Source organism: Enterovibrio sp. FF113 (assembly GCF_041439165.1).
In the GTDB taxonomy this organism is placed as follows: domain Bacteria; phylum Pseudomonadota; class Gammaproteobacteria; order Enterobacterales; family Vibrionaceae; genus Enterovibrio; species Enterovibrio norvegicus_A.
This window is the reverse complement of the sequence record NZ_JBGONO010000002.1, coordinates 1-115,343: the sequence shown is the minus strand read 5'-3', so window position 1 is coordinate 115,343 and position 115,343 is coordinate 1. Positions and strand designations below refer to the sequence as shown.

The 115,343-nt window shown below is 47.1% G+C and carries 92 protein-coding genes, 2 pseudogenes and 1 riboswitch (1 of these 95 running past the window's edge); of the genes and pseudogenes, 51 read left to right on the top strand and 43 right to left on the bottom strand.

The genetic code is table 11. The features are described from left to right. The 3 genes from ACED36_RS02285 to ACED36_RS02275 all read left to right on the top strand — a co-directional run. On the top strand, positions 1–227 hold the final stretch of the coding sequence (locus ACED36_RS02285) for a TRAP transporter large permease (RefSeq protein WP_016961465.1). 1,054 nt of this gene lie to the left of the window's left edge; the window shows 227 of its 1,281 coding nt (coding positions 1,055–1,281); its start codon lies off the left edge, out of view; it ends in the stop codon at positions 225–227. A 13-nt stretch (positions 228–240) separates the two neighbouring features. Continuing rightward, the gene (locus ACED36_RS02280) at positions 241–984 is read left to right on the top strand and encodes an aspartate/glutamate racemase family protein (protein ID WP_371732701.1); all 744 of its coding nucleotides are present in this window, start codon (positions 241–243) and stop codon (positions 982–984) included. A gap of 1,088 nt (positions 985–2,072) precedes the next feature. Continuing rightward, positions 2,073–3,839: a calcium-binding protein gene (locus tag ACED36_RS02275; protein WP_371732700.1), complete on the top strand. Its 1,767-nt coding sequence runs from the start codon at positions 2,073–2,075 to the stop codon at positions 3,837–3,839. A 146-nt stretch (positions 3,840–3,985) separates the two neighbouring features. On the opposite strand, the gene rocF is transcribed toward ACED36_RS02275, so the two are convergent. The 8 genes from rocF to ACED36_RS02235 all read right to left on the bottom strand — a co-directional run bounded on the left by rocF (position 3,986) and on the right by ACED36_RS02235 (position 11,971). Beyond that, on the bottom strand, positions 3,986–4,915 hold the full coding sequence (gene rocF / locus ACED36_RS02270; RefSeq protein ID WP_371732699.1) for an arginase: 930 nt from the start codon (positions 4,913–4,915) through the stop codon (positions 3,986–3,988). Between the two features lie 131 nt (positions 4,916–5,046). Continuing rightward, positions 5,047–5,772, bottom strand: a complete 726-nt coding sequence (locus ACED36_RS02265) for a MipA/OmpV family protein (protein WP_371732758.1) — start codon at positions 5,770–5,772, stop codon at positions 5,047–5,049. Between the two features lie 241 nt (positions 5,773–6,013). Next, positions 6,014–6,811, bottom strand: coding sequence for a phosphodiesterase (locus ACED36_RS02260; RefSeq protein WP_371732698.1), 798 nt, complete (start codon positions 6,809–6,811; stop codon positions 6,014–6,016). A gap of 26 nt (positions 6,812–6,837) precedes the next feature. Continuing rightward, on the bottom strand, positions 6,838–7,683 hold the full coding sequence (locus tag ACED36_RS02255; RefSeq protein WP_017006222.1) for a carbohydrate ABC transporter permease: 846 nt from the start codon (positions 7,681–7,683) through the stop codon (positions 6,838–6,840). Next, positions 7,680–8,573: a carbohydrate ABC transporter permease gene (locus ACED36_RS02250; RefSeq protein WP_016961457.1), complete on the bottom strand. Its 894-nt coding sequence runs from the start codon at positions 8,571–8,573 to the stop codon at positions 7,680–7,682. Before ACED36_RS02250 ends, ACED36_RS02255 begins: the two co-directional genes overlap by 4 nt. A 216-nt stretch (positions 8,574–8,789) precedes the next feature. Continuing rightward, on the bottom strand, positions 8,790–10,055 hold the full coding sequence (locus ACED36_RS02245; RefSeq protein ID WP_016961456.1) for an ABC transporter substrate-binding protein: 1,266 nt from the start codon (positions 10,053–10,055) through the stop codon (positions 8,790–8,792). 105 nt (positions 10,056–10,160) lie between these two features. Further along, entirely contained in the window at positions 10,161–11,177 is a 1,017-nt protein-coding gene (locus ACED36_RS02240; RefSeq protein WP_371732697.1) for an ABC transporter ATP-binding protein, read from the bottom strand. Next, positions 11,177–11,971 (bottom strand): DeoR/GlpR family DNA-binding transcription regulator, encoded by a 795-nt coding sequence (locus tag ACED36_RS02235; protein WP_016961452.1) that lies wholly within the window; start codon positions 11,969–11,971, stop codon positions 11,177–11,179. Before ACED36_RS02235 ends, ACED36_RS02240 begins: the two co-directional genes overlap by 1 nt. 413 nt (positions 11,972–12,384) lie before the next feature. On the opposite strand from ACED36_RS02235, the gene ACED36_RS02230 reads away from it, so the two are divergent. The 3 genes from ACED36_RS02230 to ACED36_RS02220 all read left to right on the top strand — a co-directional run bounded on the left by ACED36_RS02230 (position 12,385) and on the right by ACED36_RS02220 (position 16,040). Then, entirely contained in the window at positions 12,385–13,002 is a 618-nt protein-coding gene (locus ACED36_RS02230) for a histidine phosphatase family protein (RefSeq protein ID WP_017005609.1), read from the top strand. A 353-nt stretch (positions 13,003–13,355) separates the two neighbouring features. Further along, positions 13,356–15,179, top strand: a complete 1,824-nt coding sequence (locus ACED36_RS02225; protein ID WP_017005611.1) for an ATP-dependent endonuclease — start codon at positions 13,356–13,358, stop codon at positions 15,177–15,179. A 273-nt stretch (positions 15,180–15,452) separates the two neighbouring features. Further along, positions 15,453–16,040, top strand: a complete 588-nt coding sequence (locus ACED36_RS02220) for a hypothetical protein (RefSeq protein WP_371732696.1) — start codon at positions 15,453–15,455, stop codon at positions 16,038–16,040. Between the two features lie 124 nt (positions 16,041–16,164). Here ACED36_RS02220 and pyrC read toward each other — a convergent pair whose 3' ends face one another. From pyrC to ACED36_RS02205, 3 genes are all read right to left on the bottom strand, one after another. Continuing rightward, positions 16,165–17,190: a dihydroorotase gene (pyrC, locus tag ACED36_RS02215; RefSeq protein ID WP_371732695.1), complete on the bottom strand. Its 1,026-nt coding sequence runs from the start codon at positions 17,188–17,190 to the stop codon at positions 16,165–16,167. A 305-nt stretch (positions 17,191–17,495) separates the two neighbouring features. Next, a complete protein-coding gene (locus tag ACED36_RS02210) occupies positions 17,496–17,975 on the bottom strand; it encodes a hypothetical protein (RefSeq protein WP_371732694.1) in 480 nt (159 codons plus the stop codon). Beyond that, on the bottom strand, positions 17,954–18,985 hold the full coding sequence (locus tag ACED36_RS02205; RefSeq protein ID WP_371732693.1) for a transcriptional regulator: 1,032 nt from the start codon (positions 18,983–18,985) through the stop codon (positions 17,954–17,956). Before ACED36_RS02205 ends, ACED36_RS02210 begins: the two co-directional genes overlap by 22 nt. 507 nt (positions 18,986–19,492) lie before the next feature. On the opposite strand from ACED36_RS02205, the gene ACED36_RS02200 reads away from it, so the two are divergent. From ACED36_RS02200 to ACED36_RS02185, 4 genes are all read left to right on the top strand, one after another. Continuing rightward, positions 19,493–20,185 (top strand): hypothetical protein, encoded by a 693-nt coding sequence (locus ACED36_RS02200; protein ID WP_371732692.1) that lies wholly within the window; start codon positions 19,493–19,495, stop codon positions 20,183–20,185. 111 nt (positions 20,186–20,296) lie between these two features. Then, positions 20,297–20,911, top strand: a complete 615-nt coding sequence (locus ACED36_RS02195; protein WP_371732691.1) for a hypothetical protein — start codon at positions 20,297–20,299, stop codon at positions 20,909–20,911. Between the two features lie 67 nt (positions 20,912–20,978). Next, complete coding sequence (locus ACED36_RS02190; RefSeq protein WP_371732690.1) at positions 20,979–22,220, top strand: trypsin-like serine protease; 1,242 nt, start codon at positions 20,979–20,981, stop codon at positions 22,218–22,220. A gap of 40 nt (positions 22,221–22,260) precedes the next feature. Next, positions 22,261–22,722: a DUF1353 domain-containing protein gene (locus ACED36_RS02185; protein ID WP_017003606.1), complete on the top strand. Its 462-nt coding sequence runs from the start codon at positions 22,261–22,263 to the stop codon at positions 22,720–22,722. Positions 22,723–22,801: 79 nt separating this feature from the next. Here ACED36_RS02185 and ACED36_RS02180 read toward each other — a convergent pair whose 3' ends face one another. Continuing rightward, positions 22,802–23,086 carry a hypothetical protein gene (locus tag ACED36_RS02180; protein WP_017003605.1) on the bottom strand — a complete coding sequence of 95 codons (285 nt, stop codon included), beginning with the start codon at positions 23,084–23,086 and terminating at the stop codon, positions 22,802–22,804. 117 nt (positions 23,087–23,203) lie between these two features. Further along, positions 23,204–23,350, bottom strand: a complete 147-nt coding sequence (locus ACED36_RS02175) for a hypothetical protein (RefSeq protein ID WP_371732689.1) — start codon at positions 23,348–23,350, stop codon at positions 23,204–23,206. Positions 23,351–23,425: 75 nt separating this feature from the next. On the opposite strand from ACED36_RS02175, the gene ACED36_RS02170 reads away from it, so the two are divergent. Together ACED36_RS02170 and ACED36_RS02165 are read left to right on the top strand one after the other, a co-directional pair. Next, positions 23,426–23,797: a hypothetical protein gene (locus ACED36_RS02170; RefSeq protein WP_016960985.1), complete on the top strand. Its 372-nt coding sequence runs from the start codon at positions 23,426–23,428 to the stop codon at positions 23,795–23,797. A 69-nt stretch (positions 23,798–23,866) separates the two neighbouring features. Further along, a complete protein-coding gene (locus ACED36_RS02165) occupies positions 23,867–24,292 on the top strand; it encodes a GFA family protein (protein WP_016960984.1) in 426 nt (141 codons plus the stop codon). Positions 24,293–24,437: 145 nt separating this feature from the next. Here ACED36_RS02165 and ACED36_RS02160 read toward each other — a convergent pair whose 3' ends face one another. Continuing rightward, on the bottom strand, positions 24,438–25,592 hold the full coding sequence (locus tag ACED36_RS02160; RefSeq protein ID WP_371732688.1) for a DUF5666 domain-containing protein: 1,155 nt from the start codon (positions 25,590–25,592) through the stop codon (positions 24,438–24,440). A gap of 417 nt (positions 25,593–26,009) precedes the next feature. Between ACED36_RS02160 and ACED36_RS02155 the strand changes: the two genes are divergently transcribed. Continuing rightward, positions 26,010–26,204, top strand: a complete 195-nt coding sequence (locus ACED36_RS02155; RefSeq protein ID WP_016960982.1) for a hypothetical protein — start codon at positions 26,010–26,012, stop codon at positions 26,202–26,204. A gap of 148 nt (positions 26,205–26,352) precedes the next feature. On the opposite strand, the gene ACED36_RS02150 is transcribed toward ACED36_RS02155, so the two are convergent. Beyond that, the gene (locus ACED36_RS02150) at positions 26,353–27,423 is read right to left on the bottom strand and encodes a M28 family metallopeptidase (RefSeq protein ID WP_017003603.1); all 1,071 of its coding nucleotides are present in this window, start codon (positions 27,421–27,423) and stop codon (positions 26,353–26,355) included. 352 nt (positions 27,424–27,775) lie between these two features. On the opposite strand from ACED36_RS02150, the gene ACED36_RS02145 reads away from it, so the two are divergent. From ACED36_RS02145 to ACED36_RS02130, 4 genes are all read left to right on the top strand, one after another. Continuing rightward, a complete protein-coding gene (locus ACED36_RS02145) occupies positions 27,776–28,081 on the top strand; it encodes a DUF6482 family protein (RefSeq protein ID WP_016960980.1) in 306 nt (101 codons plus the stop codon). A 141-nt stretch (positions 28,082–28,222) separates the two neighbouring features. Beyond that, the gene (locus ACED36_RS02140; RefSeq protein ID WP_017003602.1) at positions 28,223–29,485 is read left to right on the top strand and encodes a mechanosensitive ion channel family protein; all 1,263 of its coding nucleotides are present in this window, start codon (positions 28,223–28,225) and stop codon (positions 29,483–29,485) included. Positions 29,486–29,786: 301 nt separating this feature from the next. Beyond that, positions 29,787–30,203, top strand: a complete 417-nt coding sequence (locus ACED36_RS02135; protein WP_017003601.1) for a GNAT family N-acetyltransferase — start codon at positions 29,787–29,789, stop codon at positions 30,201–30,203. Between the two features lie 451 nt (positions 30,204–30,654). Further along, positions 30,655–31,494, top strand: coding sequence for a triacylglycerol lipase (locus ACED36_RS02130; RefSeq protein WP_017003599.1), 840 nt, complete (start codon positions 30,655–30,657; stop codon positions 31,492–31,494). Between the two features lie 263 nt (positions 31,495–31,757). Here ACED36_RS02130 and ACED36_RS02125 read toward each other — a convergent pair whose 3' ends face one another. The 3 genes from ACED36_RS02125 to ACED36_RS02115 all read right to left on the bottom strand — a co-directional run bounded on the left by ACED36_RS02125 (position 31,758) and on the right by ACED36_RS02115 (position 33,039). After that, the gene (locus tag ACED36_RS02125; RefSeq protein ID WP_241819143.1) at positions 31,758–32,039 is read right to left on the bottom strand and encodes a TfoX/Sxy family DNA transformation protein; all 282 of its coding nucleotides are present in this window, start codon (positions 32,037–32,039) and stop codon (positions 31,758–31,760) included. A gap of 109 nt (positions 32,040–32,148) precedes the next feature. After that, positions 32,149–32,724, bottom strand: coding sequence for a YdeI family protein (locus ACED36_RS02120; RefSeq protein WP_016960975.1), 576 nt, complete (start codon positions 32,722–32,724; stop codon positions 32,149–32,151). Positions 32,725–32,823: 99 nt separating this feature from the next. Next, entirely contained in the window at positions 32,824–33,039 is a 216-nt protein-coding gene (locus ACED36_RS02115; protein WP_017003598.1) for a TIGR02450 family Trp-rich protein, read from the bottom strand. Between the two features lie 401 nt (positions 33,040–33,440). Beyond that, a riboswitch (guanidine-I (ykkC/yxkD leader) is annotated at positions 33,441–33,584 on the top strand. Between the two features lie 56 nt (positions 33,585–33,640). On the opposite strand from ACED36_RS02115, the gene ACED36_RS02110 reads away from it, so the two are divergent. The 8 genes from ACED36_RS02110 to ACED36_RS02075 all read left to right on the top strand — a co-directional run bounded on the left by ACED36_RS02110 (position 33,641) and on the right by ACED36_RS02075 (position 43,948). Continuing rightward, positions 33,641–34,744: a putative urea ABC transporter substrate-binding protein gene (locus ACED36_RS02110; RefSeq protein ID WP_016960971.1), complete on the top strand. Its 1,104-nt coding sequence runs from the start codon at positions 33,641–33,643 to the stop codon at positions 34,742–34,744. A 9-nt stretch (positions 34,745–34,753) separates the two neighbouring features. Further along, a complete protein-coding gene (locus ACED36_RS02105; RefSeq protein WP_017003596.1) occupies positions 34,754–35,578 on the top strand; it encodes an ABC transporter permease in 825 nt (274 codons plus the stop codon). After that, a complete protein-coding gene (locus ACED36_RS02100) occupies positions 35,578–36,435 on the top strand; it encodes an ABC transporter ATP-binding protein (protein ID WP_016960969.1) in 858 nt (285 codons plus the stop codon). Before ACED36_RS02105 ends, ACED36_RS02100 begins: the two co-directional genes overlap by 1 nt. Positions 36,436–36,476: 41 nt before the next feature. Next, positions 36,477–37,202: an urea amidolyase associated protein UAAP1 gene (locus ACED36_RS02095; protein WP_371732687.1), complete on the top strand. Its 726-nt coding sequence runs from the start codon at positions 36,477–36,479 to the stop codon at positions 37,200–37,202. Positions 37,203–37,212: 10 nt separating this feature from the next. Then, positions 37,213–37,857 (top strand): urea amidolyase associated protein UAAP2, encoded by a 645-nt coding sequence (locus ACED36_RS02090; RefSeq protein WP_371732686.1) that lies wholly within the window; start codon positions 37,213–37,215, stop codon positions 37,855–37,857. 124 nt (positions 37,858–37,981) lie between these two features. After that, positions 37,982–41,647 (top strand): urea carboxylase, encoded by a 3,666-nt coding sequence (gene uca, locus ACED36_RS02085; protein ID WP_371732685.1) that lies wholly within the window; start codon positions 37,982–37,984, stop codon positions 41,645–41,647. Next, on the top strand, positions 41,647–43,407 hold the full coding sequence (atzF, locus tag ACED36_RS02080) for an allophanate hydrolase (protein ID WP_371732684.1): 1,761 nt from the start codon (positions 41,647–41,649) through the stop codon (positions 43,405–43,407). Before uca ends, atzF begins: the two co-directional genes overlap by 1 nt. 103 nt (positions 43,408–43,510) lie before the next feature. Beyond that, on the top strand, positions 43,511–43,948 hold the full coding sequence (locus tag ACED36_RS02075) for a DUF4156 domain-containing protein (RefSeq protein WP_371732683.1): 438 nt from the start codon (positions 43,511–43,513) through the stop codon (positions 43,946–43,948). A gap of 115 nt (positions 43,949–44,063) precedes the next feature. Here ACED36_RS02075 and ACED36_RS02070 read toward each other — a convergent pair whose 3' ends face one another. Further along, positions 44,064–45,251 (bottom strand): PLP-dependent aminotransferase family protein, encoded by a 1,188-nt coding sequence (locus ACED36_RS02070; protein WP_371732682.1) that lies wholly within the window; start codon positions 45,249–45,251, stop codon positions 44,064–44,066. Positions 45,252–45,363: 112 nt separating this feature from the next. On the opposite strand from ACED36_RS02070, the gene ACED36_RS02065 reads away from it, so the two are divergent. Next, on the top strand, positions 45,364–46,233 hold the full coding sequence (locus tag ACED36_RS02065) for a GyrI-like domain-containing protein (RefSeq protein WP_371732681.1): 870 nt from the start codon (positions 45,364–45,366) through the stop codon (positions 46,231–46,233). Positions 46,234–46,319: 86 nt separating this feature from the next. Here the strand turns inward: ACED36_RS02065 and ACED36_RS02060 are convergent, their stop codons facing one another. After that, entirely contained in the window at positions 46,320–46,928 is a 609-nt protein-coding gene (locus ACED36_RS02060) for a YitT family protein (RefSeq protein WP_371732680.1), read from the bottom strand. 270 nt (positions 46,929–47,198) lie between these two features. On the opposite strand from ACED36_RS02060, the gene ACED36_RS02055 reads away from it, so the two are divergent. Next, positions 47,199–47,681 carry a permease gene (locus ACED36_RS02055; RefSeq protein ID WP_371732679.1) on the top strand — a complete coding sequence of 161 codons (483 nt, stop codon included), beginning with the start codon at positions 47,199–47,201 and terminating at the stop codon, positions 47,679–47,681. Positions 47,682–47,747: 66 nt separating this feature from the next. Here the strand turns inward: ACED36_RS02055 and ACED36_RS02050 are convergent, their stop codons facing one another. The 11 genes from ACED36_RS02050 to doeA all read right to left on the bottom strand — a co-directional run bounded on the left by ACED36_RS02050 (position 47,748) and on the right by doeA (position 61,661). Next, a complete protein-coding gene (locus ACED36_RS02050; protein WP_371732678.1) occupies positions 47,748–48,326 on the bottom strand; it encodes a cupredoxin family protein in 579 nt (192 codons plus the stop codon). A 54-nt stretch (positions 48,327–48,380) separates the two neighbouring features. Then, positions 48,381–51,509: an efflux RND transporter permease subunit gene (locus tag ACED36_RS02045; RefSeq protein ID WP_017003582.1), complete on the bottom strand. Its 3,129-nt coding sequence runs from the start codon at positions 51,507–51,509 to the stop codon at positions 48,381–48,383. Continuing rightward, positions 51,506–53,215 (bottom strand): efflux RND transporter periplasmic adaptor subunit, encoded by a 1,710-nt coding sequence (locus ACED36_RS02040; protein ID WP_371732677.1) that lies wholly within the window; start codon positions 53,213–53,215, stop codon positions 51,506–51,508. The genes ACED36_RS02045 and ACED36_RS02040 overlap by 4 nt, the downstream gene beginning before the upstream one ends. Positions 53,216–53,236: 21 nt before the next feature. Continuing rightward, positions 53,237–54,613 (bottom strand): TolC family protein, encoded by a 1,377-nt coding sequence (locus ACED36_RS02035; RefSeq protein WP_198929579.1) that lies wholly within the window; start codon positions 54,611–54,613, stop codon positions 53,237–53,239. A 102-nt stretch (positions 54,614–54,715) separates the two neighbouring features. Further along, positions 54,716–55,171 (bottom strand): hypothetical protein, encoded by a 456-nt coding sequence (locus ACED36_RS02030; RefSeq protein WP_371732676.1) that lies wholly within the window; start codon positions 55,169–55,171, stop codon positions 54,716–54,718. A 75-nt stretch (positions 55,172–55,246) separates the two neighbouring features. Next, a complete protein-coding gene (locus tag ACED36_RS02025; RefSeq protein WP_035013055.1) occupies positions 55,247–55,450 on the bottom strand; it encodes a hypothetical protein in 204 nt (67 codons plus the stop codon). Positions 55,451–55,511: 61 nt separating this feature from the next. Beyond that, positions 55,512–56,924 (bottom strand): aspartate aminotransferase family protein, encoded by a 1,413-nt coding sequence (locus ACED36_RS02020; protein WP_371732675.1) that lies wholly within the window; start codon positions 56,922–56,924, stop codon positions 55,512–55,514. A 26-nt stretch (positions 56,925–56,950) separates the two neighbouring features. Next, positions 56,951–58,465 carry an NAD-dependent succinate-semialdehyde dehydrogenase gene (locus tag ACED36_RS02015; protein ID WP_371732674.1) on the bottom strand — a complete coding sequence of 505 codons (1,515 nt, stop codon included), beginning with the start codon at positions 58,463–58,465 and terminating at the stop codon, positions 56,951–56,953. Between the two features lie 278 nt (positions 58,466–58,743). Further along, positions 58,744–59,223 carry an Lrp/AsnC family transcriptional regulator gene (locus ACED36_RS02010; RefSeq protein ID WP_017003577.1) on the bottom strand — a complete coding sequence of 160 codons (480 nt, stop codon included), beginning with the start codon at positions 59,221–59,223 and terminating at the stop codon, positions 58,744–58,746. 195 nt (positions 59,224–59,418) lie between these two features. Next, the gene (gene doeB, locus ACED36_RS02005) at positions 59,419–60,426 is read right to left on the bottom strand and encodes a N(2)-acetyl-L-2,4-diaminobutanoate deacetylase DoeB (RefSeq protein ID WP_371732673.1); all 1,008 of its coding nucleotides are present in this window, start codon (positions 60,424–60,426) and stop codon (positions 59,419–59,421) included. Positions 60,427–60,473: 47 nt separating this feature from the next. Continuing rightward, positions 60,474–61,661, bottom strand: coding sequence for an ectoine hydrolase DoeA (gene doeA, locus ACED36_RS02000; RefSeq protein WP_016960251.1), 1,188 nt, complete (start codon positions 61,659–61,661; stop codon positions 60,474–60,476). 362 nt (positions 61,662–62,023) lie between these two features. Between doeA and ACED36_RS01995 the strand changes: the two genes are divergently transcribed. Both ACED36_RS01995 and ACED36_RS01990 read left to right on the top strand, forming a co-directional pair. Further along, the gene (locus ACED36_RS01995) at positions 62,024–63,436 is read left to right on the top strand and encodes an aminotransferase class I/II-fold pyridoxal phosphate-dependent enzyme (RefSeq protein WP_026024254.1); all 1,413 of its coding nucleotides are present in this window, start codon (positions 62,024–62,026) and stop codon (positions 63,434–63,436) included. Positions 63,437–64,151: 715 nt separating this feature from the next. Next, the gene (locus tag ACED36_RS01990; protein ID WP_017006498.1) at positions 64,152–65,930 is read left to right on the top strand and encodes an EAL domain-containing protein; all 1,779 of its coding nucleotides are present in this window, start codon (positions 64,152–64,154) and stop codon (positions 65,928–65,930) included. An 89-nt stretch (positions 65,931–66,019) separates the two neighbouring features. Here the strand turns inward: ACED36_RS01990 and ACED36_RS01985 are convergent, their stop codons facing one another. Beyond that, positions 66,020–66,490, bottom strand: coding sequence for an FKBP-type peptidyl-prolyl cis-trans isomerase (locus ACED36_RS01985; RefSeq protein ID WP_017006499.1), 471 nt, complete (start codon positions 66,488–66,490; stop codon positions 66,020–66,022). Between the two features lie 696 nt (positions 66,491–67,186). Here ACED36_RS01985 and ACED36_RS01980 point away from each other — a divergent pair. The 3 genes from ACED36_RS01980 (at position 67,187) to ACED36_RS01970 (ending at position 75,043) form a co-directional block, all read left to right on the top strand. Then, complete coding sequence (locus ACED36_RS01980) at positions 67,187–69,529, top strand: glycosyl hydrolase family 18 protein (RefSeq protein ID WP_017006500.1); 2,343 nt, start codon at positions 67,187–67,189, stop codon at positions 69,527–69,529. Between the two features lie 315 nt (positions 69,530–69,844). Beyond that, positions 69,845–72,019 carry a catalase/peroxidase HPI gene (katG, locus tag ACED36_RS01975; RefSeq protein WP_017003573.1) on the top strand — a complete coding sequence of 725 codons (2,175 nt, stop codon included), beginning with the start codon at positions 69,845–69,847 and terminating at the stop codon, positions 72,017–72,019. A gap of 240 nt (positions 72,020–72,259) precedes the next feature. Then, positions 72,260–75,043 (top strand): pitrilysin family protein, encoded by a 2,784-nt coding sequence (locus ACED36_RS01970; protein WP_016960245.1) that lies wholly within the window; start codon positions 72,260–72,262, stop codon positions 75,041–75,043. A 98-nt stretch (positions 75,044–75,141) separates the two neighbouring features. Here ACED36_RS01970 and ACED36_RS01965 read toward each other — a convergent pair whose 3' ends face one another. Then, positions 75,142–75,315, bottom strand: coding sequence for an ATPase (locus ACED36_RS01965; protein WP_016960244.1), 174 nt, complete (start codon positions 75,313–75,315; stop codon positions 75,142–75,144). A gap of 267 nt (positions 75,316–75,582) precedes the next feature. Between ACED36_RS01965 and ACED36_RS01960 the strand changes: the two genes are divergently transcribed. The 6 genes from ACED36_RS01960 (at position 75,583) to ACED36_RS01935 (ending at position 86,685) form a co-directional block, all read left to right on the top strand. Then, entirely contained in the window at positions 75,583–76,470 is an 888-nt protein-coding gene (locus ACED36_RS01960) for a PhzF family phenazine biosynthesis protein (RefSeq protein WP_016960243.1), read from the top strand. Positions 76,471–76,658: 188 nt separating this feature from the next. Continuing rightward, a complete protein-coding gene (locus tag ACED36_RS01955) occupies positions 76,659–77,867 on the top strand; it encodes an EAL and HDOD domain-containing protein (protein ID WP_017006503.1) in 1,209 nt (402 codons plus the stop codon). A gap of 4 nt (positions 77,868–77,871) precedes the next feature. After that, positions 77,872–81,243 (top strand): ATP-binding protein, encoded by a 3,372-nt coding sequence (locus ACED36_RS01950; protein ID WP_371732672.1) that lies wholly within the window; start codon positions 77,872–77,874, stop codon positions 81,241–81,243. A gap of 185 nt (positions 81,244–81,428) precedes the next feature. Then, the gene (locus ACED36_RS01945) at positions 81,429–82,463 is read left to right on the top strand and encodes an efflux RND transporter periplasmic adaptor subunit (RefSeq protein WP_026023890.1); all 1,035 of its coding nucleotides are present in this window, start codon (positions 81,429–81,431) and stop codon (positions 82,461–82,463) included. Positions 82,464–82,465: 2 nt separating this feature from the next. Next, positions 82,466–83,617 (top strand): efflux RND transporter periplasmic adaptor subunit, encoded by a 1,152-nt coding sequence (locus ACED36_RS01940; RefSeq protein WP_017003568.1) that lies wholly within the window; start codon positions 82,466–82,468, stop codon positions 83,615–83,617. Beyond that, positions 83,617–86,685 carry an efflux RND transporter permease subunit gene (locus ACED36_RS01935; protein ID WP_016960237.1) on the top strand — a complete coding sequence of 1,023 codons (3,069 nt, stop codon included), beginning with the start codon at positions 83,617–83,619 and terminating at the stop codon, positions 86,683–86,685. Before ACED36_RS01940 ends, ACED36_RS01935 begins: the two co-directional genes overlap by 1 nt. 423 nt (positions 86,686–87,108) lie before the next feature. On the opposite strand, the gene nhaA is transcribed toward ACED36_RS01935, so the two are convergent. From nhaA to ACED36_RS01920, 3 genes are all read right to left on the bottom strand, one after another. Continuing rightward, entirely contained in the window at positions 87,109–88,320 is a 1,212-nt protein-coding gene (nhaA, locus tag ACED36_RS01930) for a Na+/H+ antiporter NhaA (protein WP_371732671.1), read from the bottom strand. 132 nt (positions 88,321–88,452) lie between these two features. Then, positions 88,453–88,929 carry a PaaI family thioesterase gene (locus ACED36_RS01925; RefSeq protein ID WP_017003566.1) on the bottom strand — a complete coding sequence of 159 codons (477 nt, stop codon included), beginning with the start codon at positions 88,927–88,929 and terminating at the stop codon, positions 88,453–88,455. A 194-nt stretch (positions 88,930–89,123) separates the two neighbouring features. Next, a complete protein-coding gene (locus ACED36_RS01920; protein WP_016960234.1) occupies positions 89,124–89,645 on the bottom strand; it encodes an NUDIX hydrolase in 522 nt (173 codons plus the stop codon). A 233-nt stretch (positions 89,646–89,878) separates the two neighbouring features. Between ACED36_RS01920 and ACED36_RS01915 the strand changes: the two genes are divergently transcribed. Beyond that, on the top strand, positions 89,879–91,201 hold the full coding sequence (locus ACED36_RS01915) for a DEAD/DEAH box helicase (RefSeq protein WP_016960233.1): 1,323 nt from the start codon (positions 89,879–89,881) through the stop codon (positions 91,199–91,201). Between the two features lie 276 nt (positions 91,202–91,477). Further along, positions 91,478–95,074 (top strand): glycosyl hydrolase, encoded by a 3,597-nt coding sequence (locus tag ACED36_RS01910; protein WP_371732670.1) that lies wholly within the window; start codon positions 91,478–91,480, stop codon positions 95,072–95,074. A gap of 146 nt (positions 95,075–95,220) precedes the next feature. On the opposite strand, the gene guaD is transcribed toward ACED36_RS01910, so the two are convergent. The 7 genes from guaD to aceB form a co-directional block, all read right to left on the bottom strand. Continuing rightward, positions 95,221–96,546: a guanine deaminase gene (gene guaD / locus ACED36_RS01905; protein ID WP_017006536.1), complete on the bottom strand. Its 1,326-nt coding sequence runs from the start codon at positions 96,544–96,546 to the stop codon at positions 95,221–95,223. Positions 96,547–96,550: 4 nt separating this feature from the next. Continuing rightward, positions 96,551–97,438: a xanthine dehydrogenase accessory protein XdhC gene (xdhC, locus tag ACED36_RS01900; RefSeq protein ID WP_017003561.1), complete on the bottom strand. Its 888-nt coding sequence runs from the start codon at positions 97,436–97,438 to the stop codon at positions 96,551–96,553. A 35-nt stretch (positions 97,439–97,473) separates the two neighbouring features. Next, positions 97,474–99,861, bottom strand: coding sequence for a xanthine dehydrogenase molybdopterin binding subunit (xdhB, locus tag ACED36_RS01895; protein ID WP_371732669.1), 2,388 nt, complete (start codon positions 99,859–99,861; stop codon positions 97,474–97,476). Further along, complete coding sequence (gene xdhA, locus ACED36_RS01890; protein ID WP_371732668.1) at positions 99,851–101,305, bottom strand: xanthine dehydrogenase small subunit; 1,455 nt, start codon at positions 101,303–101,305, stop codon at positions 99,851–99,853. The genes xdhB and xdhA overlap by 11 nt, the downstream gene beginning before the upstream one ends. A gap of 333 nt (positions 101,306–101,638) precedes the next feature. Then, positions 101,639–102,373 carry a GntR family transcriptional regulator gene (locus ACED36_RS01885; protein ID WP_017003558.1) on the bottom strand — a complete coding sequence of 245 codons (735 nt, stop codon included), beginning with the start codon at positions 102,371–102,373 and terminating at the stop codon, positions 101,639–101,641. 349 nt (positions 102,374–102,722) lie between these two features. Then, on the bottom strand, positions 102,723–103,166 hold the full coding sequence (locus ACED36_RS01880) for a heme-binding protein (RefSeq protein ID WP_017005621.1): 444 nt from the start codon (positions 103,164–103,166) through the stop codon (positions 102,723–102,725). 56 nt (positions 103,167–103,222) lie between these two features. Next, positions 103,223–104,869, bottom strand: a complete 1,647-nt coding sequence (aceB, locus tag ACED36_RS01875; RefSeq protein ID WP_371732667.1) for a malate synthase A — start codon at positions 104,867–104,869, stop codon at positions 103,223–103,225. 290 nt (positions 104,870–105,159) lie between these two features. Between aceB and gcl the strand changes: the two genes are divergently transcribed. The 11 genes and pseudogenes from gcl to ACED36_RS01820 form a co-directional block, all read left to right on the top strand. Continuing rightward, positions 105,160–106,938: a glyoxylate carboligase gene (gcl, locus tag ACED36_RS01870; protein WP_017003555.1), complete on the top strand. Its 1,779-nt coding sequence runs from the start codon at positions 105,160–105,162 to the stop codon at positions 106,936–106,938. Between the two features lie 67 nt (positions 106,939–107,005). Further along, positions 107,006–107,797, top strand: a complete 792-nt coding sequence (hyi, locus tag ACED36_RS01865) for a hydroxypyruvate isomerase (RefSeq protein ID WP_016959316.1) — start codon at positions 107,006–107,008, stop codon at positions 107,795–107,797. Between the two features lies 1 nt (position 107,798). Then, positions 107,799–108,689 carry a 2-hydroxy-3-oxopropionate reductase gene (locus ACED36_RS01860; RefSeq protein ID WP_016959317.1) on the top strand — a complete coding sequence of 297 codons (891 nt, stop codon included), beginning with the start codon at positions 107,799–107,801 and terminating at the stop codon, positions 108,687–108,689. A gap of 182 nt (positions 108,690–108,871) precedes the next feature. Continuing rightward, a complete protein-coding gene (locus ACED36_RS01855; protein WP_371732666.1) occupies positions 108,872–109,486 on the top strand; it encodes a TetR/AcrR family transcriptional regulator in 615 nt (204 codons plus the stop codon). A 441-nt stretch (positions 109,487–109,927) separates the two neighbouring features. Beyond that, positions 109,928–110,587: a hypothetical protein gene (locus ACED36_RS01850; protein WP_371732665.1), complete on the top strand. Its 660-nt coding sequence runs from the start codon at positions 109,928–109,930 to the stop codon at positions 110,585–110,587. 255 nt (positions 110,588–110,842) lie between these two features. Beyond that, positions 110,843–110,959, top strand: a pseudogene (locus tag ACED36_RS01845) (alpha-amylase family glycosyl hydrolase); the annotation flags it as partial. Between the two features lie 289 nt (positions 110,960–111,248). After that, a complete protein-coding gene (locus tag ACED36_RS01840; protein WP_371732664.1) occupies positions 111,249–111,527 on the top strand; it encodes an EamA family transporter in 279 nt (92 codons plus the stop codon). A gap of 117 nt (positions 111,528–111,644) precedes the next feature. Beyond that, on the top strand, positions 111,645–112,607 hold the full coding sequence (locus ACED36_RS01835; RefSeq protein ID WP_026024279.1) for a transposase: 963 nt from the start codon (positions 111,645–111,647) through the stop codon (positions 112,605–112,607). A gap of 200 nt (positions 112,608–112,807) precedes the next feature. Then, the gene (locus ACED36_RS01830) at positions 112,808–113,005 is read left to right on the top strand and encodes a hypothetical protein (protein ID WP_371732663.1); all 198 of its coding nucleotides are present in this window, start codon (positions 112,808–112,810) and stop codon (positions 113,003–113,005) included. A gap of 457 nt (positions 113,006–113,462) precedes the next feature. Continuing rightward, complete coding sequence (locus ACED36_RS01825) at positions 113,463–114,563, top strand: alpha/beta hydrolase (protein ID WP_016958792.1); 1,101 nt, start codon at positions 113,463–113,465, stop codon at positions 114,561–114,563. A gap of 263 nt (positions 114,564–114,826) precedes the next feature. Continuing rightward, positions 114,827–115,021 (top strand): annotated as a pseudogene (locus ACED36_RS01820) (alpha-amylase family glycosyl hydrolase); the annotation flags it as partial. Positions 115,022–115,343 lie beyond the last annotated feature (322 nt).

The following is a 115,343-nucleotide window of genomic DNA, read 5'->3' as shown; positions in this document are numbered from 1 at the left end:
TTGACCCGATTCACTTCGGCGTGGTGTTGGTTTGTTGCTGTGAAATTGGTTTTTCCACACCGCCGCTTGGGGAGAACATGTTCATCAGTTCCAGTATTGCCAAGGTCACCATTGAAGAAATATCCGTGAAGGCGCTGCCGTTTGTATTGGTCGAAATACTGGTGGTGTTCATCATGAGTTACTTCCCAGACACGGTGCTTTGGCTACCCAGTATGATGGGATATTAAAGAGAGAATAGGTGTGAACGATAAAGAAATGACAGTCGGTATTCTCGGCGGCATGGGGCCAGATGCCACCGTGGATCTTATGCGCCGAATTATTGCGGCAACCCCCGCAGAGGACGATGCCGACCATATTCGTCTGTTGGTGGATAACGACCCCAAAGTGCCATCTCGCATCAAGGCGTTAATCGAAAAAACGGGCGAATCGCCTGCGCCCTATATGGCAAACATGGCGCAGGGGTTGGTCAAAGGCGGCGCGGATTTTCTGGTGATCCCGTGTAATACAGCCCATAAGTATTACGACGATGTGGCGCATGCCGTCACGGTTCCCGTGGTGAACTTATTAGCGTTGTCAGCGGCGCAAATCTTGCGGCGTTATCCAAATATCAAAAGGGTGGGGCTATTAGGTTCAACCGCGTTGCAAATCACCCAGCTCTATACACCGGCTTTTGCGCATTATGGCGTTGAGACCCTGTTCCCTGGAGCGAAAGAACAAACAGCACTCATGGCACTGATCCGCGAAGTGAAAGCCAATGCGCACAATGACAAATCAATCGAAGCGTTTAATTGTGCTGCTGAAGATTTGGAAGATCACGGCGCGGAATGTTTGCTGATTGCCTGCACGGAATTGTCGGTTATCTCATCGTCACTGAAAAGTGCACTACCGTCATTTGATGCGGCACAAATACTGGCAGAGCATGTGGTTGAGCGCGTGAAGGGGGCCAGAGCCTCACCTATGATTGATGATGAGTCGGCATGGTGATGGGGAAGTTGCTTTATCGCTAAAAGCATAATCATTTATTTTACGGGGGTTTATTACGGATTCCATGTGCTGGGTGTTATTTTCAATGTCGTTATATTGTTGAACTCACCCCACCATGATTTAGGTGTTTTCAGCTGATCTTTCATTTCTCTTTTCTTTTCATGCTTCTTTCTCTGCTTTTTTCTATATGCCTATCCTATTGGCGATTATTTTGTTCATCAGAATAGCGCTGCAAATCAATTTTCCAGACTAATATTCGCAACTACTTTTACAAAAATGCACTTTCATAGATGCCTTCGGATGTTCATTAAATGCATGGTTGGGACGTTTTTTTTGCAGAAATGCTTGTTATTTAAGGGCTAAAAGAACTAAGTGCATGTGAATGTTCGGATGGGGTTTGCGGGTGGAAAGGGGGGTTGGTTTACGTCTGTAAACTAATGCAGATATATAAGAAGTAAAGTGAAAGTCAGTGGTCGATTATTCTTAAGTATTGACTAATTTATGTTTTCATTATTAATGCTTAGCGGTTTCGATAGAACACCTCAGGCTAAACGTATTGCCTTAAAGGGTGCTTGTCTAATTTAGTTATATCTAATTTTAGGCTAAATGGTTTCCATGCCTAATTGCTTATTAACAGCAATATATTTATCTGTGTTTTGTATAAGAAATGTATTTTAGTATGAAATGGCGATGAGTAAATAAATTAACTAACGGCTTATAAATGGCTTAATTAAAGCACTATGACTTGTAAGGATAAAAGGTGTTGGCCAAACTTTACACACTTGAACGGCTTGTACACATAATGTCTCGATTATGAATCACATGCAATTGTGATAAAGCCAAGCAGAAAGCATTAATGTGAAGAAGGCAAACGCTTGAATTCGACCCGTGCTGCAAGGTGATCAATCTTATGCAGAAACGCGTCAATGTACCGTGTGTGAAGATCTAACCCATACTTCAGCACCTCTACATGTTGTAGCGTTACCTCTTGTTTCAAAAGGTTTCCCCATTTTATTTGAACAAAGGAAGGACTGAGAGTTATGAGGAATGCAGTAGGTATATTTACATCAATAGTAGGCTTGTTCCTAATGACCACAATGAGTGGCCACGCTGCAGCGGCAAGCGGTGCCATCAGCGAGGACAAACCGCAAGGATGTATTGTTAGCCTCCAAACGGGTGATAAATACTGTTTACCGGTTGGCGAACGCTCTGGCTATTCACTGCCTTCATGGATCAAATCGCATGAAGTCTATGTTCAGGCGGAAGAAGGCAGTGCGGTCATACTGTCGGATTGGGATAACTTGTCTTACAACCGCTTGGCGGTTTTCGAAGGCACGGTAGACAACAGAAAGTTATCGAATGTAAAAGCGTATAACGGTCAGTATCTTGATTTCTCTGCTCCTCGTTCAATGCGCGTAGTATCAAGCGATAAACCGTTGGGTTGTATTATCAGCCTAGAATCGGGTGATAAATACTGCATGCCTGTTGGCGAGCGTTCTGGCTATTCTCTTCCATCTTGGATCAAATCCCACGAAGTTTACGTACAGGCGTCAGAAGGCAGTGCAGTCATGCTGTCAGATTGGGATAACTTATCTTACAACCGTTTAGCTGTTTTCCAAGGCACTGTCGACAACGCAAAAATGACCAATGTGAAAGCATTCAATGGTCAGAATCTTGATTTTTCCGCTCCTCGTTCAATGCGCGTTGTAGCAAGCGATAAATCGCTAGGTTGTATCGTGAGTCTTGAAACGGGCGATAGATATTGTTTACCAGTTGGTCAACGCTCTGGCTATTCGCTGCCATCGTGGATTAAATCTCATGAAGTCTATGTTGAGCCTTCAGAAGGCACGGCAGTGATGCTTGGAGATTGGGACAACCTGTCTTACAACCGTATAGCCGTATTTAGCTGTCACACACCTAACTTAGCGTTGGAAAATGTGAAAGCATACAACGGTCAGAATCTTGATTTTTCTGCTCCTCGTTCAATGCGTGTTTTAGCAGCAACGAAAGCCAGCGATCAGGTAATCAAAGGAACGTCTGGTGACGATGTACTTCATGGTTGCTCAGGAAACGATGTCATCACAGGCTTCAATGGCAACGACACCCTTTATGGTGGTGCGGGTAACGATATCATCAATGGTAGCAATGGAGACGACGTACTTCATGGCGGAGCGGGTGACGACAAACTGTTTGGCGCGGGTGGTAATGATTCGTTGTTTGGCGACGAAGGCAATGATGTGCTTCAAGCGGGTTATGACGACGACGTTATTCTTGATGGCGGCGCTGGCTTGGACCTGTATATCGGTAGCGAAGGCAACGATACCATGGTATTCGATCAGGAAGATTTCTCGAACGAAGCGTTCTTAACCAAAAATGGCACTGCTTATGTCGGCGACCGTGGTTTTGACAAACTGACTGTGAATGGTGATGCGAATATCGACCTTACAGGCAGCAGCTATTACGCCAGCGGTGACGTACCGGGAAGCAAAGCCATTTCGCAAGTTGAAGCGATTGTGGCTGAAACAGGCAACCAAACAGTCACTGTTAATGCGAATGCGATTTTCTCACAGTCAGACAATATGCAGACAGTGACAAATACTGACCCTGGCGCTTGGAATGGCTTTGTGGCGTACCTTGGTGACGGTAACGATACAATGAATGTCGAAGCCGGTATTTGGCAATATGACGCAAACGCTTCAGCGTCTGTAGCCATTGCCAATGATATGATTACCTTCATGTCGCTAAGCTTCCAGCAGGTTACTGAGCTGCGTGCTTATGTGTTTACTTACGCAAACTCAAAAATTACGGTATGGACAGACGCTGAAATCGTTCAAGCAAACGGTAACGATCTTTAATATCAAGCAACCTCTCGTTTGAAGTTCGTGTTGAAAACGTAACAGCACAACGCTGAATTCAAACCGCTAAAAAAGCCCCCGTCGAGAGACAGGGGCTTTTTGTTGTTAGTGCCGTTCATGCTTCGTGGGTTGTGTTTGGTCTTAAATCAAAGCACGCTTCGCCCAAAAGCACTTAGCATCAAAGACACAGCGCGTTCAGCAGACACGTTTTTCTGATCCAAGAACGGATTCAATTCGACCAGATCAACCGAAGTGATGAGATTTGTCTCGGCCAATTTCTCCAACAGCAGATGCGCTTCGCGGTAAGTGACACCACCCGGGACAAGCGTCCCAGAGCCGGGGATGAACTCAGGGTCGCAGCCATCAACATCGAAGCTAACGTGGAAACCCACCGTGTCTTTGGTGACAATTTCGATGATTTCGTCACTGACTTTGCTCATGCCCAACTCGTCGATATCGCGCATGCTATAAACCTTAACGCCAGACTCCTTGATGAGCTCCCTTTCTTTTGCATCAATGTCTCTCACGCCAACCAATGCAACGTTTTCAGGCTTTATCTTGGGATTTGCACTCAGGATGCTGGTGAAATCTTTGTCACCATAACCAAGAAGGTGAGACAGCGGCATACCGTGAACATTGCCAGAAGGCGAAATGCCCGGAATATTCATGTCTGCGTGGGCATCAAACCATACAAGCCCAATATTCTGATTCTGTGTTTGATAGAAGTCAGAAATGCCCGAGATGGAGCCCATCGCAATGGAATGGTCACCGCCGACCACCAAAGGCATGTCACCCTTTTCGAGCGCAGCTCTCGTCGCGACGGCTAAATCGCGGCACACCTGCAGAATTTCGCTTCTAAAGCGCATATTGCCGCCAGTATCGACAGGTCGAGATTCTTGGGATGGGACGGCGATATCAAGCTCTTGTGAAATGGTATATCCCATTTTGTTGAGTTTTTCTCCGAGTCCGGCAATACGAACGGCCGAAACCCCGCCATCAGTGCCTCTGCGCGAAGCGCCTAAATCTACTGGCACGCCGATAATTTGAATGGATTTCGCTACGCTTTTTTCTTCCATGACTTAGACCTCTAAAATTAGCCTCAGAATGAGGATTTTTTCACATACCGATTGCCAAAAACGTGCTTTAGCTACATTTACATAACATAGCAGGGTTCATAAAAGAGAGTTGTCATAGAAAAAGCCATTTACTAAAACGTATACGCCGCCCCAATGCTAAATTGCCAGCCAAGATCTTGCTGCACCAATGGACTGGCGTTGTCGTGATGTTCAAGCTCTAACTTGGTTAAACCAATGAATTCGTCAGAAAAATCGTATATTCCTATCAAGCCTGATTTATAAACCCAAGTGCTGCCTGAGTCGAAAGCATCAAGACCAGAGACACGGCTTTCGTTTGTTGACACGCTATAAAGATGATTGGACAACTTAGCATCACGGTAATCCACTTCGACATACGGAGAGAGAGTGAATGGTTCAAAAGGGGTATCAAACGCTCGCCCCAAATGCAGTTGCACTTCGTAGCCGTTGTGCTCATTGGTGACATCATGTAAATACGTCAGCCTAGCGCCGACAGTGCCAATGGTGAGGCCTAACTCCCCGTTGCCGTCGCGATCATGGATACCATTTGGAATGTCATCAAAATCATTGGAGACTTCTGCGAATCGCCACTGGCCTGAAATGCCCACCCAAGGCAACACGGAATAATTCAACAAGCTGCCATCTATAAACCCATATTCGCCGTTGTAGAAAATATTGGGTTCTACGCCGCCTTTTGCTCCATCGTTAGAAAATACCGATTCTCCGACAGTGGCACTGCCACCTACAAACCCATAGTCGTCATACTTGCCATTGGCGGCCACATTGATGGATAGCGCCAACAGGGCAAGCCCAGACACGGGGAGCACACAGAGTCTCATCACGGAACACGTCCTATCATTTTTTGTGTATTGAGTAGAAACAGAACAGACGGCAGGCCACAACATTGCATCAATGTGGAAATGTTCAGATATTGAGAGATTTAGCGGGGCATTGAGAGCATTTTGTGAGAATTGAGAGGCTTTTTGCTTCTTGGTTATCGAAAATTGACAGGAAGAAGAAACGACGCGAACAGCGTCGTTTTTGGTTCATGTTCATGTTGTCGAATTGTCTTTTCCTGCCTTAAAACGGATAAAGCTCTCCATTTGGCGACAAAGAAAGGTAGCTGCTGCGAAAGCCGTTTTGCCATTCATGAAGCATGTAACCGCCGGGTTTTTGTGTGAAACCCACTGGGGCGTCCGGTCGGTGGTCTGTCATGAAACTACTGGCGACAGCGGGGGAGGACAACACGGTCGCGTTGCCCATGCTGCACACAATGCTGTTATGCAAATGACCGCAAATCACCCGGACTTCTCGTGAGGTCTGGTTCAACAAATCGGCCATGTCGTCAGCGCCTTTTAAACCAATGCTGTCCATAAACCGAATGCCAGATGCAAACGGCGGATGATGCAAGGCAATCAACGCCGGTTTGTTTTGGTTTGCCGCTAGTGCGCGTTCCAAAAACTGCAAGGTGGATGGCGACAACGCGCCACCACCTTGTTGCGGAATGACAGTATCCAGCCCAATCACATCGAAATCTGAAAATTCCTGCACCCAATTGATTTCATCGTGAGGGGCGAATCCCGCCAATTGCGGAAAGCTCGCATTCATGGATTCGCGGCTGTCATGATTACCCGGTATCACCAAGTAGGGCAAGTTGAGGCGCTCAATCTGTGTCTTAAACAGCTCATAGCTTTCCACATCGCCGTAATCCGTGATGTCTCCTGTTGCGATTATGGCGTCAACGTCACCGAACAAAGGAAGATCTTGTTCAATCTTATCTATCGCCTGTTCAAACAGTGCGTAAGTATTCAACTGACCGGACACCTTGTGAGGCGGCACAGTCAGGTGAATATCTGTGATTTGAATAATCCGAGTCACAATAAAGCCTCTATTTAGCAATTCGACTATTTAATGCCCGCACGCAAGAACGCTTGTACGAACTGACGTTGGAAAATCAAAAACGCGATCAGCAGTGGCGCAACCGACATCATGGTCGCGGCGGAGATCACCGAAATATCGACCCCGTTCTCTGGTGCGCCGAAAATCGACAAACCTACGGTTAATGGGCGTGTATCGTCGGAATTGGTCACGATTAACGGCCACAGGAAGTTATTCCAATGCGTTGAAACCGACACCAGTGCATAAGCCAAATAGGTTGGCTTCGCTAACGGCACATACACCTTCATTAAGATGCCAAACAGTGAACACCCTTCAACACTCGCCGCTTCGTGCAATTCATAGGGCACGGATTTGAACGACTGGCGCATCAGGAATATCCCGAAAGCACTCGCCATGTAGGGCATACCCACACCCAAAATGGTATCGAACAACCCCAGTTTTGATGTGACCGCGTAGTTTTCGACGATCAGCACTTCAGGCAAAATAAACAGCTGAAGCAGCACCAGAATAAACACGAAATCTTTACCCGGGAATTTGACCTGCGCGAAAGCAAAACCTGCCAACGTGGTGATCACAAACTGGCCGATCAGTACGATGGTGACCAGAAAGAAGGTATTGATGAAGTATTTAATCCACGGTGCGCCATCCCAAGCCACCCTGAAGTTATCCAATGTCCATGCAGACAATAGATTGAAGTTTACCGCATCAGAGGTGGTGTGAAACGCAGCCCAAAATGCAAATAGCAACGGTGAAATCCAGATAACAGCAAGCAGCAATGCACCAAAGGAATCGAGGTATTTTTCGACGATTTTCATCGGAGATACGCTTTTCATTGAGGATACGGAACTCATTGGTAATGCGTCCTTTTATCGAGGTACAAGAACTGTACAGCGGCAGCAATGCCCAGCACTAGCAACACCAATACCGTCATGGCGGCGGCATGTGGCGCATCGAAGAAGGCGAACGCCATTTCCCAGATGTAATAAAGGATCAGTTTGGACGAATCAGAGGGCCCGCCTTTGGTCAGAATAAACAGATGGTCAATCAGTTTGACTGAGTTGATCATCGCATTCACCGTGATGAACAACGTGGTTGGCATCAAAAGGGGTAACACAATGCGGCGCGTGTAAGTCCATCGGCCTGTGCCTTCAATGTCGGCGGCTTCTTTATAGTCCGCCGGAATGGTCTGCAACGCGGCAAGATAGAAAATCATGAAGAAGCCCGCTTCTTTCCAGATAGTCACGATGATCACCGCCCACAGCGCGGTTTCAGGTCGACCTAGCCAGTTGACGGATTCAAAGCCAAAGAATGCCCCGATTTGATCTAACACCCCAAGGTCAGGCGTGTAGAAAAACAGCCAGAGATTCGCAGCAGCGATCATCGGCAGCACGGTCGGAGTGAAATATGCCGTTCGCACAAAGCCTTTACCCGATATTTTCGAGTTTGCCCACAGCGCCATAGCCAGCGCGATAGCAATCGAGATCGGAATCGTCATGGCGGCATAAAAGAGGTTGTTCTTTACCACAATCCAGAACGTGGGATCGTTAAACAGATCCGTATAGTTCTCCATGGCAACAAATTCGGACGGTCTGCGTCGTGTCCCTTTGGAAAATAAGCTTTCCCAAAAGGTCGCCATCGACGGATAAAACGCAAACAGTGTCAATAGAATGGCCGCAGGCGTGAGGAGAAACCACCCGTAGAGGTGTTGTCTGCGACGTTCCATTTCCGCGTAATGATTCATAATACTGCTCGGTATGAGACATAAACCCCGCCACGACAGCGGTGGGGCGTATGCAGGTTAGATTATTGATATCTTTCTTACTGGTTTACGAATAGGTGTTCGCCAACTGACGTTTTACTTACTGGCTGTACCTATTTGTACTGACTGACTTCTAACGACTGGCCTTTACTTGCAGCCTATTGATAGTACTTAGAGCCTATAGATAGCACTTAAAGCCTATTGATAGTTTCGAAGCAGGCGTTTTGCAGATTGCTGCGCTTCACCCAGTGCCTCTTCCGGCGTTTTATTACCCGTTAATGCAGATTGAATCGCGTTGTTCAACCCTTCACGAACACGTGCAGTTTCATAGGTCGAGAACTCGGCCACAGCATGTTCAAGTTGGTTACTCGCAACCAGCGCAGGTGGGAATTCCACGACGTAATTTTTCAGAGCTTCCGTTTTATATGCGCCTTTGGATACGCCCATATAACCCGTTGCGATTGACCATTGCGCCGCTTGCTCAGGTGCAGTCATAAACTTGATGAGTTTGAGTGACGCAGCTTTTTCTTCGTCAGTGGTGTCTTTGAAAAGGTAGAAGTTACCGCCACCCGTTGGTGAACCAAGGCGGACATTGCCTGGTAGCATCGCCACACCGAAATCAAATTTAGCGGCATTTTTCACTGCGGTGAGGTTACCTGTTGAATGCCACATCATGGCTGTTTTGCCTTCAAGGAATGCCTGACGTAGCGTGCCCCATTCAACCGTACCAGATGGCATGACGCCGTGCTCTTGAGACAGGGATTGCCAGAATTTCAACGTATCCACCACGTCTTTATCATCAAAGTAAGTGGTTAAGCCGTCATCAGACATCAGCTTTTTGCCGTTCTGAATCGCCAATGCTTGGAACATCCAGTAGGGGTAACCGGTAGAGGGGATCATGATGCCGTAAGTGTCATCATTGGTGAGCTTTTTGCCCACTTCCACCAGTTCAGCCCACGTTGTCGGTGGCTTCTCTGGGTCAAGGCCAGCGGCTCTAAACATGTCTTTGTTGTAGTAAGCCACAATGGTTGAACGCTGGAACGGAATGCCCCACGTTTGACCTTCAGCTTGACCGTTTTCCATCAAGGCAGGATAGAAATCTTCCAGCCATGCTTTGTCGGTTTCGCTGTTCATCACTTCATCAAACGGAGAAATGAGTTCTTGATCAATCAAGTCATACACATCAATAGAGAACATCACCGCAAGCTGCGCCGGTTCGCCAGAATTGAGTGCAGACAAGGCACGAACGCGGGTGTCGTCGTAGTTGCCTGAGTAAATGGCATTGACCTTGATATCCGGATTTTGGGTTTCAAAATCATCCACCAACTTGTCGACCACTTTGGTCAACGAGCCGCCCACGGCAATGGGGTAGTACATGTTTAGCTCTGTGACGGCTGCCGCAGATGTGGTGGCTAAAGCAAATGTACCCGCAAAGGCACAACTGAATAACGTAGAGAACTTCATAGTTTCACCATTGGTTTAGTTGAACATTTATCTCAAGTTCGATTCCCTGATTGCCTGCAAACCCCATGGATTAGCGGCGAGAGAATAATTGCTCAGCAGGCTTTGCTAAGACATTCGGTTTCCCTTGTCATCGAAGTAATGCAGTGCCGAATCTTCAAATGTAATATCGACGATGCTCCCTTCAACTAACGACGTATAACCTGGCATTTTCACCACAAGCCCTTTGGCGGCAGGGTGTTCTAACAACACATGGGTTTCTTCACCAAGATATTCGCTTTCTGCCACGGTGCAGGTCAGTCGGCCTTTACCGGCTTCCACCACCGTGACGTTTTCAGTTCTCACACCCACTTTGTCGGCATGGTCGCTGCCAGAAATCGTGCCGCCGTTGATCAACGCCATGGGCGGAGCACCAATAAATTCAGCAGCAAAAGTATTCTGAGGTTGGCCATAGAGATCTCTCGGCGAACCGGTTTGCATGATGTGACCGTCTTTCATCAATATGATGATGTCGGCCATGCTCATGGCTTCGGTTTGGTCATGGGTGACATACACCACCGTCATGCCCAGGTCGCGTTGCAGTTTCTTAATGTCTTTTCGCACCGAATGGCGCAGCTTGGCATCAAGGTTTGAAAGGGGTTCATCCATCAAACACAGTGGCTGACGCGCAACAATGGCGCGAGCCAATGCCACACGTTGACGCTGACCGCCGGATAGCTCGCCGGGCTTTCTGTCTTCGTAACCCAGCAGCCCCGTAATATCGAGCGCGTTGTTGAGCTTTTCTAATCGTTCTTGCTTCGGGACTTTTCGCACCTTCATGCCGAACATGACGTTTTCCGCCACAGAGAGGTGCGGGAAAAGCGCATAAGACTGAAACACCATCGACAGGTTTCGCGCAGACGGCGCCATTTCTGTCACGTCGAGGCCATCAATATGAATTTCACCTTCATCGGGAATTTCCAATCCCGCCAGTAAACGCAATGTGGTGGATTTACCGCAACCAGATGGCCCAAGTAATGCCACAAACGACCCTTCAGGGATTTGTATAGAAATGTTTTCGACACCAAGCTGACCGTTCCAGCGCTTGCCAATATTGTCGAATACCACAAAGGACTCTGCGTTCATCAAACCTCGCCTCCAACTAACTTCAGACGATCTCCAACACGCTCACTGAGCGCAGAGAAATCATCGCCGGGATGCCGATCCATGATGATCTGGTCAACATCGAAAATACTGCCGCCAACGGCAGGTGCTGTCCGTGTGAGTTTCGTGCTGTCCATCACCAACACGGATGTTTTGCAATGGGTACGAATGGCCTCACGAACACGCACTTCTGACGCATGAAAATCCAACATGCCGCCGTCTTCCGTGACGCCTGCTACGCCAAAAATGCCGAATTCAGCGCGGTAACTATTGAAAAAATCCAACACCCCATCACCCAGTATGTCGCGATCAGGCATTCTTAATTCACCGCCGGGAATGATGATGCGATTAGACGGCTCATTACTCAGCGTCATCGCGGCATTCAGGTTATTGGTCATCACGGTCAGTTCGGATTTTTGCGTGAGTGCTTCGGCAACAATGGCCGGGGTAGAGCCAATAGAAATGAAAATGGTTGCACCATCAGGAATGATGTCTGCCACGGCACGAGCAATGGCACGTTTTTCTTCCGATTTGGTCAACGCCCTTTGCTGATAGGGTGCGTTGAGTTGGCGTTCAAAACTTTCGACGCCACCATGTCGTCTTCGTAACAGGTTTTCACCGCAGAGCTGGTTAATGTCACGTCGTACCGTTTGTGCAGACACGCCAAGAAACTCGGTGAGCATCTCTACCGATACGTTGCCTTTCGCCTGCGTCATCTCGATGATCAACTCGCGGCGAATCTCTGTTTTTGATTTGAGCTTGGAATCCAGAGTCATACTGCTTGTTTCTCCATTTTCCAATCAACCTAGTCCGTTATTTAACATTTTGCCAACATCTTTGAGCGTTTGAACGAAAATATTGTTCATTTGTTGATCAAATGCTCATTTATGATTACTTTTATGGTCAAGTGCTCACTACTGCAAGATGTGGCTGTGATTTTGAGCAATTGGTCATTTAGGTGTTTTGTGATGCGTATTGTTAGCAAGCGAATGTGAAAATCAGGTTTCAGCCAGATGAAGGTTTTGCGTGCCTACCACTCATCAGCAGGTGGGTATAGCAAAGTCAGGGCGGCTGCATTAGCCTTTAGCCATGCAGCGCGGCGATTTTCTCAATAGTGCTTTTCAGAACACCAGAACACAGGCAGAAAAGCAGAGTTGCCCCGAATTGAAAGAATAAAAAAGGAAGTGCGATGACAGTGTTTAACAATACCTATTTGGTGATACGACATGGCCAAAGCCAAGCCAATGTGGCTGACATAGTGGTCAGTGACCCCGCCATAGGCTGCGTGCAATATGGCCTTTCACCATTGGGTGAACAGCAAGCCAAAACCGCCGCAGAGCAATACAGCGGCACAGCGATCACCAAAATATTCACCTCAGATTTCACGCGAACAAGAGAAACCGCCGCCATTGTTGCCAACACGCTGAACTTGCCCGCACCCACCGAAGACATTCGTTTGCGTGAACGTTATTTTGGGGAATGGGAAGGGAAGACCTCCGCCGCGTATGAACAAGTTTGGGCGAAAGATGCGCTCACGGCAGACAACAATGAAAACGGCGTTGAAAGCACGGCGCAAGTCAGGGCCCGCGCATTGAATGCCATATTGGAATTCGATGCCAAATACCACGGCGAAGTCATATTGCTGGTGGCACACGGCGACACGTTGCAAATACTCGCCACCGCGTTTAATGACCTACCGCCAAATAAGCACCGTACCTTGCCCCACCATGAAACCGGCGAACTCAAGTTGCTGGTTAAACAAGGCGACGCCATTCCCCCGCAAGTGTTAAACACCCCGAAAAACTAACAAAGAGTGCGCCTAGAGCGCACTTTTTGGTTCCCTTTCTTTCACCTCGTTTACATCAAGCAAACGCCAAAACTCTCATCAGAAAACTGTTGCGACTCAATAAACACATTTGAATAAAAATCAGGCAGTTGAGTGGGATGTGTGACTCATCATTAGTATGGTTTATTGTGTTTTGTGGTATCTTGCATGCAGGATTTTGGGCATAAATATTGGACGCTAATTGGTAGGGCGTCTGATGCGACGATGAAGGTCGATCGTGTTGTTGTTGGTATTGATGGTGGGATCGAACAAGCCGTTTTGGGATCGAATAGGCTGTTATATCACTTCAATTAGTGCGTCAGTATGGAATAATAATGAAACTAAAAAAACTAGTAATTAATAATTTCCGCGGTATTGGTTTTGCCGAAATAGATCTTGAGAACTTTACGACTCTCGTAGGCCCAAACAATATTGGTAAATCCACAATACTAAATGCTATTCATTTAGTATTAGATAATAAGAAGCCTAAACTTGAAGATTGGCCTGCTCAGCAGGCATCAGCAGAGACGATGGAAATTATTTGTGAGTTTGGTGATCTAGAGGAATGGGAAAAACGCAAGTCGGCGATATCAACATTACTGCACGATGAAAGATTAAAAGTAAAAATGTCTGCATGTTGGAATGGTGAGCAAACCGAATATTCTTACGAATATTCGGTTTATTGCGTTGAAACACAATATCCATGGTCGGAAATGAATTTCACTAAAGCGAAAGTAGATGATATCTGTAAGCCTATTTTCAAGGCTTTAGGGATTAGTAAGGCTGGTGATCTTAATGATAAGCAAGAAGAATTAATTGCATATGTGACTGAAAATTTGCCAGATTCGATTAGCTCTGTCGAAGCCTGGCATGTTAAAAAGTTTGCTAATTCATTACAGCAAGCCGTGCCACATGTGATGTATGTACCTGCTAGTTTTAAGATCGAAGATGAACTTAAAGCTACAAACAATAGCCCTTTCTCTTTCTTATTTACTAACAAGTTGTTTCCTAAAGTCAAAGGCGATGTAAGTTATTCTGCTTACATTGAAAAAGCCACTGAACTGCAAAATAAGCTCAAAGGGAAAGCCGAAAATGGTGATGAAATTGAGGGATTAAGTGATGTATTAGGTGAGGTATCAAAGACGCTAAACCAAATACTAGACTTTGATTCCAAGGTTAAACTAGCTGTGGGTGATATTGATATAGAGCCACTATTCATGAAAGCAGCTACGTTCTTAATTGATGATGAGATCGAGACAAGCTTACAATATCAAGGAAGCGGTGTTCAAAGGGCTTTAGCATTTGCAATGCTAGAAGCAAATGCCGAAGTTGAATCTTCAGTGCAAGGTGAGCAACGAACAGTTGTTGTCTTGTATGAAGAGCCAGAACTTTATATTCACCCTCATTTAATGCGCAGACTGAAAAATACGCTACAAAAACGTTCAGAATCCACAAAGTGGCAAGTAATTTGTTCTACTCACTCACCGTTTTTAATCAATATTGCTGAAAAGCCTGAATCTTTAAAGTTGATTAAGAAAGATACTGGCAATGTACGTTCTGTTCATCAAGTTTCATCTGCGATTTTTGAATCAACGGAAGAATATGATGAAAGAGATATACTTAGAGCTGCTTTAGATTTTCACCCAACAGTTTGTGAAAGCTTGTTTGCAAAGCGAGTAGTGATTGTTGAGGGTGATACAGAAGTGGCAGTATTTAGTATGATATCTGAATTGTCTGAAAAACTAGGTGTTGAGGACAGCCTTGATAAGGACACCACTGTGATTTCAGCCGGTGGTAAATGGACAATTACTGCACTTATTAAAGTTCTGAATGCTTTAAGAATAGATTACCGTGTTATACACGATACAGATCGTAAAGGTTTAACTGATGACCAGCTAGAAGAGAAAGCTGCAATTCATCCATTTAAAGCCAATGCAAAAATTGCCTCGGTTGCAAAGGCGGACAGTATCTTTTTAGTTGATGATACATTTGAACATGTCTTATGGGATCAGGTTGAGGGTGAGAAAGCTAAATCAACTGACAAACCTTATAACTCATGGAAACGAGTCCGTGACTATATCGATGGTAAAATTGAGCTAACAGCAAAGAGTGAAGCAACACTTAAAGAAATAGTCACATTTGCTTTTGCGAAACAGTGAAATAAAAATAAAACGGACAGCCACTTTAGTCATCTTCTAGTAATCAATACTAAAATGTCTGTCTCTATCAGTCTGGCTCTGAAATCCGCTACCTGTGCAGTTGCTTTGGTACTTTCCTAAACCATCAAACAAAAGTCACTGCCACTCGCAAATCCACCTGCCGAAAACGCTGGCCAATGACCTGACTCGTAGATTAACTTATTGTTTACAGACAGGTTATTTTGGTCAATCCATACTGAAGAAACCATTATTCACATAAGGTTTCTGACTAACATGACACTCACTTCTTCTAAGATCTTTTTATTTGGTGCGCTTATTTGCAGCAGCTTAGCGATGCCTATCGCTCAGGCGGCAGACGACATTAAGGGCGTTAATCTACTTCACACGGCGAATTGGAAGGCGGCAACCGATAGCTTTGGTTCGAGCTTTAAAGCTTCTGATCCATTGGTTCAAAATGACGAAATTCAGGTCGAGTTCACCTTGTTCAAAAAACAAGAAGGTAAGAACTGGCCATTTGTAGAGCTGGTTTGCGCGACGGATACAGCGCTAACGGGTGTGTCTTTTGTCGAGATCACTTACCGTTCTGGCGCGGACGTTTCGGTTAAGTTCAACCAGTCTGATTTTGGATCGAGCGGCGATGGTTCATACGCGCATTACCAAACCGTGATCCCAGCGTCTGATCAGTGGACAACCATCAAACTAGATACCAGCGATTTTGCACAACCAAGCTGGGCGCCTGAAAGCACACAAAAAATCGCGCTGAATCTCTCCAACGTGAAAGATATCTACCTTTCGCCAAAGCTGAATTTTAAAACCGGCGAAACAAGCACCTTGCGCGTGAAAAGCCTACGCGTGTTGTAATTTCGCTTTTGACTGCGCTGATACAGTGGGTCGTTCGGTGATTAAAAAGGCCTAACCACATTGTGGTTAGGCCTTTAAAGTTTGCGCTATTCGCTATTCGCTATTCGCTATTCGCTATTCGCGTTTACTTCACTTTCCAGTTGATGCTTTCGCCACCACGGATTGGAACAACAATGTCTGAACCAAATGGCATGGTGTCTGGCACTGCCCACTCTTCTTTAGTGAGGGTCACGGTATCGCTGTTACGCGGTAGGCCGTAGAAATCTGGGCCATTGAAACTTGCGAAGGCTTCTAGGTTATCCAATTTACCTTCTTGCTCGAACACTTCTGCGTAAAGCTCAAGCGCGGCGTGTGCGGTGTATGAACCGGCACAACCACACGCGGCTTCTTTCGCGCCTTTGGCGTGAGGGGCCGAGTCTGTACCCAAGAAGAATTTTTTGTTGCCGCTGGTTGCGGCTTCTACCAATGCTTTTTGGTGCGTGTTGCGTTTCAAAATTGGTAGGCAGTAGAAATGCGGTTTAATGCCACCAACCAGCATGTGGTTGCGGTTGTACATCAAGTGGTGCGCAGTAATGGTTGCCGCTACGTTGTCGTTGGCGTTTTTCACAAAGGTCGCTGCGTCAGCGGTTGTGATGTGCTCAAGGACAATTTTCAGCTCTGGGAAATCGTTAACAATCGGTGCCAGAACGGTGTCGAGGAATGCTTTTTCGCGGTCGAAGATATCTACGTCATGGGTGGTGACTTCACCGTGGATAAGCAAAAGCATGCCCACTTCCTGCATCGCTTCCAATACCGGATAGATATTGCGCGCAGATGTCACACCAGAATCTGAGTTGGTGGTTGCGCCAGCAGGGTAGAGTTTTGCAGCCACAACGCCCGCTTGCTTCGCTTTTTGAATTTCTTCACGCGTGGTGTTATCTGTCAGGTAAAGCGCCATCAGGGGCTCAAACTGTGCAGATGGCTTTTCTGCCATGATGCGATCACGGTAGGCAAGGGCCATTTCAGTGTTGGTAACAGGAGGAACCGTGTTCGGCATGATGAGCGCGCGACCATTGTAGCGGCTGATGTCGTGGACGGTATTGGTCAGGACTTCACCATCGCGTAGGTGAACGTGCCAGTCGTCAGGGCGTGTGATTGTTAGTGTGGTCATTTTTAGGCGTCCCTCCATAGAAAAAATTCGGATTGGCGCCTGTCAGCAAGGAATGAGAAAAGAAAGCAAACGCTTGCGCTCAGGCGGCAGGATGATAGTAGAAAAGCCGCTGTATTTCATCTTCTTTCTGCCTAAAGTGTCTGATTAGTGGCTGAGTTCGATTCAGTCACCATAAGAAATTCGACGAACAATGAACGTGAATATGAGGCTTGCTCGTTTAGCTTTGTTGATTGGGTTGCGTGGTATGTTTTCTCGATGCGCCAACTTGATTAGGGGGGCAATACCCCCTAATCAAGTTGACGATGCTAAGACGGTGAAAAGCAGACGAGGTTGAAAATCTCCGAACGATTCTTGGCATAGAAGAAGAGGTTACGAGCAGTTACGCTGAGTGCGTACCTGATCGTTATCCCTTCGTATTCTTTGTAATCACTGTTTAGCACGGGATCATGGTGTGTGACATTTTGCTTTACGGTTTCGAACTTCATTGCAAGTTCATCGCCTTCGAGATCATATGTGCCAAAATAGAAATTCTCTAACTTGTCGATTTGCCCTTTGATGTCTGTGACCTGAACAAACTCTCTGATGGAGAAGTGATGACGAGATGTGAAGGTGAGCGTCATCTTTTCAAGCACAGAACGATATTCGGAATACGCTTGAGAGGCGAAACCTGTTTTGATGGTTTCACAATGCCAACTGGTCGACACTAGGTTCACGCTGCGATGTTCTTTGATCTTGTGATAAGCCATGTAGGCTAACAGCATTATCAAGACAGCGACGATCGACACAGTAAATTTGCTTCTGAGAAAAACGCTTTTAACGCTATCCATGATGATTCACTCTGATATTTTGATACAGCATAGTTAAGTGCCGTGTGTTTTGGGGTCAATATGAAAACATACAATGCATTTTGACTTGGATGATCAATGGAAGGATAAAGCCTGAGAAAAACGTCTAGCTCGCACGTGTGGGGCAGGCTACTTTTAATGCCGTTAAGCAATGAGCTTCCTTCTTCGACTTCTGATTCTTTGTTCGAAAATACGTGAATACTACCGACTGTATTGCTGTATGCGTATTCTGACTTATTGACGAAGTAGGGCTTTTTATCACTCGTCTTGAGAGAAAAAATCGCCATGGTGACCATCATAAGAATTAATAAACATGAACCGATCATTAGAGGCGATGATAGTCGACGTGTCGATGCGTTTTTTTCATAATCGTTTTCACGCAGGCTATCTTTCTCAATATCGGATGTTATATTTTTAAAATTTTCTAACGGTTCATTTAATGGGTGCTGAGTTTTTATCAATACATCTTTATTGTTATTTACCTTATTTTCACTATATTTTTCTTGTTTATTTGATTGATTGCTCTCCGAAGTCTCCTGTTCCACACTAGGTGATTTTGATTTCTCTCTCTTTATTATTTGTGTATTTTTTTCTATTGCTGATTCGTTGTTTACATTTCCAATGGTCAAGTTTCCATCAAAACTAATGATATATCCAACTTTGCTTATTGTTTTTATCTTAATGTCACTATTATTACTTTTCTTGAGTGATTTTCTTAATGTGGAAATGACATTGGTTAATGACTGATCTGAAACCACCGCATTGCCCCAGCAAGCTGAAAATAATTCCTCCTTGCTGACACTAATGTCTACATTGTCTAAAAGGTAGACAAAAACTTTTCCCGCAATTGGGCTTAGTGATTCCGAGTGTCCCGTCGAAAAGGAGAGTGTTCTTTTCCCAGTATCATAGACAGCATCAGAGAAACTATAAAGTTGAGAACTTTCGTGCATTTATTTTTTCCAAAATAAAATCATAACTAATTAAAGCAAAGCAAGTTGGAAATGTCCACTGTGCGAAGTGTCTCAAGGACATAGGCCAGAAACATCTGGCTTAACACCGATAATTGTTGACCCATTTTGGCATTACCTAATGAACGATATTGAATGAATATTGCCTTGTGTATTTGAATATCATGGAAGGCTAATGTTTGGCCCTGAAATGAGATAAAATATAAAATCAATAAAAACATAGACTTACTATAAAAATAACCATGAGAAAATCAGGTGCATGTTAAAGTGATTTGAAAACCATTTGATTTGCATTTAGACCGCTCGTCCCATTTTTTAGAGAATGGCCGCCGAATTCATGACCTGTATCAAACTGGCTCATTGCAGCATGCACTGTACGTGGTGCGAAAATTCAATGCGGTGGCTTATACAGGCTTACAAATGATAATAGAGCCTTCTGTGTTATACGGGGCTCAAACTCAATGCAAACAAAATAGAGTAGTATTCGTAATGAGAAAAAATATTCACTTCGCAGCAATCGCCTTGGCTTTTACTTCCACCTCTTCATTTTCTGCGACACCATTTAACAATGATGCATTGTACCTTGGTTTTGACATTGGTTTCATTAATACAGATTCAGAACTGATATCGGATTTAGGTAATAGCCAGATGGACTCTACGCTTGGCGGATTGGGTGGGGCAATTGATGACTCAATTTATAATGATCTAAAGCTCGGTTACAAGTTCAATGATAATTTTCGAGCATATGCTTTTTGGCGTGTGACCAGTGAAGATTCTGCGCAATCAAGAGTGTTATCCTCTAATCAAGTTCAATTAGGTGCGGTTGATATTAAACGTCAGGAAAGTATTGGTGGTTTAGGGTTGGACTACATGCTGCCGATCAATGACAGAATGTATTGGGTTGTTGGTGGTAGTCTTGGTCGTTATTCCTCAGAAGTTGAGATGGAGTCAAAATCGATGTTTGCCTTTGCCGATAAAACAAACATTAAATCTAGCGGTTTGGCTGTGGGTTTGAATACCAGTATTGGCTACGCGCTTAATGAAAACTGGGCGTTTGAATCTGGTGTTAACTATATGCGCCTTAATGGCAACTCTACCAAATTCGAAAATAGCGGCGCAAATCTAGAATACAAGAACGAAAACCAGTTTGGTTTCTTTGCTGGTGTTAATTATACCTTCTAGAGAATAGTCATCAATTGCGATGGTATTTATTGAAAACTAGAGCCATTAACGTAAAAGGTTCGCACATAGGGATGAAGTGCGGATCTTAATGAAAATAAAAATGTGAAACTTATGCGAACACTATTATTAGCACTCTCTCTTTTATCCCTTTCGGCATGCACTATCGGCGTTAACCTTCCGGAAACCGACAAAAGCAGCACATGCGGACAGCACTGCATCGCAAACGTTGAAGTACTTGTTGACCCGACCAAGAGCACAAAAGAAGAAATCGAACAGTCAGCGCTTCAAGGCTACGAAATCAATTTCTATCAGGCCGTCGCCAACGTGACTAGAACTGAGTTGTTGAACAGTAAATATTCCGTTGCTGATGGCAACGCCCTTACCGTTGGCAGATCTGATTTTCCACACTATGCCATTGCCTACCACATTGAACACAAAGAATTGTCTATCCCGAGTACGGTGTTTGGCGAGAGCCATGCGAAAGCAGAAATCGTCTACGAGCTCTTTGATAGCAGTAAACAACTGCTCCTGACACAAAGAGAAACCTGCTCATTTTCCGATGAAATGTCGAGTGGTGAAACGACTTCCCATTTATTGATGCCTTTCGATAGCCTTTTTGCGGTTTCTTTCACTGAGTTTCTAGGACGTGTCTGGATCACGACAGTGGAAGATTGCAGCCATCGGTTCATAGAGAAAGTCAATGTCATCGCGAACAATGCGCACTAGTTTTCGCCCTAGCGTTGCTACTAGCACCGGAACGGTTGCTCTCTTTTACTCTACTTTTGGAAAATATATGAAAAATGTCTTTGGGTTTCTTTCTTTAGCGATCGCGGCTGTATGCTCGGTGAGCACCACTGTTTCTGCTTCAGAGGCGGCTTTGAAGGACTCGCCTTTCTCTCCGTATATTTTGAACGGCTCAGACACAGATATTTCGGAGGCGCCTTGGCAAGCCTATGTTGAATCCCATTTGTTTGACAAAGTGGGACGCTGTGGCGGCACCGTGATTGAAGACAATAAAACGGGTGAAGCCAAATGGATTCTAACGGCAGCACATTGTTTTTATATTGATTACGACATTAGCGGAATAATCATTACCATGCTGCCTCAAGATGCAGCGGACGTATTTGTCTCAACAGGTGAAGCCGACACACAAGCGCCAGAATTTAAGGCGAGAGCTGTTTCTGCCCGAAAAGTGTATATCCATGCAGGCTGGGACCATGAAAGCCACTCAATGAATGCAGACATTGCATTGATCGAATTAGATTCGTCGGTAGCGTCTCCGGCCAAAGCCATTAAGATCGCGTCGCCCTCTGTGCAAGCGGCCTATGACAACGCTGCATGGCAGAATCGCTATGCGCCTGAAAAGTCGCAACTTATTAGCGGCTATGGTTTTATCAATCCCCGTCACAGCCAATTCGATATGCCACGTAAGCTGCAATCGGTAAACACCTACGCAATGACGGATGCAGCGTGCCGACAAGAGTTCAACACATTTTCAAATCAGCATGATGCGCTATTGCCTTCCATGTTAGATGACGACAATGCCTTTATTTGTGCAGGTGCTGAATCGGTCGCGAGTGTTCATCCCATCGATCAGATTGGCGCGTGTCAGGGTGACTCAGGTGGCCCAATGGTGTGGAAAGATACTCACTCTCTGGAGCAGTACCTAGTAGGAGTGACCAGTTGGGGAGGAAGCTACTTTGGGTCTATTTACCGCTGCGGGAATACCTCAACAGTTTACACGCAAGTTTCAAACTATACCGCGTGGATAGAAGCGTGCATGGATGGCATTTGCAATGAAGCCAAAGTCATCACAAGGGCTGATGATCCTGGAACCGGCAACACAACAACACCAGACACCGATAATGGGACGGATACAAAAACGATTGTACCGCCAAAAACGAATGAAAAGGCTGGATCTGGTGGATCGATTGGTTGGCTTTCTCTGCCATTCCTAATCGTAATTTCCCTACGCCGCCGTAATGGCTCGATTGTGGAAGGTCCACTTCGCTGCATGGCAACAAGGGCGGTGTAATAACTATGCTATACCCTTAAGTCGTGAGTAGGAGAATGCGATGCTTAAACAACCCAAACTTCAGCCCAGTGCGTTGGTTAATAAATACGAATTAACATGGGACTTTGAAATTGAAGCCGATGGCGTGGATATTGTTGTTCCTAAATATTTTCGTTATGACGGCGCAACAATTCCAGCCATCGCTTGGCAGATCACGTTCACGCCGTTTCACCCAGACGTTATGATGCCAGCTTTGGTTCATGACTGGCTGTTTTACAATCATCAAGTTGATCGAGAGCAAGCCGACGATATTTTATTCACATTGCTTCGCCAAAACGGGGTGGATAACCTTCGTGCGAACATGATCTGGGGAGCTGTGAGGACAGCAGGCGGATTATTTTGGGACAATGATGATGAAGACATCGAGACGTTGAAAAAGCTTTATAGACTGGTGAAGAACAGAGAGAACGTTGATCGATATCGTTTCCCGCAAGCGATCATTGACGCCATTAATAACGAATAATCTGTAAGGCTTGTTGTTCAGTTTTGGTGTGTGTGGCGGCTAAAATCAGCTGCCACCAAGCGTCGATTCATTCACACATCTACTTCACCCTAAAAAGGCAATGCTCTGCGTTACCGACTTTGAAATTGGCCGACTGAGAAAGTTTGAGTTGGTCTAGCTCGTCAATCATGTAATCAGTGTAGTTTTGGCGCTTCATCCATTGCATGGGTTCTGAGAAGCTGTCTTCGCTCACCACAAACGATTCATTTTTCAACGTGCTTTCTCGTACGTTTACAATCCACATTCTTTGTTGAAATTCGCTGGTCTGGTGAAGCTTGCCAATTAGGTTCTTGTTTAACTGCTTAAAGAAGTGCGTCACCTTCATTGGTCTTTTTCTCCTTACCAAAAATGTTTTTATATTAAGCGTTTAGCGCTATCGGGATTATTCGAATACACGGCATTAGCTTGATGTTTTGACAGAATAATCTGTGTTGACTGTGTTTTAAACCTTAATCCGTCTAAAGACAGAGAAATGTGGGTGTCTTTCGATATTGATCAATCGCAGAATACCGTTAACGTGGGTTGCACCGTCACAACCACTGCGATGGGCAGATTGGTCAAACGTCATTTTGCCAGGCGTGGCAAACACGACATCATGCCTTGTGGTAGGGTGAAGGTTCTTATACGGATACCGTTTGGGTGTTTGTGTTGCATGGAGGCAGGTATGTTACTTGTGGGTTCTTTTCTACTGATATTTATTGGATTTGTTCATTCCTATCTTGGTGAAAAGTACATTCTCATTCGCTTATTTAGACGTGATAACTTGCCTAAACTGCTCGGCAGCGATTGGTTTACGAAACGTGTTCTAAGGTTCGCGTGGCACATTACGACGATCGCTTGGTGGGGCTTTGCGGCGATATTGTATTTTTTGTCCAATCCCAGCGGTGACATTCGATCAGAAATACTCATGACTATTGCGGTGGTATTTTCATTGAGTGGCGTGGTGTCGCTATGGTTTTCACGCGGCAAGCATTTGTCATGGTTGTTCTTTTTCGGCATTGCGAGCACATGCTTGTTTGCCGTTTTTGCACATTGAGCATTTTACGTCTCACTGCTTGTGCGCGCGCGCATGATGAAAGTGACATCATATTTTAAGGAATGAATAATGGAAGGGTCAGACAAAACACGCGCAAGTTGCCTTTGCGGAAGCGTTAAAGTTGAGGTTGGTGAAGTGAACCCGAACTTCACCGTGTGCCATTGCGATACGTGCCGTTCATGGGGTGGGGGGCCGTTGTTTGCCGTTCAATGCGGAACCGACGTTCAGTTTGAAGGCTCAGAGATGATTAAAGAGTATGAGTCGTCACCTTGGGCAACGCGTGGCTTCTGCGGGAAATGTGGCACTCATCTATTCTATCGTTTGAATAAAACGGGCAGCTACAACATGCCTTTGGGTTTGATCCCTGAGTTAAGTGATTTGGTGATGTCTATGCAGTATTTTAGCGATCAACGCCCAGACTATTACTGCTTTTCAAATGAATCCAAAGAAATGACCAAGGCAGAAATCGAGGTGTATTTCGCGTCGTTGGTGTGAATGAACGCTTTTTTTTCAATCGATGTGATTGTCCGCTTATTACGCCTCAGTTCGTTAACCGTATACGTGGGATTCAAACACCAAACATGGAAAAGGGGCTTTCGCCCCTTTATTTATGTTTGTCGTTTTGATTCAGAGGTTCGACTTAGTCGTCTTCTCTTTCAATCTCACGCGCAACATAATCACCGCTGATGATCACGCCTTCAACTTCTAGACGTTCACCTTCAAGAGTATCTATGGTTAGGCCGTCGTCAAAGCGAGTTTGAGCATCGATGTAGATAGTTTGTTCTTTACCTTTGACCTTGATAACGAATGTTTCGTCTTCGGTATTCACGTTTGATGCAGTGCCTTCGGTTTCAAATTCAAACGCATCCCAATCAAAGTCAAAATCAACGTCGTCTTCAAACTCGATTTCTTTGGCAATCAGCTTGTCGCCTTTTTTGATGTAATCGACTTCCACTTCAGCGCCGATGCGCAGAGAGGATTTGTCGCCATCGTCGTATTTGGTCGATGGGTGAATATCAAAGGTGCCGCGATAGTTCACTTCAAACGCACTCTTGTCTGTCGCTACCCAAGTGACAACACCTTCAATCTCGCCTTCACCATGGACGTCGTTGTAGTTTTTGAGTTTGATCTTTTCGGCGGTCAATACACCGTTATCTTCGTTGTAACCACCAATCACCTCAACCCAGGTGCCATTGCGCAGTTTCTTTGGATTGTTAACGAGGTTTTGATCAAACAACACGGTTAGCGATTTACCAATTTTAAAAGTGCCGTTGTTGAAATCAATGGATGAAATGCGGCCTTCGGCTTCCGCCAACCCGTCTTGATCAAAGTCGAATCTAATCACAGACAAGACTTTGTAGCTGTCGTTCGCGCTTGGGAGGGAAGAGACCATCACCCAGTCACCGTTTTGAATGCGTGGTGAAAGGGCGGCAAAGCTTAACTCAATGCCATTAATGGTAAATGTGCCTTCAGGTTCGCCGATTTTTTCAATACGACCGGTAAACGTTGGCTCAAGCTCAATGTGAGCGCCAGTTTGTGCGCGTGAGGCCATATTTGCATTGACCATCATATTGGTTTCAAGCATTTCTGTTTGAATGGTTGCGCCACGATATTGAACGCTATTTACCTGATACTGATGCCCGTTAACCGTCACGGTATTTCCTGAAATCTGTTCGATCTTGCCTTCTACTGATGCTGGCGTTGTTGGTTGAGTTGTTGTATTGCCGCCGTCGCTACCGCCACCACAGGCAGTCAGAGCCAGGGCTAGCAGGGGGATCATTGCGTATCGTTTCATTCAAAAGTCCCTAAAAGACAAAGTGCTTAATTTTCGGCGCGGAATCTATCACAGCAGTTGTGCGTGAAAATCAGGGTGAATGTCAGGGTTTTGTCAGATGTGATATTGGTTCAAATTGCTTGGCGTTATAAGTGTTTGATTGCTTACAAAAACAGCATGAGTGTCAGGGTTAGTGCGGTGATGTTTGTCGATCATACTCGTCGTGTCTCTAAGTTGAGCGCATGACTCACCGATGAAACTCGTATTCATTTTGGGTGTTTATTGGCTGGAGTGACGCTGCTTGAGATGTAAAACTCTTACTCTCAAGGTTTTGTGATCAACAAAGAGACATCTGTTTTGATTGGTGGTACTACAGTTCAATTGAAGTTAATCAGGCGGGTTGTCATTAAGATTATTTAGGCGAAAAGAGAGCGGCAGATGAAAGTCCAAAACTACCTTAAATCCTATGATGATTTTTTTGAAGCTATCGACACCCAACTTGTCGATGGTATGTATGTGATTGAGCGGCGGCGACCACGTGAACGCAGAGATAATCGCGTGAGGTTTCAGGGGTACGATCGCCGGAACAGTGCAGATCGCCGCGATACGATTATCATCGATGAATACATATAGGCGTTAAACGAGCAGTGAACGTGCTGGCGTTGATAATAGGATCATGAACTCATCGACGATGAGCGAGACAATGGATATATAAAAACGGTGCCTGATGGCACCGTTTTTCGTTTGGGTTAGCGCTTTGGTTTCAGTGTATTTCGGTTTGTCACTTCACCCATTTGTTCGCTTCAAGGGCAAAGGTTTCTAGCACTTGAATGTTTTGGTTCAGCTGCGTTTGTAATCTGTCTTTAAACAGTGGGGTTAGGGTATCCAAGCGGTCAAACTTGGTGTGCCAAATTTTACCCCAATGCTTCTCTTCTTCACGGTTACACGCACTAAGAGTCTTGTCGTCAAAGCAACTCCAGAGCGCGTCATTGGTGGTTTGTGAATATCCGTCATTCCCTTCTTCACCATCAATGGCAAAGTTCGTGGCTTCAAGGTATCCGATAGGAATGCCGCCACATGCAAACGGTGCATGATCAGACCAATTGCCTGTTTCACCCTCAGGGTATCCTTCAAAGGTGGGGTGAAGTTTGTGGCCATTTTCTTTGTAGAGTTGATCAGAAACCGCTTTCAAGCCTGACCGAACAGATGTGTCGCCCGTGTAATTGGCTTTTCTCACATAGTCACATTTGTACGGCGTGGAGTGAGCGCTGTGAACATAGAGTTTGTCGCCGCCAATGATGGTGTCGAGGTTGATCATGCCGACGACATTATCGAGTGCACCCGTTTTATTCACATAATACTTAGAACCATTGAGGCCAAACTCTTCTGCACCAAATGCGATTAAGCGAACTGTGTAGGGAAGTTGTTTCCCTTTTAGATCTTTCGCCATGGCGAGTAGGGCAACAACGCCGGAGCCATTGTCCGTCGCACCGAGTGAGCCTTTTTCATCGCCTTTGGTGTCGTAATGCGCGCCAATAACCAGCACTTTTTCGGACTGGCCGGGGATATCGACCATCACGTTCTCAGACTTCAGTACTTTTCCATCAAGCTCGAAAGAGAAGGGTTGAGTGGTGACTTTGTAACCGGATTTTTTCCATTGTTCTGCAATCCAATCTGCGGTTTGTTTTTCCTGTGGTGTGCCAACGCGTCTGGCTCCAATGCCATTGGTTTCATCGGTTAATGCAACGAGTTGATCCCATGCGTAGTCGTCTGCAAACGCTGCGCCGGAGACAAACACCGTGCCTGAGAGTAAGAGTGTGCCGCAAAGGACGGTTGTGATCGTATTTTTCATGATGATTTCCGTATCGGTGATTATTTATTATGTGTCGATTTTAGTGGAGCACAGATTGGTCTAATTTCCTTGGGTGTGAAGCCCAAAAAACACGGACGAACAGGGTTTCAAAGCCCATTCTTATTGACATGACGCTTTGTCCCATAAGTGGGGTGTGTTGAGAATATTGCACTGTTGCTTTGAGATATTTTGCCCAAATTTTCAGCGTTCGTATTGCCTGTTAGCTGCGAGGGCGGTGTGATGTCTCTGAGGCACAGGGAATGTTGGAGAGAAATTAAACCTTATATGACTGGTGCGCGTAATGATGGGTTATCGCCAATGAATGCAAGAAATAACCAATAGAGGGCAAGCGATGAAAATGACACTGAGAGCGTTGGCAACACTCAAAAGCATAGACACCTTGATTATCCACTCACTCGACCTGTGTTTGTATCAAGCGTCAGTGATCATCGAGGGCGAGGAATTCTTGGTCACGGATGATATTGGTAACTTGATCCGCGCTCATTCGTTGCTAGAAATTCAAAAGCAGTGTCAGAACGTGAAAGCGAAATCGCAGGTGATGCGCCAAGAAAGTGCTTATGACGAGATGGTTGGCGGCCCCGAAAAAGGCGATGGAAATCGATTGGAAGTGCTGATCAGTGATAACAAGTTGTATTAATTGAACGAAACCAACCCAGTATCAAAACTGCCTCACCACAGATGAAATGTGCCTGATAGGCTTAGAACCGAGTGACTGACAAGACGTTTCATACTGAATATTGTTGTTGCTCAGGACACATTCATCGCAGAGAGGGCATATATGTTAGATCACGGGGTTCGTCAGTACGTCACCGACAAGTTAGCGTCAATGGGGGTCGACAGCGATCCTTATGGTACAGAGCCCACCATCATCTTCCTTCTTGCTGCGGTCGGGGTGGCAGTGATTAGCTATTTGATCGTGTACAAGATCATTGTGCGAACGGTCAATTTTGCCATTAGCAAAAACAAAAAATCATGGGGAAACAGCCTGATCAACCATGAAGTGTTGGAAAAAATTGCCTTGCTTGTTCCCATCATGATCCTCGACTTGCTGATTCCTCCCATTCTCGCGCATCACCCTTCATTAGAAACATTATCTGACCGATTGCTTGGTGTGTCCGTGTTGGTGATGTTCATCTGGATGATGTTTGCTCTGTTAGATGCGCTGCATGAAATTGCGGTTAACAAAGGCGTGACCCGCAGAATGCCCGTAAAGAGCTTTGTTCAGCTCATCAAGCTGTTCACTTTTTTTGTCGGTATTGTGGTGTCGGTATCTATCCTCGCCAATGAATCCCCGGTGATTTTCCTTAGTGGTTTAGGCGTGGCAACAGGCTTGGTCATGTTGGTGTTCAAAGACACCATTTTGGGATTTGTTGCGGGCATTCAGCTTGCAGCAAACCGCATGGTGAGCCTCAATGACTGGATTGAGATGAATGATTACGGCGCGAATGGCTCGGTGGAAGAAGTGTCGCTCACGACAGTTAAAGTACGAAACTTCGACAACACAGTCACCATGTTACCTGCGTATGCGCTGGTACAGAACGCGTTCATCAACTGGCAGGGCATGTCCGATTCCGGTGGGCGACGTATTATGCGCTCGGTGAACATTGACCTGAGCTCGATTAGATTTATGACCGAGGAGGAAATTGAAGCCTTAAAAGAGATTCGAATACTGCGCGAATTTCTGTTTGAAAAATCGCGAGAGATTAAAGAGTTCAATGAGAACTTAGAAGATGTTCATCATGCCGCTAACCTTCGCCAAATGACGAATGTGGGTGTGTTTCGGGCTTACCTCACAACGTATCTTCGTTCTCACAAAGACATCCACCATTACATGCTCTTTATGGTGCGCCAACTTGCCCCAACGGCAGAGGGGTTACCACTGCAAATCTACGCTTTTACCAATAATACGGATTGGGTCTTTTACGAAGGTGTTCAAGCCGATATTTTTGACCATATCTACGCAATAATGCCAATGTTCGGACTGAGACCTTTCCAAGCTTTTGGTGGGCATGATGCCGGCAGAATTGGTTTGAAAGAGTAGTGTTTCTCGCGTTGAGCTAGAAGGAGAAGAGCTGTCGGGCAAAGACGAAATCGTCTCATCGTAGGGTACGCCCGACAGCATGTTCGATGGGGTGAATATAATGACTAACCTGCTGAAATAATGAGATATTCAACACGGTTTTTAATTGTGTCGTCATCGTGAACGTATCTTTATGTACTGCGCTGGTATTTCTGAATTTTCTTATTGACCAATTGGTTAGTATGTTGTTGTTTTTATTCTTGCTATTATCGGCAATAGCGACTTTTTTGACCAACAATAACGCTCACAAGGAAAGTGAAGATTGAACATTCAGCAAATCAACTGGCAAGAGGCCATCCCCATTCGGCATCAAGTGCTTTGGCCTGACAAGCCACCCGTGTTTTGTGAATTAGACGGCGATGAAACGGCATTGCATTTGGGCGCGTTCATAAAAGGGCAGCTTGTTTGTGTCGCGTCAGTGTTCTTTGATGGTAGCCGTGCGCGGTTGAGAAAGTTTGCCACGCTGCAAAGCTATCAAGGGCAGGGCATCGGCGCTGAAGTGCTTTCTGCGCTGCTAAGTGGAAACGTGCTCAAAGACCGAGGAGTTGAGGTGTTTTGGTGCGATGCGCGTGAATCTGCCATGCGGTTGTATCAACGCTTTGGTATGTCGCCAGAAGGCGAGCGTTTTTACAAAGGTGATATCCCTTATTTCAAAATGAGTGTACGGCTGGAGCATTGATGCGCTCGCTAAAGTAAGCGCCAGTGAAACAGAACAGTGCAAACAGTGCACTACAACAGCGCCCCAGCCAGAGATGAAAGTCAGGTAATTTAATTTTTTGTGTTTAAAATCAAACAAATAAAAAAGTGGCAAGGGGCTTGCTATAAGAGAAGTGTGCGTAAGGCACATGTCCTACAGACAATAAACGTTTACTCCTTGCTGTAAAGATATTTGTTTCTCTGGTCAATCGTCCTCGTGACGGTTGACAGAGAAACTTTTTTTTACTTTTCCGTCGATGCATCTCAACGCCCTTTTTTCCCTGTCTTTTCTTTGCCTTTTCATTGCGTTGTGTGTCGAAAAACCTTTCTTTGCTGCTGTAGCTATATATAGACACCTTGAATGGCTATGCCAATCTACGCTTTTCTTATATTCCGTGCTGCGTACGGCAAAATATAAAAAAGAAGGTGAAAAGATGGCAAAGGTAATCGTATTGATTCACGGGCGCTCGAATAAGCCAGCGCCTGCGACATTAAAAGACAATTGGATTGAAGCCATTCAAGAGGGGCTGAGAACTACCACTTCTTTAACTTCGTTAGGGGATATCAACGTTGAAATGGCGTATTACGCCGATCTCCATTATACCGGCGGCCCCGTGAACGATGTTGATAACAGTGAGCCTTATAAAGAAGCCGCACTGGGTAGTATTAAGCGTTACAAAAAGGGCTTTTTCGATAGGATCAGAAAGCTATCTGGCGATTGGATTGAAGGCGTGGTTGATAGCGTTGAAGAGTACAGCGGCGTGTTTTCTCATCTTGCGCGAAGTGTCGCCAAGAAATTACTGAGAGATTTGGGCAAGTATTATAGCCAACCTACTTTCCGCCGCAGTGTGAACAATCGTTTGGAAGATATCTTAAAGAAACATCGTGACGACGAAGTGATTTTGGTCTCCCATTCTATGGGCACCATTATTGCCTATGAAGTGCTTCGTGATATGGGTAAAACAGGCTATCAAATTGATCACTTTATCACCATGGGCTCACCACTTGGCATGGCAGCAGTGCAGGGCAACATGCTGAATCATCGTAATCAACTGCGCACTCCGTCTTGCGTGACAAAGTCTTGGGCGAACTTCTCTGATCCTGGTGACTATGTGTGCATTGATACCCACTTAGCGGATGATTACAGCCGCAACAGCACGAATATTGGGGTGAAGGATCATTTGGTCTGCAATGATTACCCGAACAATGAGCATAAATCTTACGGTTATCTGCGAACCCCTGAGTTCTCTGAACACTTGGCGTCGTTACTGTAGTCGTTATTATTGCTGAAGCCATTTGTAATGGGCATCGCCATTCATCGTGTTTAAAAGAAAGTGCCGACGAATGTGTCGGCTTCTCTTGTTAGATTACCGCTAGATGCCCACACATTGAGCTCGAATTTACCGTGTAAATCGGCTGAGAATAGATCGTCTTTGAGAGTCTTGTGGCTGTTAGTTGAACGGGGAATGCGATGGTCCCAGAATGGAGCAAACGTCAAACGTCAAACGTCAAACGTCAAACGTGAAACAATGTGGTATTACTTTGGCGCTAATCCCATATCATCAAGCCTGTATATTATTTCCTCTCTACGCGTTTTTGCCACTTCTTGCCAATGAATGCCTTCGCGAGCGCCTATAATTGCGTAAATAGAATTTAATCCCGTGCCTTTAACGTTTAATTTTAGTTGCTTATATAACTCAAAAGGGTCAATGGCCATAAAGTCTTCGACAGTGTTAATATCCACTTCTGCTAAAATCTCTTCGCTCTTAGGTCCGAAACCTTTTAAATCCCTTAATCGCATCTGAACCTCAATGGTCACCTCACGCCCATTTTAGGCGCTGATAATGGTTAGTTAACATGTTGAAGAATGAAAACAGTTACCTGTTTATAGTCCTGCTGGTTGGCTTGTTCTCTCTGGTGAGTGACACTTATGCAGGCTTTTTCTCATCAACAAGCATGCTCATAAATTTTGCAAATCGCTTTAGTCGAGTTTCGGGTTTCTTTGCACTTGTTAAACCGTAGGCGATGGTATAACGATTTGATTTTGTAAGTTTTTCGTAAAACGCTTTTGCTTTCGGCTGGTTTTCAAGAGCAGCGATAAAATCAGCAGGTACTTCCATTTCACTTACCACATAAGCTTTTTCCCAACGACCATCAGCTTTCGCTGCACGAACATGTACAAGCCCAGGCTCCATCATCCTACGTTGGTTGATTAAACGTTCAACATGCTCTGTGTTTCTCTTTGACCAGTTACTTCGGGTTGTTCTGGGCGTAATGCGTTGAAGATAGGCTTGATCATCCATTGATTTCTTAATGCCATCTATCCAACCCCAGCATAAAACCTCTATGACTACATCATTCCAGGTGACACTTTGAAGTCCTGAATTTTTCTTGTATATCTTTACCCAAAGCTCACTTTCAGTTGCGTGATTTACTTTAAGCCACTCACCGAGATCTTCCGGTGTTTCAAATGTCATGATTTTCAATGGATCGGGTTCAGGCATCTCGATAGATTCTCTTAGACACAACGTCGTTTTGAATTTATTAGCGTGACTATCCCAGCTCGTTCTGTTGATTGCTAGATGTGCTTGATTGAGCCATCGTTATTTCCAACCTTGAACCCATTTCTCACTATTTTTTAGGTCTGTCCAATCAATGGGGTACGCATTTTTCGACAGCACTGCTTCGAGTTGACACGAAATCACTGAACCGTCTTCTTCAAACTCAATGTCTGAGATCAGAAAATGCTTTTCTCGATTCATCGGTTTCACTGCTGTCCATTTGCTGTTTCGTAACTTGGCTGGATTGATTTGATTCACATGTACTCCATAGGTGTCAGTGTCAGTGTTGGTTTGGGTCTATCTGGAAACCGTTCAATGATTACGGTTCTTCAGCCATTTAAGTTCAGTCAATCTATGGGATGTTTTGGCAAAAAAGGTGAATAGCGTTGAGGTGGCTTGCTCGGTGGGCTTCGGTGATGCACTGACAGAAGATATTTCGGTGTAAATCGGTGCAACTCACGCACTGAATTGGCGCATCGATAGTCGATGAAATACGAGAAAACCTCCTTAAAATTATATTAATCAATAAGATGAAAATCTGGCAAGGCATTTGCTTTTATCGAAACAGTAGCGAGCCAAAGATGTATCGGTGAATGGTGATTTAACATCAACACTACGTAGCGTTAATACTAGATTTCGTTAGCGCTAGACGACAATTTGCAATAGATAACTAGGGTTCCGGCTGTTTCTTCTCTTCGTCAATGTATCGCGGTTAATTGCCCGAACGAAGAAGGTCACGGTGTCTGGTCCGAGAGTTGTCAACCTCACTTGAGGTCACACGGAGGGATAAAAGCCCGGGAGATGAAATCGATATCTCTTTGGCTCCATCCCGTTTGTGAAACTCAAGGTAGAGGTAGTTATGTATACGTTCTCATCAATACTCCGCAATATTTCATCAACCCGAAAAACCATCTCACGTTTGATCCTGAGCGTTGCTGTCTGTTTCTCTTTTCTATCAAGCCCAGCGATAGCGGAAGACAAGCCTACGTTTCGTCTTGCTTGGTCAATCTATGTCGGTTGGATGCCGTGGGACTACGGCAACAATGCAGGGATCATCAAAAAGTGGGGCGACAAATACGGCGTTAACATCGATGTGGTGCAGGTGAACGATTACATCGAGTCGATCAACCAATACACCGCCGGTTCGTTTGATGCCACTGTGATGACTAACATGGATGCACTAACTATTCCGGCTGCCAGCGGCGTAGATTCCACCGCACTGATTGTGGGTGATTTCTCAAACGGTAATGACGGCATCGTGCTGAAAAGTGCTGACAAGCTCGCTGATATCAAAGGCCAACGGGTCAACTTGGTAGAGTTGAGTGTTTCTCATTACTTGTTGGCTCGTGCGCTTGAAACTGTCGATATGACCGAGCGTGATGTCACTGTGGTGAATACCACTGACGCTGATTTGGTGCCTGCATTTGTGACCGAAGACGTGACGGCTGTGACGACGTGGAACCCCTTACTGGCTGAAATCATCAAAATGCCAAACGCCAACAAAGTGTTCGATTCTTCCATGATCCCTGGCGAAATCATTGACCTTTTGGTGGTGAACACAGACACCTTGGCGCAGCATCCTGAGCTGGGTAAGGCACTGACGGGCGCATGGTATGAAATTATGGCGACCATGCAACAGGACAACGAAGCAGGCGCTAAAGCACTCGAGTTTATGGCTGCCGCTTCCGGTACGGACTTGGCGGGCTACAAAGACCAACTCGCATCGACCAAAATGTTCTACAAACCCGCTGACGCTGTTGCGTTTACTGAATCTGCCGCACTGAAAGACACCATGGCGAAAGTGGCTGAATTCTCTTTCAAGCATGGTTTACTGGGAGAAGGCGCACCGGATGCCGGTTTCATCGGTATTGAAACGCCAGCGGGTGTGTTCGGTGATGAACAAAACATCACGCTTCGCTTCAACCCGGATTACATGGCAATGGCGGCAGATAACGCGCTGTAAGGAAGCATGATGACTCGGATTATTAACCGAAAGCCTTCCGCGTTTGGGCGCACTGTTCTGGCCTGTTTGCCCTTTGTTCTTCTGATCGCCGCCTACATGGTGGCATCAGATGCGCGATTGGCGATTAACCCCAACGACAAGTTACTGCCGTCGTTTGACAGTATTGCAGCCGCGATTGATCGCATGGCTTTTGAGCCGAGCAAACGTACTGGCGATTACTTATTGTGGGTCGATACGTGGGCGAGCTTACAGCGCTTGTTTCTGGGCGTGGGGATCAGCGGGTTATTGGCGCTGGTGATTGGTGTGGCAAACGGCATGATCCCGTATGTGCGTGCGCCAATGTCTCCCATGGTTCGCGCCTTGTCGTTGATCCCGCCTATGGCGATTCTTCCCATTTTGTTTATCGCGTTGGGGTTGGGTGAACTGTCTAAGGTGATGCTGATTATCATTGGGATTACACCGATGATGATCCGCGATCTTCAGCTACGCACCGAAAGCCTTCCTGCCGAACAAATCATCAAAGCCCAAACCTTGGGCGCAAACTCTTGGACGCTCATGCTTCGCGTTGTCCTTCCGCAAGTGATGCCTCGGCTCATTGAAGCTGTGCGACTGACGCTTGGCAGCGCATGGCTGTTTTTGATTGCCGCGGAAGCCATTGCTGCGACGGAAGGGTTGGGTTATCGCATCTTTTTGATTCGCCGTTACTTGGCGATGGATGTGATTTTGCCATACGTGCTGTGGATTACGATTTTGGCGTTCTTGATGGATTGGGCCTTACAGAAATTGTCAGCCCATCGTTACCCATGGTTTCACGCACAGGGAGGGAAATCCTAATGAGTGAATCAGCAAGCAACACGTCGAACAGCCAAGGGCCAAAGCCGATTGTTGATGGCAATGCGTCAATGATGGAAGCCAACACGCCGATCATCGAAGCAAAAGGTCTTTGGAAAGAATATGGCAGCCATGTGGTGATTGAACGCCTCAACATCAAAGTGATGGCGGGGGAGTTCATCAGTATTTTGGGTACGTCGGGCTGCGGGAAATCAACTTTTCTCAACATGCTGCTCGGCACTCAAGCTCCTTCACGTGGTCAATTGCTGCTTGATGGCGAACCGCTGAGTTCTGAACCGGGGCCGGAGCGCGGCATTGTGTTCCAAAAGTATTCGGTGTTTCCACACATGACCGCGTTGCAAAACATCATGGTGGCGGATGAGCTAGAAATGAGTCGCTTAACAGGCCGAATATGGGGCAGTGGTCGCGCCGTGTTGCGAGACAAAGCGATGGCGCAGCTCGACAAGCTTGGATTGGCGCACGCGGCAGATAAGTATCCAGCAGAAATGTCAGGCGGTATGCAGCAGCGACTTGCCATTGCTCAGGCATTGATGAAAAAGCCGCGCATTTTATTGCTCGATGAACCCTTCGGCGCGCTCGACCCCGGTATTCGTAAAGACATGCACGAACTGATCAACCAAATCTGGCAAGAGCAGAATCTCACCATTTTTATGATCACTCACGATTTACACGAAGGCTTCAAATTGGGCTCGCGTCTTTGGGTGTTCGACAAACCACGATTCGACCCACAAGCGCCAGAGCGTTTTGGTTCGCAAGTCACGTTTGATATCCCACTCAATTCAACCGGACAAGACGCGCTGATTGCCAGTTTACAGGCCAAGCAGCAAGACGTGGCCTGAGCTGGGAATATTTCGCAAGTGAATAGCAAGGAGAGCAATAAATGGAACTGAAGAATTTGTTTTATCACCGGTATCTCGGTGGTCAACACGGCGGATTAGAAATCCCAGCAGGCCATAGCCTGCGTTTAACGGACGTGGAAGGTGGCGCGAATGCGAGCTTACTGCTGTTCAACCCACGCAACCCGTTAGAGCGCATTAACTTGCCTGACACCCTCAAATGCCAGCACACCTTCAAGCTGACGGCAGGCAATTGTGTCTATTCCGACATGGGACGAATTTTCTGCTCCATCGTGCAAGACGATACGGGCTGGATCGACAGCGTCGGCGGCTTGAGTAACAAAAACCATGTGGCCAAGGTATGGGGCGAGCGTAATTACCAAAGTGATCGCAACGATTGGCTGCAAAATGGTCATGACGCCATGCTGGTGGAAATGGCGAAATTTGGGCTTGGCCTGCGTGATTTGGCCGCCACGCTCAATGTCTTCAGCAAGGTCGAAACCACCGATGATGGTCAGCTCACCTTTGTGCAAAGACACAGCAAAGCAGCCTCAGTGGTTGAACTGCGTTTTGAAATGGACACCATCGTTTTGTTTAGCACCTGCCCGCACCCGATGAATGAAGCCGTGGTTTATCCGCGCAATCCGGTTGATGTCGAAATGGTGAAATCTTTTCCGGTTGAGGCAGATGATGCTTGTCTAAATCATTGTGATGAAAACCGCCGTGGATTTCTCAACACTCGCCAATATCAGCCTGTACTCGTCGATTAAGGAGAATGACATGATCAAAGAGAGTGATTTTAAAATGGATACCGCCATTTCTCGTGAGGTGGTCGATGCGGGTGACTACTACTTCAAAGTGGTGAAAAAAGGCGAACGTGTTCGCATTACCGATCTGGAAGGCAATCAGGCAGCGGATACCTTGTTCTACAACGCCAATAATCCCACGGAGCGTTATAGCGCCATGGATACCTTGCGTGAGCAGGGCAACGCCTACCTCACTGCTGAATCTGTGTTGATGTCGAATTTGTCGAACCCGATGCTCGAAATTGTGGCTGATACGTGCGGGCGTCACGACACCCTCGGTGGCGCATGCTCTACCGAAAGCAACACCGTGCGCTATGCGCTGGAGAAACGTTGTATGCATGCTTGCCGAGACTCTTGGCTGTTGGCGGTGGCAGAGCACCCTGAGTATGGCCTGACTAAGCGCGACATTAGCCACAACATCAACTTCTTTATGAATGTGCCTGTCACCGCCGAAGGGGGGCTGACCTTTGCCGATGGCATCAGTGCGCCGGGTAAATACGTGGAACTGGAAGCGAAAATGGACGTGATTGTGTTGGTGTCGAATTGCCCCCAATTGAATAACCCGTGCAACGCGTATAACCCAACACCCGTTGAAATTTCGGTGTGGGAAGCGGCGTAAGTTCGTACGGTAGACACAAAGAATAAGGTAAGGGACGACCCTAACGCCATCGGGTTCACTCACCGTGTTGGCGACAGACTTTCGGTCTTAATTCGGGACGACCCGACGAATTGAAGGCAAAGCTATGTTTAACAAGAACACTTTTTCTAACAAAAACAGCATGTTCAACAAAGTGTTGATTGCAAACCGTGGTGCGATTGCATGTCGGATCATCCGCACATTAGATGAAATGGGTGTGGCGAGTGTGGCGGTTTATCACGAAGACGATGCAGGCAGCCTGCATACGCGAAACGCCACAGAAGCCTTTAGCCTCGGTGAAGGCAGCGCCGCTGAAACCTATCTCAACATGAACAAAATCATCGCTATTGCCAAAGAAGCGGGCGCAGAAGCGATTCATCCAGGTTACGGTTTTTTAAGTGAAAACCCCGATTTTGTGGCAGCGTGTCAGCAAGAGAATCTGGTGTTCCTCGGCCCAACCAGTGACCAAATTAATCAGTTTGGCTTAAAGCATACCGCTCGTGAACTGGCGGAGCAGGCGAATGTGCCCCTGCTTCCCGGTACGGGCTTGCTGGAAAGCGTTGAAGAAGCGATTGCTAACGCTGAAACCATGGGCTATCCCATCATGCTGAAAAGCACCGCCGGTGGCGGTGGTATCGGCATGCGTTTTTGCGAAAATGCAGAACAGTTAACCGATGCGTTTGATGCCGTAAAACGTCTGGGTGAAGCCAACTTCAGCCATAGCGGCTTGTTCATGGAAAAATTCATCACAGCGGCACGCCACATTGAAGTGCAAGTGGTGGGTGACGGCGAAGGCAATGTGATTGCCCTTGGTGAACGTGATTGCTCCGCGCAGCGACGTAACCAAAAAGTGATGGAAGAAACACCCGCCCCAAATCTGGACGATGAAACCCGTCAAGCATTGCAACAGACGGCGATTCAGCTGGCGGAATCGGTCAATTATCGCAGCGCGGGTACGGTGGAATTTATTCTTGATCAGTCCACGCAGCAGTTCTATTTCCTCGAAGTCAATACCCGTCTGCAAGTGGAGCATGGCGTCACTGAAATGATCTTTGGCGTCGATATTGTCAAGCTGATGGTGGAAATTGGCGCGGGCGAATATCACGCAAGTTGGGTGGAAACGAAAGCCGCCAAACCACATGGTCACGCGATTCAGTTCCGTTTGTACGCGGAAGATCCAAACCGACAGTTTCAGCCATCGACAGGGTTGATCACGACATTGGCCTTCCCTGAGGGCATTGATGCAAACCGCGTGATCACACAAGAAAACGGCAGCACAGTACGGATTGATACCTGGGTGGAGGCGGGCGTAGAAGTCAGTCCGTTTTTTGACCCTATGATTGCCAAAGTCATGGTGCACGGGGGCGATCGCCAAAGCGCACTGGAAGATATTGCTGAATTATTGAATAGCACTCATCTGTATGGCATTGAAACTAATTTGGCTTATTTAGCTCAGCTTGCTGTTGAACCTATGGTGAAGCAGGGTACTGTGCTGACATCGAGTCTCGCTGGGTTCAATTATCAACCATCGACGGTGGATGTATTGGCGAGCGGGACACAAACGACGGTTCAAGACTATCCCGCGCGCAGTGGCTATTGGCATGTCGGCATTCCGCCATCGGGCCCAATGGACAGCCTGAGTTTTCGTCTCGGGAATCAATTGCTCGAAAATGCAGAGACGTGTGCGGGTTTAGAAATCATCGCTAATGGCCCGATGCTGCGCTTCAACCAGCCGACTCAAGTGGTCGTAACGGGCGCTGACATCAATGTGAAATGCAACGGTGCGGACGCGCCTATGTGGACGGTACTGGATATTGAAAAGGGCGATACGCTTGCGCTTGGTGCGATGACAGGTGAGGGGGCTCGCGCGTATCTTCTGATCAGAGACGGGTTTGATTGTCCTGAATATCTCGGCAGCCGTTCGACGTTTACCTTGGGGAAATTCGGGGGGCATGGTGGCCGCGCGTTAATGGCGGGTGATGTGCTTCATCTTCATCCCGTTGAACACGATAAAAGCCTGACTGGCAAAACCATGGTTAAACCCGATCTGGGCATGACGCATACATTGCGCGTGATTTACGGCCCGCACGGTGCGCCTGATTTCTTTACTGAAAATGACATTTCGGCGTTTTTTGATGCGGAATGGGAAGTGCACTTTAACTCCAGCCGCACGGGTGTGCGTCTTATCGGGCCAAAACCTGAATGGGCGAGAACCGACGGCGGTGAAGCAGGGCTGCATCCATCGAATATTCACGATAACGCTTATGCGGTAGGTACGGTCGATTTCACGGGAGATATGCCTGTGATTTTAGGGCCAGATGGCCCAAGCCTAGGAGGCTTTGTCTGTCCGGCGACCATTATCAAAGCGGATTTGTGGAAAATGGGGCAACTAAAAGCCGGCGACAAAGTGCGCTTCCAGTCTGTCACTATGTTTGATGCCGAAGAAGCCGAGAAACATCAACGCCTCGCAATTGCCCAGTTACAAACCCAAGAACTTCCACTCGCGGCTTTCATGCCAACTACGCCTGTGTTGAAAGAACTTGCTGCCGACAAATACGGTGAGACGGTGGTGTATCGCCCAAGCGGTGAGGATTTCCTGCTGGTGGAATACGGCCCTCAAATGCTGGACATCCGCCTGCGTTTTCGTGTTCACGCTTTAATGATGACCTTGGAAAACATGGCCGTCCCCGCGATTAAAGAGCTGACGCCGGGTATTCGATCGCTGCAAGTGCATTACGACAACTTGCAGTCACCTTGCGAAGAAATGCTGGCGATCCTCGAACGTGCAGAAGCGGCTATCGGTGATATTTCACAGCTCACCGTGCCATCACGCGTGGTGCATCTTCCTTTGTCTTGGGACGATCCTTCTATCCAATTAGCGATGCGTAAATACGACGAAGTGGTACGAAAAAATGCGCCGTGGAGCCCGAATAATATTGAGTTTATTCGTCGTATTAACGGCTTGGACTGCATGGATCAGGTCAAGGACATCGTGTTTGATGCCAGCTATTTGGTGATGGGGCTGGGTGATGTTTACCTTGGCGCGCCTGTCGCGACGCCGATCGATCCTCGCCATCGTTTGGTGACCACCAAATACAACCCCGCGCGTACATGGACGCCTGAAAATGCCGTCGGTATTGGCGGCGCGTATATGTGTGTGTATGGCATGGAAGGGCCGGGTGGCTATCAGCTGATGGGGCGAACGCTCCAAATGTGGAATCGCTACGGAAAGAGCAAAGCTTTTGATAAACCTTGGCTGCTGCGCTTTTTCGATCAGATCCGTTTCTATCCGGTTTCCCACGAAGAACTGTCGGATATTCGTCGTGATTTCCCGCGCGGGAAATTTGACGTCCGCATCGAAGAAACCCGCTTCAGCCTTGCTGACTATGAAGCCATGCTTGAGCAAGAAAAGGCGTCGATCACCGCGTTCAAATCTCGCCAGCAACAGGCGTTCGATGAAGAGCGTCAGCGCTGGGAAGAAAGCGGTGAAGCCAACTTTGTTGCCGAAACGGTGGAAGAACAAAGCACGGCTGACGACATATTGGAAGATGGACAATTTACCGTTTCTAGCCAATTGGCGGGCAACGTGTGGCAATTGCTGGCAAAACCCGGCGATACCATTGAAATTGGCCAACCCCTCTTGATTGTTGAGTCGATGAAAATGGAAATCGAAGTCACCGCCACCCAATCGGGTCGCGTGGTGCACTATGCCAAAGCGGAAGGTGAGCAAGTGCGAGCAGGTCAAACATTGTTAATCATGGAGCAGATCTAATGGAATTCACGTCAATTCAAGCCTTGCTGGATGCCTACAAAAGCGGTGAGACGACGCCAGAGGCATACTTACGTCAGCAGTGGACGCAAGCCAAAGCTGACGTCAATCATTGTTGGATTTCGAATATCAGCGAAGCGCAATTAGATGGCTATATCAAAGCGCTCAAAAACAGCAACCCCGAACTAAAACCACTTTATGGCGTGCCATTCGCGATCAAAGACAATATCGACTTATTGGGGCTACCGACCACGGCGGCCTGCAAAGAATTCGCCTACTCGCCAGGCAGTTCAGCCTTTGTGGTACAGGCATTGATTGAAGCGGGCGCTGTGCCGTTAGGCAAAACCAACCTCGATCAGTTTGCCACGGGCTTAAACGGCACACGTAGCCCGTATGGCGCGTGTCAAAATAGTATCGACCCAACGTACATCTCAGGGGGGTCAAGTGCTGGCAGTGCCGTGTCTGTGGCATTGAAGCAGGTGTTGTTCTCTCTGGGGACAGACACCGCAGGATCAGGGCGTGTCCCCGCGGCGTTTAATCGCCTGGTGGGCATGAAAGCGAGTATCGGTCGAATTAGCTGTCGCGGCTTAGTGCCAGCATGCCGAACGCTGGATTGCATTACTGTGTTCGCACATTCGGTGGATGACATTGAACACGTGTTGCCCGTAGCTGGGCAATACGACCCGTCTGATTGCTATGCGAGAGACTTTTCTGACTCTGATTTAGAGGTCACTTATTCCTTCGATAAGCCACGCATTGGTGTGCCGCGTGATACCCAATTGGAATTCTTCGGCAACGATAATTACAGGCGTCGTTTTACCGAAAGCAAAGCCCAATGCGAAGCGTTAGGCGCAGAGTTAGTGGACGTGGATTTCAGTCCGTTTTTGGATGCGGCCAAGTTGTTGTATCACGGCCCTTGGGTTGCTGAGCGCTATGCCGGGATCAAAGCGTTTTTTGATGAACATGAAGCTGACTGCGACCCCGCAATTCAAGCCATTATTGGCGGCGCTCGTGGGTTAACAGCGGTAGATGCGTTCAATGCCCAATATCAACTTCAAGCATTGAAAAAACGTTGTGATGCGATTTTGAATTCTGTCGATGCCATATTGATCCCAACGGCAGGGAGTATCTACACCATTGAGGAAATGCAGGCTGACCCGATCCAGTTGAATACCAATTTGGGTTTCTACACCAATTTCATGAACTTGTTAGATTATGCTGCCATCGCTGTGCCTGCAGATGACGAATCCGAAAACATGCCATTTGGTATCACGCTGTTTTCAGACAAAGGCACTGAGCCAAAGCTCTTAGAAATGGCCAATGCGTACACGGGTAAGTCTCGCATTGAAGTCGGTGAGCGTATTCCAGAGTCCATGGTGATGGCTGTCTGTGGCGCACACATGGCGGGACTGCCGCTTAACCATCAACTGATCAGTCGCCAGGCTTCCTTTTTGGAGAAAAGACGCAGTGCCGCGCGATACCAGTTCTTTGCGTTGGCAGGAGAAGGGCCCAAGCGTCCGGGCATGGTGCGCACAAAAGAAGGTGGGAATCGCATTGAATTGGAACTTTGGGAGATGCCTACGGCACGATTCGGTGATTTTCTGGCGGGCATTCCAAGCCCGTTAGGTTTGGGAAAAGTTGAGCTAGATGATGGGACTTGGGTGACAGGTTTCATCTGTGAAGAAGCGGGTGCAGCCGGCGGGCGAGATATCTCTCATTTTGGTAGTTGGCGCGGTTTTTTAGCTTCAAAGAGCGATTCCTGATAAAGCCCATATAAGTCGGTGAATTCCGTCTGCTTATTTCGCTTGCTTTTACATCAACTCAGGATAAACTTCGCGCCCTTGAAACAGTAGAGACGCGTCTTAAATGAAAAAAATTTCGCTATGTGCAGCATGGGTTTCTGCTGCACTGTTATCGGGTTGTGTGACTTTCCCAACCCAAGAGTCAGAACAAGTCCAAGTGATTTGGGATGATATCAATGCGATTCAAGGATGTGAGCATAAAGGCACAGTGATCGGCTCAGAAGGGCATTTTTACGATTACTGGCTACACGCCGACAAAGACATGGTTTGGGGTACGCTAAACCAAATGCGTAAGAAAGCGGCAGAGAAAGGCGGCAACGTGCTGTATCTGTATCAACCGTTTGGTTTCTCAAGCTCTGTCACCATGTTTGGTAACGCGTATGCGTGCGACGTGGACGCGTCATTAGCGGCTGCGGCTGATGCTACAGAGAAAGCGGCGACAGAAACGACCGCAATCACAGTAGACGTTGCTGACACGTTTGAAGTGATCGACGCGAACTAATACACGTTCATGCGGTAACGTTAACATCATACGAAAAAGGGCATCGCAGAGAAATTTGCGGTGCCCTTTTTGTTCGCTGTTTTCTAGGGATCAGACGAAGGTGTGTGATGTCCCGTTATACGAAAACGGGCACTTCTTGATTGGTCACGGCGCTTAACTGTTCGCGCAGACCTGCTGCCAAACGCGTTACCGCTTCGGCAAGTTCTTCGTTTGTCGCGTTGGTGAAATTCAAACGCAGCGCGGCATCAGCGCTTTCTGGTTTCGGGTAGAAAACAGGGCTAGGGACAACCGCGACACCGTTACTGAGTAGCGATTTTGCCAGCGTAAAGGTGTCACACTCAGGCAGTGTTACCCAAACAAACATGCCACCATCAACGGCGTTCAATTCACACCCTTCAGGCAGCTTTTGCTGCAGTTCGCTAAACAAGGTTTCATAGCGAGATTTGTAGAGCGAGCGAATAGTATCAATGTGTTGATCGAAGTCTTTGTGTTCTAACAGGCCAAGCAGCAGGGCTTGCATTGGCACACTCGAATGCAGATCTGCGCCTTGTTTGACTTTAACCATCGGTTCGATATAGCTGCGTTTGCCCGTGACGACGCCAATGCGCAGGCCGGGAGACGCAATTTTCGAGAAAGAACGCAGAACAATCGAGTTTTGCGGGCAGAAATCAGACACCAACGGTAGGGCATCGCCAGCAAAACGCAGTTCGCGGTAAGGGGCATCTTCAATCAGTGCCACTTTGTATTTGATGCACAGCGCGGCGACTTGCTGACGTGTTTCTAGTGACCAGCACACCCCTGTTGGGTTGTGAAAATCCGGTACGGCGTAAAACATTTTTGGTGATTGCTCGGCAAAGCAGGTTTCTAGCGCAGTTAAATCAGGCCCGAATTCTGTTTGCGGCACGGTCACCATGTCAGCTTGTACCAAACCAAACACTTGCATTGCACCCAAATAGCTTGGTGCTTCCATTACGACTTTGTCACCAGGGTTCACGTAGGCGCGGGCAATCAAATCCAAGCCTTGTTGTGAGCCGGTACAAACCATCGCCATGTGGCTTTCTGGCAGTTCGAAATAGGTGTTGAGGAACGTGAGTAGTGGGCCATAACCCGCTGTCGCACCGTATTGAAATACCTCGGGCATGTCAGACAGGCCTTCGAGGGTGGCTTTCATCAGGTCGATAGGGAAGGTTTTCTCATCCGGCAAACCACCCGCGAGAGAGATAACGTTCTTATCTGACGCTGCGGCCAAAATCTCACGAATATAGGAAGAAGGGATTTGCTGAAGCGATGTTGCGATTTCCATATCAGTACCTGAACAACGTATGAATGACTTATCAAAAAATATTACAACGCATTGTGGTTTTTAGAATGTCCGTTTATGCTGTTCGATATGTCCGTTTATGCTATTTGGTCAAATGAGCCATCAACACATTTCCCGCATCAATGATGTGCTGTACTACATTCACAAAGATATTAGCCGCGATTTGCCCGCCAAAACCTTGGCAGATGTGGCTGCGTATTCGGAACAACACTTCCATCGTATTTTCAAAAGCGTGGTGGGCGAGTCGATTCATCAGTATATCCGCCGCACTCGCATGGAATATGCCGCCAATCAGCTGATGTTCGACATGCGATCATCCGTGCTTGAGATTGCCAACAAGTGTGGGTTTAACTCGGTGTCTTCGTTTAGTCGTGCATTCAAAGCCACGTTTGATGTCGCGCCGGGTGAATGGCGTAAACATGATATGCAGATAGCCAATAAGCCTTACTTGAAAGATCCCGATGTGGCAGCAGGTTATCTTCGTGTGGCTGATCTCAAATTGCCTTCGCCCAAAATTGTCGAAGTGCCAGAGCGTTTCGCCGCGTATGTACGCCATGTTGGCTATGACCGATCGATAAAAAACACATGGCGAATATTGCACGCATGGGCGAGTAGTGAAGGGCGTGATTTTTCACAGCAATTTGGTTTGCACCATTCAAACCCTGCATGGGTGGAACTGGATAAGTGTCGCTATGTTGCCTGCATTGCCATTGATGCGCCGATAAAAGTGCGCGGAGTCGTCAATCAATTGGTGGTGCCGGGCGGGTTACATGCGGTGTTTCGATTGCAGGGGGTGTACGGCGAACTGCTTCCCCAAATTAGCAAGGTGCTCGAGCAGTGGTTGCCAGCGTCTGGTTTTAAACTGGGCTCAACGCCTGCATATGTGCATTATCACCAAAACCATTTTCTCGATGAGCAGGAGCGCTTTGAGTTGGATTTCTATCTGCCAATTAGTTTTTTCTGATAACAAAAAGGCCACCGAGAAGGTGGCCAGTTCAAGCGCTATTTACTGTTTATCTAGAAGTAAAGAGATCGGATGACGATCAGGGTCTAAACAGCTTGCGATTTGGCCTGATAACGCCCAGGTTTGTGATTCATCGCTAAGATAAGGTTGGTGGTGATCGCGCCCAGTATCGACAATGCAATCAAGCTCAAATCCACAATGAACAGTGACATCACCACAATGGCGCAATCCAGCGCCATTTGCACCTTGCCAGCACGAATCCCAAAGCGTTCTTGAAGATACAGCGCGAGAATATTGAATCCGCCCAGACTCATTTTGTGGCGGAAGATCACCAACATGCCTGTTCCGATTAAGCCACCGCCAATCAGGGCTGCGTAAATGGGATCAATATGCGCAATATCAATAACGCGATACAGATGATCAACAGCCACTGAGACGATGCTGACCGCGATGAAAGTATTCAGCGTGAAACGCCAACCCATGCGCATGACTGACAGGATGTAGAACGGCAGATTGAGGGCGAAAAAGGCTTGGCCGAAACTTAAGACGCTCACTTTGGTGAGGAAGATGGCAAGGCCTGCCGTGCCGCCTGTCAGTAAGCCAACTTTGTTGAAGAAAATGACGCCCAGCGAGACGAGTGCGCTGCCAAGCAATAAGGCCAAGAGGTTTTCTCTGAGGCTATGATCTTTATCCATGTCTGATGATTCCTTTCTCTATTCCTGATCCCTGCGAATCCATAAATGTGCAGGTAATTGCAAAGTAAGATGCGGTTCTTGCTGACATTTGTCGAGAAACGGGCATGGATTTGCTTAAAAGAGGTGTTCAGCGAAATTTACACTGGGTGTTGCCGCAGTCCCGTATCTGGGATTTTCAAACAGTTTTAAAACGTGAGTTGTCATCTAGCACTACATTCTGTGTGGCGACATGGGTTTGCTGTTTTGTAAGGTATTTTGGCTGAGGTAAATATGTCACCCACGATTGAAGTAAAACTCAAAGACTCTCTGATATCCGCACTGATCAATGGGGTCATTAATGCAGTGATTGCCAGTTATACGTTTGGCTCTAAGGCATTGGTTCCGATGTCGTTGGATATGATTTCGACCAAAGAGCTATCAGTTTGGGGGCAAGCCGTCCCGCTGACGTTTGGCCTTGGCATTATTCTTTCGCTGATCACTGCGAAGGTGTTTGCGGGCAAGGTGAGCAAGGTGCATCCAGAACTCAAAGAGACAGTAACCAAGCCCATTTTCCCAACGCTTTTGGTTATCGCGATTAACAACGCGGCCTTTCTGTTTGGTTGGTTTGTGGTGCTAGCGATCCTTTGGACGCGCGTGTTCGGTGAGGTGTATGTTTCTTCTTGGTTAGCTTCGGCGCTGGTGGGTGTGTTTGCCGTGATTGTCACTGTGTTGGTTGAAACGCGAACCAAGAAAGCGGTACTGAAGGGGGAGTAAGATAAACCATAGCCGCATTGCTGCGGCTATGGTTAGTTTGCTATGACTGGGCTATCTCAAAGAAAGTTACAGTGTCACACTTTTTATCATGCCCGCTTCTGCATGGCCTGGGATGTTGCAGGCGAACTCAACGTTTTTATCACCGTGGAAGTGCCACAGCAGTTGTTTGGCTTTACCCGGTTTAACGGTGACAGTGCTGCCTGAATCGTGGGCGTGATGGCCTGTCATCGTTTTCATCATTTCGCGGTGTTTGAGTTGTTCGTCCATTGAGCCGATAGAAAACTCGTGGTCGATTTTACCCACGTTCATCACCACAAATTGCACCACGTCATTTGGCTCAATGGTCACGTCTTTCTTGAAGTTAATGCGCATGTCATCAGTCAAAATAACGTGAACCACTTTGTCGGGTTTTGCGCCATTTGCTGGCATACCCACTGCAGACATACCTTCCATGTTCATCATGCTCGAATGGTCCATCTTTGAATCATCCATGTCGCCGTGCCCCATGGCTGCGTGATCCATGGTTTCTTGTGGCTTCTTGCCATGATCCATCTTGCTGTGGTCCATTTTGGAATGATCCATGTCAGCTGCCATTACGCTCGTCGTGAAAATAGCCAGTGAAAGTGCAAGTAGTGTCTTTTTCATTGTGTTTTCCTTCCTAAAGTAGATATTCCGCGCCTCGTCGACACGGAAAATTCATTAACTGTGTTGTGTGATTTCTCGGTTTTTCCAAAGTTTGTAAATGGCTGGCAGAACCAGCAGCGTCAGAATGAGGGCTGATGCCATGCCGCCAATCATCGGGGCGGCAATACGCTGCATCACTTCAGAGCCTGTGCCTTCGCCATACATGATGGGGATCAGGCCAATAATGACGGTCAGCACTGTCATCATCACGGGGCGAACACGCAGCCCCGCACCTTCACGAATGGCGCCAGTGAGGTCTTCTGGGTAAAGCGGTTGGTTGTTTTCTTGTGCTTCACGCTTTTTGGCGTGCCATGCCTGGTTGAGGTAAACCAGCATGATGACGCCGATTTCGACAGCCACACCCGAAAGGGCAATAAACCCTACGCCAACGGCAATCGAGAAGTTGTAACCCAAGTAGTGCATGAGCCACAGGCCGCCGACCATTGCCAGTGGTAGGGTTGCCATGATGATCATGACTTCGCCTACGCGACGGAAACTCAAATACAGCAACAACATGATGATGGCGATGGTGATAGGCACGACCACACTCAAGCGCTCTTTTGCGCGCTCCATGTATTCGTACTGACCTGACCACGCCAAGGAATAACCGGTTGGCAGCACTAGTTGTTCTGCAACCGCTTTTTGCGCATCGACCACGTAAGAGCCCAGATCGCGACCATCGATATCGACAAACACCCAACCATTAGGACGCGCGTTTTCGGTTTTGATCATCGGAGGGCCGTCTTCGTAACGAATATCGGCCACATCAGCCAGTGCGATACGTGCACCATTGGGTGTCACGAGTGGCAGGTTTTGCAGCTTCACCACAGAGTCACGGTAGTCTTGCGGGTAGCGAACATTGATAGGGTAACGCTCTAACCCTTCAACGGTTTCACCCACATTCATGCCGCCGACAGCGGTAGAAACCACTTGCTGAACGTCCTTGATACTCAAGCCATAACGGGCTGCGGAGAGGCGTTTGATGTCGATGGTGACGTAACGTCCGCCAGCAACACGCTCTGCATACACAGACGCCGTGCCAGCAACCTGATTCAAGATAGGTTCCAGATCCGCGCCGATGCCTTCGATGACCTTAAGATCAGGGCCAGCAATCTTGATGCCGATAGGTGTTTTAATGCCCGTTGCCAGCATGTCGATGCGGGTTTTGATTGGCATGACCCATGCGTTGGTGAGGCCGGGGAATTGCACCAAATCATCAAATTCTTTACGTAGCGATTCAGTGGTGAGCCCTTCACGCCATTCTTCACGTGGCTTCAGTTGGATGACAGTTTCAATCATGGTCAATGGGGCAGGGTCTGTCGCGGTTTCCGCTCGTCCAATTTTGCCCCACACCGTTTCCACTTCCGGTACGGTTTTGATCAGCTTATTGGTTTGCTGCAATAGCTCGCGCGCTTTACCGATAGAGATACCGGGATACGTCGTCGGCATGTACATCAAATCACCTTCATCCAGCGGCGGAATGAATTCGCTGCCAAGTTTACTGGTGGGGTAATACGCCGAGGCCATCAATGCGATAGCGACCACAATCATGGTCTTAGGGAAGGTCAGACTAAGGTTCAGCAATGGGCGATATAAGGCAATCAGACCACGGTTAACCGGGTTTTTGTTCTCCGGGAGTATTTTCCCGCGAATGAAGTAGCCCATCAGTACAGGCACCAAAGTGATCGAGAGACCTGCAGCCGCAGCCATTGCATAGGTTTTGGTGAAAGCCAATGGCGAGAACATCTTGCCTTCTTGCCCTTCGAGCGCAAACACAGGCACAAAGCTGAGGGTAATAATCAGCAGGGAGAAGAACAGCGGCGCACCCACTTCTTCTGCCGCTTTACTGATCACTTGCCAGCGGTTTTTGTCGGTGAGTGGGGTTCGCTCTATGTGCTTGTGGACGTTCTCAATCATGACGATAGCGCCATCCACCATGGCACCGATGGCGATGGCGATACCACCAAGGGACATGATGTTGGCGTTAATGCCTTGCCAGTGCATGACGATAAAGGCGGATAAAATACCAATCGGCAAGCTAATGGCAATAACCAGTGACGAGCGAATATGAAAAAGGAACAGGGCGCACACGACGGCGACCACGATGAATTCTTCCGCCAGTTTCTGCCATAGGTTTTCCACGGCGGCATCAATCAGGGTAGAACGATCATAAGTGGCAACAATTTCCACGCCGTCTGGCAGGCTGCGTTGCAGTTCATCGAGCTTAGCTTTGACATTGGCGATCACCTCGCTGGCGTTTTCACCAAAGCGCATGACAATCACGCCACCCACCGCTTCGCCTTCTCCGTTGAATTCGGAAATGCCGCGACGCATTTGTGGGCCAATGTTGATGTCAGCAATGTCGCCCAACAGCAATGGCGTGCCTTTTTCGGTGACTTTTAGCGGCAACGATTGAATGTCTTCAACACTCGAAAGGTAACCCGTGGTGCGCACCATGTGTTCGGCTTCTGCCACTTCAATGACTGACGCGCCTGCTTCTTGGTTGCCATTTTGGATCGCCATGTTGATCTGTTGCAGCGTTAGGTTGTACGCACGCAGTTTGGCCGGATCGATTTGCACCTGATATTGCTTCACCATGCCGCCAACAGTAGCGACTTCAGAGACGCCATCCACGGTTTGTAGTTCGTACTTTAAGAACCAATCTTGCAGGCTACGAAGCTCTGCCAGATCGTGCTGCCCGGTTTTGTCTTGCAGCACGTAGCTGTAAATCCAGCCCACGCCCGTTGCATCAGGCCCCAGTGTCGGTTTGGCGCTCGGTGGTAATTTTGGCGCGACTTGGCTTAAATACTCCAATACACGTGAACGTGCCCAATACATGTCGGTATTGTCGTCGAAGATGATGTAAACGTAGGAGTCACCAAAGAAGGAGTAACCCCGAACCGTTTCGGCGCCCGGTACGGCTAACATGGCGGTGGTTAATGGATACGTGACCTGATCTTCCACCACTTGTGGCGCTTGACCCGGATAACTGGTTTTGATGATTACCTGCACATCGGACAGATCCGGCAGGGCATCGACGGGGGTATTCTTAACGCTGTATAAGCCGCCCAGCGTAAGAAAGAGGGTCGCGACCAGTACCAGAAATCGGTTGGCAATCGACCAGCGAATAACGGCACCAATCATTGTTTGCCTCCTTCTAGCTCAAGTGCTTTAAGGAAGTAATCTGCCCCGTTTTTGGTGACTAAAAAGCGGACGGTTTGGCCTTCAGCAAAAGCGCCCAGATTAACGCTTTCTTCCACGGAGAAATTCATTTCTCCCGCGTCCCATTTCCACTCACTCACCGGCTGGTGGGTTAGGGTGATCATGCCGAAATCTGCCATCAACATGGAGATTTCGCCGGATACCCAAACTTCATTCGGCGCAGCGTCGTCACTGAGTTTGAAATCAACGATTTCATATTGGCCTGATTCGGCTTTTTGCATTTCAAAATCGATGGCTTGTCCGACGTCGAACTCGTCTAGTTCAATACCCTCGGCAAAGGTGAAATTCATCACCATGCCTGGCCAGTTCCATGCGGGAACGGGTTCGTGATTGATGGTGAGCATGCGGTGTCCCATCATCACATCAGTGATTTCGCCTTTGGCCCATTGGGTTTCTGCGGCCGCTTCAATACCATTGATTCTGGCTAAATCGGCAGACTGGCTGGATTCTGAGTCCAGCATAAAGTGGGCAGAAGTGACGACACGATGTTTGTCGGTTAAACCTTGCAGCACTTCAATGGTATCTCCCGCTTCACGTCCCACTTCAATACGAGCAGAGCGATACTTGCCATCGCCTTCAGCGAGTACCACGCGGGTCATGCCGCCAGAGCGGATCACTGAGGATTTTGGGATAGTGAGAACGGCATCTTCCGTGACAGGTTGCAGCGCAATATTGGCAAACATGTTGGGTTTGAGTTCACCGTCTGCATTGGTGAACTTCAAGCGCATGCGCAGGGTACGGGTTTTCGGGTCTAAAATTGGATACACGTAGTCGACTTTGCCTTGCCATTCTTTACCAGGAACACCATCTAGTGTCATGGTTGCCATGCTGCCTGCATTGACCCAGTGCGCCTGACGTTCAAACACCTCGGCATCAACCCACACTTCGTCTAGTGGGCCGGCACTGATCACCGCTTGTGAAGGAGAAAGGTATCCCCCCTCACGAATGTTAAGACTGGCGATAATGCCATCGCCCAAGGCTTTGACATCTATGGTTTGTGACGCTTTTCCGCGTTTAATGATCTGTGCAATTTGGTCACGGTCGACCCCTAAAGAAACCAATCGTTCTGTTGCGCCCTTCATCAAGCCTTTGCGGCCTGTGCGGTAGGCGTTGAGCAGTTCTTCTTGTGCTTTAACGAGGTCGGGAGAATAGAGCGTAAAAAGCACATCGTCTTTACTGACTTTTTCGCCCACGGCATTGATATATAACTTTTGTACCCAACCAGCGACGCGGACGTTGGTTTGCCATAGGTGGCTTTCATCAAAGGCAATATAACCAACGGTTTCAATACGCGGTGACAGTGGCGCCCACTCAACGGCGGCTATTTTTACGCCAAGGTTATTTTCGACCGCTGGGCTAATTTTTACTGTCCCTGCTTCGTCGCCTTCGCTTGACGCATCATCCGCATACACGGGGATCAAATCCATGCCCATCGGGGATTGTCCCGGTTTATCACGCTGGTAATTGGGGTCCATAGGCGCGACCCAATATAAAGGCTCATCATTACTCGCAGGTGTCGCTGCGCCAGCCATGGCTGACATGTCATGCCCTGAAAGCAGTTGGTTTGCACCAAATCCGATGGCACCGCCAACCAGCAAAGCGAGGGTAGCTACTTGCATTGTTTTCATTGTTATCTCCTACCTTGCGGCTTAGTGCTTTGTTTGTGAGGGCGCTGGGTTTGGCATTGCGATATCAGGTGTCACGGTCGTGTAATCAAAACTACCCAATAAGGTCGCCAAATTGCTGTTCACGAGATTTAAATCGGTGATCAAACGTTGCTGCTCAAGTGATAAAGTGAGTTCATCACTGGCGGCGGCTATCACGTCATTAAACTGTGCCGTGTTGTTTTGGTATCCACGTTCAACCGCTTTGGTGCGTGCGCTAGCCTGTTCTAGCAAGGTGGTTCTGTAGCGATCTAAACGTTGCTCTAGATTGCTTTTATCCACCAAAAGCGCATTCACCTTGGCGTTCATTTGCGCAAGGAGGAGGTCTTTCTGTGATTTTGCAGCGCCCACTTGGTACTGAGCGGCGGCATGGTTTCTGTCCTGACGGTTATCGGTGAACAGCGGAATATCGAGCGTCAGATACGCGCTAACTAAATCGGAGGCAGGTTGACCGTTCATGCCGTTAGCTTGGCGATAGCCGTACATCACTTCGACACCAAACTGCGGCGCGTAAGCTTGCTCGGCCAATTCAACCTGCGTTTCTTGTGTGGTGATAGCCACATCGGCCATTTTTACCATTGGGTGCTGGCGAAGAAGGGCAAAATGCTCGACGGAGTTGGTTTGACTCAGTGTTGCCATCAGGGTTTGCCAATTTAGCTGATTGGTCGCTTTCAGTTCCTGTGCGTTTTCCAGCCAGTTTGCACCCAGCCATTCGGAGAGTTGAGAAATAATGCGGCGCTGAACCTGCGCGTTAGCTTGCAGTTTTTCATCAAGCCTACTGACTTGAAGTTGGGCGTTGAGCAAGTCTTGCGCTTCATTCTTGCCAATCGAATAGTTGGTTTGGATGAAGGTGGTGAGCTCTCGCATCAGGCGTTGGTTCTCGCGCAAAATGCGTTCAGCCTGTTGCTGATAACCCAATTCTAACCAGAGCTGAGTCAGAGTATTGGCCACTTCGCGCTCACGCACTTCGACTTGAAGCTGAATGCCATCGGCTTGCTGATTGGCTTTTCTACCTTGCAAAGACAAGGTGTCACCACGTTCAAACTGCTGCATTAGGCCAATGGAGATGTTGGTCATTGGGTCTTTATCGAACTGGAAGCTGTCGACGGGCAGGCCACCCACACCCACTTTGAGTTTGGGATCCATCAAGGTAGCACTGGCTATGCCTGTTTCACGCATGGCTTGAGATTGCGCATAGAACTGCTTTCGGCTGGCATCGTTTGCTAATGCTGTTTCGATAAGTTGCGTCAGTGTGTTGGATTCAGACGCCAAACGCACTTGCTCTGCCGATGGAGCGGCAAAAGTGGGCGTTGGCATCCAAACCATGGCACTGATCGACAGTGCTAATAAGCTTGGTTTGATATTCACGAGTTAAATCCATTCTGTACGCGTCAAATTCGGACGCGGAATTACCCTCCACGGCGCATAAAAAAGGCGCAGTGGTACGACATTTCAGAGTTGGATTTAGGCTATCGGGGGTCGGTAGAGAGATTGAACGCGAGCGATGAGGGTAACGCCTTGCTCCAAGTGGATAAGCGCAAGTTTGGTTACGTGTTGCTCGGATTGATAATTGGGGGAGATTAGCGCAACAGCGCTGAAACAGGTCGCCGTACAGCAGTTATGAACCATGGTTGAGTCTGAGCTGCAATCGAGCATTTCTATTTCTGATGCAGGGTTAGGTGAAGCCCTATGTTGAGCATGCAAATCGGTTGAAGGTTCAAGCAACAAGCAATCTTGATCAGAATCTGTATTTGAAGCCGCATGATGCTCTTCGCTCATTGTAGCGTGAGACATCTGTTCGCTGGACATCATGTGCACTGACATCGACATCATTGATGCGCTCGACGCAAAACCGGACGTCAGCATGACAAGCAAGCTGATAATAGCGATCCAGTATGTACGAAAAGATGAAAAGCGCATCGGAAGACTTTTGTGAGTAGATATTGAAGAGAAGTATAAAGGTTACAGTTGGGGGAAGGTCAACAAATATCGTTTCTAGATCCTGAGAATACGTGTAATTGCACACGTGTTAGCCATTTTTAGGCGGCTACAGCACATTTTTTCAATATTGCACGGAATATCAAGAAGAATGTCATCCAGTTTGTCTGGATAAATCATGTCTTCCTTGGCAATGCTCATCTGCATGGCCACTTGTTTCCAACAACTCAATAGAGGTGTCGGGATGATCGCGATTGTCATGCCATTGAAAAAGCCCCGAATTCGGGGCTTTTTCAATGGCATGACGTGATGTTTGAATGTGTTAAGCGGCTTTCCAGCTACCACTGCTCACCAACTTGTCTGTCACTTTGTCGATGGCTTTTTTCGCCCGCGAGACGATATCGTCAATGTCTGCATGGTTAACAACCAGTGGTGGCGCGAAACCCAAAATGTCGCCGTGTGGCATGGCGCGAGCGATCAAACCTTGTTCAAGACATGCAGCGGCGATTTGTGGGCCGACTTTTAAAGAGGGATCGAAGTGTTCGCGTTTGAATTTGTTGCTGGAAAACTCAAGCGCATGCAGCAATCCGATACCGCGGCTGTCACCAATGAGCGGGTGATTGGCAAACGTGGCCTGCATCTGTTGTTGGAAATAGGCACCCGTATCACGCGCATTCGCCGTCAGGTTTTCACGCTCGATAATATCGAGGTTACACAGCGCCGATGCCGCGCCCAATGGGTGACCTGAATAGGTATAACCGTGCCCGATAGCGCCCCATTGATCTGTGCCATCTTCAAGTACCTTCCATACTCTTTCACCCACCATGACGCCGGAAAGCGGTTGATAGGCTGAAGTAAGTCCCTTGGCGACGGTAATGAGGTCGGGCTTCATGTCATACATGATTGAACCAAAGTCAGCGCCAAGACGACCAAAACCACAAACCACTTCATCAGAAATGAGCAAAATGTCGTATTTATCCAATACTTTGCGGACTTCCTGCCAGTAGCCTTCTGGTGGCGGAACAATACCGCCAGTGCCCAGTACCGGTTCGCCAATCATGGCGGCGACGGTTTCTGGACCTTCGGCGAGCACCATTTTTTCCAATTCATCTGCGCAGTATTTTGAGAACTCACGTTCGGTCATCCCGTCGTCTTGACGACGATAATAGTAAGGCGCGACAGTGTGTTTAATACGATCAAGCGGCAGATCGAAATGGGCATGAAAGAGTGGCAGCCCTGTCATTGAGCCCGAGGCAATACTGGAGCCGTGATAACCACGATCACGAGAGATGATCTTCTTTTTCTTTGGCAGCCCGCGCACATTGTTGTAATACCAGACGAGCTTAAGTTGGGTTTCATTGGCATCACTGCCGGACATACCGTAATACACCTTGCTCATGCCTTGGCCCGCCATCTTCAAAATACGTTCTGACAGGGTGATCAGTGCTTCGTTCGTGTGGCCGACGTACGTGTGGTAGTAAGCGAGTTTTTTTGCTTGTTCGTAGATGGCTTCGGCCATTTCTTCTCGACCATAGCCGATGTTCACACAATAAAGCCCTGCGAAAGCATCGACAAGTTCTATGCCTTCTGAGTCTTGAATGCGAATGCCTTTGGCGCTGGTGATAATACGCCCAGGCAAGTCACCATCGGCGTATTGCTTTAGGTGCGTTGATGCGTGAAAGACGTTTTGACGGTCTATTTCGAGCAAGGCTTTGGTATCAATATTCTGTGTCATATCAAACTCCATGTATCTGCAAAAGATCAGCAACCGCTGGCTGTCGGTAAACCGCCAAGGCAGTAATATTTAATTTCGCTGTATTCATCAAAACCGTGTCGGCTACCTTCGCGCCCAAGGCCTGACTGCTTCATGCCGCCAAACGGGATCGGGTGACCCGTCATTTTCACGCTGTTCACACTCACCATGCCAAACTCTAGCCCGCGCATGAGCTTCCATATGTCGCGGATATCGTTTCCGTACACGTAGGCAGCAAGGCCATATTCGGTGTCGTTCGCGGCAACAAGAAGGTCATCTACGTTGTCGTAGGCAATCACACCTGCAACGGGGCAGAAGTTCTCTTCACGATATACCGCCATGTCAGGCGTAACTTGGGTTAGCAGTACGGGATGAAAAAAATTGCTGTTGAGCGATTGTGGTGATTTTCCTGCGAGTAGCGTTGCGCCTTTTTCGAGTGCATCGTCGACCAATTTTTGCGCTTTTTCGACGGCTTGACGGCTTATCAACGGGCCAAGGTCTACGCCTTTTTGCATGCCATTTCCAACGCGAAGCTTTTGCATTCCAGCAGCGAAGGCGGCGACAAATTCGTCATGGTATTCGCGTGGTACAAAGATCCGGTTGGCGGCGAGGCAGTCTTGGCCTGATGTCTGGAACTTGGCATCAATCGCAGCGTTGGCTGCTTCATGAATGTCCATGTCCGGCAGAACAATGAAAGGGGCATTGCCACCTAACTCCATCGAGCACTTCTTCACTGTATCGGCGCATTGTTCGAGTAGGATTTTCCCGACGCGTGTGGAGCCGGTAAACGAGAGGGCCTTTACTTTGTCTGAGGCGCACAGCGTGGCGGCGATCATGGGTGCATCGCCGGTGACCACGTTAAATACGCCGGCTGGAATGCCAGCCCGCTCTGCCAGTTCCGCGAGTGCTAATGCGGAGAAGGGCGTTTCGTTGGCAGGTTTCACAATCACCGTACAACCAATTGCCAATGCAGCAGCGGCTTTGCGGGTGATCATCGCATTGGGGAAATTCCATGGCGTGATTAACGCCGCTACGCCAATCGGTTCTCTCAGAGTAGCAAGCTGTGCATTGGGGATATGGCTAGGGATGGTTTCACCATAAGCTCTACGCGCTTCTTCGGCAAACCAGCGAATGAACGATGCGCCATAATCAATTTCGCCCCGAGCATCGTTTAAGGCTTTTCCTTGTTCCAATACCATTAAGCGGGCGAGGTCCTCTCTGTTTTCAAGCAGCAAATCATGCCAATTCATCAGTTTGGTTGCCCGCTGTTCTGCGGATAAGGCACGCCAAGGAACAAAAGCTTTGTGCGCAGCGTTGATGGCCTTGTCGACCTGAGATTTTTTTAATGAGGTGACATAACCCAACACATGATCATCGGCGGGGTTGGTCACGGCAATATCGTCATTACCTGCCACCCATTTTCCGTTTATATAAGCAAGCTGACGGAGTAAGCGCGCATCATCCAACTGCGCTAACACAGCGTTGCTGGCTTTTCCTTCGTAAGGCAAATTCAGTGCGGCCATATCATGACCTCCCTATAAGATGACTCGTGTATATCCAAGCAACCTCAAGATGCTTGTTCAGCGAGAGTTTGTTTGGGTATATATGGTTTTTCTCATTAAAAGGTAAGTCAGTTTCGGCTGGGTTGTTTTCTGTTAAATGGGGTTTGGCTTGAGGTTTTTTTCTATTGGACGACGAAAGACATGGTGTTTTTTCTGCACAGGAAAACGAGTGCGATTAATGGCCTGACGGTGAGCAATAAAAGAGGCGTTAAGGAGAATTTTTCGAGACGAAAAGAAGGTTATCGCATCAGGTTTTCATCGATTTCAAATGTGTCACCTTGGTGCTTGATCGTTTTCGTGACAATGTAGGTGTAATAGCGCTCAATACTGAGTTCTGACACCAGCCAACTGTCGACAAGACGTTGATACTGATCGATATCTTTCACCATCACTCTGAGGATGTAGTCAATGCCTCCACCCGTTGCGAAACAGTCAGCCACTTCAGGGCAGGTTTGCATGGCTTCTTCAAAACGTTTGAAGCTGGCTGCGTCGTGTTTTCCAAGTGTGACTTCCACCAGTACCGGCGTTTTTTTATTGAAGATACTGGGGTTGATCTTGGCGCCATAGCCTTCAATGATCCCAGCCTCTTCAAGGCGCTTTACTCGTTCCCAGCACGGACTGATCGACAGATTAATCGCTTCGGCGAGGTGCGATTTTGTGATTCGCCCTTGCGTCGCCAAAATTTGCAGGATTTTTGTGTCGTACCGATCAAGTTGCATTGATGACCCTGTCTCAGTGTGCTCGATACCTTTAAGCGTGGCACAGAGTTGGAATTGTTGACATTTCTCGAGGCCAACTTTGTGTGCTAAAGGCGAGTGGCGAGGGCGTTTGGTTCACATAGCCCAGGCAGAAACAAGCGGCGTCGAGCGACTTGATGATGCAACGCCGTTTGCTATGCCTCAGAAGTGAGGTGGTTAGTCGATTGGCTTCGCAAGCACGGCGAAGGTGTCACCGAGGCTGATCTTAGCTAAATGCCGACGGGCAGCGAGGATACCGTGAGTTTGTGAACGGTATTCGATCGGGGCTTGTCCACTGCGTTCGGTCGAATAAACGCGCGCGATGAGGTCACCTTCTTTGATGTCATCACCCAACGTCACACATAGCTCTAAGATTCCATTGTGCTCACTTTGCAAATAACACTGAGCATTTGGGATTTCCAAGAAAGTGGGTGTGCTAGGTGGCTCAATGTGGTCTTTCTGCAAGATGCCGCTGAATACGAGGAAATTGTGAATACCACGATCTGCCATTTCAATTGTTTCAGGATTCGTGGTTCCGCCGCCTCGCAATTCCGTGGTGACGAACACTTTTCCTTGTGCTTCAACAGCCGTGTCATACAGCTGCGTCGGGTCCATTTCTTCCATATAAAAACAGTAGGGCGCGCCAAACAATCGTGCGCCTTCTATGCAACGTTCTTCCTGCGTTTTATCGACAAGACGGTGAGCCGCAGCGAAAGGGAGAATGTCTAGTGTCTTGCCCCCTGAGTGAATATCCAGTGCGGTATCGCACAAGGGGACAAGGTGACGGGTAAAGTAGTCAGCCATACGTTCTGTCATACTGCCGTAGGGGTGACCCGGAAATGCGCGATTCATGTTGCCGTTATCAATGGGAGAAACACGGCTTCCCGCTTCGACAGCTGGGTGGTTCATCATTGGCACGATAATTACGCGGCCTTTGATATCAGCGGGTGTTAGGGTATGGCTCAATTTGAGTAATGACGTGATCCCTTCGTATTCATCGCCATGATTTCCCCCTGTTAGCAGCGCTGTTTGACCCTCACCATTTTTAATGACGGTGATGGGGGTCATGATGGCACCCCATGCCGATCCATCATGAGAATAAGGCAATTTCAAAAAGCCATGCTGTATGCCGTCTGCTTCAAAATCAACGGTTGTTGATACTGAACTAGGCGGTAATTTCGCCATAGAATCTTAATCCTTTTTTCGTGAGCGTTTGAGTATGTTCTTCACTGCTAATGCTTAATAAAAAGCTGGCGTGGAAAATTGCACAATGTTTCTGCACCGTACTGCGTGATCACGATGCTTTCTGTGGTTTCCATACCCCAATCATCCATCCAAAGTCCAGGCATAAAGTGAAACGTCATGCCTTCTTTCAAAATGGTAGTATCAGTGTCGCGAAGACTCATGGTGCGCTCACCCCAATCCGGTGGATAGCTCATACCGATGGGGTAGCCGCATCGTGAACCGCCCCGATCAAAACCATACTTCACCATGATGGCATTGAGGGCGCGGGCAATGTCGCCACACGTATTGCCAGGCTTGGCAACCGCCAGTCCCGCTTCTAGACCTTCATTCAATGCATCGTTGGCGCGTTTAAAATGATCGGCCGGCTCGCCAAGATAAATCGTGCGTGAAAGCGGGCAGTGATAGCGACGGTGAACCCCCGCCATTTCGATAAAAGTGCCTTCACCTTTTTTAAAGGGACGATCATCGTACGTGAGATGAGGGGCAGACGCGTCAATGCCAGACGGTAGCAAGGGGACGATAGCGGCATAGTCGCCGAAGTGCCCATCGTGACCGATAACGGAGTGCTTGTTAATTTCAGCCACCAGAATATGTTTCGGTAATCCGGGTTCGATCAGGTCGTAAGCCACGCGGTGCATGTTTTCTACAATGCGCGCTGCTGCTCTCATGTAATACAGCTCTTGTTCAGATTTCTCTGCTCTGCACCAGTTAACCAAGCCTGTTGCATCAGTGAAGGATGCGTTGGGTAGGTTGTCACGCAATGCCTCGTAGGCGGTTGCGCTGAAGTAGTAATTGTCTTTTTCGACGCCAATTCGACCACGGTCCCATAGCTTTTCACCAAGCACTGCGTTAGCGAGATACTCCATAGGATGAAGCGGAGGATTCATCACATAGTGATCCGGGTAGCCTACGACATTTTCAGGAGACATATGAACGGTGCGACGTGCACCATTGGCGTCTTGGTTACGACCAAACCACAAAGGAACGCCAGTTTGTGCGACGACGACACATTGAGGTACGTAAAATGACCAGCCGTCATAGCCTGTTAGCCACGCCATGTTGGACGGATCATGGACGATGAGAATATCAATTTCGTTGATTTCCATAGCCGCACGAACTTTCTCCAGCCGGACGTCAAACTCTTCAAGTGTAAAATTAAGGACTACATCACTCATGCCCCTTTGCTCCTCAATATACCGCCCAAATGGACGAACGTTGACCATCGTTAGAGTCATCGCCAGTCATCAATATCTAGCAGAGCTCAGGATCGACCTTCCACTTATGACTGTTTTGCCTCCCAGCTTTGCCTTCCGCTTTGTGATGCTGAAACTTGAGTAGCAGCGACACGTCCATAACCTTGTTATGAATGCGTTAAGCTCAGTTTTATGCGTTTCCGGCCTCCTTTTTATCAGTGCCGTTTATAGTTCAAACTAGTTCAATACATATCAATACGATTCAATGTTGCCAAATTGTTTTGATTAGGCATACATTAGAGATACACCACTGGCTAAAATTTGGTCAATAAAAATATTGAACTATGACAATTAAATTAAACCTCGAATTAGCCCCAGGGCTCCCGAAATATATGGCGATCTCAAAAGCGATAATGGATCAAATTTCTTTGGGCGTATTGCTGCCGGGATCGAAATTACCGCCTCATCGTGAGCTGGCCGATCAATTGGCCGTCAGTGTGCAGACGGTCAGCAATGCCTATGCCCATGCAGAAAAGCAAGGTGCGGTTGAGGCGTGGGTGGGCAGCGGGACGTTTGTCAGAAGCTTTGCCCAAGGGAAGGAAAGTGAGTTTCTGCTGACGCAAGACGTTAAGAATGAACAGTCGGTTTCCGACGTGATTGACATGTCAATTGCACATCCGGTTTACACCAATCAAATCACTCAGTTGTTCAATGAGACCTTGATGGACATTGCCAAGCATGGTGATACCGCTCATCTGCTCAATTCAGCGCGACCCGTTGCTGGGCTGCGACGACACATAGACGCGGCGGTACATTATCTTGCCCAACAAAAGCTGAACGCGGAAGCTGAATGTGTTTTGTTAACCAATGGCGCATGCCACGGCTTGGTACTGGCGCTAGGCACAGCGATTTCGTCTGGTGACACTGTGGCATGCGAGCGGCTTGTTGATCATGGTTTAATTGCTCGATCAAAGATCTTCAATTTTAAGTTGTGCGGCATCGACATGGACGAACAAGGAATCATTCCTGAAGCGCTTGATCGCATCTGCAAGCAAAGAGAAATTAAAGCATTGGCATGTACGCCGAGCATGAGTAACCCTACCGGCGCACACATGGGCATGGAGCGCCGAATGGCGATTGCTGAAGTGGTGCAGCGACATAACTTGATGCTAATCGAAGATGATGTTTATGGCGCGTTAGAACCGAATCGTTTACCGCCGATTTCGAGCTTGATCCCTGAGCAGAGTTTCTATGTTACCAGCCTGACAAAAACAGTGGCACCAGGCTTGCGCGTAGGGTATCTAGTTGTTCCGCGCCATCTTAAGCAGCATGCTGTTGGACGATTGGCGGCGACGAGTTGGATGGCCACACCTTTGCCGTTTGAAATCGCCAGTCACTGGATCATTAATGGCTCAGTTGAGCGCATTGAAGCATTTCAGCGTCAGGAGTTTGCGGCTAGACAGCGTCTTGCCGCGAATTGCCTATCCGGCATGCACTTTGAAGCTCACCCTTATGGTCAGCATGTGTGGTTAACCTTGCCCAGCGAATGGCAAGCTGACAATTTACTGGTTGCCGCAAGACAAGCGGGTGTTCAACTGACAGGTTTTCAGCCGTTCACATTAGATAACGATATACGCAGAAATCATGTTCGAATTAGCTTGGGAGGAGAAGCCAGTCGTTATCGTATCAAGCGTGGATTGCAGATCGTTTCAGACTTGGTGAAAAGCGAGCCACCGCCACCACATTTTCTGTTGTAGTGGATACATGTCTTTCATTTAGATAATTCAGTCACTTTTAGCTTAGTGACGGCTTATTGCCTTAGTTTGTGGTTGTGTTGTTACCAAGTATTTATATGGTGGATGTGTTTTATTTCCAATGGGTGCTTGGGGGATGCTAATTAGAAATAACACCAAGGTTTGGTTGAGTGTATATATTTTGGACTATATAATTCGCAAAATTTTTGAACAACAGTGAACACCGTCAACAAACTGCTTCTCTCCTTGGATAGTGCGGACTCTCAGGCTATGAGTTCTTGCCAATTGATTTAGCGGGTATGCCCGTCTTCCCTCATTAAAAGACAAAATCACGGCTTACTTTCGAAAGATAGTGAGTGCGATGTTTTTGTGTGTTTAATGATACCGAATGCAATCATCAGGGCGATTTATGGGTAATGTTTGTTGTGTATTAATCGTACGTGCTGAGATTTAACAACTGTATATGCGCAACTTGTCTACTTTCCGATCCTATTACGATACCTATGTACGTGATATATCCATTGTTTTTTTACTGCTTCTCCCTTTAACTATTTGTAACGCGATTTCGATATTTGTTGGTCAACTATTAAATTTCTCAAACATCCCTTTGGTTGCGCAACAATTTTTCTACTTTTCGAATATTTTGATCGGGGTATACCCAACGGCATTGTGTTTGATTACGACGTACTACTTGTCGTCAAAACACAGTGTGAATCCAATGGTCGTTGTGCCGTATGCGTTGGCAATGTTCGTCACGATTTCGTTGGCGAATGGTTTGGTGGCGGATCACAATGGTTTGCCGAATAACCCACTCGTAGCCTTGTTGACTGCAGGTGTAGCGACGGCATCTTGTGTGTCATTTCGTCTGTACCCACTCAATCCATCACGTGTCGATTTTGTCAGTGCGCTCTATAAGCAAGTGGCACATTTTTTTGGTTTCTTATTGCTAACCATGGCGTTCTCGGCACTCACGAAGACCATCATTGCGTATGGTGATAAGTACCGTGATTTGTCGGTGATTGATCCACTGACGTTTGATGGCGGCATGGCATATGTCTTTCTATTGGGCCTGTTAGGTTCAGTGGGCATTAATGGGCATAACTTTCTGTTTAGAGCAAAGCAGCAATTGTTTGAAGACACGCAGTTAAATATCGCTGCATGGGAGGCGGGCGAGGCATCACTGAATGTCTTGGGGCAGGGGTTCTATGACGCGTTTCTTGCGATCGGTGGTTCTGGAAATGCGCTCAGTTTGCTGTGTTGTATCTTGCTATTTTCTAAAGACCGTCGTCACACCATATTGGCGCTGTCGGCATTGCCCTTGGTAATGTTCAATATCAACGAATTGCTCTTATTTGGTTTGCCAATCGTATTTAACCCGACATTGATTATTCCATTTATTCTCGTCCCTATCGTCAGCTTTGTGGTGGTGTATGGCGTAATGTCTATTGGTTGGGTTAATCCGGTTAGCACCATTGTAGATTGGATGACACCGCCTTTTTTGAGTGGCTATTGGGCGACACAAAACAGTCTTGGTGGCATTGTGCTTCAACTTGTTGTGGTGGGAGTCGGTATACTGATTTATCGCCCTTTCTACTTGCATTACGCAGGGAGAAGTAACATTGACGACAGGGCCATTCTTCGTAAAAGCGAAATTGAAAACAGTACCTTGAAATCTTTCCTCGGTGATGTGAATAACTCGATGGGCGGCTATATCAGCAAACATGAAGTCAGTCATCGTGTGAGTCGAATGCTGAGCCACGGCGAATTTGTGATGTTCTATCAACCGCAGGTGCATTTGCATAATCCGAATCACATCGCATTTGAATCGCTTGTGCGCTACAGAGATGTGAAAGGTAACCTCCAGCCACCAACGTTTGTCGCCGATTTTCAGCAATTGGGTGCCATGTGGCAGCTTGATACGATGGTGATCGATCTTGTTCTCTCTGACATGAATACTTTCCCTTTGGGGAGCGGATGCAAAATAGGGGTGAATGTTTCTGCAGATACGATCTCCGACCCAAGAACGGTAGATTTCATTGCGAAGCGCTTAGCACGATACGGTGTACCCGCTTCGGCGTTGGAGATAGAGATAACGGAAGAGGCCATTTTAGAAGACCATAGTCAGATAAAGAACAACATTGATGCCCTGCAGCACTTAGGTGTGAAAGTGGCGATTGATGATTTTGGTGCAGGTTATGCGTCGTTTCCTCATTTGCTCAAATTCAACTTCGATAAGGTGAAACTAGATCGCTCGTTATTGCTCAATGTGCAGGAAGAGCGCGGGCAGAATCTGTATCAATTGCTAGCGAAGATCAGTGAAGTGACAGGGTGTGCCATCGTTGCAGAAGGTGTGGAAACCTATGCTGAGAAAATGTTTGTCAAAGGCTGCGGCATTGATATTTGTCAGGGCTACTTCTTTGCGAAGCCTATGCCTCTTGAGGAAGCTGTGGTTTGGACGCGCAGTGTGTCGCATCCGCCAGTCGTCGAAATCGATTAAAACCGAATCTGAAAGTAGGCAGTGGAGTAGGGAAGATACAAAAGCCGCATCAATGTATGCGGCTTTTTTCAATATGATAGGCAAAGGTATTAGTTAAAATCTAGTAACTCAACTTCAAAGATCAGTGTTGAACCCGGTTTAATTGCACCCGCTGACCCATTGCCATATGCCAAATGTGAGGGAATAAAGAAACGCGTTTTTTCGCCTTTTTTCATCAACTGAACACCTTCTGTCCAGCCACGAATCACTTGGTTTAAGCCAAAATCAATTGGCTCACCACGTTGCACAGAACTGTCAAACACAGTGCCATCGAGCAAGGTGCCGTGGTAGTGCACTTTTACGCGAGATTTGGCGGTTGGGTGTGCTTCGCCTTCGCCTTGTTCCAACACCTTGTATTGAAGACCAGAAGCGGTGGTCATCACACCTTCCTCTTGTGCATTTTTGTCTAAGAATGCTGTGCCAGCTTCAATGTTTTCTGCTGCGGCTTTCTTAGCCTTCTGGCGGTTAAGAATAATGAAAACGAATATCACGAGGATGACGAGAGGTAACGCAAAATCCATGGTAGCTATCTCACTGGTTGTTATTGGCAAAGCCTTGAAGTGAGACATTATCATCAAGCAGAGGTCAGATTGGAATCGTTAAAGCTAAACAAGATGTGACGCTGCTAACGTTGAAGGTAAGAATGACGGTTTGAAATGCACGTTTAGAGCCAGTCCTCGTTGCCACCTTGCGCATAGATGGTGCAAAAATTGCCCCAATATCTAACGTCATGCTTTGAATTTCTGTGTAATAAGTACCCGTCCTCCCATATGTTCTGCCGATTGAATTAATTGGTATGCCATTTGCTATAAGCCATAGTGCTTACACGGCACGGCTTACACTCACTATTTCCCTGCTGAAGGGAATATTTAGTTAGCGCTTCACATTTGTTGCTTGTCTCCGCCATGCCTTACGCTGGCGGAGTTTTTTTTATCTATTATTTAACGTCTTTACTTCACTCAGCTTCATCGTGATGATGGTTAAATATGGTTGATTTTTAAGATAAAAAACGAATTGTTAACAATGTGATATTCGCCTGTTTTTCTCTTCCAATTAGCTGCATTGCTGCAAAAAATTTACGAAATAAATGTAACTGAGTAAACACATTCCTAACCTTGATACCAAAGTTTGATATTTACATTCGCGTCAGAAATTAAGTAATGGAAAAGTAGGTGTTAGCACAACAACCAACATCCAAGACGTGGAGAAAAATAACAATGTATAAAGGACTTAAGTTCACAGCGGTTGCCGTATGTGTCGCTGGCGTGTTAGGCATGAGTGCCTCACTGCAAGCCGCACCGACACATGATAAAGCGGTTATTGGTTACCTGACGCAATGGGAAGCGTGGAAGGGCACTGATGCAGGTTTTAGCGTAAAAGGCGAAGCAACCCATTTAAACGTAGACATGGATATCTACTCCATCCTTAACTTCTCCTTTTTCGGCGTAGCAAAAGATGGCTCGCTACACAGTGGCGATTTACGTAACAAGAACATCTACCAACCTAATTCTGTTCAAGAACCAGGCCCACTGTTGCACCCAGATGTTTATTCAAGCTGGGATTTCCATATTCTTTGGGGTGAGCTTGAGTACATTCATGAGTTCCCTGGAAACGAACCATGGCAGGCTGATCAGCTAGCAAAAGTACAAGCACAAGGTTTTGTGAAAGATGGACGCGGTTGGAAACATGCGCCGTCAGGCGTAACAGGCCAAATGCCAATTCCGTTGAAAAAAGAAGGCGGCGCACCGGGTTTGATTGATTTGGCAAACCAAAAAGGCGTGAAAGTGATGGCCTCACTTGGCGGCTGGAGTATGTCTAAGCACTTCCCTGAAATGGCGGCTGATCCGGTCAAAAAAGAACGTTTCCTTGCTGACGTAGACCGTCTAATGGCACTAGGTTTCCACGGTATTGATATTGATTGGGAATTCCCTGGTTCTGGCGGCATGAACTTCACTGGCTCTGATGTCGATTACGCTAACTTTGAACAGTTGATGGATGACATTCGTGCGCGTATTGGTGATGACAAACTTCTGACTGCTGCGTTTAAAGCAGTACCTGCAGCACTAGACGGTTATGATTGGAATCGTCTGTCGAACTCGATGGATTACTTCAACATGATGACGTACGACCTTAACGGTGGTTGGTCAAACGTTGCGGGTCATAACTCCCCGCTGTACCCGTACCCAGAAGAAGAGTTTGATGGACTAACGTTGGACGATTTGCGCGTTTGGATGCAGGCGCGTGGTATTCCATCTAAGAAGATTAACTTCGGTGCAGCGTTCTACGGTCGTGGTGTTCAAACTAACGAAACAACGGCGTACTTAGGCGCACCTACCGACAAGCGTACCGTGAATTTCTCCGTTGATGGTCCGACTGAGTCGTCAGTGGACTTGGATAACTGGAAAGCGTTTGAAGGTCAACCAAACTACAACTACATCATTAAGCAAAACGGCTGGGAGCATTTCTGGGACGCCAATGCAGAAGTGCCTTATGCAGTGAAAGGAAAGTATTTCCTTAGCTACGACGATGAAGAAGCCATTCGTAAGAAAGCTGAGTATGTTGTGAACAACGATCTTGGCGGTATTATCGTTTGGCAGGTACACGGTGACATTCAGTGTGAAGGTACCTTCATCAATCACGGTACTAAGCTAAAAGAGTGTACCAACCTGAAATCGCCACTGGCACAGCAAATTGACAACGTGTTTAGCGCGAATGTAATGCCAAATGAAGCGCCAGTCATTTCTGTACCGGGTGCACAAGCCGCGGAATCTGGTCAAGTGATTAGCTTTGCTGTTTCAGCGAAAGACGCAGACGGCGACGCATTGTCATTTACCGCGTCTGGTGCAGATGTCGTTGATAATGGCGATGGCACAGCGACTGTGACTTACAAAGCACCGAACACCGCAACAGATGTCACTGAGACGATTACAGTAACTGCAACAGATGGTAAGAAATCTGACGTGGCTACCGTGGCTGTGAATGTGAAAGGCTCTGGCGTTGTTGAAAATACGCCACCAGCACTGACCGTTCCTTCATCAGTTTCAGTTAACGCTGGCGAGTCTGTCGATATCTCGGTGTCTGCTTCTGATGCTGAAGGCGATGCGCTGACCTTTACTGCAAGCGAAGGTGTCGTTGCTCAAAATGGTAACTCTGCAGTTATTACTGTGACTGCACCTGCATCTGATAAAGACAGCGTGATCTCAGTCGTGGTAACAGTGACTGACGGTTCGGATGCTGATTCAGCCACCGTTGCGGTTAACGTGAAAGGTGATACGGGGCCAACTGACAGCAACTGGGACGCCAACAAGGTTTACAACACGGGTGACAAAGTCATTCACAATGGTGTTGAGTTTACCGCGAAATGGTGGACCAAAGGTGAAGAGCCAGGCAAAGCTTCCGTTTGGGAAGAGTTTGACGATGGTTCATTGAACGAGTGGCGTTCAGATAAAGTCTACACAGGTGGTGATCAAACAACGTACCAAGGTAGCACGTACAAGGCGAAATGGTGGACTAAAGGTGACATGCCAGGATCTGCTAATGGCCCTTGGGCACTTCAGTAATGATTCACGCTTAGTAAGCGTTAAATAAGTCATACCGAGCCCCGCATTTCGCGGGGCTTATTTTTTTGGGTTGACTCTCGGTTTCATTGGTCGGTTTTGGGTGTTTCACTTGAGAGGCTTATTTGTGAATGCACCGTATCAAACGTGAGAATGGCGAATCAATGTAAACATATGATATATATCTATTTTTTGTTTATCACGTATGACATCGAAATTACCTATTACAACGTTCAGATCTTCCAATTGGATACGAGGGGCTAATCCATCTATACCTTAAGTCTGCGCAGACAACATGCGTTTATCTGGAGGAAAGTTATGTCTGATATGAGTCAATGCCCATTCCACAATTCTGCTGGTGGTGGCACCACAAATCGTGATTGGTGGCCAAACCAACTTCGCATCAGTATTTTGCATCAACACACCCCTGAATCTAATCCCCTAGGCGGTGGTTTTAATTACCGAAACGCATTCAAAGCGCTCGATCTCGAAGCGGTCAAGCAAGACATTCATGCAGTAATGACTGACTCTCAAGATTGGTGGCCTGCAGATTTTGGTCATTATGGCCCGTTTTTTATTCGTATGGCGTGGCACAGCGCGGGTACCTACAGAACATCAGATGGACGCGGTGGCGCAGGCACTGGGAATCAGCGATTTGCGCCAGTCAATAGCTGGCCTGACAACGGAAACTTAGATAAAGCTCGTCGATTACTTTGGCCGATCAAACAAAAATATGGCCAACAGATCTCTTGGGCTGATTTGCTGATCCTAACGGGTAACGTTGCATTGGAGTCGATGGGATTCAAAACGATTGGTTATGCAGGCGGTCGAGAAGACATTTGGGCGCCAGAGGAAGATGTTTATTGGGGCACAGAAAAGACTTGGCTTGGCGATACTCGCTATAGCGGAGACCGCGATTTGGAAAACCCACTTGCTGCTGTCCAAATGGGGCTTATCTATGTGAATCCAGAAGGGCCAAACGGAAACCCTGACCCACTTGCTGCTGCTGTTGATATTCGTGAAACCTTCGCACGAATGGCAATGAATGACGAAGAAACCGTCGCATTGATTGCGGGTGGGCATACTTTTGGTAAAACACATGGCGCAGGTGATGCTGCATTGGTTGGGCCAGCGCCGGAAGAAGCGCCGATAGAATTACAAGGCTTTGGTTGGATAAGCAGCCATGGTTCGGGTAAAGCCGGTGATGCAATTACCAGTGGCGTTGAAGTCACTTGGACACAAGCGCCAACGCAATGGACCAACTATTTCTTTGAAAACTTGTTTGGTTACGAGTGGGAACTGTCGAAAAGTCCCGCTGGAGCACACCAATGGGTTGCGAAAGACGCAGATGGCGTTATCCCTGACCCATTTGACAGTTCGAAGAAACGGCTCCCCACTATGCTAACAACGGATTTGTCTCTTCGTTTTGATCCAGCTTACGAAAAGATTTCTCGTCGTTTCATGGAAAATCCGGATCAGTTTGCAGAGGTGTTTGCACGCGCATGGTTTAAGTTGACCCACCGTGACCTCGGTCCTCGTACTCGTTATCTTGGTTCAGAAGCGCCGAGTGAAGTAATGATTTGGCAAGATCATGTACCAGAGCGCAATCATGTCTTGATCGATGCCGCTGACATTGCACATCTGAAAGCCAACATTGAGGCAACGGGTTTAACTGTCTCAGAATTAGTGTCTACAGCCTGGGCGTCTGCATCGACGTTCCGTGGTTCAGACAAGCGTGGTGGTGCCAATGGCGCACGCGTTGCACTTGCACCTCAAAAAGATTGGGCGATTAATCACCCAGACCAGTTGTCGATGGTGCTAGAGAAATTGGAAGGCGTGCAGTTTGACTTCAATGGAACTCAAACGGGCGATAAGCGTGTTTCACTTGCGGATATTATTGTCTTAGCGGGTGGTGTCGGCATCGAAAAGGCGGCTAAACATGCTGGCGAAACGGTTGATGTGCCGTTTACACCGGGAAGGATGGACGCGTCACAGGACGAAACTGATGTTCATTCCTTTGAGGTGTTAGAGCCTGAGGCTGATGGTTTCCGAAACTATGAGAAGGCCAAATACACCGTCTCTGCAGAGGAAATGTTGGTTGATCGCGCGCAATTACTGACACTAACAGCGCCAGAAATGACCGTGCTTGTGGGTGGCATGCGTGTTCTTAACACCAACGCGGGTGGTCATTGTCACGGAGTATTCACGCATCGTCCTGAGTCGTTAACCAATGATTTCTTTGTTAACTTGCTCGACATGGGCATTGAATGGAAACCCATTAGTGGCGATGACGTGTTTGAAGGTCGTGACAGGTCAACAGGTGCGGTCAAATGGACAGGTACTCGTGTTGATTTAGTTTTCGGCTCAAACTCACAACTTCGCGCATTGGCAGAAGTTTATGCCACACAAGATTCTCAACAAAAATTCGTGAATGATTTTATAGCAGCGTGGACGAAAGTCATGAACTTAGATCGCTTTGATCTCATTGCCTAATGCTTGATTTTATTTAGTCATGAAAGAGATACGGAGTCGCCACGCGTTGGCGGCTTTTTTTTTCGAAAGAAATCGGGCATGACTTTAGTGATTTCCGAGCGAAATTAATCTCAATTGACACTGAACTTCACATTCTCGCTTGAATTGCAATTTTTCCAACCTTGCCTATGTCTTAATAGTCATCAAATTAAAACATCATTTCTTGTCAGTGATTCATAGCATTGAATTTCCGGAGCCTCTATGTTTGCTCGTCTAGCAACAACACTAGCATTACTGTTAGTGGTGGGTTGCTCAACACTTACGCTTTCTCCTGCATTAACGACGGATCCTAATTGGACATCAGTCACGCTTGCCAATGGTTTTCAGTATCACCTGTTCCCGATAGAAGGTGAAAACGTTGAAATTCGCTTGGTAGTGAACGTTGGGAGTCTAAACGAGGAGGACAATGAGCGAGGCTATGCGCATTTCATTGAGCACATGGCGTTTAATGGCACCGAGCGATTTCCAAACAATTCTGTGTTCGATACGTTTGCTGCGGTAGGCGTCGAGTTTGGGCCTGACATTAATGCGGTAACTGATTATGGGCGGACGATCTATCAGCTTTCTCTCCCGGACAACGGAAGTACGCAGCAAGCGTTGGCGTGGTTCAGAGACATTGGCGATGGGCTGATACTCGACCCGCAAGAAGTGGACAGTGAAATAGGAGTTATTTTTGGTGAATGGCGTCAAGACAATCGCAGCGATGCATCTTGGCAGCTCAAACTCTATGACACATTACTCGCAAACTCGCCCTATGTCGTTCGCGATCCGATTGGTACTGATTCAACGTTGACAGAGGCTACGGCTGACAAACTCAGGGCGTTTTACACGAAGTGGTACCAAGCCAATCGAATGCAGTTGGTCGTGGTTGGCGGTATCGATGTCGCCAACTTAAGTCAGAAGATTGATAAAGCGTTTGCGTCATTGCCTTCCAATAACGCAAAGCCAGAGCTCCATCAACTTGACGAGATAGACGCCAATATTCTTTATCCATTAACGCTTTATGCGCCGCAAGGCGAGTCGCCTGCTGTTGTACTTAGCTTTCCCGATGGACGTCAGAACGCGATCAATACGTTGAGAGAGCAAAGAGAGATGTGGTTGGAATGGATGGTTTTGGATGCCATTCAATTGCGATTAGAAGAACAGTTCGACCGTGCCGGTGTTTCGCACAATGGCATTTATAACAGTGTTGCCTTTACGCCAGGTTATGACGTGTACGAATTGGTTGTTGAATTCAATAATGTCGACAGACAATTTATATTGGATGAATTGGCGAGAAATATGGCATCTCTTCGCGACCATGGTGCTAGCCGTGGTGAATTTTCTGCGTTGCTTGAGCAGTACCAAGCGTCCATTAATTTGTATGAAGACTACCTGCCCATTGAGATTGCAGAAACGGCAATACAAGATCTCTACCTCAACCGATTGCCCCAAGATGACCGAGAGCAGAATGCGAATTTCGAAGGTTTTCTCAATACGCTGTCGTTTGATGCATTCAATTCAAGGTTAGCCAAGCTTCTTTCTGTCCCTCATCAAGCCGTCACTTTGGTTTACGACAATGGGGAATCAATATCTGATGCTGAAGCATTGAAGCGGCGCTATTTTGCTGATGCCGGAAAGCGGGGCGAAAACGTAAATGTCGCCTATTTGGATGTGGAGATACCGCAACCTGAAACATTCAGTGAGGGGGTGGAGGCGGTCAATGAACGACACGACAGCCTATTTGAATGGCAACTGCCAAACGGATTGCCCGTGATGTTTTATCAAATGGATCGGCCGACGTATGAAAGTTATGTGGTTTTACAAGCCAAAGGGGGGCTATCCGTTCTTTCTAGAACAGAAAGGGCAGCGCTTGATTTACTGTTTGAAACCTACCGAACCGGTAACGTCGGCAATATTGAAGCGTTTGATTTTTCGCACTATCTTGAGGTTCGTTCGATTTCTATCGAACCCGAAGTATTCAATAAAAGTCATAATTTCGCGTTGTTGAGTCCCAATGAATACCTCCCTGAAGCATTGAACGCGCTACGATACCTAATTGAAAAGATTGAACCCAATAACGAGGCGTTTTCACGAGAAAAAGCACGCATTATTCATCGGGTAAATAGTGCGGAAAGCTCACCTTATGATGTGTTTGGCCGGGCATCGTTAGATGCGATTTATCCGTCTGACTCTTATGAGTCTCCGTTGTCAGCGGAAGATTATGAATCGGTAATGTTTAATGATGTTAAACATGTTTACCAAAAGCTGTTCAGTGACGTCGGGCACTTCAGTATCTATGTAGTGTCAGATGAATCACTTGGCATTGTTGAAAGTATGGTGACGGGCTATTTGGGTAGCATGACCACCCAAAGGCAAGAAACAAAGCCAGTATTGAACCGATATAACCGTGATGGTGGTCGTGTTGTTAAGCATCTTTCACCCGAATATCGCACCTATGTCGAGCGTGTATTCGTCTCTGAGGCAACGCCGCGAACATTGAATTTAATTTACGCAGAAGACATGTTAAACCGAGTGCTGCAATCTCGTTATAACAACCTTGTTAGAGAAAAACATGCGTTGTCTTACGACCCGTATTTTTCTTCTTGGACGCGGGATGGCGAGGCTTTTTCGGTGACGAGTTTAACTGCGTTAATTTCTCCGGAAAAAGAAAAGCAACTGGAATCGCTTTGGCCCGAGATTCAGGGCGCACTGACAGCCCCTGTGTCAAAACGTGAAAGAGATAACGCTGCTCGTCAGCTTTCAAGTGATATGTATGACATTAGTAACGATGGTTTGTACATGGTGGGTGCACTGGCGCGATACGACCTGTGGGGATATGGCGTAGAAGGGGTGTTGTACCCTGATGAGATTATCTATCAAATAGATGAGGGGATGTTGACACGTTTAGCTAAACAATTATTTGACGGCAGTACACTGTTTGAAAGTATCTTGAGACCTAACAACCTTGAGACCCAACAACCTGAAATAAAAAACGCGCTTTAGGCGCGTTTTTTTGACGAATTTAACCGCTTAGTAGCGGAGTCATATGCCATTGAATTGACAAACTCCGCAACCGTTCGCGGTAAGTGTTCAAATCATCATTAATGCGTTGATTTACCGCCGAAGTACTTTTCCATAACCTCAGGCGTGAGTTCGCCTTTCTCTTCTAATGCTTTAAGCTCCGCGACGATACGCTTTTGATCTTCTAAAGAAGGCAAAGGAAGATCGGGTTCGCGCTCAGGTGCGCCTTTCATCATGTTTTCTAAATCGATCATTGTTTAACACTCCTAGCCAATGTGGGACATATTCTAAGGAAAATACCTAACATCTAGCAAGCAAATGACGCCTCAACAGCATTCTTAGCGTGGTTAAGGCAATTTTCGTGACGACAAGGTCGCGCATACCCTGAAAAAACATCAATTTCTTGTGTTTTTCGCTTTTTTGTAACACTGTAACAAATATACCTAAATGTGTTTTGTACCTGTTATTTCGAAACAGGTCACATGACCGACAGAGAATAATAAAAAACAAGGAAGGTAGCGATGTCAGAATTAATTGAAGTCTATGTGGTTAATGCCTTTGTTGCTGACAATAAAGGCGGCAATCCAGCGGGCGTTGTTCTCAACAGCGCACATCTCACCGCCAAGCAAATGCAGTCTATCGCCAAAGAACTTGGCCATTCTGAAACCGCGTTTGTCTCCCCTTCGAAAAAAGCAGATTTTCGTGTGCGTTTTTTCACACCAACAAATGAAGTCGAGTTTTGTGGTCACGCTACGGTCGGTACGTTTTCTACTCTGTTTAAAAATGGGAAAATAGAGGCTGGTGACTACAAGCAAGAAACTGGCGCAGGGGTGTTAGGGGTATCCGTCTCTCCTGAAGGACGCATCTCCATGGAGCAAACATTGCCTAAATTTGGTAAAGAGTTTGCTGCTGATGAACTAGCATCAATGCTCGGCTTAACCGTTGAAGACATACTTGCAACCGGATTACCGGTAAAAGCAGTATCTACTGGCTTGTTTGATATCATTGTCCCGGTAACCGACGAAGCGGTATTGAACAAGGTTTCGCCCGATTTTGCAGCCATTAAGAAATTTAATAAGGCAACCAAGACAGGGGCTGTACACGTGTTTTCACTGACGCCTGCAGAATCCGATATTTCAGCACGCTGTCGTAACTTTGCCCCGCTACTTGGTATTAATGAAGAATCGGCAACCGGAAGTGCTGCGGGTGCGCTAGCGTCTTATCTGCATGTTTATCAAGGTGGTGGTAAGTATCGCTATTTGTTTGAGCAAGGCGAAAACTTGAACCGACGCTCATTAATTTGGGCCAGTGTTGAGCCTGATGGTGATGACATCACTCAAGTGAGTGTTGGCGGTTTCAGTGACAAACCTCAGCGGATCCCTTTCCGCATTGAAGAAGCGACTGAGTAAAAAGCAAACCTATTGAAAGTTATAAATAAAAAAGAAGCCTCTTGGCTTCTTTTTTTGTTTTTGTCATTCGTGGGTCGAAGGCGCGTGATTTCGAACAAGAGTTTCGCCTATTTAACGGAAAAAGAAGGAAATATACGGCATTTGGTCTAAATTTTAATTACACGTCTCATAAATAGGATGGCGACTGCGTGGCCGAAGTGTTTTTCTCATGCCAACCAATCTTTGACAATGAACTGCACCATTGGGGTAGTGAATTGCTATTCCGTGAGGGATTGGAAAACAAATTTCCGTCTGTCGATGAAGACACGGCGACATCGCGTATCTTGAGTGCCAATTTTCTATCCAGTGCCAATCGTAACGCTGACATTCGCTATATCGTCAGTTTCGGGGAGTCCTCGTTACTGAATGAGATCCCATTGGCGATGCCGTCACAGCATTTGATCATTTCGGTGACGGACGATTGCTTACCTTCTCAAGAGCTCGTTAGTAAGCTGAGAAGCTATCGTTCTGAAGGATATCGTATCTTGATGGATAGTAAGGCCATGGATAATGAATGGCGCAGGCATCTTGAATTGGTCGATATCTTTAGCATTAGTATGGAACGTAGCAATCCAGCAGATTGGGAAGAAACCATTACACAGTTTTCACAACAAGTGTTTTTGGCAAGAAAAGTGGAGACACAAGAAGAGTTAGCTGCAGCGCAAGGCTATGGATTTGCGTTGTTTCAAGGCTACTTTTTTGAGAAACCTCAGGTTGTTCGCACTGATGATGTTGCCCCGTCAGTGATGTCGTTGCTGGACGTTTGTATCATCATCAATCGTACTCCTGATGATATCGACACCCTCACCAAAATTATTTCCAAAGATGTTTCTTTGCTTTACAAGGTGATAGCTAGCGCAAACATTTTGGCAAAAACCAAGAAAAACAAAATTTCTAATCCACGTCAGGCGGTGGTGTATTTAGGTGTGCAATCTCTAAGGCGTCTAGTGTCATTGCTGATCATGTCTAACTTGAACCACCAACATGCAGCCCAACTCCAAAGTGTGTCTCTTACCCGCGCGACGTTTCTTTCGTCATTGACGCTCGATTCTGAGCAATTTAATCAGGATGAAGGGTTCATTGTTGGCGCTTTCTCAATGCTAGACGTGATGTTGAGTAAGCCAATGGCCGACATTATTGGGTTGCTCGATCTTTCTCCCGATGTGAAGCGCGCTTTGGTTGCCAGAGCGGGTGTATATGGCAACTTACTTTCATTGTGTCACGACATTGAGCATGCGAACTGGAATGGTTTATTGCATTGGTGCAATCAACTCAAGCTTAATGATAAAGCGGTGTTAAAAGAGTACGAGCAGGCGCGAGATAGTACTGCGGATATCACTTCTAGCATGCAGGTTTAGCCCTATGTTGATGATGCGAACAAAACTTGCTGTGATTTTGCTGATTTGTGGCACGTTGATACTCAGTATGTTTGGTGCGTTCAACTATGTGAAAACCCATGACAGACTTCATGGTGAACTAGAGTATGAAATTGCGTCTATTGCTACACGCTTGTCTTATCGTTTACCCAATCAACTTTGGAACTTTGATTTTGAGACCGTCGTTAAGGATTTAGAGAGCGAGGCGCTCTCTCGATTCGTGTATCGCATTGAGGTGGTTGCGAACGATGATAGTTTCCGCCATATCACGCCCCCCAAAGATGGACGATTTGATAACGAGTTTCGCCTTCATCGCTTTCCGATTACATACTCGGAGCTTGATAAACCCAGACCAGTTGGCGAGCTCATTATCTATGAAGACCCAAGACCCATTGAAAACACGCTGACATCTGAAATCGTATCGGGTATTGCGCAGATATTTTTGCTCGATTTGATGATCATGTTTTTGATATGGAAATATGCGCGCGCGATTAAAGAAATTGAATCCAGTAAAAATTACCTCAATACCATCATTCACAGCTACAAAGATGGATTGCTGGTGCTCGGGGAAGACCACAAAGTGACGACACTCAATGAGGCCGCAAAGCGGATGTTTGAGCTGAACGATATCCCATTAGAAAAAACGTCGCTCACCGACATTATTGCAAAAGTGGTCCCTGATTCACGCGCTTATTTCTCGCAAGCTTTGTATGGCTTTAACACTAAGAATTTAAATTACGAGCTTGTGCGATCTCATGACAAAGTCATTGTTCAAGTTCGCTCGACGAAAATTGAAGTTAATGATGCACAACTTCAAGTTGCCATTATTCGAGACATTACAGAGCAACATCTCGACAAAATAAAAGTGTCTAAAGGTGCTGAACTTTTTTCCGCAGTGAAAACACTTCAAGATAAGTTTCTTGTCAGCGATGATTATCACAACAGCTTTAAAGAAGTACTGAAAATACTACTCCGGATCGGGGAAAGTAACCACGGCTTGATTGTAGAAGTCGATTACAACGAGAAAGACAACTATCGTCCTTTGGCACAAACTCGCCTTGTTGCTAATGGCTATGTGTCTGAGGAATTTGTTAAGAGTGTTGTCACTAAGGTAATTGAAACAACAATAGGGGATAAGAGCCTGCAAGTTGCAGGGCTGACTACCAACAACAATAAGCTCATTATCAATTCACTATGCATGCCTTTATTTTTATCGAATCAATTAGTTGGTGTGGTTTGCCTATTTGATGAATCGACGAGCTACGATGATGATCTACTTTCTTGGCTAGAGCCGGTATTGTCGAGCCTGAGTGCGATGGTCAACTTTGTGCGCCAAAAGAAACTTAATGATTTGATATCCGAAGAAATGTTGAGCGCGAAAGAAGAAGCGGAACGCGCCAACGAAGCTAAAACCAACTTCCTCGCCATGATGAGCCATGAGATAAGAACGCCGATGAATGGCATTGTCGGCATGTCTAACCTGCTCAAAGATACGCCACTCAACCAACAACAATCCTATTTTGTTGATACGCTCGCTCATTCATCTAATGCCTTGCTAAATATCATTAACGATGTACTCGATCTGACCAAAATCGAGGCGGGCAAAATGCAGCTTATCGAGCAGGAAACGGAATTGGTTGATCTGGTGCATGATGCTTTGGTTGTGTTTCACGCTCGCGCGGTAGAAAAAAGCCTTCGCCTTCATTGCTTGATTGAGCCAGATCTTCCTCGTTGGTTGATTTTGGATCCTGTTCGCTACACCCAAATCATTCTTAACTTGGTGGGTAATGCCGTTAAATTCACCAAGAAAGGCTCTGTCATGGTTCACATCAGTCAGATTGTCGTTGATGGAAAGGCGATGGTTCGTTTGACAGTCAAAGATACAGGTATCGGCATTCCAGAAAAAAACCAGCAGGCAATTTTTGATAATTTCACGCAAGTTGACAGTTCCTATTCGCGATCTTATCAAGGCACAGGACTTGGCTTACCCGTTTGTCTGAAACTCACTGAACTTATGCATGGCACCCTGACCGTGGAGAGTAAAGAAAGTATGGGGACGGCCTTCACTGTCGATATACCGCTGAAAAGTGTAGAAGACATGAACGACACGTTGTTTAGTGGTATGCATCTTCCTGATGATATTCGCAACCTTAATGCTGTCATTGCAACTAACGACGCCCAGCTATTCACGGTCTTTAACACCTATCTGTCTAGTGTTGGTATGGATGTGTCGGAATTTACGCCGGGTAAAACGCCCAATGAATCCATCACGGAGACAACATTGCTTTTCATCGATGATAGCGTCATGGGAGAGATGCGTCCCGTCATCAACATGGCGGCAAATTCGATTATGATCAGCCACGATGGCGTCATTGATGAGTTGGGCTTACCGTGTCTGATTAACCCTGTGAACCCCGATACATTGTTCCATTCCTTGGCGATAGACGAACCACTGCCGACTGTTGAAGTCAAATCGCCGGAATTTGTGAGATTTGAAGGGTTAAACGTGCTGGTGGCAGAAGATCACTTAGTGAATCAAGATTTGATGATGTTAATTCTTAATAGCTTAGGGTGTAACCCTTCGCTCGCAGAAGATGGTCTTAAGGCATTGGAAATGCACACCGATACGCCTTATGACCTGATACTGATGGATTGCCAGATGCCACAGATGGATGGGTTTGAAGCAACCAATAAAATTCGTGAGTTTGATACTGATACGCCAATCATAGCGGTAACAGCGAATGCGTTGTCGGGAGATTCAGAACGTTGTATTGATGCAGGGATGAACGCTCACCTAGCAAAACCATTTACTAAAGAACAATTGGTCAATTTGATGCTGTTATATGTCAGCAGTAAATATGTATCGAGTACTTTGGAAGATGATTATACGTCGACCCTTAGCCTCAATGACGCCGTGAACAATCATAACAAGCGTACTTCTCAGGAAACGTCACACCCAGACATTTCATCCTCTCTGTCATCGTCAAACATGGCTGCTCCGCATCCTAGTCTGGACCTAGAGCGTATTCGCGATCAGGTTGGGGACAGCGAGGAGCTGCTTCATCATATTCTTGGGAAGTATGTGTCGGCACAGCAAGCAGATATTGACGCTTTTCAGCAAACACTCGACAGTGGCGACGTTGCTGCTGCGAAAAAAATCGCGCATCGTATGAAAGGCGCAGCATCAATGATTGGTGCGGATGGTTTGGCAGAATTGTGTTTACGCATAGAGAAAATGCCCGGTGAATCTATCGAAGACCTGCAACAATTTCTTCCTGAATTGGATCAGAGCACGGGTACGATCACCCGTGAAGTTGAAACGATTTGTTCGGAATCAAATGGAACGAATATTACGTAATCTCTAACCACATAGAGTGACCTTGTCCAATTTATGCAGTTATTTGTTTGATATATAAGAAAATGACCATATCTGACTAATTCTATCCTTTCTTCGAGTACTCTATCTTTAGGGTTTTCAAGTGCTACTGCGCTACTCGTACGTTTTCAAATCCTCTCGATAAAATTGTTCTGACAAGGAGAGTTATGATGAAAGTAACGCTTATTTTTGCGTGTTGTTTTTATTTAAGTGGTTGCAGTGAAGAAGTTTCAATCCCCGAACCTGAAGCACGTCCCGCAAAATTAATGACCGTCTCGATTGGAGAAAGCAACGTTGAGCGAGCTTTTCCAGGAACCGTTGAGGCCGATGATCAGGCCGTGTTAGCTTTTCGAGTAGAAGGCAAAATCATTGCCATGCCGGTGTTTTCAGGAGAGGAGGTTGTCGAAGGAAGCGTACTGGCGGAACTCGACAAAGCTGAATACTTATTGTTGTTAGAAAAAGCGAAATCTATTCATCAATTAGCCACTGTGCAATATCAACGCGCGGTAAAGCTGAAGAAAACCAATTTTATTTCTGCGCAGGATTTTGATAAAGCCGTCTCGTCACTGAATGAAGCCAAAGCTAGCTTAGAGTTAGCCCAATCCAATTTCAACTACACAACATTGAGAGCGCCTTACGGTGGCACGGTGTCGTTAAGAGTGAAAGAAAAGTTTGAGTTTGTGAATGCGATGGAACCTGTCATGCATATTCAAACTAACGAAGTGATCAATGTCAGTTTTCAACTACCAGAAAGGCTATTCAATTTTTTCTCTTCTGGAGGAGAAGCCAATAGCCACTCTCCCTCGGTATCTTTTGACGCATACCCCGATCAGACTTTCCCTGCCGAATTTAAAGAAGTAGATACTGAGGCAGATACCACGACAGCGTCTTATCGAATTACCGTGTCTTTGCCTCGACCCCAAGGTGTCAATGTGTTGCCAGGTATGGCTGCCGAAGTGTCGACAAATTTTCCCGGCAGTGCTCAGAATACGTTGCCTTCAAGTGCGATTGATATTAATGAAGGGCTAACTTCCGTGTGGCGTGTTGGAGAAGGGGGCAAGGTGAACAACGTCCCTATCGTGCTTAATGGCGATGTGCTTGAAAGCGGGCTATCTGACGGTGATGTCATCGTAGTCAACGGTATTCAAAGCCTAAAAAATGGCATGGTTGTCTATCCATGGGTGAAGGAAAGAGGGCTGTAATAATGGAAAACAAATATAAAGAAAAACATGACTCGTCTTCCTACAGCATCCATTTTATAGGAACACCAGTGAAATATGCAGCACTGCCACTCATCGCGCTCTTCGTTTTAGCAGCGTGCACGGAGCCGCCAATTTCTTCACAAGTCCCTGTCCAAAATGTGGAAGTGCTCGAGGTTGGTGAGAATGATTCAGAAAGTAAGTTGCACTTCCCAGCCATCGCTTCAGCGGCTGATAAAGCAGCATTGTCATTTTTGGTAGCCGGAGAGGTAGATAAGATCTTTTTTAAGCCTGGCGAGTTAGTCACAAAGGGTACCGTACTCGCGACTATCGACCCAATCAATTACAAACTGGCGGCAGACAATGCGCAGGCTAAGTTCAATGTTGCAGACAGCCAGTATCGTCGCTCGAAACCGCTTGTCGAGAAAGGCTCGCTAGCTAAATCTCAGTTTGATGAGTTGGCAGCTCAACGTCAGATTGCAAAAGCCGAACTGGACATCGCAAAGCTTAAGTTGTCTTACACGTCGCTAAAAGCACCGGTTGATGGTGTCGTGAGCCGTGTTCCCGTGGAGCAATTTGAGAACGTAGCCATTGGGCAAACCATCCTGAATATCCATGACGCCACGCAAGTGGATGTGCGTCTCCAAGTTCCAGATGTCATGTTCACTCGACATGGTGATCGAACCCGTGAAGAAAATTCTCGCGAGATTAACCCAAGTGTGCAAACGGACGATGGAAAGACATATACCTCAAAGGTTAAGGAGTTTACGGCTGAGCCTGACCCCACCACAGGTTCTTTCATGGTGACTTTGACCATGCCAATGCCAGAAGACAAGTTCATTTTGGATGGTATGACCGTCGAAGTCGTGGTTAAAGAAAATGGCTTAGTTAAAGAGCGGGCAAACATTCTCGAAGTCCCACTGGAAACGCTTTTCAATGAAGATGGCGATGGATTAAACCGCGATAATAAGTTTGTGTGGGTAGTGGGTGAAGACAACCGTGTCGAAAAACGACACGTCACCGTGGGGGCGCTAACACCAACGGGAGTCTTAGTGGTAGATGGGTTGTCAAAGGGTGAAAAAGTGGTGTCTGCAGGTGTGAATAAACTGCGCGCGAAGCAGCCCGTCAATGTCTTGATGGAAGGGGACGCCAACTGATGAAACAGACTATTGCGAGTTACTTTATAAAAAATAAAGTCATTAGTTGGATGCTGACGCTGATCTTTCTTATTGGCGGTACGACGTCTTTCTTTGGCTTGGGCCAATTGGAAGATCCTGCGTTTACGCTGAAAGATGCCCTTATCGTCACAAGCTACCCCGGAGCAACGCCACAGCAAGTGGAAGAGGAAGTCACATACCCAATAGAGAAAGCGGTTCAGCAACTGGTGTATGTTGATGAAGTGACGTCCATTTCCAGTCGTGGATTGTCACAAATCACGGTGACAATGAAGAACAATTACGGACCGGATGATCTACCCCAAATCTGGGATGAAATGCGACGCAAAGTTAACGACCTTCAAGGCAGTTTTCCTCCTGGCGTGAATACGCCGCAAGTTATTGATGATTTTGGCGACGTATATGGTGTATTGCTGGCCATAACAGGTGAAGGCTACTCATCGAAAGAACTGACGGATTACGTTGATTTTCTTCGGCGAGATCTTGAGCTGGTTGATGGCGTGGCCAAGGTACAAGTTACCGGTTCCCAGCAAGAGCAAGTTTTTATCGAAATTTCGATACGGCGTCTGTCGAACTTGGGGATATCGCCACAAGTCATTTACAACCTTTTAGCGACGCAAAACGTGGTGAGTAACGCGGGCGCATTGCGGGTGGGTGATGAATATATTCGTATTCATCCAACCGGCGAATTTAAAAGCGTGGATGAACTCGGTAATCTCATCATCAATGAAGCTGGCTCCAGTGGTCTGATCTACTTAAAGGATGTCGCTGATATCACCCGTGGTTATCAAGACGTACCAAGCAACTTACTTTCATACAACGGAGAAAGGGCATTAAACCTCGGCATTTCATTTGCCGAAGGGGTCAATGTTGTGGAGGTTGGAAAACGGGTCGATCGCCGTTTGGCGGAATTAAAAGAAAATCAGCCTATCGGCATTGATATCGGTGTGGTGTATGCGCAACCCGTGGAAGTGGAAACATCCGTTAACGGTTTTGTTGTGAGCCTAGCGCAAGCAGTGGCAATTGTGATCGTGGTGCTGTTGTTGTTCATGGGGCTGAGGTCGGGATTACTGATTGGCTTGATATTGCTGCTTACCGTTTTGGGTACTTTTATCTTCATGAAGTATTTCCAAATTGATTTGCAGCGCATTTCGCTTGGTGCATTGGTTATAGCGCTGGGTATGCTGGTGGATAACGCCATTGTGGTGGTGGAAGGCATACTCATTGGGTTGAAGAAAGGGCGAACCAGAATAGAAGCAGCATCTGACATTGTCACTCAGACCAAGTGGCCATTGTTGGGTGCAACCGTCATTTCTGTCACTGCCTTTGCCCCCATTGGATTGTCGAGCGATTCCACGGGTGAGTATTGCGGTACGTTATTCAGCGTATTACTCATATCGCTGATGCTCAGTTGGTTTACCGCAATTACCTTGACGCCATTTTTCGCCAACCTGTTTTTTAAAGAGCAAAGCGCCAGCGAGAGTGATGGCGAAAGTGATCCATACAACGGCGTGTTGTTTGTGGTGTATACAAAGCTTCTTGATATTTGTATGCGTCGCGCTTACCTCACCGTGTTGGTGCTTTCTGTCGCACTCGCCGTCTCTCTTTATGGTTTCACGCTGCTTAAGCAGTCGTTCTTTCCGTCTTCAACAACGCCTGTTTATATGGTGGACGTGTGGATGCCAGAAGGAACGGATATCCGTGCAACCCAAGAAACACTGTCATCATTGGAAGCATGGGTAAGTGAACAGCCTACGGTTAAATACGTATCAACGAGCACAGGTAAAGGTACGCAGCGATTTATGCTGACCTATGCACCTGAAAAAAGTTACTCAGCCTACGGTGAACTGATCGTTCGAGTGACAGACTACGATGCAGTATTACCATCTATGTCCGACGTAAGATCACACATTGATAAGGAATTCCCCGGTATTCAGTACAAGCTAAAGCGTATTGAACTTGGGCCTTCTAGCGGATCAAAAATCGAGACTCGCATTGTCGGCTCAGATCCGAGTGTGCTGCGTTCCATTGCCGCCAAGGTAGTCGACACATTAAAAGCCGACCCTGATGTGGTGAATGTTCGTCATGATTGGAGAGAGCGAACAAAAATTCTGCAACCAGAGTTTAATGAAAGCCAAGCCCGACGTTATGGCATTACTAAAGCAGATGTTGATGACCTATTCATGATGTCGTTTTCAGGTTTGAATGTGGGTGTCTATCGCGATGGAACCACCTTGATGCCGATTGTGGCCAGGTTGCCAGAGCTTGAACGTGTGGATGTGAAAACCATTGAAGGGATAAAAATTTGGAGCCCAGTGCTCAATGACTTTATCCCACTGCAGCAGGTTATTTTGGGTTACGATTTGATTTGGGAAGACCCGCTTATTGTGCGAGAAAATCGCAAGCGTACATTAACGGTATTTGCTGATCCCGATCCGTTGAAAGATGTGACGGCGGCTACCTTGTTAAAACGTATCAAGCCAGAAATTGAAGCTATTCCACTACCTAAAGGCTACAGCATCGAATGGGGTGGAGAATATGAATCGTCGGGCGATGCGCAGGAAAGCTTGTTCACTACCATGCCTCTCGGTTATCTGTTCATGTTCTTGATTACGGTATTTCTGTTTAACTCAGTGAAGGACTCACTCATCGTCTGGTTAACCGTGCCTCTGGCTATTATTGGTGTCACGACTGGCTTGTTGGTGCTTAATACGCCGTTTGGCTTTATGGCATTGCTAGGCTTCTTGAGCTTATCGGGCATGTTGATTAAGAATGGCATTGTTTTGATTGACCAAATCAACACTGAAATGGAAAGCGGAAAAGAACCATACACTGCCATTGTCGACGCGTCGGTGAGCCGTGTTCGTCCCGTTTGTATGGCAGCTATCACCACGGTACTTGGCATGTTGCCACTCTTGCCTGATGTGTTTTTTAAACCAATGGCTGTAACCATCATGTTCGGGTTGGGTTTTGCCACAGTACTGACTTTGATTGTGGTTCCGGTGCTTTATCGAATCTTCTATAGAGTGAAGTATTTCGCTGCTGACTAAGTAACATTCACCGTCAAAAGGTCTGTATATTGCAGGCCTTTTTCATGTCTATTATTTGCCGAAAATCACAAAGAAAAATTGCATGAAAAACAGCATCTATTTCTGGACTATATTAATTCCTTTAATATCAATGGCTTTTGTTCATTTTTGGCATGTGGATAAATGATTTTTTATCCACAGAAACAGTTGATAACTAGGTAGGTTTCCTCTTTGAACACTGCTGTGATGCGGCTTCTATAAATGTCAATAGTTGGGCTTTGGTGGGGTAAAAACACGCCAGAAAACTTGCAGAACTTCTGACTTATGACAGTTGAAAAAAGGGGAGAAAATGCGTGACATTTTTGTGTCTACAAGTGAGGTGGAAATCATTGACTAGTGAATGAGAAGTCGCGTTCTAGTTGTTAATGTCCATTTAGAAAGGCGCTACTTTTGCTCTGCTTCAATCTCGTCAGCGTTCGGTTTTGGTTGTAACTGCAAAGCATATTTCAATGCCAGATAACCCAAGACCGCAGCCAATATCGATCCAATAAAAATAGAAATACGAGACAAGTCGACCAATGCGTGATTATCGACGCCAGGGAAGGCCAGAGTGGTGATGAATATCGACATGGTGAAACCAATGCCGCATAAGATAGATGACGCCATGATGTGCGCAAACTGAACACCCTTTGGCAAGCTGGCTATCCCTAACTTGATTGATGCATAGCAGGTGATGGAAATCCCTACAGGCTTGCCTAACAGCAATCCGAGAATAATACCCAGAGGGAGGGGGTCAGATATCATGCCCATGTTGAAGTTTTCCATTGGAACGCCCGAGTTGGCAAATGCAAACAGCGGCAGTATAACGAAGCTACTCCATGGGTGGATGCCATGCTCAAGATAACGCAAAGGGCTTCTGATGCGGTGATGTTTAATTTTTAGTGGAACGGCAAAGCCCAGAATAACGCCCGCCACAGTGGCGTGTACGCCTGATTTAAGTACCGCGACCCAAAGAATCGCACCAACCAATAAATATCCCGTCAATCGAGCAACGCCTTTTGCATTCATGTAGAACAAAGTGGCAGAAGCTAAAACGGCAATGGACAGTGCTAGCAAAGACAAATCACTGCTAAAAAACAGTGCAATAATGATCACCGCGCCAAGATCGTCGATCACCGCCAATGCAAGCAGGAACACTTTTAAACTCACAGGAACGCGTTTTCCAAACAACGCCAATACACCCAATGTAAAAGCGATATCTGTAGCGGCAGGTATTGCCCAGCCTCCCAAAGCTTGTGGATCGTTTGCGTTAAACAAAACAAAAATAAGCACCGGAAAAACCATTCCGCCAACAGCCGCGATCAAAGGGAACATGGCTCTAGATCGAGTGCGCAGTGCGCCTTGTATTAACTCACGCTTTACTTCCAAGCCAATAAGCAAAAAGAAAATGGCCATCAAACCATCATTGATCCAAAGTAATAAATTTTTCTCGATATCTAGCGAACCTACTTTGAAGTGAATAGGCGTATCGAGAAGGGCGAGGTAATAGGGAGCAAGGGGGGAATTAGCAATAATGAGTGCTAAAAAAGCGGAGGCAATAAGGATGATGCCGGGCGCTGTATCGAGTTGGAAAAAGTCGCTTATTTTTTTGCCCAAAACAGACTCCGCTGAATTCGCTTTAATACTTAAGTCTAATAACGAAAACAATAAAAGGGCAAAGAAATAGTTATTTCATTTTAGAGACTTATTGAATTTTTTTAGCGTATCCAGCAAAGTGGTGTGAAAAATTCAGTTTATTGCTTTTACTGACAATGTTAAATCAAAGATCGCCATCGGTTCATCACCATGTAAGGAAGGGCATGTTGCCGTGATTCTGACGGGTTGATTGACACGCTCGCCGCTTGATATTGTCTGATCTAGCATCTGATCGATGAGTTTTCCGTCGTCACATGTGAAAATCACATCAGCCTCTGGACGCTTTAGGAACTCAGCGGTCACTGATTTGAATGCAAGTGATATTGTCTTGCCTCGAGACTCAGATTTACTCATCGCCATAAAACCGCCAGCCACATCAGCACCTACCGCTAAAACGCCGAAATACATACTGTTCAGGTGATTTTTGTTTCTTCGCTTGAGTGGAATTCGAATTTGAACGCGCTCTTCGTTGAGCACAAGAATTTTAGGGCGGCAATACCAAATTAAAGGAACTTTGAAGAATCCGAATAGTTTTAGCATTCGGTTAGCATGGGCAAGAGTCTGTTTCATTGTTCTTCCTTGAGTTGAAATTGCTTCACTCACGTTAATTGTTCAACTGGTCGGATGTCAATGTTAACACTTTGTTTAAAAGGCACGTTGTGATCGACGTGCCGATTACCTTAGCCATGTGAGGTGGCGTAGGTCGAAGGGAAAGGTAGTCAGCGTTGATACAAAAAAGCAAAGAGACACTGGACTAGGAATTATCAGCGTATCAGCCCTAAAAGTTGAGCGCGGCAAAATGCCACAATGGTTTTGCTATCTTGAATGTCGTTGTTGGCTATCATACGAGCCACTTCATCAACAGGGAAATGCACCACTTCAAGCACTTCGTCGTCGTCCAGTTCGCCTTCACAGTCTGAAACCTGTTTTGCCACATACAAATACTGGGTTTCATCGCAAAACCCAGGAGCAGGAAGTGATTCGCCAATCTTGTGCCACTCAGAAGCTGCTAATTGCACTTCTTCGGCAAGTTCACGTTTTGCACACACATCAGGTGATTCGTTTAATTCCATGGTGCCTGCGGGAAACTCGTAAATCCAACGATCGATAGATGGACGGTATTGGTGAATCATGACCAATTTACCGTCATTCGCCACTGGCAGGATAAGCACGGCACCAGGATGGGTAAGGGTGATGTGCGAGGTCACTAGTCCGTTTGGAAAAGTGTGTTCGCGTTCTTCAAGCGTAAAGCGTTTCCAAGCAAATAGTGGGCTGGATGTTGGCATTAATTGGATTCTCGGTATGACTAGTTTGAACCCTACGCTACCTGTCAAAAAGAGAAATACCGACGGATAGATGCTGGTTGTCGGTGAAAGTGTGATCACGCACAATAAAAATGTGTGGTAATGAAGAAATATGATAAGATCCGCGCCTATTTCTGTGGGGCGTCACTTTGCGTTGATAAGTATAACGAATACGCAGTAACGGCCTGTATATAAAGAAACATTGGAGTATCACCTTGCAATTTGAAGACCTGGGTTTAGACAAGCGCCTGCTAAAAACAATTGAACACTGGGGATTTGATTCCGCGACAGATGTTCAGGCATCCGCCATTCCTGTTGTAAATGCAGGGAAAGATTTGTTGGCGTCGTCTAAAACGGGCTCAGGTAAAACACTGGCCTTCTTGCTCCCAGCGATGCAGCGCGTGATGCGCGTCAAGGCGTTAACCCGCCGTGATCCACGCGTTGTTGTGCTTGCACCTACTCGTGAATTGGCAAAACAAGTATATGGTGAGCTGCGTAAATTGATTGCGGGCACACAATACAAAGCCGTGTTGATCCTTGGTGGTGAGAACTTCAATGATCAAGCGAAAGAATTTCGTAAAGACCCAGTGTTCGTGGTTGCGACCCCTGGTCGTCTTGCTGACCACCTTGAGCATCGTCATCTAAGCCTAGAAGGTTTGGAAATGTTGATCCTTGATGAAGCCGACCGCATGTTGGATTTGGGCTTTGCACCCCAGCTTAAAGCGATTAACGATGCAGCGGGTCACCGTCGTCGTCAAACGCTGATGTTCTCTGCAACGCTTGATCATCGGCAAGTCAATGACATTGCCGCTGACATGTTGAATGAACCAAAGCGCGTAGCGATTGGTTTTGTTAACGAAGAACACAAAGATATCGAGCAGCGCTTCTATCTATGTGACCACCTAGATCACAAGCAAGCATTGCTGGATCGCGTGTTAGCAGAAGAAGAATATCAACAGCTAATGGTATTTACTGCAACGCGAGCAGATACTGAACGTTTGGCAAGCATGTTTGTAGAGCGTGGCATCAAGGCTGTTGCACTGAGCGGCGAGATGAGCCAAAGTGCGCGTAACCGCATCATGAATGAGTTTGAGCGCGGCTTGCATCGAGTGTTGGTCACAACAGATCTGGCATCGCGTGGCTTGGACATTTCAAACGTTTCGCATGTTGTGAACTTTGATATGCCTAAGCACTCCGAAGAATATGTTCACCGTATTGGCCGTACAGGTCGTGCTGGTAATAAAGGTATCGCGATTTCTTTCGTTGGCCCGAAAGACTGGAACAGCTTCAAAAGCATTGAAGGCTTCCTTGACAAGAAAATGACCTTTGCGACCTTTGAAGGGTTGGAAGGTAAGTTTAAAGGTCTGGTGCCTCAACGTAAGAAAGCGTTTAGTAAGAAACCGACACAAGCGAAGAAAACCAATAAGCCAACCTCTAAAAAAGCAGCACCGAAGAAGCGCAATAAAAGCTTCTATCAAGGTGTGTCTGTGGGTGAAGATGTCTTTATGGTTAAGAAGAAAAAGCCCGTCGAAGAGTAATCGTCGATTGAATAAGAAAGCGCCTTTGTTAAGGCGCTTTTTTTGTGGTTAATTTTTGTGTTTGGGATTGTAGATATCCCTTGCCTGTCTCACTTAAGGTTCGGATGGTTCATATGTCGTGAGTGAGCAATAAATGCGACGACAACACTTAATTTGTGATGAACCAATGTCCATTGAATATCCGGCATCTATATAATCCACGAAAAGAAAGCGCTTTCAAAATTGCTTATGGAGCATTAGAAAGTGGTTGGATTCTTAGCGAATGGATGTATCCCTTTGAGTAATTTCAGAATTTTCACCTACCTTTGTCTATCATTTTTATTATCTGCCTGCGGCGGAGGTAGCGATGGTGACGAAACCAATTCAGAAACGACGATCACATACGTGTTAAGTGTGGTGTTAACTGATCAGGATTCGAATCAAGCGGTCTCCAATGCCATCGTCGATGTATCAGGCAACACCCACCGCACCGATACTTCGGGCAAAGCGTTATTCTCGCTTCCTAGTGGCAACTACATACTTGCTATCTCACACAATGATTTTGGCCATTTAGTGCGTAACGTCACCGTGGGTGGTGAGGATAGTGCACTAGATATTGAGCTCAAGAAAACGACCACCACTGACGGTTTGGAGTCTGGGTCAGGCGGCTCTGATGGCGGGGGAGAAAACACCGACAGCGGTGATGGCACAGACAGCGGTGATGGCACAGACAGCGGTGATGGCACAGACAGTGGCGATGGCACCGACAGCGGTGATGGCACAGACAGTGGCGACGGCACAGACAGTGGTGATGGCACAGACAGCGGCGATGGCACAGACAGCGGCGATGGAACAGACAGTGGCGATGGCACAGACAGCGGCGATGGCACAGACAGCGGTGATGGCACAGACGGTGGCGATGGCACAGACGGCGGTGATGGCACAGACGGCGGTGATGGTACGGATGCTGGTGGTGAAACCCCCGAAAATACCAATGGTTATGTTTTCCATTCAGAGAATGCTGATTCATTCGATTTTGCTGAATCTGCTGTCTCTTGGGGTTCAAATTCAACGATCAATAAAACCCCCTCAGACACCACCTATGAGCGCGCCATTCAGGTAACAAGCGGCACGGGATATGGCGTTCCTTATGCTGAACTTGCGTGGGGCAATCGAAATCCAGCAAAGGCTATTGATGCGTCGGCGTATAACCAACTTCGTTTTAAAGTGAAGAGTACTTTTGCGGCTCAAGTTGAAGTGTCCATTCAGGGCGTAAATAGCACCGAAGATAAAAAGCCTTATGCGATTAATACCGGCACAGCACTCAGCAATGGCTGGATTGAGATGCAGGTTCCGTTTCCAGCATTCGCCGATTTAACGTGGATTGGCCTTCAATTTTCAGGGAGTGGCACAGTGCTGGTGGCAGATGTGTATCTGGTTGAAGATGAAAATGCTGGAAACGGCAGCACCTATAATGGTGACTATGTCATCACACCGTATGGCGCAGGTAGCATTTCAGATACGTTTAATCCTGAAGGCTATGGCTGTGCCGAAGATCATGGCTTTTGGGTATTTAACGCAGGTGTTGTGAAACCTGGCGTAGAATCTTGCTCAAACATTGGTACGCCAACTCAAATATTTCCTCAGCTTGTTCCCGAACTCTCAGATCAACCTGTGCCCACACACAAATGGTGGGGCTCAGTGTCTTTCTTAGGGGAAATGCGTATTGGCGACCCCAACGGCGCAGGGTACATCACACCGGATCCTGTTAGTGCACGTATTTCTGAGCGCGGTTTTAGAATGCTTGGTATCCCCAGTGGGCTACGAGGTGCGGTTGATAAGTTTGAATACACAGTGCCAGCGCCGTTCGATGAAGTCTTTGATGGTATTGCCATCGCCAACTCGCAGTTTAGCGACATGGAAGGCTACCTAAAAGATCACAGCGATGGCGCAATGACCGTGGAATGGCGAAATGGTACGACGCCAATTATGGAGGCCACCTTTGTACATGGCTCGCCTTATGTGTATGTGAAAGCGTTTCATGGCGACATAGTGCTGAAAACCCTGAGGTCGAACAGCGGTGAAAAAGGCACGTTTGCAGATTCAAACAACATGCTGGGGATCTGGACTAGCATAGCGGGAAACCGCACTAACTTTTTGGTTGTGGGCGAGGGTGCAACCACCTTCACCGGGAAAACGAGCAATCGAATTACCGTTATAAACAGCGCGAAAGAAGCGACCATTACATTGTTACCGGGCACTGCTGTGCCAAGTAATGCCGTTAGTAATGAGTTTGCTGCGTTGGCACGTCAAGTTGTCCGTAACGTAGAAATTGATTACGAAGTTAACCGTGCCAATAACCAAGTAACAGTGACGCATAGCTATCTTAATGCCAGTGGCAGCCCGATTGAAACCTTGGCGGGTTTGCATCCAATGCATTGGAAGAACAGCAATGCGCCAACGATCGATCATAAAATGCGCAGTGCGCGTGGCGTGATCAAGTTCAGCCAAACCAATGCATTTTCTTACACCATGCCATTTGTTGGGGTCTTGCCGACGCTTCCGAGCACGGTTGGGGACGTTAACCACACAACATTACGCAGCTTGGTGACGGAATATGTCAACAAAGGCTCGAATGGATGGAACCCATACACAGACACCTATTGGTCAGGTAAGAGTTACGGTAAAGCGTCGGAAGTGATTGCCATTGCCCGTTCTATTGGTATGGAAACAGAAGCTAACACCCTGACGGTATGGTTGAAATCTGAACTGGAAGATTGGTTTAGTGCAGACACCAACGGTGGCTTGGACACGGTAAGGTATTTCGTTTACGACGAAACTTGGACAACCTTACTGGGCGTTGAAGAGTCGTTCGGTACGCACCAACAACTCAACGATCACCATTTCCATTACGGCTACTTCGTGCGTGCCGCTGCGGAAATTTGTCGCACTGATAAATCGTGGTGTGGCGCGGATCAGTACGGCCCTATGGTTGAGTTATTGATCCGTGATTATGCCGCGAGCAAAGGGGATGATATGTTCCCGTACCTTCGAAATTTCGACCCTGCGAATGGCTTCTCATGGGCGTCAGGTCACGCTAACTTTGCACTGGGCAACAACAACGAATCGACATCAGAAGCGGCTAACTCATACGGTGCTATCGTGCTATACGGCATGATCACGGGCGACCAAGATCTCGTTGATAAAGGCATGTATTTGCATGCTTCATCAAGTGCTGCGTATTGGGAATATTGGAACAACCTTGATGGGTATCGTAATCGCTCACCGCTTTATCCAAACAAAGGGGACGATTACGATAACTTCCCGCCGGGATACGACAAGATCACAACGTCAATCATCTGGGGGACGGGCGGTGTTTTTTCTACCTGGTTCAGTGGCGCTTACGCGCATATCCTTGGCATACAAGGGCTGCCGCTCAATCCATTGGTTTTCCACGTTGGCCTCCACGCGGACTACATGGAAGATTATGTTGAACTTGGCTTAACCGAGTCCAGCAATGGAAAAGCGTCGGGTTTGCAAGACGGTCATTGGCGAGATATCTGGTGGAACCTATGGGCAATGACAGATGCAGATGCTGCGATTGCAGATTATGAAACGCGAGGCTCGAACTATGTCACTGAAGAAGGTGAATCGAAAGCGCATACCTACCATTGGATACATACATGGAAGGCGCTAGGGCACCTGATGACGGGAACAGGAGCGTTAACGGCCGACTCCCCAACAGCAGTAGCGTTCAAGAAAGGCGATACGCTAACGTATATGGCTTATAACTATGAGAGCACGACGCAACAGGTTCAGTTTAGTGATGGTGTAGTACTTACGGTTCAACCGAACAGTTTCGGTATTCGCACAACAACATCTAACGGCAACTAGAGTCACTCTTGGTTTCGTTCCATTGAACTCAGCGGAATTGATTCTGCTGAGTTTTTAATGGCAATCAGGAGGAGGCTTTGGCCGAGAGGCTAAGTGTCTCAGCGTAGACATGAGATAGATTCTTCGTTAATGGGATATGAGAAATTCTAACTGTTGTTGACGGGATACACGGATTGCCCATAAGAGTATGTATCAAATACGGCGCGATCATCGCCCAGTGTCATGAGCACAAACAGTTTGTCTTCCAATGATTCCGCGTGCTCCATTCTAAACTTCATCAGTTGAGTGGCATGAAGATCGATAACCACAAAGTCCGCTTCTTTCCCAACCTCTAAGTTACCAATGTCGTTATCCAATGAGAGTGCTTTTGCACCGCCCAACGTGGCTTGATACAACGATTTTAGTGGGTGCAGTTTCTCGCCTTGCAGTTGCATCACCTTATAGGCTTCGCTCATGGTTTGAAGCAGTGAAAAACTGGTGCCTGCACCGACATCTGTACCCATGCCTACTTTAATTCCGCTTTGTTCCATTTTCGACAAAGGGAACAAGCCCGAGCCTAAAAACAAGTTCGACGTGGGGCAGAACGCAATCGCTGAATCGGTTTCTGCCAGTCTTGCGCACTCTTGCTCGCACAAATGAATGCCATGGGCAAACACTGAGCGGTTCGAGAGCAAACCGTGTGAGTCGTAAACATCCAAATAGTTTTTGCTGTCTGGAAATAACTCCGCCACCCATTCTATCTCTTTCGGGTTTTCAGACAGATGTGTGTGCAGGTAAACATCGGGATATTCTTGGCGCAGTTTTCCGGCTAATCGAAGCTGTTCAGACGAACTGGTCGGCGCAAAACGTGGCGTGATAGCGTAATGAAGTCGACCTTTGTTGTGCCACTTTTCTATCAGCGCTTTGCTGTCGGCGTAACCAGACTCGGGTGTGTCGGTCAGATCGTCCGGCGCATTTCTGTCCATCAACACTTTTCCCGCGATCATGCGCAGGTTGCGCTTCTCTGCCTCTTGAAAAAACACATCAACAGAGGATTTATGCACAGTGCCAAACACGAGTGCAGTGGTGGTGCCGTTTCGCGCCAGTTCATCAAGAAAATGCACCGCGACATCTCGCGCATAGTCATCGTCTTCAAAGCGCCTTTCTTCAGGGAAGGTATAGTTGTTCAGCCAATCGATCAGTTGATCGCCATAGGCCGCAATCATACCCGTCTGCGGGTAGTGAATATGGGTGTCGATAAATCCCGGCATGATTAATTTGTCGTCAAGCTCGACAACTTCAATACTGGCATCAAGCATTGGAAGGATATCCTCTGCATGACCGACGTTAACAATGTGACCGTCGGCGACAAGCAGCATACCGTCGTCAAAATATTGGTATGAATCTTCCAAACCCACGTCCGTTGGGTTGGCAAGACTGTGTAAAATAGCAGCGCGAAAGGCTCTTGTAGGATGAGCTTTTGGGTCTTTCATTCCTTTATGCCCTTATTTTCTCGTTATTTTTATTGTTTTGGTTTTCGCTTGGTTGTGTATTCAGAATAGAGAGTTTTTCTGCCCGTTTCTGTGGCGTATGCTCCCGTTTGCTAGAGATGTATTCACCTTGGTAGCAGGCGATAAGCTCGCCCGCGACGGAAACGGCGATTTCTGCGGGGTGTTTACCTTTTACCGCCTCGATACCGATAGGGCAGATCATGGTATTGATGGCGTCATCGTTAAATCCACGTTCTTTTAAGCGATAATCAAAACGTTTGCGCTTAGACAGTGAGCCAATCAAACCGAAGTAGCGGCTGTCTCCGCGTTTGAGGATGGCGCGAGAGAGATCAAAATCCAGCTGGTGGTTATGGGTCAGCACCAGATACATGCTGTTGGCTGGCAGGCTAGCCACCTCACCGACGGGGTCGTCCGTTAATCGCATTTCCACGTTGTCAGGAATTTGAGCGGGAAATTGCGCTTCACGCTCATCAATCCATATCACCTTGAATGGCAGGGTGGCGAGAACATGAACCAGTGCTTTGGCAACATGGCCAGCACCGAAAAGAGCCAGTATATGTCGTTGTTGTCCAATGGGTTCGAAGCTCAGTGTGACAATGCCACCGCAGCATTGCCCCAGCCTTGCGCCTAGATTGAACCGCTCGATTTTCATCTCGCTATCACCGTGCGTTAGCATCTCTTGCGCGGCTTTCATTGCAACATGCTCAAGATGCCCGCCACCAATGGTGGCAATGACTTCGTTTTCCGTCACCAGCATTTTCGTGCCTGCGCCACGTGGCACAGAGCCCTTGTCTTCGAGTACTGTAACCATCACACAAGGTGTGCCTTTGGCTTCAAAGTCAGCCAGTGCCTGGATCCAATTGTCTTTAAACATCACTGTTCTCCAATCCATGGTTCTGGGTTATCTGCTTAGAGCGAAAAATCCGCGGCAGATTTACCTTTGCGAGCCTGTTTGATGGTGTGATAAACCTGCTCGGGTGTGGCGGGGGAAGGAAGGTGTGGGATCTCCCCGTCTTCAGCAACACTCATAATGGCATCGCGAATCGCGCTCCATACCGAAATGGCTAACATGAATGGGGGTTCGCCCACGGCTTTGGAGTGGAAAACCGTGTCTTCTGGGTTAGTGCGGTTTTCGACCAAACGCGTGTTGAAGATTTCCGGCGTGTCAGCGACAGCTGGGATCTTGTAACTTGCCGGGCCTGCAGTCATCAGCTGGCCTTTGTCGTTCCAGACCAATTCTTCCGTTGTCAGCCATCCCATGCCTTGAATAAATCCACCTTCAACCTGACCGACATCTATCGCTGGGTTAAGTGATGCCCCCACGTCGTGAAGAATGTCAGCACGGAGCACTTTGTATTCCCCTGTTAGCGTATCAATAATCACTTCAGAGCAAGACACGCCATAAGCAAAATAATAGAAGGGACGTCCACGGGCTTTTTCGTGATCGTAAAAGATTTTCGGTGTGCGATAAAAACCAGACGCCGCCAGTGAGATTTGGTTAAACCAGCAAAGCTCAGTGAAATCGGCAAAAGTCATCGTCTTTTTGTCGCCAACGGAAACTATGCCATTACTGAAAACCACAGCGTCCGGTGAAACATCGAAATGCGACGAGGCGAAACTCACCATGCGCTCTTTAATCATCAACGCAGCATTCTGTGCCGCTTTACCGTTTAGGTCTGTTCCTGAAGAGGCCGCTGTGGGCGAAGCGTTTGGCACCTTTTCAGTATTGGTAGCGGTCACTTGAATCGTGCTGATATCAACGCTGAAGGTTTCGGCGACGATTTGTGCCACTTTGGTGTTCAAACCTTGGCCCATTTCTGTGCCACCGTGGTTCAGGCTAATACTGCCATCGGTATACACGGTCACAAGTGCGCCAGCTTGATTCAGGAAGGTCGCCGTAAAAGAGATCCCAAACTTCACAGGCGTGATGGAAATGCCTTTTTTAAGGATCGGGCTACTCGCGTTGAAATCAGCAATGGCTTTTCGTCTTGCTTGATAGTCGCACTCTGATTCCAAATCTGTGGTCATTTCGTGGATAAAGTTATCTTCCACTTTCTGGTAGTAGTGGGTTTCATCACGGCCTTCGCCTTCTGCGCCGTAGTAGTTGGCTTTGCGCACATCGAGCGGATCTTTGCCGAGATGGTAAGCGATGGAGTCCATCACGTGTTCAATGGTCATCATCCCTTGAGGGCCACCGAATCCCCGATAAGCCGTGTTTGATGCGGTGTTGGTTTTCACGCAATGCCCTGTGACAGTGGCGTTGCCAAGAAAATACGCGTTGTCTGAGTGGAACATGGCGCGATCGACAATCGAGCGTGATAAATCCGGGGAGTGCCCAGCATTACCAGACACCACAATATCGATTCCCTCAATCAAACCATTGTGATCAAAACCGACTTTGTACTGATTAAAGAAAGGGTGACGTTTACCTGTCATCATCATGTCTTCACGACGAGGTAGTCGGAACTTCACCGGTTGACCGGTTTGAATGGCGAAAACCGCTGCGATACAGGCAGGGCCAGCAGCTTGTGTCTCTTTACCACCAAATCCACCCCCCATTCGGCGCATGTCAATCAGCACGTTGTGCATAGGAACACCAAGAACCGATGACACAAGCTTTTGTACTTCAGTCGGGTTTTGGGTGGAGCAATAGACAATCACGCCACCATCTTCGGTCGGAACGACACTAGAAACCTGCGTTTCTAAGTAGAAATGTTCTTGACCACCAATGTGTAGCGATCCTTCTAAGACGTGATCAGCGTTGGCGATGGCAGCGGCAGAATCACCACGTTTTTGAGTGTGGCTGTCGGTCACAAACAGTTCTTGTGCCAATGCTTCTTCAACGTCTAGCGCGGCAGGCAAGCGTTCGTATTCAACAATGGCGGCTTCCGCACCTTTGCGGGCGTTGTCGAGACTGTCTGCGGCAACGGCGATGACGGGTTGGCCGACATAAACGACTTTACCGTCAGCCAGCATTGGGTCGCCGGGGAGAAGAGGACCAATATCCAACTCGCCTGGTACATCTTTTGAAGTGATCACCGAACGCACACCTGGCACGTTATAACAGGGCGTCACATCCAACTTGGTGATGTTTGCATGCGCATGGGGACTCATCAGCGCATAAACGTGGAGCTGATTGGGAAATTCGCCGCGGTCATCAATATACAGTGCTTCACCGGAAACCTGTTTCTCAGCACTTTCATGCTTTACGGATTTGCCGACACCTGTCATTAGTCCGGCTTTGGCCTGCGTGGTCATTTCTTCCATTGTCATGGAGGGGGTTGTTTTACGAGACATAGTGAATCACCCTCGTTTCAATCATTTTGCCGCCAGATGAATAGTTCAACTCGGTGTACAGTCGATAAAGCAGGTTCGCTGCCGTTTCAGCGCGATATTCTTTGGTCGCTCTGAAGTCAGAAATGGGAGAAAAGTCATCGGCTATCGCAGTCATGGCGGCTTGCACTGTACTTAAAGAAAGCGGTTTGCCGACTAATGCCTGTTCGCACTTAACGGCCCGAGCCGGAATGGCTGCCATTCCACCAAACGCCATGCGTGCTTCTGTGACAGTGTCACTGTTGAATTTCAGGCGGAATGCAGCACATACCGCCGAGATATCATCATCAAAGCGTTTGGAGATTTTGTATGCTTTGAATACTTGGTCTGGCAACGGTTTGGGTACACGAATCGTCTGAATAAACTCAGAGGTTTGCAGCGCAGTGACTTTGTAGTCTTTGAAGAAATCTTCCAACGCGATCTCACGTGCTGTTTCTCCCCGTCTAAGCGTGATTGTCGCACCTAGCGCTATTAACAACGGTGGCCCATCACCAATCGGCGAAGCATTGGCAATATTGCCGCCAATTGTGCCTTGGTTGCGGATTTGCAGAGAAGCAAAACGCTGGATCAGTGCGCCGAAATCAGGGTAGTGAGGTTCGAGCACGCGATACACATCCGTTAACGGGACATTGGCGCCGATTTCGATGTGCGTGTCAGTCTCGTTCACGGTTTTGATGTCATCGACATGGCCGAGGTAAATCAGCTTATCAATGTCACGATGAAATTGCGTGACTTCCAACGCCAGGTCAGTGCCACCTGCTAACAGTTTGGCATTGGGGTGTGCCATCAAGGTTTTGGCAAGTTCGTCACTGTTCGTCGGGGTAAAAGCCGTCTTCCCATCAGCATGGTGTTCAAGTTCGGGTTCACCAATCGCATTGAGCTTTTCGACGGTCTCTCGCTCGTAATCGGAGAACTGATCGCGGATAGGCGCTTCTTGACTGAGTGATAACGCCGCTTCAACGATAGGGCGATAACCTGTGCAACGACAAAGATTGCCAGCGAGCGCTTCATAGGTATCTTCTTTATCGGCGTTCGGTGTGTTTTTGGTGAGTGCGAACATCGACATGATAAAACCGGGGGTGCAGAAGCCGCATTGGCTGCCGTGAAAATCGACAATGGCTTTCTGTACGGGATGAAGCGCCTCTTTCGTTCGAAGATCTTCCACGGTAATAAGCTGTTTTCCGTGAAGTGCCGAAACAAAGGTGAGGCAGGCGTTCAGGCTGCGGTATTCAAGCTTGCCATCTACCACCTCACCCAACACGACGGTGCATGCACCGCAATCACCGGAGCCACATCCTTCCTTGGTACCTGTCTTGCGCACATGTTCGCGAAGGTAATTCAATACAGTCAGGTTGGGAGAAATATCCTTTTCTTCCTGCAAGGTTTGATTTAAGAGAAAACGGATCACACTGCCTCCATGACGCTTTCGAATCCATTGTCTATAAACTAGTCATTTCTGACCGATGGGTCAACTTTTCGTTAACAAGTTTGATCGTGAAAATTAACAAAGGAAAATCATTATAAATCAATGGATAATTGGTGTTTTTGGTTGTTAGAATCTTAAATTGTCTTTAATTATTGTATACAATTTGTGAGTTTGATCGTTTCATAATCTCGGAAACGATAGGTGGAATTGGTTTTGTGACAACGGAGAAGGAAATGGAAGATAAGGGCAATATGTGGGGGAGGCATGATTGTCCCACTACAGAGTGGGACAATATGTAGAATCTAGACTCAGAACTTAAGCTTTCTTTTTCAGCACGTTAGAAAAAACGGCATGAAGATCTTGAGCGTTGGTTTCATCGTGAAGGTTAAGTTTTGATTTGATGTGGTCGAGATGCGTTTTCATCAACGCCATCGCTTTCACTTTATCGCGAGCTTCAATGGCATCAAGAAGTTGTGTGTGTTCATCGTAAGAACAGTTATGTTGCTTGGTTGATTCATAAAGCGCAATGATCAAAGAACATTGGGAAACCAAACTGCGCTGGAAGCTCATCAAGGGAAGGTTGTCTGCCATCGCAGCCAGCTCAATGTGAAACTCTCCGGAAAGGCGAATGCTTCGGCCAGTATCATTTAGCGCGATCGCTTCATGTTCTTCTGCAACCATGGCACGGCACTTTGCGATTTGGTCGCTGGTGGCATTTTCAGCCGCAAGCTCAACAATCGCGAGTTCCATAACGTCACGCGCCTTGAGTATTTGCAGTGCTTCGCTAACAGATGGTGAAGCGACAATCGAACCTCGGTTCGGGCGCGTGCTGACGACCTGCTCAACAGAAAGGCGAAGCAGTGCACGACGAATAATGGTACGGCTAACACCAAAGATCTCGCCCAACGCTTCTTCGCTAAGTTTGGTTCCTGGCGGAAGACGTTGCTCGAGGATGGCATCGAAAATATGGCCGTATACGATGTCATCTTGTGTCATTTTAGGGTTCGTCGGTTTACTTTTTTTTGTGGTAGCTTTGAGAAGCCCTGTCATACAGTTATCCCTTTCACGACCCACCAAGGGTGAGCCAGCTGTCAAATAACGTTCTGAAAGCGAACGTAAAAAATTGATAATTTTGACTGTTGGTTTGTATAAGAATAGTTGAAGTGATTGTACAACATCGACGCAATTATTGTATTGATTTCGCTTATGTTTGCGGTGCGTGTTCTGTTCCATTCAGGAGATTGATGAGAATTTGGTGATTGCGGCGGTTCGACTGTACCCAAACAACATCAAGATGCTTGGGTACAGTAATGATTCATTGATAGGTGTTGTTTTCGCTCCCCCGCAAATGGAGGGAACCTGAAGGGTTTTGTTTGTGCGTCGACTAATTGCGCACTATTTACTGCGCATTGAGAGCCGTATCTGTGTTCAATTTAGCTGCGATAATCCCTGCAATCGCAACCGCTTCGTCGGTGTCAGAAATGTCGCCAGAAACTCCCACCGCACCTAGTAGTTCGGCGTGTTCATCACGAATGAGAACACCGCCAGCAACAGGCACCAAATTGCCCTGAGCAAGCGTGGAAATCGACGAGATAAAATTTGGCCTTGCTTGCGCATCATCAGCAATCTTTCTTGATGAGCAACCCAGTGCTAAGGCTCCCCACGCTTTGCCGATAGCAATTTCTGGGCGCATCATACTGGAACCATCTTGCCTCTGAAGCGAGATTAACGCGCCGCCTTTGTCCAATATGGCAACAGTGAGCGGGGCCGTTTTTCGGTTTTGTGCCGCCAGAAATACTTGAGTGGTAATTTCCAGTGCTTTTATCATCGTCAGATTTTCCATTGGAAGTCTCCTAGACTTTGTGGGCGGCTACGGGTTAAGCAAGCCGCCAATGCTTGTTATTCGAGTTTTGCGTAGCAAGGAATCGTCAGAAAGTCGGCAAAATGGTTGTCGGTCGAAAGCGTGAAAAACAGATCAGACGCTTGATCGAATTTCCTGCTGTTGGGGTCATCTGAAGATGCTTTCATTTCAGCCACTTCTTGATCCAACCATTCTCTAAACATCTCAGTGGTAAAAGTGCGCCCGTCATCTAACGACACGTTGTGTTTCAACCATTGCCAAATATTTGCGCGAGAAATTTCTGCGGTGGCGGCATCTTCCATCATTCCATAAATAGGCACACAGCCGACGCCGCGAAGCCACGATTCCATGTAAAGCACCGCGATTCGGATATTTTTTCTTACCCCTTGCTCATCTTTCGGCCCTCGGCTTGGGCGAAGTAATGCTTCTCTATTGAATGTGCCGTCAGGAATGAAATGACGTTGATTAGTAGAGCCATCAAGGTATTGATCAAACACTTCGCGTGCCAGAGAAACCAAATGCGGGTGTGCAACCCAAGTGCCGTCATGGCCATTGGTGGCCTCTCGGCGTTTGTCATCGATAACCTTCTTAGTCACGCGATCCATTTCTTCCGGATCTTTGGAAGGAATAAACGCTGACATGCCGCCAATAGCCAGTGCCCCGCGACGATGACAGGTCTGGATCAAACGCTTGCTGTATGCCTCAAGGAACGGCTGATCCATACCAATGGCATGACGATCGGGCAGGATGCGGTCAGTATGGTTTTTCAGTGTTTTGATGTAGCTGAAAATGTAATCCCAACGGCCACAATTCATACCGACGATGTGCTTGCGCATGGCATACAGAATCTCTTCCATCTGGAATACGGCTGGCAGTGTTTCTAATAAAACCGTTGCTTTAATGGTGCCGCTATCTGCGTTGAAATATTGCTCCGTAAAATCAAATACGGCTTCCCACCATGCGGCTTCTTCCATTGATTCGAGTTTCGGCAGGTAGTAATACACGCCTTGTCCTATGTTTTTTCTGCTCTGGTGGTTATGGAAAAAGTACAGGCCAAAATCCATCAAACTAGCCGGCATCGCCTTGCCATCAAACAGAATGTGCGCCTCTTCTAAGTGCAAACCACGAGGGCGATGGATCAAGGTGGCAGGGTTGTCTATCAGTTGATAGTGCTTACCGTTTTTGGGTTCGGTGAACGCAATCGTGCCAGCATTCGCATCACGCATGTTGATTTGGCCATTGACCATATTTTCCCATGTCGGCGACGTTGCATCTTCAAAGCAGCACATGAAAACATTGGCCCCAGAGTTGAGGGCATTAATCACCATCTTTCGGTCGATCGGGCCTGTGATCTCAACGCGGCGGTCGAGCAGGGCATCAGGCACTGCGTCCACTTTCCAGTTCGGGTCATCACGAATAGGCTGCGTATCGGCTCGAAAATCTGGCAGTGATCCGCTGTCAAATTCAGCCTGTTTCGCTATTCGTGTATCGAGCAGTGTTTGCCGATCACCCGCAAAATTCACACACAGGGTTTCCAAAAATGCTAATGCCTTTGTATTGAGTATCGCTTTAGCCTCTTCGCTAAAAAGCGAACCAATGACCTCTAGCCTTGATGCAGCGGCGTTGGGTTGATGTATTTGGCGTTGTTTTTGCTGATGTTCTGGATTGTTCTGAATGTCATGCATCGGTAAGGTCCTTTGTTTAATGTATACAATTTTTCTAATTATGGTGTTTTATAATTTTTTTTATAGTGAACAATAAAAGCACAATGTTAATGCGATGTGAATAGTGATTTCTTCTAATCTCTGATATTTCGTAAGTTGTCAGACCACTCCCTCCATGCCAGGCCTGATGCCGTTGAAGGTAACTCACCGTCGTTCTTTTGTTGGGTAAATGTTAAAAACCCCTTGCGGTTAAATTTTATTCGATCTAAAAATACAATTAAGTTCCAAATTGTATACAAAAGGAGTTTTTCATGGCAAAGATGAGAGCGATTGATGCAGCCATAGAAGTGTTAAAGCGTGAAGGGGTGGTGAAAGCATTTGGTGTTCCGGGGGCTGCCATCAACCCTTTTTATTCAGCATTGAAGAAAGTGGGAGGGATTGACCATATTCTCGCTCGCCATGTTGAAGGCGCATCGCACATGGCTGAAGGCTACACGCGAGCAAATGCAGGAAATATCGGCGTTTGTATTGGCACATCTGGCCCAGCAGGCACCGATATGATCACGGGGCTTTATTCTGCGCAGGCTGATTCCATACCCATCTTATGTATTACAGGGCAGGCACCAAGAGCGCGTCTACATAAAGAAGATTTTCAAGCGGTAGACATAGAATCGATAGCGCGTCCTGTCACCAAATGGTGTTCAACCGTGATGGAGCCAGCACAAGTCCCTCGGGCGATTCAGCATGCTTTTCAGGTGATGCGTTCTGGTCGTCCTGGTCCTGTGTTGATAGACCTGCCTTTGGATGTTCAGCTGGCTGAGATCGAATTCGATATTGATAGCTATGAGCCTCTTGACCCCTACAAACCTGCGATGACACGCCATCAAGCGGAAATGGCGTTGAAAATGCTCAATGAAGCAGAGCGGCCATTAATTGTGTCAGGCGGCGGTGTGATTAATGCCAATGCGTCTGAGCTGTTGCAAGCGTTTGCGGAAATTCTCGGCGTACCGGTTATTCCTACTTTAATGGGATGGGGAAGTATCGCGGATGATCATGAACTTATGGCGGGCATGGTGGGGCTTCAAACGTCTCACCGCTACGGCAATGCATCCATGTTGGCGTCTGATTTGGTGTTTGGCGTTGGCAATCGTTGGGCGAATCGCCATACGGGATCGGTTGATGTTTATACCGAAGGCAGAAAATTTGTTCACATCGACATTGAACCGACGCAAATTGGCCGTGTTTTCTGTCCGGATCTCGGCATCGTCTCTGACGCCTATGCAGCTTTGTCCCAACTCGTTGAGGTCGCCAAAGAATGGAAATCTCAAGGTCGCCTGAACGATCACAGCGCTTGGGTGAGTGATTGTCAGCAGCGTAAAGCCACTATGCTGCGTAAAACCCATTACACCGAACAGCCAGTCAAACCCATGCGTGTTTACGAAGAAATGAACCGCGTATTTGACCGTGAGACTTGCTACGTCAGCACCATTGGTCTTTCACAAATTGCCGCCGCGCAGTTCCTGCATGTTTATAAACCTCGCCACTGGATTAACTGTGGTCAGGCTGGGCCTTTAGGTTGGACAGTACCTGCGGCCTTAGGCGTTCGCGCTGCCGACCCCGAGCGTCAAATCGTGGCGATTTCAGGCGATTACGATTTTCAGTTCATGATCGAAGAGTTAGCTGTCGGTGCACAGTTCAAGCTTCCCTATATCCACGTATTGGTGAATAACTCATACCTTGGATTAATCCGACAGGCGCAGCGTCAATTCGATATTGATTACTGCGTACAACTGGCCTTCGAAAATCAGAATTCGCCAGAATTGGCCGATTATGGTGTCGACCATGTTGCTGTCGTAGAGGGCTTGGGCTGTAAGGCGATAAGAGTCAGAGACCCTGATCTGATTGCGCCTGCACTAGAACAAGCGAAAGCACTAATGGCAAAACACAGCGTTCCCGTTGTGGTGGAAATCATTCTGGAGAAGGTCACCAACATTTCCATGGGCGCTGAAATCGATGCCGTGAATGAATTCGAATCGTTGGCGGAATCCATAGCTGACGCTCCCACCGCTTTGGCGGCGCAAGACAGATAAGTGTTTGCACAGCGCAAATACAACATCAAGAAGCAAGAACAAAGAACACAGAGATAAGGAGATTGATATGCCAAAGCTTGCTGCCAATTTATCCATGCTATTTAACGAACTGCCATTTGTTGAGCGCTTCAGTGCCGCGGCAGAGTTCGGATTCAAAGGCGTGGAGTACTTGTTTCCCTATGCGTTTAACGCAAAGGAACTTAAAGCAGAACTTGATCGAAACCAGCTGAAACAAGTGCTATTCAACCTCCCATCGGGTGATTGGGACAATGGCGACCGCGGGATTGCTGCTGACCCATCGCGAGTCGATGAGTTTCGCGCAGGCGTTGCCACCGCGATTGAATATGCCAAGGCACTTGAATGTGACCAAGTAAACTGTCTGGCAGGCATTGTGCCCCAAGGCGTCACTCAAGAAGACGCAGAAGCGACCCTGATTGAGAACCTGAAATTTGCCAATGAACAGTTGGTAAACGCGGGAATAAGGCTAGTGATTGAAGCCATTAACACCCGTGACATTCCGGGCTTTGCGCTCACCAATACCCAACAGGCATTGAGGATTTGTGATGCGGTGGGCAGTGACAACATTTCACTGCAATACGACATCTACCACATGCAAATCATGGAAGGCGATATCGCCCAAACGATGACTTCCTCACTCAATCGCATTGGTCATATTCAAATCGCGGATAACCCAGGTCGACATGAGCCAGGAACGGGCGAACTGAATTACCATTTCCTGTTTAATCATATCGACAGCATTGGCTACCAAGGTTGGGTGGGCTGCGAGTACAAACCCGCCACCACAACCCACGAAGGGCTGAAATGGTTAGCGGACTACCAACAGAATAAGGAGTCATAGCATGACGACAATTGCATTTATTGGCACGGGCATCATGGGCAAACCCATGGCAGAGAATCTGCAAAAAGCGGGCTATCAACTCCATCTTTCTGAACGTCGCTCTTCAGCACCAACCAGCTTGAAAGAAGGAGGCGCTATAACCTTCGCCACCCATCGAGAAGCCGTTCAGGGTGCAGATTTCATCATCATTATGGTGCCTGATACGCCGCAGGTTGATGAGGTACTGTTCGGCGCAGAAGGGATTGAGCCCGCGTTAGATGCATCGAAAACCGTGATCGACATGAGCTCAATTTCACCGCTAGAAACTAAGCAGTTTGCTGCTCGCGTAAAAGAAAGCGGCGCAGCGTATTTAGATGCGCCCGTGTCTGGCGGAGAAGTGGGGGCAATCAATGCCACGCTGACTATCATGGTGGGTGGCGCTGAAACTGATTTCGAGAAAGCATTGCCTTTGTTCGGTGCCATGGGTCAAAACATCAATTTGGTGGGTGACTGCGGCGCTGGGCAAGTGTGCAAAGTGGCCAACCAAATCATTGTCGCGTTGAACATAGAGGCGGTGTCGGAAGCGTTGGTATTTGCTTCCAAAGCAGGTGCCGATCCAGCACGTATTCGCAACGCCTTGCTTGGCGGTTTTGCCAATTCCAAAGTGCTGGAAGTACACGGGGAGCGCATGGTGAAAGGTACTTTTGACCCCGGATTTAGAATTCGCCTTCACCAGAAAGATTTGAATCTCGCTTTAACGGGAGCCAAGACACTGGGTGTCGCATTGCCCAATACCCAATCAGCCCAAGATCTCTTTGGCTTGTGCGCAGAACAAGGCGGTGAGGATTGGGATCATTCCGCGCTGATCAAAGCCATTGAATCCCTTTCAAGCCACAATATTCGCGGCGAGTAGCATGGTTTAAGCTTTGCCGAGTTTTGTTTTAGATATCATATCGGTCCTTTGATATTTGCCCGCTTCTTTCACGACGGGCTTTTTTTTGTTTCATTTATCGTGAATTCCGCCAGTGCGACTGGATGATTTGCCGTTGATTCATTAGAGTTGAGCTAAGCACTTAATGAATCCATGGACGGGTAATGTCACGCATCAGGGCGAAAAATCAGGAAAAGATCATCGACGTTGCCAGCCAACTGTTCGCTGAAAAAGGCTATGCTGCCACGACAACCGCCGAAATCGCCCAACGCGCAGAAATCCCCAAGCCCAACCTCTATTACTATTTCAACACCAAAGACAACCTTTACCGCGCGGTATTGGAGAGCGTCACCTTGCCGTTGCTCGAAGCCTCATTACCGATTGAGCAATTGGATGACCCAAGAGAAGCGCTGACCCAATATATTCGCACCAAACTTCGAATTTCCCGTGACCACGCCTCCGCATCAAAAACCTTTGCTGCCGAAGTAATGGCGGGTGCACCGCATTTGCCGAGAGACATTGCAGAAGCCTTGATCGACCAATCTAAAATGATCCTCAACAAGTTTGATTATTGGATTGCCCAAGGTTGGATGGACCCTGTTCCCGCCAAGCATCTGATGTTTATGCTTTGGTCTTCCACCCAAACCTACGCCGACTTCAACTGGCAGATTTGCCAAGTCAGCGGACAATATGAACTCGACGACGAAGACTTCGAACAAGCCGCAGAGTTTTTGGTCAATCTGGTACTGAAAGGGTGTGGGGTGAAGCATGCTGATTGATGGCTGATTTCCCTTTAACTCCCTGAAATAGTTGCAAAGATAGTCTTGCTTCACAATCTCTTCATTTGGCTGATTAAAAACTCAGCACCCGTGCTTAACTGCGACCAAAATCATGCCGTGATTTATGCACTTTGTGGTAGATTTTGGGCGGGTAAAGTAGGCAGTGATGTTGGGCTGTTTGGGGTGTTTATCCGAGTTTTATTTTTAGATGTGATTAAAATTATCAAAAAATTTTTATGTTAAAAGAATTTACCTTTTGGCGAGCTTGTTATTCTTGGACAAAGTGTGGTGTTTAAATGCCCCGTTTGGGTTTGAATAGACTGTTATGTCTCTATAGATATATATCGTTCCAAGATTTAGTATTGTTAGCTGAAATGGGTATTAGCAGGGTATAGAATTACTCTTAAACAGTTTTAATCTTTGACTTAAAAGGATTTATTTGTGCTTGATGTTATCCAAAAAGTAGTTAATTTTTTCTTAATTACTGTTTTCGCTCTAATAGTAATTGTTTTGCTGATTAATAAACCAATGTTGGGTATAGGAGTCGGTGTCACTGCTGGAGTGATTTACTATAACGCAATATTTGCGACCAATGTATATAACTTCTTTGCTAATACAGACCCTGCCCCAAGCTCAGGCAAAGCACGCACCTCGTCAAACTTCCAAATTTCTAAGCCTTCGCGTAGAAGTACTTATGAAATTGTAATTCAGGATAGTAAAGATCTTGAAGGGCGGCTAAGTAAGCTTGGTGGAACTGGTAAGGGCTTGCACGAAAAAACATCTTCGGTGGCCTCGATACTAAGCCCAGAGCTTGTAAAGGAGCTTCGGTCTGTCGCCACAATTCGCAATAAACTTGTACATGAAGAGGATTTTTCTTTAACCGACGATGAATTAGCTGACTTTGAAAATTTGGCATATTCTGCCCTACGGCAACTAAGAAATTTTCCAATTCTACCAAAGGTAGCTACACACCGATTTACGTGCCCAGATTGCAATAAAACTGATATTGCATATATCACAATGAGGCTAGCAGTACCTGTACATGCGACTTGTCAGCATTGTGGTTCAAGGCTAGACATTGCTATGGCAGAATCCGGTTGAGCGGCTTTGTGCTTTCAGGCTCAAAGGCAATGCTCAAAGATGAATGGCTAACTGTTGGACGATATTATCTCCGTATCGTTTAATAGATAAAAGAATAAACGGTGAATAAACGGGACAGGCACATTTAGAAAGGCATAGATTTGTCAGTTTGATGGCTTTGTGCTTTTAGGCTCAAAGGCAATGCTCAAAGATGAATGGTTAACTGTTGAACGATATTATCTCTGTATCGTTTAATAGATAGCCACTTTACTGCTAATGACAAAAGCCCGCGCCTCTCTCATCAGTGTCGACGCCACCCCTTATTATCACTGCGTTTCGCGCTGTGTTCGCCGCTCTTTTCTCTGCGGCTACGTCGAACATACGCAGCAATCCTAGAAGCATCGGAGAGGCTGGATTGAAAAACGGTTGTTAGTACCAACAAAGATCATTCTCATATTTTCACTCGCTTTTATAAGACGGCTGTAAGGGTGAGGGGATTGAATGTGTCTATTGGATGCTTTGGCGGAGTGTTAGCCTTTCTTTTACTTGTGCTTTTCTACGCTATCAACTCTACTTCACCTCAGGCACGTGATTCTCGTCAATTCTCTATTCTATAAATTTAGCGCTTGGGGTAGGAACGGTTTTTAAACACCGAAACCTACGGCTAACAGCAGGAAAAGGCATGACCGTAAAAGATTTGTTTTTGGCGCTGTTCGTTGTTGTCGTTTGGGGAGTCAACTTCGTCGTAATCAAAGTCGGGGTGAGCGAAGTACCGCCGTTTCTGTTGGGCGCTTTGCGTTTTAGCTTGGTGGCGATACCCGCGATTTTCTTTGTTAAACGGCCAAATGTACCGCTGCGCTGGTTGTTGTGTTACGGGCTAACCATCAGCTTCGGTCAGTTTGCGTTCTTGAGAATAAAGGGGGTGAGAATAAAGGGGACAGGCACATTTAGAAATGCATAGATTTGTCAGTTTCATGGCTTTGTGCTTTCAGGCTCAAAGGCAATGCTCAAAGATGAATGGTTAGCTGTTGAACGATATTATCTCTGTATCGTTTAATAGATAGCCATTTTACTGCCAATGACAAAAGCCCGCGCCTCTCTCATCAGTGTCGACGCCACTCCTTATTATCACTGCGTTTCGCGCTGTGTTCGCCGCTCTTTTCTCTGCGGCTACGACGAACATGCACAACAATCCTACGAACATCGCAGAGGCTGGATTGAAAAACGGTTGTTAGCGTTGGCAAATGCATTCTGTGTCGATGTTTGTGCTTACGCCATTATGAGCAATCACTACCATGTGGTTCTTCATATCAATACGGAAAAAGCCAACGAGCTGACTCAAGTTGATGTTGTTGAGCGCTGGTTGGCGTTTCATCAAGGGCCTTCACTTATCCAGCGTTTTATTCAAGGTGATAAACTGTCAGAGGCAGAAGCTGAACGATGCAGCGAGATCATTGAAGTATGGCGGGATAGGCTTACTTCGATTAGCTGGTTCATGCGGTTGCTCAATCAACATATCGCGTCAGAGGCCAATAAAGAAGACAAATGCACAGGCCACTTCTGGGAAGGACGGTTTAAAAGTCAGGCGCTGTTAGATGAAAAAGCCTTAGCGGCAGCGATGGCATATGTGGATTTGAACCCAGTACGCGCTGCGATCGCAGACACGCCGGAAACGTCTGATTTCACGAGCGTGAAAGCGCGAATTGAAGCGATAGAGACTGATAAACCTGGCGCTGTTGGTTTGCTGCCTTTTGCGGGCAACCCCAGAGGAAATATGCCTGATGGTATACCTTTTCGCTTGATGGATTATTTAGAGTTGGTTGATTGGACGGGGCGTCAGTGCCGAGAGGATAAGCGCGGTCATATTGATGATCATGAACCTGAGATACTCAACCGCCTAGGGTTTGATTCCGCTGAATGGCTTAGTACCTACGCGCAAGTTGAAAAGGGAACCTTGATTGGCTCTGAATCATCAATCAAAACAGCGCTACCCTTACTGGGACGAAAACGACTTTGCGGGTTTCGCATCGCGACGAGCTAGCGTCGGCAACACCTCCTGCAAGCACTAATAATCACCACATTGGTGATTTTCGCACACCTCTTATATGTCGATCTCCTTTGAAATCTAGTTTGAACCTCTTTTATCCAGTTTCAAAAGCTTGCTACTAGGCCAATAGTAGGAAGGCATATGAAATGTATTTTCCATTTTTTAATAGTGACTGTCCCAACAAAGAACCAATTGTGGATGGTGATACGGAACAATTCCTCGGCGCAACCGAGTTTGGCCTCAACGGAGACGAGATCATTTCGGTGATCATCAACTACATGGCAACGGGTGCGAGCTATCGCATCATGCAACAAGCCCTGCCTGTCCACCCTACGGTATCCGAGCTTCTGCCTACGGTTCTTGCAGGCCTTAAACCGCTAAGCGCTGAATAACACCCAACCCCGTTGAAAACGCCAGTCACATACCGCTGGCGTTTTTCATCCCACTCGTCATGTTTTATCCGGTCTTTTATACCCTTTCTTTCCTATCCGTCATTCTCTATCCGCCATTCTCCATCCGAATTTGATGACGATATGCCTAACTGGAACATCATTCTGAGTAAGACAGGTCGGTGTCAGCTTCGTCTTCAATACTGTTTATCCATCGGCCATCGCTGGGCTGTATAGCCCATGTTCATATTCCAATAAACATATGAAAAGCCCATCTATGGCGCTTACCTTGATGAGCGATTACGGCCTAAGCCAATCGCTCAAACTCCCAGCATGGCTGATTTGCAATGAATGTAGACACTAAACGCCAATGAACTGACTACCGTTTTGCTTCGGCTTCGCGGTGGCTTCATGGTCTGTGTCTAACGAGGGCAGTGGTAAATTAGAGCAAGGGATGACAATGAAAAAACTTCTATTAGGCATTTTGCTATCCGCGGTTGTGCCATATTCTCATGGCACAGAACCTTCTACGGGCAACTACAAAAGTGACGTGTTTTTTGTTGGCGGGGAATACCATGGTGAACCCGGCAAAGAACTGATGTCCGGTCAAATGTATGTTGAGCGCTGGACACCTGAAACGGTGACTCAGCCCTACCCCATCGTATTGATTCATGGGGCGGCACAAACCTCCGTTAATTGGATGACAACCCCAGACGGGCGTTCCGGCTGGGCGCATGACTTTGTAGGAAAAGGCTATGTGGTCTACATGGTTGACCAACCCGCGAGAGGACGCTCTGCATGGCACCCGAATCTCAATGGTGAATTACGGATGTTCAACGCTGGCATTATCGAAAAGAAATTCACCGCATCAGAACAGTTCGAGAAGCAATGGCCGCAATCTCACCTTCATACCCAATGGCCGGGAACGGGCAGAAAAGGCGACCCTGTCTTCGATCAGTTCTATGCCAGTCAGGTTGAGTCGCTCAAATCACACGTGGAAAGCAGTGACGTTGTGCGTGATGCAGGTGTAGCGTTGCTCGACAAAATCGGCCCTGCCATTATTCTCACCCACTCTCAATCGGGTCCCTTCGGCTGGCTGATCGCAGATGCAAGGCCTGAGTTAGTTATGTCTATCGTGACAATGGAACCAAGTGGCCCACCGATTCAAAACAAAAAGGGCAAGGCGAGCATGCCTTGGGGCGTAACGGTCGTGCCAATCACCTATTCACCTGGCGTAAGTACGCCAGCCGATCTCGTGACTGAACAGCAAGCAAACGCTGACAGACCCGACCTCATTAAATGTTGGCAGCAAACAGAACCCGCAAAGCAACTGGTTAATCTGAAAGATACCCCGGTACTTTTCCTCATCAGCGAATCGTCATATCACGCTGAATACGACCATTGCACCGCTAAGTGGCTAACGCAGGCAGGCGTCGATGTGGATTTGGTGAGGCTCGAAGACGAGGGCATTCGCGGCAATGGGCACATGTTAATGCTTGAAAATAACCACCTAGACATCGCGAATTGGATCACTACCTGGGTGGGTAAAAACGTGCAATAACGGCTTTTAAATCGACTTAAAATGCCATAAAAGCGAACTCACTTTTTCTCCACCCATAAAAAAACGGCACTGCGAGCAGTGCCGTTTTTGTGTTTTCGCACGTCGAAGCTGGAATAAGTGGGACAGGCACATTTAGAAAGGCATAGATTTATCAGTTTCACGGCTTTGTGCTTTCAGGCTCAAAGGCAATGCTCAACGATGAACGGTTAACTATTAAACGATATTGTTTCTATGTCGTTTAATAGATAGCCACTTTACTGCCAATGAGAAAAGCCCGAGCCTCTCTCATCAGTCTCGACGCCACCCCTTATTATCACTGCGTTTCACGCTGTGTTCGCCGCTCTTTTCTCTGGGGCTACGACGAACATGCACAACAATCCTACGAACATCACAGAGGCTGGATTGAAAAACGGCCGCTAGTACCAACAAAGATCATTCTCATTTTTTTACTCGCTTTTATAAGACGGCTGTAAGGGTGCGAGGATTGAATATGTTTACTGGGTGTTAGCCTTTCTTTTACTTGTGCTTTTCTACGCTATCAACTCTACTTCACCTCAGGCACGTGATTCGCGCCAATTCTCTATTCTATAAATTTAGCGCTTGGGGTAAGAACGGTTTTTAAACACCGAAACCTATGGCTAACAGCAGGAAAAAGCATGACCGTAAAAGATTTTTTTTTGGCGCTGTTCGTTGTTGTTGTTTGGGGAGTCAACTTCGTCGTAATTAAAGTCGGGGTGAGCGAAGTACCGCCGTTTCTGTTGGGCGCTTTGCGTTTTAGCT

Coding starts and splice junctions, on each gene's coding strand:
- ACED36_RS02275 (WP_371732700.1), top strand. CDS start 2,073: ATGACCACAATGAGTGGCCACGCTGCAGCGGCAAGCGGTGCCATCAGC.
- rocF (WP_371732699.1), bottom strand. CDS start 4,915: ATGGAAGAAAAAAGCGTAGCGAAATCCATTCAAATTATCGGCGTGCCA.
- ACED36_RS02265 (WP_371732758.1), bottom strand. CDS start 5,772: ATGAGACTCTGTGTGCTCCCCGTGTCTGGGCTTGCCCTGTTGGCGCTA.
- ACED36_RS02255 (WP_017006222.1), bottom strand. CDS start 7,683: ATGAGTTCCGTATCCTCAATGAAAAGCGTATCTCCGATGAAAATCGTC.
- ACED36_RS02250 (WP_016961457.1), bottom strand. CDS start 8,573: ATGAATCATTACGCGGAAATGGAACGTCGCAGACAACACCTCTACGGG.
- ACED36_RS02245 (WP_016961456.1), bottom strand. CDS start 10,055: ATGAAGTTCTCTACGTTATTCAGTTGTGCCTTTGCGGGTACATTTGCT.
- ACED36_RS02240 (WP_371732697.1), bottom strand. CDS start 11,177: ATGAACGCAGAGTCCTTTGTGGTATTCGACAATATTGGCAAGCGCTGG.
- ACED36_RS02235 (WP_016961452.1), bottom strand. CDS start 11,971: ATGACTCTGGATTCCAAGCTCAAATCAAAAACAGAGATTCGCCGCGAG.
- ACED36_RS02230 (WP_017005609.1), top strand. CDS start 12,385: ATGACAGTGTTTAACAATACCTATTTGGTGATACGACATGGCCAAAGC.
- ACED36_RS02225 (WP_017005611.1), top strand. CDS start 13,356: ATGAAACTAAAAAAACTAGTAATTAATAATTTCCGCGGTATTGGTTTT.
- ACED36_RS02220 (WP_371732696.1), top strand. CDS start 15,453: ATGACACTCACTTCTTCTAAGATCTTTTTATTTGGTGCGCTTATTTGC.
- pyrC (WP_371732695.1), bottom strand. CDS start 17,190: ATGACCACACTAACAATCACACGCCCTGACGACTGGCACGTTCACCTA.
- ACED36_RS02205 (WP_371732693.1), bottom strand. CDS start 18,985: ATGCACGAAAGTTCTCAACTTTATAGTTTCTCTGATGCTGTCTATGAT.
- ACED36_RS02200 (WP_371732692.1), top strand. CDS start 19,493: ATGAGAAAAAATATTCACTTCGCAGCAATCGCCTTGGCTTTTACTTCC.
- ACED36_RS02195 (WP_371732691.1), top strand. CDS start 20,297: ATGCGAACACTATTATTAGCACTCTCTCTTTTATCCCTTTCGGCATGC.
- ACED36_RS02190 (WP_371732690.1), top strand. CDS start 20,979: ATGAAAAATGTCTTTGGGTTTCTTTCTTTAGCGATCGCGGCTGTATGC.
- ACED36_RS02185 (WP_017003606.1), top strand. CDS start 22,261: ATGCTTAAACAACCCAAACTTCAGCCCAGTGCGTTGGTTAATAAATAC.
- ACED36_RS02180 (WP_017003605.1), bottom strand. CDS start 23,086: ATGAAGGTGACGCACTTCTTTAAGCAGTTAAACAAGAACCTAATTGGC.
- ACED36_RS02170 (WP_016960985.1), top strand. CDS start 23,426: ATGTTACTTGTGGGTTCTTTTCTACTGATATTTATTGGATTTGTTCAT.
- ACED36_RS02165 (WP_016960984.1), top strand. CDS start 23,867: ATGGAAGGGTCAGACAAAACACGCGCAAGTTGCCTTTGCGGAAGCGTT.
- ACED36_RS02160 (WP_371732688.1), bottom strand. CDS start 25,592: ATGAAACGATACGCAATGATCCCCCTGCTAGCCCTGGCTCTGACTGCC.
- ACED36_RS02155 (WP_016960982.1), top strand. CDS start 26,010: ATGAAAGTCCAAAACTACCTTAAATCCTATGATGATTTTTTTGAAGCT.
- ACED36_RS02150 (WP_017003603.1), bottom strand. CDS start 27,423: ATGAAAAATACGATCACAACCGTCCTTTGCGGCACACTCTTACTCTCA.
- ACED36_RS02145 (WP_016960980.1), top strand. CDS start 27,776: ATGAAAATGACACTGAGAGCGTTGGCAACACTCAAAAGCATAGACACC.
- ACED36_RS02140 (WP_017003602.1), top strand. CDS start 28,223: ATGTTAGATCACGGGGTTCGTCAGTACGTCACCGACAAGTTAGCGTCA.
- ACED36_RS02130 (WP_017003599.1), top strand. CDS start 30,655: ATGGCAAAGGTAATCGTATTGATTCACGGGCGCTCGAATAAGCCAGCG.
- ACED36_RS02120 (WP_016960975.1), bottom strand. CDS start 32,724: ATGCCTGAACCCGATCCATTGAAAATCATGACATTTGAAACACCGGAA.
- ACED36_RS02110 (WP_016960971.1), top strand. CDS start 33,641: ATGTATACGTTCTCATCAATACTCCGCAATATTTCATCAACCCGAAAA.
- ACED36_RS02105 (WP_017003596.1), top strand. CDS start 34,754: ATGACTCGGATTATTAACCGAAAGCCTTCCGCGTTTGGGCGCACTGTT.
- ACED36_RS02100 (WP_016960969.1), top strand. CDS start 35,578: ATGAGTGAATCAGCAAGCAACACGTCGAACAGCCAAGGGCCAAAGCCG.
- ACED36_RS02095 (WP_371732687.1), top strand. CDS start 36,477: ATGGAACTGAAGAATTTGTTTTATCACCGGTATCTCGGTGGTCAACAC.
- ACED36_RS02090 (WP_371732686.1), top strand. CDS start 37,213: ATGATCAAAGAGAGTGATTTTAAAATGGATACCGCCATTTCTCGTGAG.
- uca (WP_371732685.1), top strand. CDS start 37,982: ATGTTTAACAAGAACACTTTTTCTAACAAAAACAGCATGTTCAACAAA.
- atzF (WP_371732684.1), top strand. CDS start 41,647: ATGGAATTCACGTCAATTCAAGCCTTGCTGGATGCCTACAAAAGCGGT.
- ACED36_RS02075 (WP_371732683.1), top strand. CDS start 43,511: ATGAAAAAAATTTCGCTATGTGCAGCATGGGTTTCTGCTGCACTGTTA.
- ACED36_RS02070 (WP_371732682.1), bottom strand. CDS start 45,251: ATGGAAATCGCAACATCGCTTCAGCAAATCCCTTCTTCCTATATTCGT.
- ACED36_RS02065 (WP_371732681.1), top strand. CDS start 45,364: ATGAGCCATCAACACATTTCCCGCATCAATGATGTGCTGTACTACATT.
- ACED36_RS02060 (WP_371732680.1), bottom strand. CDS start 46,928: ATGGATAAAGATCATAGCCTCAGAGAAAACCTCTTGGCCTTATTGCTT.
- ACED36_RS02055 (WP_371732679.1), top strand. CDS start 47,199: ATGTCACCCACGATTGAAGTAAAACTCAAAGACTCTCTGATATCCGCA.
- ACED36_RS02050 (WP_371732678.1), bottom strand. CDS start 48,326: ATGAAAAAGACACTACTTGCACTTTCACTGGCTATTTTCACGACGAGC.
- ACED36_RS02045 (WP_017003582.1), bottom strand. CDS start 51,509: ATGATTGGTGCCGTTATTCGCTGGTCGATTGCCAACCGATTTCTGGTA.
- ACED36_RS02040 (WP_371732677.1), bottom strand. CDS start 53,215: ATGAAAACAATGCAAGTAGCTACCCTCGCTTTGCTGGTTGGCGGTGCC.
- ACED36_RS02030 (WP_371732676.1), bottom strand. CDS start 55,171: ATGCGCTTTTCATCTTTTCGTACATACTGGATCGCTATTATCAGCTTG.
- ACED36_RS02025 (WP_035013055.1), bottom strand. CDS start 55,450: ATGACAATCGCGATCATCCCGACACCTCTATTGAGTTGTTGGAAACAA.
- ACED36_RS02020 (WP_371732675.1), bottom strand. CDS start 56,924: ATGACACAGAATATTGATACCAAAGCCTTGCTCGAAATAGACCGTCAA.
- ACED36_RS02015 (WP_371732674.1), bottom strand. CDS start 58,465: ATGGCCGCACTGAATTTGCCTTACGAAGGAAAAGCCAGCAACGCTGTG.
- ACED36_RS02010 (WP_017003577.1), bottom strand. CDS start 59,223: ATGCAACTTGATCGGTACGACACAAAAATCCTGCAAATTTTGGCGACG.
- doeB (WP_371732673.1), bottom strand. CDS start 60,426: ATGGCGAAATTACCGCCTAGTTCAGTATCAACAACCGTTGATTTTGAA.
- doeA (WP_016960251.1), bottom strand. CDS start 61,661: ATGAGTGATGTAGTCCTTAATTTTACACTTGAAGAGTTTGACGTCCGG.
- ACED36_RS01995 (WP_026024254.1), top strand. CDS start 62,024: ATGACAATTAAATTAAACCTCGAATTAGCCCCAGGGCTCCCGAAATAT.
- ACED36_RS01990 (WP_017006498.1), top strand. CDS start 64,152: ATGGTCGTTGTGCCGTATGCGTTGGCAATGTTCGTCACGATTTCGTTG.
- ACED36_RS01985 (WP_017006499.1), bottom strand. CDS start 66,490: ATGGATTTTGCGTTACCTCTCGTCATCCTCGTGATATTCGTTTTCATT.
- ACED36_RS01980 (WP_017006500.1), top strand. CDS start 67,187: ATGTATAAAGGACTTAAGTTCACAGCGGTTGCCGTATGTGTCGCTGGC.
- katG (WP_017003573.1), top strand. CDS start 69,845: ATGTCTGATATGAGTCAATGCCCATTCCACAATTCTGCTGGTGGTGGC.
- ACED36_RS01970 (WP_016960245.1), top strand. CDS start 72,260: ATGTTTGCTCGTCTAGCAACAACACTAGCATTACTGTTAGTGGTGGGT.
- ACED36_RS01965 (WP_016960244.1), bottom strand. CDS start 75,315: ATGATCGATTTAGAAAACATGATGAAAGGCGCACCTGAGCGCGAACCC.
- ACED36_RS01960 (WP_016960243.1), top strand. CDS start 75,583: ATGTCAGAATTAATTGAAGTCTATGTGGTTAATGCCTTTGTTGCTGAC.
- ACED36_RS01950 (WP_371732672.1), top strand. CDS start 77,872: ATGTTGATGATGCGAACAAAACTTGCTGTGATTTTGCTGATTTGTGGC.
- ACED36_RS01945 (WP_026023890.1), top strand. CDS start 81,429: ATGATGAAAGTAACGCTTATTTTTGCGTGTTGTTTTTATTTAAGTGGT.
- ACED36_RS01940 (WP_017003568.1), top strand. CDS start 82,466: ATGGAAAACAAATATAAAGAAAAACATGACTCGTCTTCCTACAGCATC.
- ACED36_RS01935 (WP_016960237.1), top strand. CDS start 83,617: ATGAAACAGACTATTGCGAGTTACTTTATAAAAAATAAAGTCATTAGT.
- ACED36_RS01925 (WP_017003566.1), bottom strand. CDS start 88,929: ATGAAACAGACTCTTGCCCATGCTAACCGAATGCTAAAACTATTCGGA.
- ACED36_RS01920 (WP_016960234.1), bottom strand. CDS start 89,645: ATGCCAACATCCAGCCCACTATTTGCTTGGAAACGCTTTACGCTTGAA.
- guaD (WP_017006536.1), bottom strand. CDS start 96,546: ATGAAAGACCCAAAAGCTCATCCTACAAGAGCCTTTCGCGCTGCTATT.
- xdhC (WP_017003561.1), bottom strand. CDS start 97,438: ATGTTTAAAGACAATTGGATCCAGGCACTGGCTGACTTTGAAGCCAAA.
- xdhB (WP_371732669.1), bottom strand. CDS start 99,861: ATGTCTCGTAAAACAACCCCCTCCATGACAATGGAAGAAATGACCACG.
- ACED36_RS01885 (WP_017003558.1), bottom strand. CDS start 102,373: ATGACAGGGCTTCTCAAAGCTACCACAAAAAAAAGTAAACCGACGAAC.
- ACED36_RS01880 (WP_017005621.1), bottom strand. CDS start 103,166: ATGGAAAATCTGACGATGATAAAAGCACTGGAAATTACCACTCAAGTA.
- aceB (WP_371732667.1), bottom strand. CDS start 104,869: ATGCATGACATTCAGAACAATCCAGAACATCAGCAAAAACAACGCCAA.
- gcl (WP_017003555.1), top strand. CDS start 105,160: ATGGCAAAGATGAGAGCGATTGATGCAGCCATAGAAGTGTTAAAGCGT.
- hyi (WP_016959316.1), top strand. CDS start 107,006: ATGCCAAAGCTTGCTGCCAATTTATCCATGCTATTTAACGAACTGCCA.
- ACED36_RS01860 (WP_016959317.1), top strand. CDS start 107,799: ATGACGACAATTGCATTTATTGGCACGGGCATCATGGGCAAACCCATG.
- ACED36_RS01855 (WP_371732666.1), top strand. CDS start 108,872: ATGTCACGCATCAGGGCGAAAAATCAGGAAAAGATCATCGACGTTGCC.
- ACED36_RS01840 (WP_371732664.1), top strand. CDS start 111,249: ATGACCGTAAAAGATTTGTTTTTGGCGCTGTTCGTTGTTGTCGTTTGG.
- ACED36_RS01835 (WP_026024279.1), top strand. CDS start 111,645: ATGACAAAAGCCCGCGCCTCTCTCATCAGTGTCGACGCCACTCCTTAT.
- ACED36_RS01825 (WP_016958792.1), top strand. CDS start 113,463: ATGAAAAAACTTCTATTAGGCATTTTGCTATCCGCGGTTGTGCCATAT.